Below are 108906 nucleotides of genomic sequence, written 5' to 3'. Positions count from 1 at the left end.
GGCCCGTTTCAGGCCTGTTTTGGTGAAAACAGGCCTGAAACGGGCCGACGGGTTTTTCTTTATAGAGGTTTTGGTGCGTCTGCTATCTACCTTTCTACCACGCAGAGGAAGCCCACAACCACAGGTACTCGGCTATTTTCCAGAGGCCGTAGAGCAGCAACCCAAACAGGATCAGAAACGCGATGAGCACGCCAATGATGAAACCGGTGCCTTTGCCCTGGTACTTGCCTTCCTGGTAGTGGCGGCGCAGCAGGTCCACGTTTTTCTGGTTGGCTTTGTACCCGAAATCGAACAGCCAGCCCACAATGGGAATACTACCGATGACGGCATCCAGGAAGATGTTGAACAGCATTCTCACCACCAGCGCGCGGCTGGCCCCGTGCTTGGCCATGGTCATGACCAGCACGCCAGACATGGCAAACGAGGAAAGGTCACCCACCACCGGCAACAGCCCCATGATGGGGTCCAGCCCGAAGCGGAAGTTGGTGCCCGGCATCTTGAACTGGTTGTCCAGTAACCGCGAGATGGACTCCACCCACTTCAGGCGTTCATCAACGGGGGTAACAGGCGGGGTTGTCTGGTTCATGGCGTTGGATATTTCTCCTTCATACGCAGAAAAAGGCGGCAAGATTAGTTTTAGCCCTGGCGTTGCAGCATTCCCTCCAGCCGGGCCTTCACCTGGGGCCATTCCCGGTCCAGAATACTGAGCATCACCGAGTCACGCACGCGGCCTTCTGAGGTGATCAAGTGATTGCGTAAGATTCCCTCCTCGCGGGCCCCAATGCGGCGCATGGCCTGGCGGGAACGCTCGTTCAGCACATCGGTTTTCAGGGCGACCCTGATGCAGCCCAACTCCTCAAAGGCGTGCCGCAGGAGCAGGTACTTGGCCTCGGTGTTCACGCCGGTGCGCTGCCAGGCCGGGATGACCCAGGTCCAGCCAATCTCCAAGCCTTTATTCGCCAGGTCCATGTTCCCGAAGCGGGTGCTGCCCATGAGTTCCCCGGTCTCGGGATGTACGTACACAAACGGCAGCGCCGTGCCGGCCTCCTGTGCCTGGAGCGCGGCCCGCACGTAAGCGGCCATGTCCTCGGGGGTACGCAGCACGTTCAAACTCAGGCGCCAGAGGTCTTCCGCCAGCCCCACCCGGCTCAGCTCCGGAATGTCACTTTCCTGCATGGGTCGCAAAATCACGTGTTTGCCTTCAAGCGTAACCGGAGCGGGCGTTTTCATGGTGTTAAGGGTTGAGGTGTTCTAGGTTTCAATTTAGCAGAATTGGAGAAACCTTGCCACTTTTATCGTTTGGGAAAAGGCTTGCTTTATTTGTCCTCACTGCATCATTTTCCTTATGTCATTCAGGAGTGAGCCCTTCTTTGTCATCCTGAAAGGATCTTGTGGGCGAACGGTAACTGCATTTACAACAGCGCTTTTCCAGTTCACCACCAAGATCTTTCCAAGATGACAAATGAAAGCTTATCACTCTTTCTATGTCTCGGAAGAGAGGCTGAAAATAACGGCTGGCCGAGACACTCGCAGGAGCTGCGCGCACAACGAGGTCGGAAATGAGTTCTGAGTTCTGAGTTCTGAGTTCTGAGTTTAATAATAAAAACCGACTGGCGCGAGACTGAAGTCTCGTGACTTGGGATGATGCGAGTCTCCAGACTCGCCGGAAACCATGAGCAGCACGGCGGAAGCTCAACCAGAAAAGCCGCTTCAGAACCGTGATCTACAAACAATCATCCGTTTCTGACCTCTTTTAACCAAAACAGCCCCGAAACGGAAATCCGTTTCGGGGCTGTTTTCAGGGAATTGGGCTAAAAACGCTTAGAGCGCTCCTTCAGCGGGGCTACCGCTTTGCAGGAACGGGTAGCGGTAATCTACCGGCGGCACAAACGTTTCTTTGATGGTGCGGGCGCTGGTCCAACGCAGCAGGTTCAGCATGGAACCGGCTTTGTCGTTGGTACCCGAGGCGCGGGAACCGCCAAATGGCTGCTGCCCCACTACGGCCCCGGTGGGCTTGTCGTTGATGTAGAAGTTACCGGCGGCGTGGCTCAGTTTCTTGGTGGCCAGTTCCACGGCGTAACGGTCGTTGGAGAAAATGGCCCCGGTTAAGCCGTACGGCGAGGTTTGGTCTACCATCTCCAGCGTCTCCTCAAACTTATCGGCGTCATACACGTGCAGCGTCAGCACCGGCCCGAAGAGCTCTTCGCACATGGTCACGTACTGCGGGTCCTGCGCCACAATCACGGTTGGCTCCACAAAGTAGCCTTTGGTTTTATCATGATTTCCGCCCGCGATGATCTCTACCTGGTCATCGTTCTTGGCGGCATCAATGTACTTGGCCAGTTTGTCAAAGGATTTCTCATCGATCACGGCGTTCACGAAGTTCCCGAAATCCTGCGGGTCACCCATTTTCAGGGATTTCAGGTCTTCTACCACGTGGCCTTTCACCTCGTCCCAGATGTTGCTAGGGATGTAGGCGCGGGAGGCCGCCGAGCATTTCTGCCCCTGGTACTCAAACGCGCCGCGGGTGATGGCCACAGCCACTTCCTTCGCGTTCGCGGATTTATGCGCCACGATGAAGTCTTTCCCGCCGGTCTCGCCCACAATGCGCGGATACCCGCGGTACTTGGTGATGTTCTCCCCGATGGTTTTCCAAATGTGGTTGAACACGCCGGTGCTGCCGGTGAAGTGAATACCCGCAAACTGACGGTGCTTGAAGATGACATCGCCAGCCTCAGGACCATCCACGTACACCAGGTTGATCACGCCGTCTGGCAGGCCAGCGGCTTTGAACAGATCCATGATCACCTTAGCGGAGTACACCTGCGTATTGGCGGGTTTCCAGACCACCACGTTGCCCATCATGGCCGGAGCGGCGCACAGGTTGGCGGCGATGGAGGTGAAGTTGAACGGGGTCAAAGCGAACACGAAACCTTCCAGCGGACGGTGCTCCAGCCGGTTCCACATGCCCGGCATAGACTCCGGCTGCATTTTGTAGACATCGGTCATGTACTTCACGTTGAACCGGAAGAAGTCGATCATCTCGCAGGCGGCGTCAATCTCGGCCTGGAACGCGTTCTTGGACTGGCCCAGCATGGTGGCGGCGTTCATGCGCGCCCGGAAAGGTCCGGCCAAAAGATCGGCGGCTTTCAGGAAGATGGCGGCGCGGCTTTCCCAAGGCATGTGCGCCCATTGCTCGCGGGCAGCCAGAGCGGCGTCAATGGCCTGCTCTACGTGGCTGGCATCACCGTAATGGAAGTTCCCGATGAGGCGTTGGTGGTCGTGCGGCGGGTTGATGGGCATCAGGTTGCCGGTGCGTACTTCCTCGCCCCCAATGTACATGGGAATATCCAGTTGCTGCTCGCGCAACTCGTTATATGCTTTCTGCAGTTCTTCTCTTTCTTTGCTGCCGGGCGCGTAGCTTTTTACGGGCTCGTTTACCGGAATGGGGACATTGAAAAATCCGTTGGACATATGGTATTGGTTTTAAATTCAAGTAACAAGATAAACAAAGGTAGGGCTTTCGAGTAAAAAAGGCTAACGCAGGGTAGCCCGTGGAAACCGCATGGTTTTCTGGCCAACGCCGGCCGGCCTGCAAGGTTCATTCTACTCCATTATGGCTCCAAAAGACAATTTTTCCGCTCAGGCCAACCTGTACAAGAAGTTCAGGCCTACCTACCCAGAGGACCTCTACCAGCATTTGCGCTCCCTGGTACCCCACCCAGAACTGGCCTGGGATTGCGGCACCGGCAACGGGCAGGTGGCCGTAGAACTGGCTACGTTTTTCACCCACGTCCACGCCACCGACATCAGCGAAAAGCAGCTGGCGCAGGCACCGGCCTCTGATAAGATTACCTACCACCTGCTTCCGGCGGAGCAGACCTCTTTCCCAGATGACTCTTTTGACTTAATCACGGTGGGTCAGGCGGTGCATTGGTTTGATTTCGCGAAATTCTACCAGGAGGTGCACCGGGTGGCCAAGCCGGGTGCTGTTCTGGCGCTTTGGGGCTATGGCCTGCTCTCCATTTCAGAAGACGTGGACACGCTTATCTATCATTTCTACACCGAAGTGGTGGGACCCTACTGGGATTTTGAGCGCCGCTATATTGACGAAAGCTACGCCACCATCCCGTTTCCGTTTCAGGAGTTGCCCGCGTTTACCGGCGCCATTACCGCCACCTGGACGATCACCGATCTGGAAGGCTACCTGAACTCCTGGTCCAGCGTGCAAGCCTACCTCCGGCAAACCGGTGAGAATCCGGTAACCGGATTAATGGAAAAGGTGAAAACCGTTTGGCCCCAGAATCAGCAGAAAGAGGTGCGTTTCCCCATCTTCAGCCGGATAGGCCGGGTGGAGAAGTAAGCCTGCTTAGGACCTCTTTTTAGAAAAACGGGCCTAAAGCAGCTGGGCTTTATTTTTATAGAGAGTAATTACCTTATTTAGTTACGATTATCTATAGATACGGGTGGTAAAGCGTATGTTTGATTACGCCTATAGTACAGATAAGTGTAGGAGTACGTTTATCCAATAGTTGGCTGTAATAGTAGAAAGCTAAAGTTTACATATAAAGAAACTTTTCTGCATCTTTGGGAGTATCTAGAGATAATTATTTGATGCAGCAAAAATTTGAGGTTGACTTGCTGGAGGAGGCTTTCAGGTTTCTGGAATCGCTTGAGTTGAAGCACCGCGAGAAGATATTGCAGAATTTAAGAAGAGCTCAATCCCACAATGACCCAAAGCTTTTCAAGAAGCTAACAAGCGATCTTTGGGAGTTCAGGACGCTTTACGCAGGTCTTCAGTATAGGCTCCTAGCATTCTGGGACAAATCAGATAACAAAGAGACTCTTGTCCTGGCAACACATGGATTTGTCAAGAAAACCAGCAAAGTCGACAAAAAGGAAATTGCCAAGGCCGAACGGATTCGGGAAGTCTACTTTAAAGAGAAATAACCATGAAAAGATATTCACTTAGCGAAGCCGAGGACAAGCTCATCGGCATAAAAGGAACGCCGGAGCGTGACAAGTATGAATTCGAACTCAAACTGGAGCTGATTGGCGACATGATTCAGGCGGCGCGGAAAGAAAGGAACCTTACCCAGGAACAACTGGGGCAGCTTGTAGGCGTAAAAAAAGCACAGATATCCCGACTTGAGAACAACACGACCAATGTTACAATTGACACTATCCTTAAAGTATTTAATGCGCTTGAGGCAAAGGTTAACTTCAAGGTAGAAATGCTCAACAATAAAGTACGCATTGCCTAAAAAACTACAGTGGGTAACATTGTATAAAAATCATGCTTCGGCCGACGGCCTCACTCGTTTTTTATACGAGGCCGTTAGCACACATTAGAATTAATGAAAAAAGGATTTTTTGTCATCGCCTTGGTCAGCATTCTGTCGCTCATCTCTTTATATCTTTTCAGGCCAAGCAGAGATATAGAAGTTAGACATGTAGAACGCTTTCAAACCACAGATGAGATGAGGGCAGACTCATCCCTTGTCTCAGTCTATGATGAAGATGGAAACTTAATCTATACTCGACAAGACACAGCAAGCGAGACTACGAAGCAGGTGAATACTTCATTGAATGGTATGGTATTTTACAAATTAGCACGCGGCAAAGAGTACGTTAAGACCGAGGTTTTCAAGTATGATTACAGGAAGGAGAACTATTATGTCACCTTCAGTAACGATACCGTATCGGCTTCGGCACCTTTCGAGGCATCGATAAGCCGTAGCGGGGATGGTGTAGAAAGTGCCAAAGTAATAATAAGCAATGCCAAGAAGTATAACGTTGAAAAGATAGCGGGTAAGTATGGGGTAAAGTTGGTATACAAAGCCAAGTCGCAGCAACCAGGAGTTAACACCTTTGATGGAACAATAATCCTGCAGAACCAGCAATACCAGATAAGATTCAACTACTTTGTTAAATAGAAGAATAAAATAACACAGTGCTAACCACACCTATACGGCAGCGATGCCGCCGCATAGCCAAGTACATTGTGGTGCAGTGAATACATAATGAGAAAGTTACTTGTTATGATTACATCAGTTCCAACAATAGGTCTTCTGACAAGACTTATAGGAATTAAAGAGCTACCTAGTACTAACTACTCCTTCAACAGTATAGCACATTGATCCAAAAACAGAGAAGCCTTTCTTTTTGGGGCGTTTTTACCAAAACGACCTGAAAAGAAAGGCTTCTTCAATTGCAGCGTTTTCTACACGTCAAAGAGGAAGAACGGCATGGCAAAGCCCGCTTTCTGCAAAATGGGTTTGGCTACGTTGAATACTTTGACGCCTTTAGCGGTCTCGCCTTCCAGGGTACCGATGTGGGCGTGTCCGTGGAAACAGGCCAGCACGTTCTGGCGGTCCAGGGGCTCGGCTAGGCGCGAGCAGCCCAGGAACGGGTGAATGGCTTCGGGTTCTCCCTCTACCGTGGCTTTGATGGGTGAGTAGTGTAGCACGGCAATCTTCTTCACGCCGGGGTACTCGGTATCTAGGCGCGAAAGACCGGCTTCCAGTTTCAGGGCTTCTTCCACGGCTTCCTGCACAAAGGCTTTGTTGCTTACCTCGCCAAACATGGAAAGCATGTATTTGTCAAAACCACCCCCAAAACCCTTCACCCCGGCAAAACCCACGTTTTTGATCACCACGGCATCGCCATCCAGAAAGTGCACGTTGTCGCGAAGCAGGCAGGAGCGGATTTCCTCGTGTTCGTCTTTGTCATGATCATGGTTTCCCAGCACACAGACCACCGGAATGGTGCAGGAGCGCATCTCCTCGGCTAGAACTTCGGCTTCCTTGGCGTAGCCATGGTCGGTGAGGTCACCGCACAGCAGCAGGATATCGGCTTGGTCAGAGGCGGCTTTGAAGAAATCAACCCACTTGCCTTTGTCCGTCTCGCGTACGTGAATGTCACCTACGGCCGCAATCCGCACCGGCTTGGCGGGTTCCTCTACCACGGCGGGCAAGTCCGTGGGTTGGGGCGAGATGGGCTGTAAGGGCTGAACAGGCTGCGGCGTAACGTAGGGTTGCGGTTGTTGTTCCATTCTTGATGAGGTTAGGTCCTAGACACTAGATGTTAGACATGCATTCTTGACCGTTGAATACGTACCAGAAACCGTTAATGGTTAAAAAAACGGTCTACTCCAGCTTCGTAGTTTTACAACTTTCTAAATTTCAGCAGCTAACATCTGGTCTCTTAAATAGTCATGATGGTCATGGCCTTGAAGCCCCACTCGGTCACGGCCGGGGCGTACTGGGTCTGGTCGATGAGCAGACCACGGCACACTTTCTCGGTAGGCGGCGGCATGTCAAACTGCTCTTTGGCCCGCAGCAGCAGCTCATCAAACAACCAGCGCGGAATAATGTCGCGCTCAGACGGGTACACAAACTGGAAGGACAATAATTGCATCAAAACCAGTTGCCAGTGTTGCTCCAGGGTTTGCAAGATGCGTTCCCAGTCCATGTGCTCGCCGTGGCGCAGGATGAGGTGGTTCAGGTCTGAGCCATCGTAACGCTCGCGGTTCTGCACGTAAATCTTGCAGCGGAACAGGTCCTCGGCGGAGATGTATTTCACGGGCACGCCAAACTCGGTCCCGTCGGGGGCTCTCCGGAACCAGCCGTCGTTCACGGGCATGTTGTTGCCGGGGTTGTTGAAGATGAAGTCTACGTATTTTCCTTCTTTGAAGGCCTTGGCCAGCCAGCGGGCATCCACCAGCTCGGTCTTGAAGCCTTCGTCGTTGAAGATCTTGAGCAGGCGCGGGCAGTCGCCAGCCTTGCAGAACACGTCCATGTCTTTCATGGGCCGTTGCATGCCGGTGTACTGCCGAAGCGCAAAACCGCCGCCCATCAAGAAAGGCAGTCCGCTTTCATGCAGCATTTTGAGGGCCTGCGGGTAAAATTCCTGGGCCACCTCTGGGGCCATATCGTCCAGTTCCATAATATTCTTCAGTGCTGATAGGTAGAAAGATGTTTGCCGGTAAAGGCCCTGCTCCCCCTGCCCTGCTCACCGGCAGCCACCGGGCTACCTTATGCTGAGAAACAGGGGGTATAGCATTTACTGAATCCTTGGGAAAATGTTATCCAGAAGTGTACTTATGTAGCCGCATAACGCGCATTTGGCTGTTTTATGGACGTTTTCAGGAAAACAGGCCTAATCCAGAGCCCTCAAATTGGTTTGTGATCTGGTCTGGACTGCGTAAGTTTGGGCTTTTACCAAGGAGAAAGAGATGTCTGGAAAGAATGTAAAATATGTATTGATAGCAGTGTTCGCGGTCCTCATGGTCTGGTTTGTCAAAGATGCCTTCACCCAACCCGGCGTGCAGGACTTAAGCGGCGGCTTCGAAGAAGTGGCCATGTACCGCAACGAGAACAACACCGGCCCCATCCAGCGCATCTACGCCGTCACCGTGGCAGACACGCTCTGGGACCAGATGCAACAGTACGGCGACTTCATGCCCCACACCAAATACGGCACCACCCAGGTGTACTTTTTCCTGCAAGGGCAGCCCGCCCCAACTGCCGTTTCTCCCGGAGAACAGAATTTTGACGCCCAGTTTCAGCCAAATTGCCTGGCCAAATACGAGAAAGACGCCATGGGACAGGTAAGTCTGGTGAAGCGGCCATTCAGGTAAGGTGTTTTACCTAAAATGGTAAATCATCATTTGACAGATCATCATTCAAAGATGGTAGAGCTGAAACTTTGCTTTCATTTTGCAACAAATATTCGATTCCGCTTTGAGAAAGCTTATATGCATAAAAAACATTGTCAAAATTTTCTACAGCATTTTCCTTTTCAAGGTATCCTAGTCTTTCCAACTTAATAACACACAAATCAATTTGATTATCATTGATTTCCCTTATATTGTTCTTGATAGTCCAGATTGGCCAACCCACTGGAGCTTGAGTATAAGTAGAAATCAGTGATGACAAAACTCTAAAATCAATATCTGACAGGTTATTATTAACTATATGAGTTAGTTGATTTTCAGCTTTGTATAAAAGTGTACTATTTAGTAGACCAAGTCTTTCAACTTCTCTTTTGATCTTATTACAAGCCACATTAACAGCAGAGGTTAGATCATTATCGGATCTGTTTGGCTCATAATCAGCAGTTGTCATCCCCAGTAAATCTGTTGGTAGGTGCAGGTCTACTCCTCTTGGCTTCACAATATAACACCTCTCTTTTCCTATTTTCCCAATAAAGAGCCCAAGTTCAAAGATCACATTGTCTCTTACTACTTTCTTTTGTTCAGCTCTGATTGTTAAAAGATCATCGGGAGAGAATATAAAAACAGCAAAATCGACAGAGCTAGCCATTTTAACCAAATCATCGATTGTGTTGTTTGATAAAGAAAATGTTCCGTTTCGCCAAATTGTTACTTCTAGAGTATGATCCATGTTTTCATTGATCGCATCAGCTATATTTAAACTTTCAACTGAGCACCCTATAAACAACCTTGGCTTCTTCATTATGGAGAATGTTTCTTTTCAAAAGCTTAATATAAACATTTATTTCAGAACGCAATTCTCCCTTTCCGGCCTTCTTTCCTGAAAACAGCCCTGAAACGCCATCCTCTTTGCACAAAATCAAGAACCTGTCCCGGCCTCGTTCTTTCCGTTGCGGATTCGATTCAGAATCGATTAACTTTGTAGAGCGATGGAGAATTTTGTTGTATCGGCCCGTAAATACCGTCCTACCACCTTTGACAGTGTGGTGGGGCAGCACCATATTACCACTACCTTAAAGAACGCAATCAGCAGCAACCACCTGGCGCAGGCGTTCCTGTTCTGCGGCCCCCGGGGCGTGGGTAAAACTACCTGCGCGCGTATTCTGGCCAAGACCATCAACTGCCAGAACATTACGCCGGAGGTAGAGGCCTGCAACGTGTGCGATTCCTGCAAAAGCTTCAACAACAACAGCTCGTTCAACGTGCACGAGCTGGATGCCGCGTCCAACAACTCGGTAGAGGACATCCGGAACCTGGTGGAGCAGGTGCGGTATGCACCGCAGACGGGCAAGTACAAAATCTACATCATAGATGAGGTGCACATGCTCTCCAACTCGGCCTTCAACGCGTTTCTGAAGACCCTGGAGGAGCCGCCGGCCTACGCCATTTTCATTCTGGCTACTACTGAGCGCCACAAGATCATCCCTACCATTCTCTCGCGCTGCCAGATCTTTGACTTCAACCGCATCCGGATTGAGGACATGGTGCAGCACCTGGGCCGCATTGCCCAGAAAGAGGAGATCAAAGCCGATGACGATGCCCTGCACCTGATCTCGCAGAAAGCCGATGGCGCCCTGCGCGATGCCTTGTCTATCTTTGACCAGATGGTGACCTTCTCGGGCCACCACCTTACCTACAAGGCCACCGTGCAGAACCTGCACATCCTGGATTACGACTATTACTTCCGCCTCACGGAATATCTGCTTACCCAGAACCTGAGCGGCGCTTTGCTGCTTTATGACGAGATTCTGAAAAACGGCTTCGATTCGCACAACTTCGTGCTGGGCATTGGCGAGCATTTCAGAAGTTTGCTCGTCTGCAAAGACACCGTGACGGTACAACTGCTGCAAGTATCAGAAAACATCAAGGCCCAATACGCCAAGCAGGCGCAGGAAGCCTCGCTGAGTTTCCTGCTCTCCGGCCTCAACCTGGTGGGAAGCTGCGACCAGAACTTCAAAGCCGCTAAAAACCAGCGGTTGCACGTGGAACTGCTGCTCATGAAACTGGCGCACCTGCCCCACGCCCTGCAACTGGCCTCAGATGTCTCTCTCACCGGAGACGTCAAAAAAAAAACTAACGGAACTTCCGGCGTAGCCGCGCCCAACGGTCAGGCTCCGGTCTCTCCCGCCCCGGCGGCGGCCCCAGCAGTTGCCCCTTCGGCTCCGCCGATTTCCGCCTCTTTAAACAAAAACGGGCCCGAAACCCACCACAACACCGCTCCCGCGGATATGGACGCGGGCGAGGACCCCGTGTTTGACACCTATCCAGAAGAAGCGCCTTCGCCGGTTCCTTCCATCGCGCCGCCTATGCCCGTAGCGGCTCCTGCTGCCCCGGCCCGAACCATTGCTTCTCCGCTGGCCAGCCGCAAAATGTCCAAGTTGCCCAGCCTGAAGAACATCGAGGAGAAAGTAGCGGCCTCGGCTGCGCCGATGGTGGAAGTGCTGGAAGAGGAAACCGAGGCCTACGTGCCCGGTTCATTGCCCACCATCAACGAGCACAAGCTGCAACAGCTCTGGAAACTGTACGTGGACCGCGTGAAACAAACCGACCGCACCCTGGAGTACACCATCCTGAACCGCGAGTGGTACTTTGACGCCGAGAAGGCCGAGGTACACCTGCAGGTGGAAAACGAGGTGCAGGTAGCCGAGTTCAACAGTTTCAAGCCGGAGTTCTTGTTGTATCTGCGCCAGGCCTTGGGCCACAACCGCCTGCAGGTGCACATTGACGTGGTGCAGCAGGAAAGCGGCCGCAAGCTGTACACGTCTCAGGACAGGTACAACTACCTGGCCGATATGTATCCCGTCCTGAAAGACCTCAAAAACCGCCTGGGTCTGGACACTGACTTTTAAGCGACCTTTCCGTAAACGGGTGAGACCTGAAATGGCCTCACCCGTTTTTACTTTTAGCCTACCCCATGAACCCGCACCTCTTTGACCGTAAAACCGATTCCTTTTTTGGCAGCCTCCGTTACCTGGGCTACGTGCTGTTGCCGGCGGGCATTCTACTGGGCGGCTCTCCGCTATGGTCCGGCGCTGACCAGGTGCAAATGCTGTCTGTGGGAGCGTTACTGTTTTTGCTGGGAATCCTCTTCCAAAGTACTTACCACGGCTTCCAATTGGACTTTAAGAACCGCCAGGTGCGGGAGTACCTGAGCATGTTCGGGCTGAAAACCGGCAAATGGGCGCCGCTGCCCGCCTTCCAGCGCGTGGTGCTCACCTCCCGCCTCAGATCATCGCAGGATCATGATCACGGACACAGCCATGATCATGAACCCGCAGCCCCGGTCATGTGGTACACCATCGGTCTGTTCTCCCAAACCGAGCAACCCGACTACGAACTCCGCACCGACAACCAACCCGATGCCCTCAAAACCCTGCGCCTGCTCTCAACAGAGTTAGGAATACCCGCCGAGGACCAAACCACTTCCTCCTCTCCTGCATCACGGTTGTAACTCTGTTTTGGGCCCGTTTTCAGTAAAATAGGCTTAAAATGGAATGCTGTAAACATTCGTCTCCGTCCAAGAGGAAATCTCTGTTTGTATAAAGTTTATAGTCACGCCAGTTACAAACTGCCGATCATGGTAGGTCCAAGTCACAGACTTGAACCATGAAAACAAAACCCAACCCTACCCCTCCAAGGAGGGTAGGGCCGTTAAGTTCTAAACGTATAGCTGGTTCAAGTTTCTAACTTGGACCTACAAAGAGCTGAAGTTTGCAACTTCAGTGAGCCGTGAGGCTCAAAGTATGCAGTAATGGCTATGCCTTCTCGAAAGTAGCAAACCATTAAAATAGAACTTAACGGCCCTACTCCAAGGAGGGGAGTTCCTTTCAAATAGTCTTTTTTCCTTTGCAGTCCTGTCTGCTCCAAAGACCTCGCAGCGGCCGGAGATCCTGCGAGTGTCTGCGCCAATGGCATATGCTATGCAGGAACACCTTTTTAGATGCCCGTCCAGGAAGCTACCGTTTGCTGCGGAGGACACGTGGGAGACAAGGCATGCCTTGTCTCTACAATCTGGAATATTTGGAATGTGTGGAAAGAAGGAAAGAGAGACGCAAGGTATTGCGTCTCTACAAGGGAAGACCTCACAGGTTTTCAAAACCTGTGAGGTCTGAGGCATTTCCATCAACGCATTGCCTTTTCCAGCCTTTCGGTGGAGCGCCTTAGCAGGTTCCGGTGCCGCAGGCATTGCGACCGCAGGGAGCAAAGGAAGCTGGAACAGCGCGAGACCGGAAGGCGGGGCCCCGCGGCCGTGAGCGCACGGAGCCCAGCTATGCAACAGCCAAGTTCATGCGCCTACGAAAACTGCGGTCCTCCGTCAGCACAAACGGGATGCATGCACAAGCGTAAGCATTTCCGCCCCATGAAACCGTTTCCGGCGCCTCATCAGCAAGACGCTACTTTAGACCTGTTTTCTCAAAATCAGCCCCAAAGCCCTCCTTATCCTCCTTCACTATCCTTGAAAATCAGCTCGTTAGAATCAATATCATAAAATCCCCCGGTTTTCTTATATTTGATTATCCGCTAGAAGATAAAATCCACCTGACGTGAAAAAAAGATTTATTGCTTTTTCCCTGATGGGAGCCGTGCTGTTTGTTCAGTGCAAAACCAGTACGGCACCCCAAACCGCTACCTCCGCCACTCAGACTTCGGCGGCAGAGGCAGCCAAGAAAGAGTTCACCTACACCTCCGTGCCCAATGATCCGCTGAACGCGCGCATCTATACCCTAGACAATGGCCTGACGGTGTACCTGACCAAATATGACAACGCACCCCGCATCCAGACCTATATTGCCGTGCGCGCGGGCAGCAAGAACGACCCCGCCGATGCCACTGGTCTGGCGCACTACCTGGAGCACATGGCCTTTAAGGGTTCTACCAAGCTGGGCACCATCAACTGGGAAAAAGAAAAAGAGGAGTTGGCCAAGATTGAGGCGCTGTACGAACTCTACCGCACCCAGAAAGACCCGGCTTTGCGCAAGAAAACGTACCACCAGATAGACTCCATCTCGGGCGTGGCCGCCAAGTACGCGGTACCCAATGAGTACGACAAGCTGGTGGCCGCCATGGGCATGAAGAACTCCAACGCCAGCACCTGGGTGGAGCAGACCATTTACTACGGCGACATCCCCAGCAACCAACTAGACAAGTGGTCGATGCTGGAATCGGAGCGGTTGGGCGTGATGATCCCCCGGTTGTTCCACACCGAGCTGGAGGCCGTGTACGAAGAGAAAAACCGCTCCTTGGACTCAGACCAAAACAAAGCGTTTGAAGCGGCGTTCGCGGCCTTGTTCCCCACGCACCAGTACGGCGCTCAAACCACCATCGGGACGGTGGAGCACCTGAAGAACCCGTCCATCACCGAGATCAAGAAGTATTTTGACAAATATTACATCCCCAACAACATGGCCATTGCCATGAGCGGCGACCTGGACTTCGAGCAGACTATCAAAACCCTGAATGAGCACTTCGGGCGGTGGCAGAAGAAAGACGTTCCCGCGTACACCCCGCCGCAGGAGAAGCCTATTATCGCGCCCATCGTGAAGGAAATTCTGGGGCCGGAGGCTGAGAGTGTGCTGATGGCGTACCGTTTCCCCGGCATTCAATCCAAAGACGCGTTGGTGCTGCGCATGATCAACCAGATTCTGAGCAACGGCCAGGCCGGCCTGATTGACCTGAACATCAACCAGAAGCAAGCCGCGCTGGGGGCTGCCTCTTTCGCCGAGATCTACAATGATTACTCGGCGCACTTCCTGACCGGGAACCCGCGGCAGGGGCAGACGCTGGACCAGGTCAAGAACCTGTTGGTGCAGCAGATTGAACTGGTGAAGAAAGGTCAGTTTGAGGACTGGCTGATTCCCGCCATCGTGAACAAGAACAAGATCAGCAAGATGAAAGCCTACGAAAGCAACGCCGCCCGGGCCACGGCTTTCGTGGATGCGTTTATCGCCCGCCAGAACTGGGCCGATTACCTGAAGCAGGAAGAGGCGTTTGAGCAGATCACGAAGCAGGACGTCATGGACGTGGCTAACCGCTACTACGGCAACAACTACGCCGTGATCTACAAACGCACCGGCCAGGACCCCACCGCCCAGAAAGTGGAGAAACCCACCATCACGCCGGTGCCGGCTAACCGCGAGGCGCAGTCTGACTACTACAAGCAGGTGGCCAGCCGCACCGTGTCTGACCTGCAGCCGCAGTTCGTGGATTTCAAGAAAGACATTCAGGAAGGCAGCCTGAAAGGCAACATTCCGGTGTACTACACCAAAAACCAGGAGAATGGCCTTTTCAACCTGTACTACATCCTGGACATGGGCACCAACAATGACCTGAAACTTGGCCTGGCCGTGGATTACCTGCAGTACCTGGGCACTGACAAATACACCGCCGAGGAACTGCAGAAGGAGTTCTTCAAGATCGGCTGCTCGTTTGGGGTTTCCTCGGGCCAGGACCAAGTGTATGTTTCCCTCACCGGGCTGGACACCAATCTGGAGAAAGGTCTGCAACTGTTTGAGAGCCTCCTGCAGAACCCCAAAGCCGACCAGCAAGCCTTAAACGATCTGGTGGCCGGTATCCTGAAAGACCGCAAAGACGCCAAGTTGGACAAGAACACCATCCACAGCGTGGCCATGGTGAACTACGCCAAGTACGGTCCTAAGAACCCGTTCACGCACATTCTGAGTGAGCAGGAACTGAAGAAAGTAAAACCCGCCGAGCTGATTTCGCGCATCAAGAGCATTCCTACGTACCAACACCGCGTGCTGTACTACGGCCCCCGGGAGTTGCAAAACATTACGGCTACGTTGAACACGGGCCACATTGTACCGGCGGCCCTGAAGCCGGTACCCGCCGAAAACGATTTCAAAGAGCTGGACATCAAGAACCGCAACGTGTACTGGACGAACTATGACATGGTGCAGGCCGAGCTGCTGTTTTTGACCAAGTCTCTGAATTATGACCCCAAACTGGTGCCCACCATCAGGCTGTACAACGAGTACTTTGACGGCGGCATGGGGGCCATTGTGTTCCAGGAACTGCGCGAGTCCCGCGCATTGGCCTACTCCGCCAGTTCCCGTTTCGCCAACGCCAGCCGGAAAGACCGCGCCAACTACATCATGTCGTACATAGGCACGCAGAGCGATAAACTGCCTGAGGCGATGGCCGGCATGCAGGAACTCCTGAACGATTTGCCGGTGGCCGAGACCAATTTCACCAATGCTAAGGCCTCGGTGCGCAACAGCATCGCCACGGAGCGCATCAACAAAGTGGGCATTCTCATGAACTATGAGGCGGCCCGTAAACTGGGCGTGGACCATGACATCCGCCGCGATATCTACGAGAGCCTGGATGCCCTAACCCTGGACCAGATCAAGGCGTTCCAGCAGCAGTTTGTGAAAGGCCAGAACCAAACCATCCTGGTCATCGGCTCTAAGGACAGGTTGAACTTCAAGGAACTGGCCAAATATGGCACCGTGAAGCAGTTGACGTTAAAGGAGCTGTTCGGGTATTAAGGTGTAGTTGATAGTTGTTAGTTGTCAGAATTTGGAAGGAGCAGCCGTTGGTTGCTCCTTCTGTGTTTTGCGTCTTTTTTCTGAAAACAGACGCAAAACCGGTATACCTTTTTACCAAATTTCACTTACACCACAGCAGGCCACAGGCCAACTACCATGAGACGCTTTGTTCAATCCTGGCTTATTGATAGCAAAGACTTTATGCTAGTAAAAAGCTTTGGCAACATCTATGGGCTACCGGAAAAAGTGCAGAAGTCAGGTGATTTTTACTGAAAGCAATTGCTCTTAGCGGCTAGGCCTTCCCTAAAGGAAGTGGTTCCCTCAAATTAGTTTTAATGCTATAATGCAAGTAAAGGCACGTACTATCTTGAAAAAATTAGAGGCGTTACTCCAAGACATCATGTAAGAAGGACCTGCTGGCACATCAGCCTTTAACCGGAAGGCAACTTCTTTTTAGGATAAGCAGAAGTAAGATACATGCATGGTTTAAGCGAACTAACCTGTCATCGTAACTTCTTTTGTCGTTATACCTGTTCCTTGAAGGCCTTTAAGGAAAGGCAAAATAGGTATTCCAAAAAAACGGCCTCCTTGTACTTGAAAGCCATACTGGCGAAGAACAAGGAGGCCGTACAAATAGTAACCACCTTCTGTTGGCTCAGAAAGATTACTTCTTTTTGGCTTTTACGGGTTTGCATTCTTTGCAAAACTCTGCCATTTCAGCTATCTCTTTCTTGATCTTTTGGTGATATTCCAAAGCCTTGGCGTTAGATTCTAATACTGCGTCTTGCATTTCAACTCCAGCGTTCATATACTCGGTACTGATCGCATCATTGGCTTTCTGGTAGAAGTCATAGTTTGACAGCGCATTCTTGGATTCATATAACCGCTTTCTGTATTTACGTGCGTGCAACTCAAGTAAGTCGAATTGCATTTGGGCATATTGCAGAAGCCGTTCATTAGATTCCCCTTGTTGCAGCCAGGAACTGGCAGGAACAAAGTACGCTGTAACCCGATTGTTGAAGTTCTTGGTTAGCATGAACTCATAGTTGCTCATGGCATATCCAAAGTCTAGGCTCGCCGCCAATGAGAAAGAATTTGATCCATTTTGTTGGCTTTTAGGAGCCTGGGCTTGAAAATCGTTTAAAGTGAGGGTATAATTTTCTTTCCATTCTGTTCTTCCCTGGCTAAAAGTATTTAAGGCAATTAATGATAAAATAAGCGTAAAAAGATTTCTAAGCATTTTAAATAGAATAAAGATTATTCAGCAAAGCTACTTAAAAGCAAGCTGAATTCCATCTTAACTTCCATGGTAAAGACATGTTGGTTTGAATAGAAGTAGCTGACCTAATCACCTACTGCCTAACGCTTTAGCTCAATCTTTTATAAGTTAATAGCCAGCAGTTTATGCATGCTGTTCAAGCGAATTCCTGGGCAGCAGTCATTGTCTAGGGATAGTACGCTTGCTGGCTGCGCATATCGTGCAGGTACTGCATGCTTTGCCAGGGCGTAAACACCTATTGGCGGTTGTGCATAAGCATTCTGGTCCCTTTAATTAGCGCAGTCAAGACACTTCAACCCGCCGGCTTCTCACATTTTAAATTTATGGCCCGTGGCCGAAGCTAACTCCCCAACTCCAAGGCCCTAGTATGCAACAGCATCACCACGGAGTGCATTTCCAAGATGGGCATCCTGATGATCGGCTCCCAAAGCCGGCTCAACTTCAAGGAACTAGCTAATGATCTTGAAAGAGCTATTTTGAATCAAATGATTTTGGAAGGAGCAGCCGTTGGTTGCTCCTTCATTGTTTTATGCCTGTTTCTGAGAGAACTGGTCTAAAACAGCTTACCGGTAATCGGTAGAAATTATTTCCCTATCAGGTGTGATTTTCCAGACACTTCCTGCACTAATGGGGTGTAGTTCAAAATTAGATGGATATAGCAGACCAGTTTACGCACGTCATCAAAGAACACAAGGGCTTGATCTTTAAAGTAGCTGCGCTTTACACCAATAACCTGGAAGACAGAAATGACCTTTACCAGGAAATTGTCTATCAGCTGTGGAAATCCTTCGGGTCTTTTTACGGGCAGTCAAAGGTGAGTACCTGGATGTACCGGGTAGCCCTGAACACGGCCATTTACCACCTGAAGCAAACCAAAAGAAGGGTGGATACCATTCCCCTGGAGGTTGGGGCTGATAGGTTTGCCGACGAGATGGACAGGCTGGAGGAAGAACGAATCCAGCAGCTGTATGCCCACATTCAGTTGCTGAACTTACTGGAGAGAGGCATTATCCTCCTGTATCTGGAAGGCAAGAGTTATGACGAAATAGCGGCCATTGTAGGAATCACCGTCAGCAACGTTGGCACCAGAATCTCAAGAATCAGAGAAAAACTAAGAACCCAAATTACCAAAAAACAAGCCATATGGAACTAGAAGAAATGCAAAACGCCTGGAACAGCTTAAGCCATCGGGTCGAGAGACAAGATGCCCTCTCAAACAAACTGCTGGCGAACGTGACCCAGCAGAATTACCAATCCAAGTTCAACAAAGTAAGGTATTCTGAGTTTGCCGGCACCATGGTCTGTTATGCAGGAGCGGCCTACCTCAGTGTGCATCTCACTCAGATAGAAGATGTCTTTGCGCAGGTGCTGGCGGCTCTGGCCATTGGGTTGCTCTTGTTGCTGCCGGTTATTTCGCTTGCCTCGGTGAGGGCTCTAAAAAGCGTGAATATCTCCTCTGCCTCGTACTTAGAGACCATCCATACCTTCGGTCGGCAGAAGATCAGGTTTCAGAAGCTGCAGAAGATTAATGTTTGCTTGGGCCTGTTGCTTATGTTGCTTACCCTGCCGGTGCTGGCCGCCATTCAGGGGAAAGACCTTAGCCAGGTTCCTTACTTCTGGATACTTATTTTCCCGCTCTTCGGGCTGGTAATGACCGCGTTCGCTTATTGGGTCTTGAAGTCCTACAACAAGACGTTGCATGACATGGAAAACCAACTCACTGATATCAATGGTTGATGAGTTGTTGGGGTGGTTTCATATCAGACGCATCAACCAGCAAAAAACGAAGGTGACTTTTGTTCATTGGATAGAAGCTGCGCCAAATTCCCGAAGTAATTTCACGATTGAAGATTCTCAAGAAGGAGCGCTTCTTTGTTTTTGGGCTGTTTTCACAAAACAGCCCAAAAACAAGTTATTATTCAGCGGAAGGATCAACAAGCTACTCCTATAAACCCTGTTGCATTTTCCTTCTCTTAGCAGCATCGTTCTGAAAAAAGAACGCCTCTCAGGCAACCGACGCCTTTTATATAGCATCTACAAGATATTAACCTTCTGCCGTGCCTTTATTTCGGAGGCGGTTGACCTACATCTTGTTTAAACAACTACTTCTATGATGCTTAAAAGAACCTTGCTGCTGCTGTTTTTCCTAGGGAATATGGCGCTGGCCCAAGCACAACAAACCCAAATGGTAAATGTGGGGAACCACTCCCTAGAAATGGTGCAGGCAGGCGCGGGAGAATACACCGTCATCTTTGAATCGGGGTTTGGGACAGCTTATAAAGTATGGGGCAACGTGGCCGCTGAAGTGATGCAAACCAATCAGGTGCTGCTGTACTCCAGGGCCGGAACAGGAAACTCGGAACCCAATCCCAATCCGCATACCCTAGAGCAGGCGGTGCAGGACTTGGAAATCCTCGTGGAGAAGGCCAACCTCAAAGCACCCTTCATCCTGGTGGGCCATTCCTACGGAGCCTTTATTATTCGCGCCTACGCGGCAAAGCACCCGGACAAAGTGAAAGGGTTTGTGTTTGTGGACCCGGCGCACGAGAAAATGATGCAGGAACTGAAAAAGGCAGATTATGCCAAAGCGATGAAAGACATGGAACTGCAGAACAGCTTCGTACCCGCCAAGTTCAAGCAGGAGAACGAGGCCATCAACCAGATCTTCGAGAAAGCTGAGCTGCCTGATTTTGGGAAGCTACCCCAGGTACCGGCCGTGGTGCTGACTTCGGTTCAGAAACGGGATAACCCTGAGTTGTTCCTGCACGAGCCGAAGGGCGTAGAAGTATGGCGGAATCTGCACAGCGCGCTCTTCGGTCAGTTTACCAGCGGCGCGCATGTCATTACCTCCAGAAGTGGCCACAACATTCACCGCGAGGAGCCGGAACTGGTGGTGAACGCCATCAACCAGGTGGTACAGGCCGCCGCCAAGGAAAAGCAGCGGCAGGAACACGAAGCGAAAATGGCGGCCCTGGAAACGAGCATGAAACAGGCGGCTGCTTACCTGAAACAACGCAAAGAACCGAAGGCCGAAGCGGTGGCGTTTGAGGCACTGCGGAACTCCGGTTTCAAGGAGTCTATGATCAACACCATTGCCTACCAGCAGCTCAACCATCCAGACCATATCGCCCTGGCCCTGCTCACGTTCAAATACAACACGGTCCAGTATCCGCAATCAGCTAACGCGTTTGACAGTTACGGGGAAGCCTTGCTGAAGCAGGGAAACCTTAAACTAGCCGAACAGCAGTTCCATAAAGCCATGGCACTTGCCACCGCCACCAACGACTCTTCCACGCTGAGAAACAGCAAGAACAACCTGGAGAGAATCAACCAGTTGAAAAATGCTAAATGAAGGAAATCGTAGGGGCATGTGGGCTTCTGAAACTTATAGCGTGAAAGGACTACATTCGCATTCTGCTCTTTGGTTGGGAAGGTAGCGCCCTTTCCTCCTGCCGGATGACGTCTTTGCAATATAACGAGGTACGCATCTCGTGAGAACGCTGCTTTTGGGTTGTTTTCACCGAAATAGGCCGAAAACAGAACATTGTTTCCTGAAGCAAATCAGCAGCAGAACATACAGCTAGTTATATATAGCATTTTCCTGGGTGTGATCGGTGAAATCAGTTTACCTTAGTGAATCAATATTTGAAAAACATCTCATCAATCTTCCCTTTCTTCCCTTCACCTCATATGAGAGCAATTCTCTTCGTTCTATTACTACTCCCGGCGCTTTGCTTTGGGCAAGCTGCTAAGCAGAAAGACAACCCAATCACCATTGGTACCAAGCAGACCTTTCACTCGGCTATTCTAAAGGAAAACCGAACCCTGTGGGTCTATGTGCCTAAATCCTTTACTGCCGGTAGCAAGCTGCGCTACCCGGTCATGTACCTGTTAGACGGCGAGGCGTTTTTCACCTCCATGGTCGGAACGGTGGACTATCTGAGCGCCTTAGGCAAGATGCCCGAGATGATTATTGTTGGCATTGAAAGCACAGATCGGGTACGGGACCTGACACCTACGCACTCTCCTTTCTGGGCCAGTGGTGAGCCGGCCAACGATTTAAAGACCTCCGGCGGAGGGCCCAATTTTATGGCATTTCTGGAAAAGGAAGTGATGCCGTACATTGAGACCCGTTACCAAACAGAAACGTACCGCATGTTGGTGGGGCACTCCTTAGGAGGCTTAACGGCCTTGCATGCCTTGGTCAACCAGCCCGCGCTGTTTACCTCGTATGTAGCCATTGACCCTAGTGTTTGGTGGGACAACCAACTCATCCTGAAGCAGGCCCAGAAAGCCTTGCCCCAGAAAGGATCTGCCGGAAAAAGCCTTTTCTTTGCCACGGCCAACACCATGAACAAGGGAATGGATACGGTGCGGGTGGTGCAGGACAATACCCAAGGCAATCATAATGTGCGGAATAGTCTCCTATTCAGGGAGACCCTTAGAAAAAGCAAGAACCTGGCCTGGGCCTGGAAATTTTACCCGGAAGACAACCATGGCTCGGTTCCATTTCCGGCACAATATGACGCCCTGCGGTATTTCTTCAATAAGTATGCACTAGACAAGGACTTAAATGACTCTACTATCACGGTGGACTACATTAAAAACCACTACCGCGCCGTGTCTGCCATGCTGCAGTATCCGGTGCTGCCGGCACAGGGCACGGTGAACTCCTTGGGCTACATTTCCCTGGGCAAAAAGCAGTATGCAAAGGCCTACCAGTTTTTTAAGATGAACCTTGAAAACTACCCCACCGTTGGCAACCTCCATGATTCCATGGGCGACTACTATGTAAAGATAGGAGATAAGAAAAAGGCCATGGAAGCGTTCCGGAAAGCCTTGTCTCTGGAAGAAGTAGCAGAAACCCGAAAGAAGTTAAAGGAGCTGGAAGCTGGTAGGTAAAACCAAGGCACAAAGGCCAATTTCATTATTGCAAAGCCGGAGCAGCCATAGGCACCTCCGGCTTTGTTTTTGTGCTGTTTCTGAGAAAGCAGGCATAAAACGAAAGCGTTTCCTTAACATGTGAGCTAAAAATATTTTCGGCAAGTCTGCTTGAGTGATAAGCTGAATTAAACTGACATCCAGACATTTCATTCCTTATATTGGACTGATAACCGGAGTAGACTCTGTATATAGGGTAGTTGGCGGTAATTTAAACTATTAATCATGATAAAAACATTCCTCCAAATTTTGCTTGTCTTTGCTTTAACATCTTGTGGAAAAGAGAGGTTTGATGAGGAGACAATTTCAAAATTAGAACAGTATCAATCCGCAAGAAAAATTTTAATCGACAACCTTGAACAAATAAAGATACCATACGGATATGAAGAGCTTGTAGGTAAAAGCCCTTGGATTCCCTCAATAATATTTCGTACAGATGAAGACTTCTTTAAAAATAAAGTTGCCCCTATTTCACCTGAACTTAATAGCCTTCTCAAGCTATGGCAAAACAAATCATTAGCAAAAGGTTATTCTATGCAAATTAATGAAGATAGTACCATTATATTCACTATAAAGAAATACGAGGGAATTTTCACTGGCGTTCATCATTACATAGTTTACGACCCAAAGGGTAAAAGTGAAGGAGTAGAAACTCAAAACAGCAGTATAATAAAAAAGAAGCAATTGGATAGCCAATGGTTTTACATTATAGCGAGCCAGCTGTACATTGATTAGAGAAAACGCGCCACAACGTACTTATGTAAACACCAGCATCGGCCGACGGCCTTCGCCGTCGTTTACACAAGTACGTTGTACACAATTTAAAACACAGATGCCAGACTTCACAAATATTGAATATCTAAAAAAAGGAAATAAGCGTCAGCAACAAGCCTATATAGACCTGACTAAACTTTCAATTTTTGAGAATTTGCAAGCTTACAACCCAATATTGACAGGAACTATACCAATTGGAATTGACCTACCAGAAAGTGATTTAGATATTATTTGTGAATGTTCCAATCACCAGGAGTTTGCAGAAACACTCACTAGTTTGTACTCGGACAAAGACAAATTTGAAATTCGGACAAATACTTGGAATAACTTATTATCAACAATTGCAACCTTTCGAGCAGGAGAATTTGAAGTAGAAGTTTTTGGACAGGATTACCCAACTAAAGATCAAAATGCATATAGGCATATGCTCGTTGAACATAAAATCCTGAATTTAAAGGGTGATAAGTTCAGAACGGAAATCATACGACTTAAACAAGAAGGACTAAAGACAGAGCCAGCTTTTGCAAAATTATTGGGTTTGGTTGGAGATCCTTATGTAGAACTGTTGAGATTTGAAATATAAACCTGTGTACAACAAGGCATAAACGTCAGCCTTCAGCCGTCGTTTACATAAGTACGTTGTGCGCAATTAAAAAACAGGGTGAATGAGTTATGATTTAATGGTTTTTCAAATGAATGCCGCTCCTTTAAGAAAAAAAGAGTTTATGGAGTGGTATGAGAATCAAACTGAATGGACAGAAGACCATAGTTATGATGACCCTAAGAACACTTCCGATGAGTTAAGGAATTGGTATGTAGAAATGCAAGAGAGCTTTCCAGACTTGAATGGACCTAACGCAAGCGACCCTACCGAAAACCCGAACGAAACGGACTATGGTATTGGAAGGAATGTGGTTTACGCGGCATTTAGTTGGTCACAGGCTGGTATTGCTTATCAAAAAACAACTGAATTGGCAGCAAAACACAAGGTAGGATTTTTTGACGCAAGTGGTTCAAGTGATATTTGGATTCCTGATGGGAATGGAGAGTTGAAAATATTAAAAGAAAGCGAGAAAAAACCTTGGTGGAAGTTTTGGTAAAATAACTCCGCCCAACCGCCTCGTCCATAAGCCATGCTACGGCCGAAGGCCTTCGCCGCCGTTTATACTATCCGTTGGGGCAAAGCATAAATAATATTAATGAAAGTAAAGGAAATCTTCATGGACACGAATACAAGTGTCTTTGCAGTAACAAATGCAGATAATGACGACGAGTTGGAGTGGATTATTGAACCCACAGACTTCATGCTTTTACCCGAAGAAGAAAACACCTATTTTGTAAAAGCAAAACAAGTCTATACAGATAGGACAATTGATTGCTTTATTGGCATCATGACGCCTGAGCGCATAGCAGAAACAGTAATAAAGAAAAATAAGGACGGACACGCTGCTGTTGCTGAAAGTATTTATGAACAGGAAAACTCAGTCATCCCAGCAGTCGCTTCCAATTGTTTTGGTGACTATACTTTATACTATTCAAAAGAAAACCCACAAATAGGAATTGATATACTTATAGGCGGACTTTACAACGCTACCAACAAAAATACAGTAGCCGAAGACCTCGGTTATATCTTGAGAGACGAGAACAGAGTTGAAGAGGCAATTGAAGCATTTAAGATAAGTGAAGAAGTTGGTCCATCGTCTGAATACGTGTATTTGGAGTTGTCAAGGCTGTATAAAAGATTAGGCATGACCAAAAAGCAATCAGAGTACGAGCGGAAGTTTAAGAAAAAAGGCGGCATAGAGTAAAAGAAAGCTCTGCCCAACAACGCCTAAACGCCAGCCTCCGGCCGACGGCCTAGCACGTTGTTTATACGAACCCGTTGTAGGGCATTGATCATTAAAAACTGGAAAGCTTTCTAAAGCGTGAAGTGCTATTCCTAACCAAATAGTAAATCAAATTGTGTTTATGCAAAAAGAAATAACCAGGATTCTTTACTATGGAACAGCCATCTCTGCAATAGTGCCAGCTACTTTTATATTCATAGTTTCCTTGTTTATTGTGATGAGCCATGCAGGTTCTTTTCCTTCCAACCGTGAAGAATCTTTTCTTCTGGCCCAAGGCGTGCTTGGAATATTCGGATACTTCGGGCTTGTTATGCTGTTCACGGAGAATAAAGGCGAGAGGCGCCGAGTGATCCTTGTGTTATTAGCGTTGAATGTGACTTCCTTTTTATTCTTCATAGGCCCAAAGGGAAAGAAGGCCGTGAACTTGTTCACCACCATAGAAGGGCTTATCTTCTTCTGGCCTTTTATAGTGTCAGCATTTCATATGTATCTACTAGTGAAACAGCCTTCCTGTATTTCCAATGAGTAGTTGAGTACCTTACTTAATAATGGAAATCCCTGTAACTTCTGTTTTAAGCCTGATTTCTGAAAAACAGGCAGAAAACAGAAAAAGGATGCGAGTGGCAAGCGCAACATAACAATGCCAATGGCCTTGCATGCCTCCTGCACCAGCGTGCTATCTGTCATGAGGAAACATCATCCCTGAAATTCCAGTTACCCGTTTCGGTTACAAAATCCCTCACTTCTGTTACTTCTGCTTTGGCGGTGTCCTGCACTTTTGCATAAACAAAAGTCGTCAAAATGAACATCGTGATAACAGGTTCTTTAGGGAACATAGGAAAACCGCTCACGCAATTATTGGTAGCGAACGGACACCAGGTAACAGTCATCAGTAGCAAACCCGAAAGAATAGAAGCCATACGGCAGGCCGGAGCCATTCCGGCCATCGGCAGCATTCAGGATGCCGATTTTCTGGCCCAGACCTTTACCGGAGCAGACGCCGTTTACCTGATGGAAGCCTGGGAAGGAATTGGAAGCATCTATGATCAAGCGATTGACTTTCTGGCAGAGTTTAAGAAAATAGCCCACCATTACGTGCAAGCGGTACTACAGGCGGGTGTTAGCCGTCTGGTGCACCTGAGCAGTGTGGGAGCGCATTCAGAGCAAGGCACGGGCAGCCTGTTGGTGCATCATACCGTGGAGAACATCCTTAGAACCCTTCCAGAAAACGTAGCCATCAAGTTCATGCGTCCGGTGGGCTTCTTCAGTAACATCTACCGCTGGCTACCCATGATTCAAGCCAAGGGAGCCATCATCCAGAGCTACGGCGGAGACCAGAAAGAACCTTGGGTTTCGCCGTATGATATTGCCGCTACCATTGCCCAGGAAATGGAGAAACCGTTCAACGGAAGAACGGTCCAGTATCTGGCCAGTGACGAGGTATCCCCTAACGAAATCGCGCGGACCTTGGGAAAATCCATCGGGAATCCTGAGTTGAGATGGGAAGTCATTCCGCCGGACACATTATTGAACCAAATGCTGTCGGCGGGGATCAACGAGTGGATCGCCAACGGCCTGGTGGCCATGCAGCAAGCCCAGCAGAACGGTAGTTTGTACCATGATTTCTACCTAAATAAACCTACGCTAGGGAAAGTGAAGCTAGCCGATTTTGCCGATGAATTTGCCGCAGTATACAAGAACCTATAACCATACTATTAAGAACATGAAAAAAGCACTTATAACAGGAGCCAATAAGGGAGTAGGGTTTGAAACCGCCAAACAACTTTTGGAAAACGGGTACTATGTGTTCGTGGGAAGCCGGGATATCAACAACGGAAAGACAGCCGTAGAACAATTGAAACAAGCGGGATTTGAAGCAGCGGAAGCCATCCAGTTGGATGTGACTGACATCGCCTCGGTGAATGCTGCCAGAAACGAAATCGAAAATAAAACCGAGGTGCTGGATGTGTTGATCAACAACGCAGGCATCAATGGAGGATTTCCGCAGGCCGCCTTAGAAGCGAGCGCTGAGGCGTTTCAGCAGGTGATGGACACCAATTTGTACGGCGTGGTACGGGTAACGCAGGCGTTTATCGGGTTGCTCAGGAAAGCCAGCCAGCCCCGCATTGTCAATGTTTCCTCCAGCGGCTGTTCGCTTACCTTGCACGGTGATCCTAACTGGAAATACTATACCCACAAAGCAGCCGTCTACACGGCATCCAAAGCGGCAATGAACATGTACACCATTAACCTGGCGTACGAACTACGCGATACCCCGTTCAAGGTGAATGCCGTATGCCCCGGATTTGTAGCCACTGATTTCAACGGCCACAGAGGCACCGGAACCGTGCAGGAAGGCGGCCAGCGGATTGCAAAATACGCCATGATTGGGGAAGAGGGCCCTACCGGGAAATTCATCAGCGAAGAACATAACCCTGAAACAGGAGAAACGCCTTGGTGAAACAATCGGTACTTTTGCCAGGCGAAACACCCAGAAAACAAGAGTAGCTGGTGGTTTGCCTGGCAGCTAAAGAAACCTGACGAGATGAGAAAAGACGAAAACCGGCTGTATAAGTTCCGCTCCCTATCAGAGTTCCACCAGAAGTTTGGTTTACCGAAGCCTGAACACCCCCTGGTTAGCTTTATCCGGATGGAGGAGATGGAAATGCCGCCCGAAGCCTTACCCGACCACCTGGTGTTGGACTTCTACAAAATTGCCTATAAAGACACGGTTGGCAAAGCCAAATACGGACAGAGCTATTATGACTTCGGGGAAGGCGGTATGGTTTTCACTGCGCCAGGACAGTTATTTGAAAAACCGAAAAACAGCAAAACCAAGGGCTTTCTGTTGCTGGTGCACCCCGATTTTCTTCTATCGTATTCCCTGGCCAAGAAAATCAAGCAATTCGGTTTCTTTTCTTACGACACCCACGAGGCCCTGCATCTCTCTGAGAAGGAGAAAGAAACCATCTTCTCCGTTTTCAAAATATTGGATGAGGAACTGAACAGCAGAATAGACGATTTCAGCCAGGATGTGATTATCTCCCAGCTGGAGTTGTTACTCAATTACAGCAGCAGGTTTTACAAACGCCAATTTCTGACGCACAAAGCGGTGAGTGGTCCTTTGATCCAGCAATTTGATGATCTGTTAACGGCCTATTTCAGCCAGGAAGAAACCTTGCGGAAAGGCATCCCCTCGGTACAATATTTGGCGGAACAGTTGCATGTGTCGGCCAGCTATCTGAGTGACATGCTGCGTTCGTTGACCGGGCTAAACACCCAGCAGCACATCCACAGCAGAATCATTGAACAGGCCAAAGGAATATTATCCACCTCAGATCTTTCGGTAGCGGAAGTAGCGTACCAATTAGGCTTTGAGCATCCGCAATCCTTCAGCAGATTATTCAAGAGCAAGACCCATCTGACGCCTTTGGAGTTCAGGCAGTCATTCAATTGAAACGGAGCGGGGTAAAACCACTTCGGCTGACAAAGCAGGTAGCTTACGTTTCGGCACCTGGCAAATGGAGTCGCGGCTAGGTAAGCAAAGGCTCCAAAAATGGTCGCAACCTATCAGCTAAACCATTAGTAAAAAAACGAAGAAGGAGCAGCCAGGAACTGCTCCTTCTTTGTTTTGGGCCTGTTTCTGAGAAAACAGGCCCAAAACGCTGCCTCACATTTTCTTAGGCAGCAATGGGGTTTATACCTAATTGTCTTTTCAAGGGAACCTCAAGTCTTTAAGATCGTTACACCAACTTCATACTAACTTTTTAACGCAGCAGGTGCTCCAAGGAGAGTGGTTTATTGGACCATACTAACCTGGCAACGCTCGCTAACCTTACGTTTACCTACCTTTGTCTTCCAAAATTACAATAGGGCTTTCTGTCGCTCTTTGCAAGCAGGTAGCGCTAGCCTCCTTTTTTTACCTTCGTCTGATTTATAGTACGCTTACATGAACAATACCAACTCCTCCCCCCTCTTCAAATTAAGTCTGATTTCCCTCTTGCTGGGTGGCTTCAGCATTGGCATGACCGAGTTCCTGATGATGGGGATTCTACCCGATATGTCACGGGCGGTCAACATCTCCATCCCGGAGGCGGGTCACCTTATTTCCATTTACGCCTTAGGGGTGGTCATTGGCGCGCCCTTGATGGTAGGCCTCACGTCCAATATGCCACCTAAAAAAGTATTGATAGCCCTTATGCTCATGGTGAGCGTCTTCAACGGCTTGTTTGCCCTGATGAACAATTACCCCTTGTTGATGGCTACCAGGCTGCTGGCCGGTCTTCCGCACGGTGCATTCTTTGGCATTGGGGCGGTGGTCGCGAGCAAACTGGCTGAACCGGGCCGCGAGGCGCGGGCGGTCTCCGTGATGTTCGCGGGGCTGACGGTGGCCAATATCATTGGGGTGCCTCTGGGAACGTACATCGGCCATCACTACAGCTGGCGGTTTTCCTTTGCCTTGATTGCGGTGGTTGCCTTGGTAGCCGCGTTCTCCGTCAAAGTCTGGATGCCTTCGGTGAAATCAGAATCCGAGACCAGCTTCCTGAAAAGCCTCAACATCTTCAAGCACAAAGAGCTCTGGTTTATCATTGGCATCTCCACCATCGGCACCGGAGGTTTCTTTGCCTGGATCAGTTACATCGCACCCTTGATGACCGAGATCGCGGGCTTCAGCAGCAATTCCATGACCATTATCATGGTAGTGGCTGGCCTGGGCATGGTGGTGGGGAACATTGCGGGCGGTCGCCTGGCCGACCGGTTCTCTCCCCTAACCACTACTACCCTGTTGTTGGTGAGCATGGTAGCGGCGCTGCTGTTAATGGTCGCTTTGGTCCAATTTAAACCTACGGCCATCATGATGACGTTTCTCATTGGCGCGATTGGCTTCGGGATGATTGCTCCCATGCAGATGCTGATTGTCCAGCAGGCCAAAGGCGCTGAGATGCTGGCTTCCTCGCTGCTGCAGGCCACCTCTAACATGGGCAATGCTCTGGGTGCTTTCCTGGGAGGGCTGCCCATTGCCGCCGGTTTCGGGTATACGTCTCCGGAGTACGTGGGCGCGGCGCTGGCCTTTACTGGAGTGCTGTTCTGCGTACTCCTGATCGTGGCGTACCGGCAGAAAGCCAGAAATCTGGCCGTAGCGTAACCTCCCTCAAAGCTCCCGCAGAACGTCGGCATCCTGAAGGTAGACGAAGGCAGCTTCGTGAAAGGCCAGTGGAAAGTGCTGCGGCACCTGAACAGAGACCAGACGCACCAGGGCCACCACCTCCGCTTTCCGGTGGGCGAGTATCAGATTCAAAAGCTACAGCTCTACCGGTATGAATAAGGGCTGTTTTCGGGAAAAGAGGTCTAAAACGGGAAGGGCATTTAGTAGCTTGCCCCCCCAGGTATACTTCTGCAAACCGCTTTGCCGGAAGACTTCGGCAACGTAAATTGGAGGTTGACTATTCATTGTCTACCAAAAGGGTACTCCAGCGTGAGGGGAACTACTGTTAACTAATCTTGCTGCCCAGCCTTGGGAAAACGGATACCTAAAAACCAACTATCTTTCGTTTCAACACAGGTTTCCTTTTAATTTGCCAAACAGACCTAGCCATGCAGGAACATTCTAAACAAGTCATCCAACACTACATTGCAGCCTACAATGCGTTCGATGTGCAGGGCATGATCAGAGACTTACACCAGGACATCGTATTTGAAAACATCTCCAATGGGGTTGTCAACTTAAGAACCGAAGGGATAGAAGCATTCACGAGCCAGGCCGAAGCGGCGAAACAATACTTTTCCCAAAGGCAGCAGACCGTTGATTCCTGGAGCTTTCAGGAAAACAACATAACCGCAGCCATCACCTACGAAGCACGGGTAGCCACCGATCTGCCCAACGGCATGAAAGCCGGAGACACCGTGAAAATGACCGGCCAATCAGAATTCCGGTTGAAAGACGGCTTGATCATAGGAATCACGGATAAAAGCTAAGGTAGGTAGTCGCAAGTAGCTACTGCTTTCGTGTAGAATTGCGTTTATTGCCTGAAATTCCCAAACGGCCCTCTATCTGAAAGAGCAGCATGATCAAAAGAACTCTAACCCTCGTTGTAATCCTCGGGCAATTTCTGATTTCCTGCCATCACGGCACCACCAGAACCAGTACCCCAATGGGTACGGCAGCTTTAAAAGAAACTTCAGACGCGGCCCAAGACTCTATCATCTACCAAACAGAAAGCCTGATTCTTCACCGGCTCAGTGATAACGTGTATGTGCACACGTCCTTTTTACAGACCGAAAGCTTTGGCAAAGTCGGCTGCAACGGGATGCTGGTCATAAACGAAAACCAGGCGGTTATTTTTGACACTCCGGCCGACAAGGCAAGCGCAAGAACATTGCTAGAGGTGATCACTGAGAAAATGAAGTCTGAGGTGAAGGCAGTTGTCGCCACGCACTTCCATGCAGATTGCGTAGGAGGCCTGGACATGTTTCATGAACAGGGAATCCCCTCGTATGCGAACCAAAAAACCATTGAGTTTCTAATCGAAAAGAAAGACGGTTCTTCCATTCCACAAAACACTTTTGAGCAGCTACTGACGCTTACAGTAGGAAAGGAAAAGGTATATGCCGAGTTCTTAGGAGAAGGGCACACCAAAGACAATGTCATCGGGTATTTTCCGTACGAGAAGGCCTTATTTGGGGGTTGTCTGATCAAAGAGACCGGAGCAGGCAAAGGCAATTTAGAAGACGCGAATGTGGCCGCCTGGCCCGGAACAGTAGCCAACCTCAAACAGAAGTACCCAGATGCCAAGATCGTGATACCCGGACACGGCAAATGGGGTGGAGTAGAACTGCTGGAATACACCATACAACTGTTTCAATAAACCTATGACCCTCCAGGTTGCCGCACTTTGGGTCACAGAACTTACTTACGCTCTCTGGTAGCGAAAAAAGTGGCAGCGCTCCGCTTGCCTTTCAAGTACATACTGGCAAACGTTGCAGGAAAGCTCCCCAAAAGTTCATCAGAGGTTCTGCAAGGTCCTCCGTTGCTTTTCACAGGATTTCTCTAAAACAGGCGTAAAACGGCACGTGAGCTAAAGGTAGCCGCAGGGCAACGGCAACTTTCAACGTGCCCTGGCAGGAGAATCCAGGCACGTGGAAAGTTTCTCTCTAGCTGTAGATGGGTCCGCTACTTTCTTGTTAATGATCTTGTCAGTTCATGCACCATAAAGGTACATCTTACTTCCTGGCGTTTGCTGGCGTTTGCTTTGCCCTCTCGTTTGCACAAGTAACCGGAGGCTTCCATTCACCAACTGAAACTTCTTGGCTAGGACAATAGCAGGAAACTGCCCCGTCAGCTGCTCACCGCCACTGTCCGACTACGAACATTAAATAAATTATATATTTAATACTCAACTAGTTACCCACGCTCTCACCTATCTCCGGGAGGCCTAACCGTCATTTTAAGCAAAACCTTCAAAATAGACCAACCTTCAAACTAACCATTGATTTTCAATTAGTTATGCACTAAAATTCCATCTACAAGCTTTCCCTCTGAAAAAAATTAAGATATAATCTATTTAGAATGAACCATATAGCGCAAAAATGCACTATATTACTAATCAATAGAAAATTTTCTTTCCCACATTATATCCTTAAACTATTCTTTAAACCTTTTACCAACCACCATGAACAAACAAATCAGATCCACATTTATCAATTCATTGTTTGCAGTAGGGCTGCTAGGAGCATTTGGTTGTAGCGAAGAAGAAGTCCTTCCGGAAGACCTTAGACAGAACGCGATCAGCAATGCGACGTCAGCCACCTCTTCTGTCACTTTCCATTCAAACAAGTACATCATCGTGTCTTCTGGCGCCCAGTTGCCGGCAGACATCGCAGCGAAAGTAAACTCCTCCAATGGCAAGCTTACTGCTTTGCTCAATGAAGTTGGTCTAGCGACGGCAACCTCAGATGACCCTAACTTTGCGGCCAAGGCGGCTAAGATCAGTGGCGTTCGGTCAGTGGTCAATGACTTTTCCTACCAAGGGTTTGACCCGTTGAAAGACAAAGCAGTTGAAGCGGACAACGTTAACCCGGCAAGCACCGGCGACAGCAACCCTTACTTCCCGCTTCAGTGGGGACACACCGCCATTCAGGCACCGGAAGCATGGAACGAGGGAGCTCTGGGCCAGGGCGTAAGAGTAGCCGTATTGGATGGTGGTTTTGATTTGACGCACCCAGATCTTCAAGGCAACATTGTGGATGCCAGATCCTTCGTACCCACTGAACCTGCCCAATTCAACAGAGCTGGTGCCAGCCATGGCAGCCATACCGCCGGCACAATTGCCGCCGTAGATAACAACCTAGGCGTTATTGGTGTAGCCCCGGCCGCTAAATTGATTCTAGTGAAAGTATTAGCCGATGCCGGTTCAGGGTCTTTCTCCTGGATGATGCAGGGAATCCTGTACGCCACCCAACAAAAAGCTGATGTTATCAACATGAGCTTGGGAGCCGCTATCCCGCGCAACTCAAAGTACTTATATGACAATGGCACCCCAGAGAACCCGGCAGATGACTATGTGGTGAATGAAACCAAAGCCATTCAGGAGTTAATCGTGGCCATTAACCGCGTGACCACCTATGCCGCTCAGCAAGGAGTGACCATCATCACTTCTGCCGGTAACGATGCCAACAACGGAAACGCCGATCAGGATCTGGTACACATTCCGTCTGATGCCCCTAACGTGATCTCCATCTCCGCCACCGGGCCAACGGGCTGGGCCAACGCGCCACTCACCACCAATCTGGATGAGTTTGCCTCTTACTCTAACTTCGGTACGTCTGTCATTGACTTTGCTGCGCCAGGCGGAGACTTTGACTATCCTACAAATGAAATTGTTGTCTTTAGAGGCGTAAGACAATACACTTGGGCCCTTGACATGGTGCTGAGCACTTCGGCTAGAGGAGGTTATACCTGGATGGCCGGCACCAGCATGGCAGCACCACACGCTACGGGCGTGGCCGCTTTGATCATTGGCCGAAACGGCGGACAAATGGACCCCGCTAAAGTAGAAGCGGTTCTTCGCGCTTCTGCTGATGATCTGGGCAAACCAGGCCGTGACACGTATTACGGTCATGGCCGCGTGAACGCCTTACGTGCCATCAGAGCTGTTCAATAAGCAACCATCCTAGCACAAGCATAAAGAAGGGCAACTCGCTAGACAGAGTTGCCCTTCTTCTTTTTTAAGCCCTCCGGGTACCGCCTTTCTCAACGATACAGACGCAAGCATTTTGTTCCCATCTTTGCCGTTGCAGCGGGTAAGCCAGATTTCTGCTGTTTTCAGAAAAACAGGCTTAAAATAAAGGCTGCCCAGGATTTCTCCCGGGCAGCCTTTATTTTAAACTATTTCTTCGCTTTTAGAACTGGTCTATGAAAGTGTTCAATGTAGCGCTTGGGCGCATGGCTTCAGCGGCTTTGTTGAAGTCTGGGTGGAAGTATCCGCCCAGGTCCACAGGTTTGCCCTGGGCCGCGATTTGCTCCTCTACAATCTTGGTTTCGTTCTCGGTCAAGGCTTGGGCCAACGCGGAGAACTTGTTTTTCAGTTCTTCGTTCTTCGTTTGCTCCGCCAGCGCTTGCGCCCAGTACAGGGCCAGGTAGAAGTGGCTGCCGCGGTTGTCAATGCCGCCTACTTTACGTGATGGTGATTTGTCTTTCTCTAGGAACTCGGCGTTGGCCTGGTTCAAGGCCTCGGCCAGTACTTGGGCCTTCTCATTTTTGGTCTTGTAAGCCAAATCTTCCAGGGAAACAGCCAAGGCCAGGAACTCACCCAGGGAATCCCAACGCAGGTAGTTTTCCTCCATGAACTGCTGCACGTGCTTAGGCGCAGATCCGCCGGCACCGGTTTCAAACAGTCCGCCACCGTCTAACAACGGCACAATGGACAGCATCTTGGCGCTGGTACCCAACTCAATGATCGGGAACAAGTCGGTGAGGTAATCACGCAGTACGTTTCCGGTTACGGAAATGGTGTCCTGGCCGGCCACGGCGCGCTCGCAAGAGAATCGCATGGCTTCCACCGGAGACATGATTTTGATCTCCAGACCGTTGGTGTCATGGTCTTGCAGGTAACGCTCTACTTTTTTGATCAGGTTGGCATCATGTGCTCTTTGCGGATCTAACCAGAAAACGGCTGGGGCTCCGGTGATGCGGGCTCTGGTCACGGCCAGTTTCACCCAGTCCTGGATAGGCAGGTCTTTGGTCTGGCACATTCTCCAGATATCGCCTTCTTCTACCTTGTGCTCCATGAGGGCATTGCCAGAAGCATCTACTACGCGTACCGTGCCGGTGGTGGTGATCTGGAAAGTTTTATCGTGTGAACCGTACTCCTCGGCTTTCTGCGCCATCAACCCGATGTTAGGCACCGTGCCCATGGTTTTAGGATCAAAAGCGCCGTTCTGCTTGCAGAAATCGATGACCTCCTGGTAAATGCCCGCGTAGTTGCGGTCTGGGATCATGTATTTAGTGTCATGCAGTTTGCCATCGGCACCCCACATTTTACCGGAAGAGCGGATGGCTGCTGGCATTGACGCGTCAATGATCACGTCATTGGGGAAGTGCAGGTTGGTGATGCCTTTGTCTGAGTCTACCATGGCCAGGGCTGGTCCGTTCTGGTAAGCGGCCTTCAGATCAGCTTCTACAGCTGCGCGCTGGTCTTCTGGCAAGGCCTGGATTTTGCTGTACACATCGCCCAAGCCGTTGTCTGGGTTCACCCCTATTTGCTTGAAGAGCGCCGCGTGTTTCTCAAAAACGTCTTTAAAATACACGGTCACCGCGTGCCCGAACATGATAGGGTCAGAGACCTTCATCATGGTGGCTTTCAGGTGCAGGGAAAGCAGAATGCCGGACGCTTTGGCATCAGCGATCTCTTTCTCAAAGAACGCCCGTAGCGCCTTTTTGCTCATCACGGAGGCATCAATCACTTCACCGGCCTTCAGGGCCAGTTTGTCTTTGAGGGTAGTGGTGGTTCCGTCAGCGGCCACAAACTCGATTTTCACCGCACCGGCTTCCTCTACCACCACAGACTGCTCACTGCCGTAGAAATCGCCTTCGGTCATGTGGGCTACGTGCGAGGCGGAGTCGGCGCTCCAGGCACCCATGGAATGGGGGTTCTTCTTGGCGTATTGTTTTACCGCATCGGCTACGCGGCGGTCAGAGTTTCCTTCTCTCAGCACTGGGTTTACCGCGCTTCCCAACACTTTGCCGTAACGGGCTTTGATTTCTTTTTCAGCGTCAGTTTTCGCGTCAGCCGGATAATCCGGGATGTTGTACCCCTGCGCCTGCAATTCTTTGATGGCCGAGGTTAACTGCGGAATAGAAGCACTGATGTTTGGCAACTTGATGATGTTGGCTTCCGGTGTTTTGGCTAACTCTCCAAGCTCAGCTAAGTCATCGCTCTGCTTCTGCTCAGCGGTTAAGTTCTCTGGGAAGGTAGCCAGAATACGGCCGGCCAGGGAAATGTCTCTGGTTTCCACAGCAATATCAGCTGCCTTGGTAAAGGCCTTCACAATGGGGAGGAACGACTGGGTGGCCAGGGCCGGAGCCTCATCGGTGATGGTATAAATGATTTTCGCGGTTTTTGTCATCTTGTTCTTTATGTTAAAATAAAACTGTCAGAGCCCTTTGATGCTTCTAAACGACAACTGACCAATATCCCGCCAGATGGCAGCAGGTTCTCTTAGCAAATATAAGCGACTTTTTAATATAGGCTAGCCATGACACCACAGGACACGCCGCCTCCTTTTCTCTACGGGCATTGCGGCATCTGGATGTACCCGGGCAAAAACAAAGGAACGATTTCCGGGCCCAGGACGCAGAACCATAACACGCGATTTCCCAAGGCCATGTACCTTTCTTTCAAGGCCAGCGGCTTCACCTTTCACACCCAAAACATATCCCATTAGCTGACAAACACTTACAAAAAAGTTCTTCCCAACTAAGCTGAACGTAGATAAAGAGGAGGAGGTGCCTGCTCTGGCCTTGGTTTCTTTTTAATTATGGCTTGTCTTTCCTGCAAATCCCTCATGAATAGCATAACCCGGGGCTACGCTGCGGAAAGTAAACGAACATAAGGCAAACACCTCCTCTTACTGCCCCTGATAGTAAACAAAAAATATTTAAAAATAATTATTTAAATATTTTATATAATTATTAGTAACAAAGCTATGCTAATTGAATGCCTAAGACACATTAAACTATAATAATTTAAAGCTAATATATAACCAATACCTTTTCCAAACACTCTTCCCGCCGTTCCTTGTATTGCTATATATTTAAATTAATTATAAGTTTAAACCAAATATTGAATTAAATATTAGATATAACCAATACAGATACTATATAAATCTAACACAATCAACTTCCCTCAATTAGAACATAGAATAAATTAAATATTACCTTTTATGAAATCTTCTTTACAGTTCCTCTTGATGAGTATGGTAGCACTGCTACAGACGGCGGCGTATGGACAAAGAACTACGCTGTATCATGAAAACTTCTCCGGTACCGTCACTAACCTAACCTACAGTGGCGGGGAACGTGCCTGGCAAACCGCCAATACCCCCATGAATAGTGATTCTTACCCCAAAGCCTCCAAAACCGAACATCTCAAAACCGGGAAAGACGCGGGCACATACATTCTGGAATTAGGCGAATTCTCTACCGGCGGATATGAAGACGTTAGAGTAAGCTGGGGAGGAAAAAGCGTTGGCGAGGTGAAGATAAAACTGGAGTACAGCTACAACGGCGGCCTCTACGTACCGGTAGAAAATTGGTATGATGTGGGCACCGAATGGTCCCAGGTAAATGCCGAGCAGGAAATTCCATTACCCGCCTGTTTTAACAAAGGCAGGGTAAAACTCCGCTGGACCTACCGGTCAACTGGCTCCTCCACCGTCTACGCCATAGATGACATCACCATCACCGGAATACCTTACGGCGGACCCAAAATTCCGTCTCTCACGTCTACTTTCCAATGGAACTCCAGACCCGTAAGAGAGACCGAGAACCCGTTTACCGTGGTGAAGCACAAAAGCAGCAATTTCTATGAGCAAGACGGCGTCTTGATGCAGTGGGACAAAGAGCAGGTGGGCTCGGCCGCTATGTACACTCAGCAAACCACCTACAATTATCAGGGAGTTTCCTTCGCTATAGAGCAATCACTGGCCGGCAACACCACCAGCAACCACTACACCGTGAGCAAGCTTTATTTCACAAACAAATCTGTCAAAGGCCTTTCCTTCACCCTCTATGACATTGACCGAAGCGGCAACCAGTTCCTGGATATCTTAAAAATAATGGCTTTCAGAAACGGCGAGGCAACCCCCATCTTCCCGCAGAAGAACCTGGTGCAGACAACCTCCAACAACGAATTTGCGGTGGAAGGCTCTAACGTTCTGATCAGAAGTAAATCACAGTCCAACGGGGGCGCCAACATTGACAACTCCTCTTCTGAAGCGGACGTCACCGTCACGTTTCAGGAAGCAGTAGACCGGGTTGAAATCTACTACTACAACGGCGCCAACTACGGTTCAAAAGCGAGCCACCAGGGCTTTGCAGTATCGGATCTTTCATGGCGGCACATAGACCTCCCTACCCCGCCGGTAGATTTCGGTACCCAGAGCGGGCCGGGCGACCAGACCGGTCCTGGACCAAATCCGCTCCCCATCACCTTGCTCTCCTTTGAGGTAAAGAAGATCGCCGAAGGCGCGAAACTTTCCTGGGCCACTGCCGCAGAGAAAGACAACGACCGTTTTGTGGTGGAGCGCAGCCAGGACGGAAAAATCTTCAAAGCCATTGGCGAAGTCAAAGGCGCAGGTACCAGCCTGGCCTTGCAGAAGTACTCTTTCGTGGACCCTTCGCCCCAGGCAGGAGTAAATTATTACCGCCTGACGCAGCTTGACTACAACGGCAAATCCGAGACGCATAAAACCATCTACCTGGCCATCAAACCTGGTCCTGCAACCGCACTTGCCCTCACCACCTACCCTAACCCCGCCACCGAGGAACTGACCATTAAACCGTCAACTAGCTCTAGCGAAGACCAGACTTTCCATATCCTGAACTCGGCGGGAGGCCTGGTGAAAACCGTGGTGCTGCCTAAAAACGAAACCTCGGTGCAACTCTCGGTGCGCGACTTCGCTTCGGGGCTGTATTTGGTAAAGTCAGAGAAATCGGTTAGCAAGTTCTACAAGAGATAACCAGAACGGCTTCTTCAGCAGATCACCTTGCTTAAAACTTCAAAAGGATGCTCCCTCACCGGACATCCTTTTGAAGTTTTAAGCCGATTTCTCTTCAGTGGATTGAAACTGAAACCAGGAGGAAAGTCCTCCGGAAAAGGAGCGGAGCAGCGGAGGAAGATGGCGATGACCTGCAAAAGCGCGGGGCCTCCTCCAGCGGCGGACACCCGTATACAGCGCATGAAGAAGTTAAGAACTGTAGCCAGCCTATCTTTCCTGCTTTTGATGGGGTGCCACTCCAACTCCACCCAGCAAGATTCTCCTGTTGAGGGTGAAAGCCCGAGGACGGTTTCCCCGCGTAAGGAAACGCGTCAGCAAACCCGAGTACTGGCAAAGGATACGCTCAACGTCTTGCAGGAGGAAGTGATCCGGAAAACGGCGCGCGGAGGAGAGGCTGATTTTGCCTCGTTTTTCAGAAAATGGGCCCAAAGCATTCAGAGGGAAAATCCCCGGGAGTTCAACGGGTACATAGATCCTACGCGCGGCTTGTATCTCATAGAAGCACCCGGCGCCGTTCCCCACTTCACCCATGTCACGGACATCAGCACTTTCCGCCGGATGGGTGCCCAACCGGGTATGTTTTTCACCATTCGGGAGACATTTCAGGAGTGCCGGCTGGAGGAAGTGCAGGTGCTGCCCACCCTCACCTGCGGAGGCGAGAACAACAACTTCAGCCGGGAGGGCTGTTTTGTGGCCGAGGCCACGGCCTTCAGGAAAAGCGATGCTTACCAATACGCCGGTTTGCCGCCGGATGAACAAAAGAAGATCGCCCAGACCCAACTCCTGGTCAGCAGGACGGTGTTGCACACCGGCAGCGGTTTTAAATTCCATTTCGGGCAGATCAAGGGGCAGTGGCGGGTGCTGTTCATCGACCTGACGGTGCCGTGCAGCGCCTGAGAAAAGCTTGGCAAGCATCTCCGGCCCCATATATCCGTAAGAGCAAGACGCGCCTCCGTTTTCGGCCTGTTTTCCGGAAAACACCCCGAAAACGGAAAGACGCATTCGACTCATAACTCAAGACTCAGCACTACTCTCTATGGCCTGGCCCTCTCACCTTCCCCCACCAGATCCGCAGTTGGTCAAAACCCTAACCGAGCAGCAAGAAAACCTGCGGCGGCAAGTTCTCCTGCAGAAACCGGACTTTGAGCTGAAACTGCTGGCCGGCTGCGACTCTTCCTTTATCGGGGAGAACATTCTGTCGGTGTTTGTGGTGTTGACGTACCCGGAGCTGGAGTTGGTGGAAAGCGTATGGCATTACGGGCCGGTGGAGCTGCCGTATATTCCGGGGTTTCTGGCGTTCCGGGAGGCGCCTAACCTGGTGCAGGCCTACGCCAAACTGGAACACACGCCTGATTTGATCATGGTAGACGGCCACGGCATTGCGCATCCGCGCCGTTTGGGCATTGCCAGTCAGTTGGGCGTGCTTTTGAACAAACCCACCATGGGCGTGGCCAAGAAAGTACTCACGGGCAAATTTGAAGAACCCGCTCCCGCGAAAGGAAGTCTTACGCCGCTCACCCACCGGGGCGAGCACATTGGGAACGTGATCCGGACCAAGGACAAGGTGAAACCGGTTTTTGTATCGCCAGGCCACCTGATGGACCTGGACACCGCCACCCGCATCGCGCTGGAAACGTCGCTGAAGCACAAACTGCCGGAGCCCACCCGCCTGGCTGATCATTACGCCGAGGTCTACAAGGCCGAAGTACGGTAGCCGTTTACGGGCCATTTTTCAGAAAACCTCAGCGAACCCAGTTTGCTGAGGTTTTTACTTTTCAGGTGCATAAAACTGAATAGTATTGTACATATTGCATATACTATACCACAGGCGGTTACGCACCTGGCAAGATAGACCAAAGACACAAGCAGCGGCACGCCATGAACACCTTGTATTTACTTTTACTTCTGGGCATAGTGGTCATTGACATTCTGCTCTTCACCTCCATCGCCCAGCTCTTGCGCGCGCCCTCAGACACGTCAGTGGCGTTGGGGGCGGGAGCCTTCGTGCTGTTAGCGGCTGTTAATTATTTCCTCATCCGATATCTCTTCTCTAAAATCAAAAACCAATGAACCGCAGAGTTATTACCGGTATTGTGAGCATGCTGTTGATCATCGTGTTCGGAATTACGCTCACCCAGTCCTGCACCCGTGTAGATGCCGGCCATGAAGGCGTGCTGGTGAAACTGTACGGCACCGGCAAAGGCGTGCAGGATGTCTCGCTGGTGACGGGCCGGGTCTGGTTCAATCCCTTCACCGAGGAGGTCTATGAGTTCCCCACCTTCATCCAGACGTATGACTATGACCCGTTCACGGTCAACGCCCGCGACGGATCGGTGTTCACGGTAGACCCCACTATCTCGTTCTATGTGAAATCGGGCGCTTCGCCCATGATTTTCAAAAAGTACCGCAAAAACATCCAGGAGATTACGCAGACCACGCTGCTCAACTACGTGAAAGACGCCTTCCGGATCAGGCTGAACCAGTACAGCACCGAGGAGATCATCTCCAAACGCCAGCAGTTTGAGACCGAGGTCCAGAACACCCTGGACGGCGCGCTGCAGAAAGACGGGTTCAAGCTGGAGCAGATGACCAGCGGCCTCACCTACCCCGAGGAGATTGTGCGGGCCGTGAACCTGAAGAACCGCGCGGTGCAGCAGGCCATGCAGGTGGAGAACGAGTTGAAGGTGGCCGAGGCGCAGGCCCGCAAGAAAATTGTGGAAGCCCAGGCCGAGGCCGAGGCCAACCGCCTGCGCCAGCAAACCCTCACCCCGCTCCTCATCCAGCAGCAGTTCATTGAGAAATGGAACGGCTCTACCCCGCTGTACGGCAACTCGCCGGTGTTCTTCAAAAGCCTGGAATAGGCGCGGTCGCGCCAGTTCTGAGTTCCGAGTCATGAGTCATGAGTCTTGAGTTCGGGTTTTCGGCTTCTTTTCTGAAAACAAGTTGAAAACCCGAGGTTCTTGGAGTTCTGAGCCCAGGCGTTTTGAGGCCTGTTTTGTGAAAACTGCCCTGAAATCACTAATCCCGATTGTTGCTCATAGAACAGCCACTTAACCCAAAGCCCCGGTCTTACGTCCTTTAGCGTAGCCCGGGGCTTTTGCGTTGGGCCTTTCAGACCGAAAACACTATGGAAACAATCAAAACCTTCTCCGCCGACACTGAGGAAGAACTTTGGCACCAGGTGGCCCATGACATGGCTCGCCAGAAAGAACTGATGGAATACTCGGCCCTGCTCACGCTGGCCGGACAGCCCATTTACTTCGACATTGACATAGACTTGGGCGGCGGCTTTGAGAGCGGCTTCTCCAACACCAGCTTCCTGGCACCGGTGCAGCACTCCACCGCTTTCAAGTTTGCCCTGCACGAACAAGGCTTCATTGATGAGGTGGGAAAAATCTTCGGGATGGAAGACATTGAGCTGGGCTATCCAGACCTGGACGATGCCTTCATCATCAAGACAAATCAACCCGAAACGCTCAAAAACCTCCTGGTTGATCCGGCTATCCACGCCATTCTCCTCAAACACAAGAACTGCGAGATCAAGCTGCACGAAGAAGCGGACGAAATCGGCCCGGAAATGGTGCTTACCTTCAGCAAAGACGAAGCCATCCTAGACATCTCAGAACTGCGCGAGATCTATGGCCTGCTGTTTTCCCTGCTGCAGAGATTGGCGCAACTGGCGTAGACACTCGCAGGAGCTGCGCGCACTACGAGGTCTTTGGAGTAAGGCGGTAATAGATTAGAAACAGGATGAGCCATGCAGCAAACGGTTCCTTTAGAAGCTGGAAAGTTCTACCACGTTTACACGCGGGGAAATAACAAGGAGACTGTCTTTGTGGAGGAAAGGAATTATGAATATTTCCTTCAGCTCTACTTAAAATATATCACGCCCTTTGCCGATACTTTTGCCTATTGTTTGCTCCGGAATCACTTCCACTTTTTAATCAGGGTAAAGGAGGTTGCTACCATCCAGACCTCACAGGTTTTGAAAACCTGTGAGGTCTTGCCTGCTCACATGTCAAAGCAGTTTTCCAACTTATTGAATGCGTACACTAAAGCCATTAATAGTGCTTATGGCCGCACCGGCAGTTTGTTTCAGGAAAGGTTTGGCAGAATTGAAGTAACATCACCTGGCTATTTCACCCGGCTCATTTACTACATTCATTTTAATCCGCAGAAGCACGGCTTTGTGGAAGACTTTCGAGATTGGCCCCATTCTTCTTATCATAGTTTTACTTCTTTGAATAAACGAACAAACCTAAAAAGAGAGGAAGTATTAGAATGGTTTGGAGGAGTGAAATGGTATCAGGATTTTCATTAGATGAATAGCCATAACTTCGGCAGCATTCAAGACATACTTGGAGAAGAATAGCTCAAACCACACAAGTCTTGAAGACCAGCAAGGTTTTCACAGGCACATCCAGTCATTCTGTCTTATTATGTTAACTTAAACCGAGCCTATTTCTGCCACTTTTTCCGAAAAAGAGCTTTAAAACGCCCAGGCACCTCCTTTGCTAGTAGCATCGTAGAAAACACAGAAACTACGGAAAGACGATATAGAGCTATGAACTTTAACAATTATACCATCAAAAGCCAGGAGGCCGTGCAGAAGGCAACCGAGATTGCCGGCGGCAACCAGCAGCAGGCCATCGAGACGGGGCACTTGCTGAAGGGAATCCTGCAGACCGACGAGAACGTAACTGGTTTCTACCTGAAGAAGCTAGGCGTGAACGTGAACCAATTCAACACCCGCCTGGACGAGATTGTGAACGCTTACCCCAAAGTGAGCGGCGGCAGTCCGTACCTGGCCAACGAAGCCGCTGCGGCTTTACAGAAAGCCAACTCTTACTTAAAAGAGTTCGGGGATGAGTACGTGGCCATTGAGCACTTATTGCTGGGCTTGCTGGGCGGCCGGGACAAAACTGCTACGCTCCTAAAAGACAGCGGCATCACGGAGAAAGGCCTGAAAGCGGCCATCAAAGAACTCCGCGGTGATTCTAAAGTAACCGACCAGAACGCCGAGGCGAAATACAATTCCCTTAAACGTTATGCCATTGACCTGAACGAACAGGCTCGCTTAGGCAAAATCGATCCGGTAATTGGCCGTGACGAAGAAATCCGCCGCGTGTTGCAGATTCTGAGCCGTCGTACCAAGAACAACCCCATTCTGCTGGGTGAGCCGGGAGTGGGTAAAACCGCCATTGTGGAAGGCCTGGCCCAACGCATTGTGTCTGGTGACGTGCCGGAGAACCTGAAATCAAAAACCATCATGAGCCTGGACATGGGTCTTTTGGTAGCCGGTGCTAAATACAAAGGTGAATTTGAGGAGCGCCTGAAAGCGGTCATTAAAGAAGTGGTGGACTCTGAAGGCGAAATTGTGCTCTTCATTGACGAGATCCATACTTTGATTGGAGCCGGTGCCGGGGGCGAGAGCGCCATGGACGCTGCTAACCTCTTGAAACCAGCTTTGGCCCGCGGGGAATTACATGCCATTGGTGCTACCACTTTGAAAGAGTACCAAAAGTACTTTGAGAAAGACAAGGCCATGGAACGTCGGTTCCAGGCAGTGACCGTAGACGAACCCAGCATTCCGGATGCGATTTCCATCCTGCGCGGTATTAAAGAGAAATACGAGCTGCACCACGGCGTGCGCATCAAGGACGATGCCATCATTGCTTCGGTGGAACTCTCCAGCCGTTACATCTCTGACCGTTTCCTGCCGGACAAGGCCATCGACTTGATTGACGAGGCCGCCTCTAAACTCCGCATCGAGATTGACTCTCTGCCCGTGGAGCTGGATGAAGTGCAGCGCAAAATCATGCAATTAGAGATTGAGCGCGAAGCCATCCGCCGTGAGAACGACAAAGAGAAAGAGAACCTGCTTTCTAAAGAAATCGCTGATTTGAGCGAAACCCGTGACGCCCTGCGCGCCAAGTGGCAGAGCGAGAAACAGGTGATTGAAGGCATCCAGAAACAGAAAGAAGCCATTGAGCAGTATCGTCTGGAGGCGGAGCAAGCCGAGCGTGCCGGTGATTACGGCCGCGTAGCCGAGCTGCGCTACGGAAAAATCCAGGAAGCCGAGGCCAAGCTGAAAGAACTGCAGGAGCAGGTGAAACAGCAGCAAGACGGCGACCACATGTTGCAGGAGGAAGTTACTTCTGAAGACATCGCGGAGGTAGTGGCCAAGTGGACCGGCGTGCCCGTGAACAAAATGCTGCAAAGCGACCGCGAGAAACTGCTGCATCTGGAAGAAGAACTAGGCCGCCGCGTAGCTGGTCAGGAAGAAGCCATCGCCGCCATCTCTGATGCCGTGCGCCGCAGCCGGGCCGGGTTGCAGGACCCTAAACGCCCTATCGGTTCGTTTATCTTCCTAGGCACCACCGGGGTGGGTAAAACCGAACTTGCCAAAGCCTTGGCCGACTTCCTGTTCAACGACGAGAACGCCATGGTGCGCATCGACATGAGTGAGTACCAGGAGCGCCACGCCGTGAGCCGTCTGGTGGGAGCACCTCCAGGATACGTGGGCTACGATGAAGGCGGTCAGTTGACCGAAGCGGTGCGCCGGAAGCCGTACTCCGTGATCTTGCTGGACGAGATTGAGAAAGCGCACCCAGACGTGTTCAACATCTTGCTGCAAGTGCTGGATGATGGCCGTCTGACGGACAACAAAGGCCGCGTGGCGAACTTCAAGAACACCATCATCATCATGACGTCTAACATTGGCGCGCACATCATTCAGGAGAACTTCCAGCATCTGGATGAACTGAACCCAGAGCCAACCATTGACCGGACGCGTGACGAAGTGTTTGAAGTGCTGAAGAAAACCCTTCGGCCTGAGTTCCTGAACCGGATTGATGAGCTGATCATGTTCCGTCCGTTGAGCTCCCGTGAGATCCGAAAGATTGTGGATATCCAGTTCCGTCACATCCAGGAACGCCTGGAAGACACCGGCATCCGTCTGGAAGCCACGAACGAAGTGCTGGACTTCCTGGGCCACGAAGGCTACGATCCGCAGTTCGGGGCTCGTCCGTTGAAGCGTGTGCTGCAACGCCGTATTCTGAACGAGCTGTCCAAAGCCATCCTGGGTGGTGACATCCGGAAAGATGCCGTGGTGGAAGCGGTGCTGGACGGAGATCAGATCAAGTTCGTGAACATTGACATTGATCTGCCAGTGGAAAGATAAACCGTTGTTTTAAGTTGAGTGAGGGTGCCGGAGAAATCTCCGGCGCCCTTTTTTATTTACTATCCACTAGTTGTTTCGGGCATGTTTTCCAGAAAACGGCCCAAAAACGAGAATATCCGCTGGCACGAGCATCCCGCTCGTATCCGCACGCATTCAATAAAGTGCTTCGCTTTTCTGAGATTCGGCATTTTAACTATTCCCATATTTCCAAACCCGCTTTGTCATCTTGTAAAGATCTGGTGGGCGAACTAGAATGGCTTTGAAGAAACGACTTTTCCGTTTGATTACACGATCAAAATAGAGAGAATGTAATTCTTTCTGGAATGCGTGCGGACACGAGCGGGACGCTCGCGCCAGCGAGGGCCTTTTTTTCCCGCTACAGCTGTTTCGGGCATGTTTTTAGAAAATGGCCTGAAAAGAGAATATCCCACCGGGAAGCGTGGTATCTGGAAGGCATTTTCCTGGAGCAGGCATCAGCCGAAGCAAAGGGAACCGTTCTTACTGCGGCAGCAGCAAAGCATGAGCAATTGGGCAATACATCCAGATTGTCCTGTTACTCTCTTCCCAAGGCGTGCTGCCGTTTTGGGCCTGGTTTCTGTAAATCGGCCTAAAAGTGGGAATCGTCTTACCTTCGTCGCTGCTCTTGGGGCCAGAAGCGGCTTCCCCTTGTGAAACTCATTCGTTTTTCTAATTTTGCCTGTCTTACACCCATTTAAACCAGCAAAACCACGTGTCTTCTGTCTTTTTCACCTACCTTCAATTAGGCTTTCACCACATCTTCAACCTGCAGGCGTATGATCATATGGTGTTTGTGCTGGCGATGTGCGCCGTGTACTCGGGTAGTGAGTGGCGCCGTATTCTGGCGTTGGTGACCAGTTTCACCGTGGGACACTCCATCACGCTGGCTCTCTCTACCCTGAACCTGTTAAAGTTCAATACAGCACTCATTGAATTGCTGATCCCTGTCACCATTCTGCTCACGTGTTTGTACAATTTCACCCAACTGGAAACCGTGAAACGCCGGGGCGGGGCCATCTGGTCTTGGAACAACCTGTTCGCGGCCTTCTTCGGGCTGGTGCACGGCATGGGATTCTCCAACTACCTCAAATCTTTGCTGGGTCCGGGGCAAAACATTGTCGTAGAACTGCTGGCCTTTAACGTGGGCATTGAACTGGGGCAATTGTTGATTGTTTTACTCGTACTTTTGCTTAACTTTCTTTTGACCAGAGCCTTGCCGATCAAGAAGCGCGACTGGGCTCTGGGCATCAGCAGCGCTGCCGGTGCTATCGCCCTCATGCTCATCCTGAACCAGGATTTTTCAGCCATTTTCTGAAGAAGAGCCCTAAAACGGCCGCTCGGTCACCCATCATCTACTAGCCGTACCCATGCTGACCGAGTCTTACCGCGTGTTGGGAGTTCCTTTTGGCGCTGGCATGCCGCAGATCAGGCACGCCTACCGGCAGCTGGTGCTCCAATACCACCCAGACCGGAACCATGACCCCGAGGCCCCGGCCATGTTTCTGCGCATCCAGTCGGCGTATGAGTACCTGCAGCGGTTCCAGGAGAATGGCCCCGCTCCTTCCTCGGTTTCACCTCCTTCTCCACCCCCTAAACCGCAGACTGACTGGGAAAAGTACCAGTACGTGTATGATCCGCCCGCTGATCCCAAAGAGTACGTGGCCTGGGCAACCGTGGCCCGGGAGCGCGCCCGGCGGCAGAAAGAAAAAGACCATGCTGCCTACATTGCGCGCACGTTGGCCATGAAGCAAAAATGGTGGTACCCCCTTGCCCGGGGCAGCAGTTACCTGGTGCTGTTACTGGGCTTTCTGGTGGGTGTTTCCTTTATCTCGGTCCCGCTGCTTTTCTTTTATTCCGGGCAGTTCAAGCATCTGTTCCTGGGCGTGATCACGGTACCCATCGGGTTTGCCATCCAGCGGATCATGAAGACCTTCCGGGAGGACATCCGGAAGCATTTCGGGGAGGATCTGCCCGCCCCATCCAAATAAGCCACCGGCCGTTTTTTTCTTTGCGCAGAATTCGCCAATTTGCTTTATCGCACACTCCTACAAACACAACCTTACTTACTAAATGAAACAATTCTTACTCGCCTCCGGGCTGCTTCTGGGTTTGGCAGCACCGGCTCTGGCGCAGGAAAACATTGACAAGTCCAAGTTCAGGCAACTGGCGCAGGAACTCCCCACCCCCAACACGTACCGCAGCGCCTCGGGGGCTCCCGGGCATGAGTACTGGCAACAGCGCGCCGACTACAACATAAAAGCTGAGCTGAACGACGACAACCAGTCGCTTACCGGCTCGGAGACCATTACCTACACCAACCTCTCGCCCGATGTCCTGACCTACCTGTGGGTGCAGCTGGACCAGAACATCTTCGAGAAGAACTCCATGACAAGCCTCACCCAAACCAGCCGGGTGCCAGACAAACCTACCTTCGGGGTAGCCGAGGCCCTGGCGAAGCAGACGTTTGACGGGGGCTACAAAATCAAATCGGTGAAAGATGCCAACGGCCGTGCTTTGCCGCACACCATCAACTTCACCATGATGCGCATTGACCTGCCGCAGCCCCTAAAGCCCAAGCAGAGCGTGAAGTTCAGCATTGAGTGGTCTAACCTCATCAATGACCAGAAAAAGCAGGGCGGCCGCGGCGGTTACGAGTATTTTCCCGAGGACGGAAACTACGAGTACCAGATGGCGCAGTGGTTTCCGCGCATGGCCGTGTATGACGACGTGAACGGTTGGCAGCACAAGCAGTTCCTGGGCACCGGCGAGTTCGCCCTGCCGTTCGGGGACTACAAAGTGAGCCTCACCGTTCCCGCTGACCACGTGGTGGCCTCTACCGGCGAGCTGCAGAACACCGATGTGCTCACCAGCGCTCAGCGCAGCCGTCTGGCGCAAGCCCAGAAAGCCAACAAACCCGTGCTCATCGTGACGCCGGAGGAAGCTCTGCGGGCCGAGAAAAACAAAGCCAAAGGCAAAAAGACCTGGACGTTTGTGGCCAAAGACGTGCGCGATTTCGCATGGGCCTCTAGCCGCAAGTTCATCTGGGATGCCATGAACGTGAACTACGCCGGCAAAAACACGCTGGCCATGAGCTTCTACCCTAAAGAAGGGAACCCGCTGTGGGGCCAGTACTCCACTGAGGTAGTGGCGCACACCATCAAGACGTACTCCAAGTTCACCATTGACTATCCGTATCCGGTAGCTATCTCGGTGCACGGCGCGGTAGGCGGCATGGAGTACCCGATGATCTCCTTCAACGGTGGCCGCCCCGAGAAAGACGGTTCTTACACCGAGCGCACCAAATACGGTATGATCTCCGTGATCATCCACGAAGTGGGCCACAACTTCTTCCCGATGATCATCAACTCCGATGAGCGCCAGTGGACCTGGATGGACGAAGGCCTGAACACCTTTGTGCAGTATCTGACGGAGCAGGAATGGCAGCGCGATTACCCGTCTAGCCGCGGCGAGCCCCGCAACATGACCACTTACATGAAGATGGACAAAAGCCTGCAGCAGCCCATCATGACCAACTCTGAGTCCATCACGCAGTTGGGGAACAACGCCTATGGCAAACCGGCCACGGCCTTGAACATCCTGCGCGAGACCGTGATGGGCCGTAAGTTGTTTGACTACGCGTTCAAAGAGTACTGCCGCCGCTGGGCCTTCAAACACCCCATGCCCGCCGATTTTTTCCGGACGATGGAAGACGCCTCAGGCACGGACCTGGACTGGTTCTGGCGCGGTTGGTTCTACACCACCGATCACGTAGACCAGGAACTAACCGGCGTGAAATGGTACAGCGTAGACACTCGCAACCCCGAGGTAGAGAACGCCAAGCGCAGAACCGAGATCAACGCCGCGCCTAAGAGCCTGTCACAGCAGCGTAACTTGCAGGACATCCCTAAAACCCTGCTGGACACCAAACCGGAGTTGAAGGACTTCTACAACACCTATGACCCGCTGGCGGTGACCGAGGAAAGTAAGGCGCAGTACCAGAAATACCTGCAAGCCCTGTCTCCCGAGGAACGCGCGCTGCTGGAGAAAGGCCTGAACTTTTACGAAGTGGGCATTAAAAACAACGGTGGCCTGGTGATGCCGGTAGTGATGCAGATGACCTATCAGGATGGCACTTCTGAGATTGTGCGCATCCCCGCTGAGATCTGGCGTTATGACGAGAATGAGATCACGAAGGTGTTTGTGACCGAGAAACCGGTAGCCAGCTTCATGCTGGACCCTTTCCAGGAAACCGCCGACATTGACATGAACAACAACGCGTATCCGCAGCGTCAGCAGCCCAGCCGCTTTGAACTGTTCAAAGAGCAACCTCGGGGCATCACGCCTAACCCGTTGCAGCAACAGACGCAGCGCCAAGGTACTGCCCGCCCCAGCGGAAACTAACGTTCAGGTTTCGGGCCTGCTTTTCAGAAAGCAGGCTCAAAACAAGTTTTACCAAAGCCTCTCCTTTCATCAAGGGAGAGGCTTTGGTTTTTAGGGGAGTCAGTTCCTTGCTACCCATTAGCAGCATCGCTCGTCTGTTTTCCGCGCTTCATGCACAAAAGCGGCATTACCGATGCAGAAGAATTGCCGGGCGCTAACTGAAACAAACTCAGGCGAAATCGCATTGGGAAAGAGTGCCTTGTTTTGGTGTCCTTTTCCAGAAAACGGCCTTAAAACGGCAGAAGCAGTACAGTTTGCCACATGTAGAATTCTTGGACAGAGACTGTGAACTCCTGCCTCCATCGCATAAGACCAAAAGAGAAGGGGCTGCTTTACATGTAAAGCAGCCCCTTCTCTTTTGGCGTAAGTTCTTATGAGTTACTCTTTCTTTAAGTCTCCGTTTTTAATGGCTTTGATTACCTTGTACCACTTGATAGGATCTAACAGCGGATTGGCCAGTCCCGGGTTGTACCCGCCCCGCCGCAGCTGCTGCTGGTTTTGCAGGTCCATATAATTGCGGTGGTTGGAGTTGGCATCCATGGGCGTATTGCGGAACATCTGGTCCAGGATCTGCTGGCTCATGGCGCTCTCCCGGTCAATATCCTCGGTAGGTGACTTCATGGCGAGCACGGCCTGAGTGAAATCCCGGAAGGTGGCATACGGGAACACCCTAACTTCGGGCAGGGCCGTGGGGTCTTCCAGCATCTCGATGATAATGGAATAACTGTCTCGGGAGAAACTCTCCGGCACCACCATTGATTGCTTTGCGTACCCAATGGAACTGAACACCACGCTGTCTCCGGCCAATACCGGCAAGGAGAAAAAGCCGTACTCGTTTGTATTAGTCCCGCGCCCGGCCTTGGGGATGTAGACGCTGGCTCCGGGTATGCCCAACAGGCTGTCGCCGGCGGTCACCACCCCGGTGAGTTGGACTACCTTCTTGGCTCCCTGGCCGTGGGCAGACGTGAGGCTAAGTCCGGCCAGAAGAAGCATTAGCACCAGAAATCGCCCGATAAAAGCCCTGAAGTGGGGAGAAAGAGGTGACGTATTGAAATATTGAGTTGCCATGGATCAGTTCGTTTACAAGTATAGGCTTTTTATAGTACTTTGTGCCGAAGAGCTTTAAATAAATTTTACGAAGAGATACTCCATGAGGCTCAAACATTTTAACGTTACTTTTGGGGAACAAGTATTCAAAGCCATGAGTGATGTCTCCAGAATACGCGTTCTCCACCTCTTGCTCCGCAACAAAGAGCTGTGCATCGCTGATCTGGAACTGGTGCTGGACTTTACCCAAACCAAAACCTCGCGCCATCTGATCTACCTAAAAAATACCGGTTTAGTCTCTTTCCGGAAACAGGACCAATGGGCTTTTTATTATATCAAAGACGAGATGCTGGACTTCCTGCAGCAGATGTTTGGCTACCTGGAGAAAGACCCGCTCCTGCTCAAAGACCAGGAAGTGTACCAAACGCTCTTCTCTAACCGTGAACTGGCCATTAACCGGCTGCAGCAACGGCATTTCACCGGCCTGTAGCAGCATGAAGCCCGCAGCACCCTCGGCGCACTACTTTCCTGCCCTCACCGGATTACGCGCCGCAGCCGCCTTTCTGGTCTATGCCCACCATGCCAAGCCCACGGTACCGTTTGCGTCAGACTTCTTCCGCCTTCTCTTTCAGGAGGCCCACATTGGCGTTTCGGTCTTCTTTGTTTTAAGCGGCTTCCTGATCTCTGTACGGTACAGCCACTCCTTCCAGCAAAAGGGAGGCTCCAACTGGGTTTCCTACGCCTGGCAAAGATTTGCCCGCCTTTATCCGGTCTACTTTCTCTGCACGCTGGCCGCGTTGTTTTTCCGCCATGATTTCCGTCCCGATTCCTGGATTCTTAATCTTTTGATGCTACAGGGACTCTTTCCGCAGTTTTCGTTTACCGGTGTGGGCGTGGGCTGGTCAATGACCGTGGAGGTGTTCTTTTATGCCTCAGCTCCGCTGGTCTTGCTCTATGGAAAACGGCTTGGCTTACTGAAAAGCACGGCTGTTACCCTGCTCCTGGGAGTCCTGCTGCTGGCAATCGGGCAACTTCCGCTTCCCTACGAGTTCGTGCCTGACTGGAACTTCCTGATCAGATCCACCTTCTTTGGCCGCTGCTTTGAATTCTATCTGGGAATATGGCTGGCCCGGCACTTCCTCCTGCCGCCTACTTCGGCTCCCATGAAACTTCGCCCCGGTCTCTTAACCTATGGCGGAGCGCTGGGCATAGTGGCTTGCATGCTGGGCATGGCCTATCTGAACCGCCTTGCCCCTAGTTCGCCTGTCCTTTTTCATGGCCTCAACAACGTAGTGCTTCCTTTCTTCATAGGCGGTCTGCTGCTTGGGCTCACCCGTGAAAAGACCTGGTTCTCCCAGGCGCTAGGCTCCAGGGTGGGGCAAGAGCTGGGCAAAGGTTCTTACCTCTTCTATTTGGTGCATTACACCTTTGGGTTCGATATTCTCTATTTCCACGTTTGGCCGAACAAAGGGGGCGTTCTGCTGCTTCTGGCCGTACTGTCAGTGGCTGGGTATCACCTTTTAGAGGCTCCTTTGCAGAAACTAGTCCTGAAATGGCAGCCTTCCCGCCCCATTAGCGAAACTAAAAGTGCCTGAAATGGTTTAAAAGTAACACCTTTGCTATCCGGCCGTTTCCCGGAGGGCAATTTCCTCTATGAAAAAAGTAAAAACATACCGTCACCTGTTCTTTGATTTAGACCACACGCTGTGGGATTTTGAGAAGAACTCAGAAGAGACGCTCCATCATCTATACGATCATTTTAACCTGGCGCAACTGGGCGATTTCTCCCGTGACTCGTTCTACAGAAAATACAGCTTTGTGAACCAACGCCTGTGGGACTTGTACCACAAAGGGAAAATCACGCAGCAACAACTCCGCGAGAATCGGTTTGTCAAGTGCCTGACCGGTTTGGGCGTGGCCGCCGCCGATGTGCCCGCTGGCATCAGCAAAGCATTCACCGACCTCTGCCCTACTAAGACAGCGGTGTTCCCCTTCACCCACGAGGTCTTGGGTTACCTTCAGGAGAAGTACGTGTTGCACATCATCACCAACGGGTTTAAAGACGTGCAATACATCAAGATGAAATCGGCGAACCTGGACACGTACTTCTCAGAGGTCATCACCTCTGAGTGCATCAACTGCACCAAACCAGACAAGCGCATTTTTCAGCATGCCTTGCAGCGGGCCGGCGTCACCGCCCAGGAAAGCCTCATGATTGGCGACAGCCTGGAAGCCGATATTCTGGGAGCCATGAACGCGGGCATCGATCAGGTGTTCTTCAACCCCGAGAAAAAACGCCCCCGGCTGCGCCCTACGTATGAGGTACACTGCCTGAGTGAGCTGAAAACGTTTCTGTAAACCTGTTTTAGGGCTACTTTTCTGAAAACAGGCGCTAAATGGGAACCCCAGAAAGGTAGTTTTTGTCTAGTATTTGGTTACTTTTGCAGGCATCGGCCGTAAAACAACCGATCAAGTTCTTTCACAATTGGGGATGACCGGAATTGACAGCTTGAGCAAGCTGGGTGTAAGCATGTCGGGAGTTGGCAGTTTTCCCGTAAATCAGAATTGACCGACGATTATCTGGCGAGTCTAACTACGCCATGGCTGCCTAGTCTAGGTACTAAGCATTTTGCCATTGTCCTGCAGCTCCTCGGTTCGGTGGGGGTTGGTCACAGGGCATCGTAATGCCGATCTAGTGTAGGCCAAGGTGCGGGGTCTGCATGAAACTAAAGCATCTAAGGTGACTTCATAGGCCAGGCTTGGGCCTGAAGGCGCACGAAAACCCAACCAAGACTAAACATGTAGAAAGCGCTCAAGTTTCCTTGTCTGGACCAGGGTTCGAATCCCTGCATCTCCACAATAAAACGCCCTGTTTCCAAAAGTGACAGGGCGTTTTTGTTTTACCCCGGACATATATCGGACACATTTATCCAATGGCTTGCCTTAGTTCTTAGTTGAGATGATTTATACCCAGCTGGTTACAATCAAGAAAACCGCAGGGATTCAGCAATTAGCATTAAGGAAGTTGAATAAAGCCCACCCTACGCGACCTCAGTTAAATCACGACTGAAGATAGAGGCCAATGTTGCCCTATAACTCAGTAATAGCCCCTATAGTGCCGAGTATGTTTGTTTAGATTTGAAGCTCTTCAGGAGGAGTGTTGTGACTTAAAACTTCAACACATAGAAACAGCTTCAAGGTTCTGCTCATCCATCTTAAAAAGAAAGTACGGCACCAATTAGCCCAATCCACCTTTCTAATATTGCACATCTCCCCTAAGCCCAAACACAACTAAAAACCATCCTATAATACAGATTCAATTATTTTCTAAAATAAATTCACATGTTTTTTGGTAAAAACATAAATAATAATACATTTATAAAAAAAATTTAAATGTTAAAAACACACTTATAAAGAATAGTACGCAATTTTAGCTTAACAACGTCCCATTAAATTTCATTTCTATGAACAAAAAACTACAAACACACTTGAGGATCTTACTGTTGATACCTCTCCTTGTTTTACAAGTTTCTGGCGTATTAGCCCAGCAACTTGGAATAAAGGGTAAAGTGACCGATGAAACGGGAGTAGGATTGCCCGGGGTTGCCGTTGTTTTAAAAGGTACTACTACCGGGACATCAACAGATGCTAATGGAGATTATTCCATCTCTGTCCCGGCAAGCGGGGGAATTCTAGTGTTTTCATACATAAGTTACCAAACCCAGGAAGTACCTGTCACAAATCAAACAACCCTTAATGTTACCTTAAAAACTGACACCAAAGCCTTAGATGAAGTTGTTGTAATCGGGTACGGAACACAACGAAGAGCCGATGTAACCAGTTCTGTAGCTACCGTGAAGTCCGATGATTTCGTAAAAGCTCCTGTGGTAGATGCAGGCCAACTTCTGCAGGGGAAAGTGGCAGGATTGACCGTAGTATCATCAAACGGTGACCCTGCCAGCGGAACAGCCATATTACTTCGGGGGAACACTACCCTATTCGGGGCTAATTCAGACCCATTGGTTTTGATAGATGGTATCCCGGGTAATTTAAAAACAGTGGCCCCGGAGGATATCGCTTCGGTAGACGTGCTCAAAGACGGATCTGCCGCTGCTATTTACGGAACAAGAGGCACCAACGGGGTTATAATCATTACCACAAAAAGGGCAAGTGGCGATTTTGACAGCTCTATAGAGTACAGTGGTTCTGTTAGTACGCAAACAATTGCCAAAAAGCTAGATATGTTGACGGCCGATGATTACCGCGCCCAAATCGCGGCAGGCACAAGACCGTCTAATATGGACCTTGGCGGAAATACCAACTGGTTGGATGAGATAACGCAAACCCCTATCAGCAACGTCCATAATCTCACCTTTCGGGGTGGCAATAGAAAGACAAATTATCTTGCCAATGCCAATTATCGGGCATTGAACGGGGTTTTCAAGAAATCAGACAATAAGACTTTTACTGGCCGTGTAGACATCAATCACAATATGTTGGATGACAAGTTACATCTTAACCTGGGGTTCCTTAATACCCATAACAAGTTTACGACTACTGGCGACGGCTTCAGCTTCAACGGATATACCTACAGACAGTCGTTGATTTTCAACCCTACTACTCCAATCAGAAACGCAGAAGGTCAGTACTATGAGCAACCGGGTAATTTCAACTATGAAAACCCGCTGGGCCGGCTTTTTGAAAGTGATGGTGAAAATACCTCTCAGAACAACCGTTTGAGTGCTGTTTTGACCTACAACCCTATCCAATCGCTTACCTTGAAAGCACTTGGTTCCTATACCCGGTTCAATGAAGAAAGAGGATATGCCGAAACTAAAAACCATATCTCCACGGTACGGGATGGGCGCAACGGCTTTGCCTCAGTAGGTAGTAGCCAAAACATTGATAGGTTACTAGAACTAACCTCAGAATACGCAACAACCCTTGGTTCTCACAGAGTAAGCATATTAGGCGGGTATACTTATCAGGAAATGGATACTCGTAATCAATGGATGCAGAACTGGAACTTCCCTACAGACATGTTCGGATACAGCTCTATCGGGTTAGGTACTGCAAGAGCACTGGGGATTACCCCTATCTACAGCGGTCGTTTCAAGACAAACCTGATAAGCTTCATTGGTCGGGTGAGTTACTCTTTCAAAGACAAATACCTTTTATTAGCGAATCTTCGTCATGAAGCCGCAAGTACACTTGCCGGGACCAATAAACCATGGGGCACTTTCCCTGCTATTTCTGCGGGTTGGAGAATCACCAATGAGCCTTTCATGGAGAGCCAGAATCTTTTTGATGAGTTGAAGTTAAGAGCAGGGTACGGCGTGACAGGTTCTAACCCCAGAGACCTTTTCCTTGGCCAGGCGACATTAAGCTACGGAGATTCCTATTATTCTAATGGTCAATGGATACAAACCCTTGGCCCGGCAAGAAATCCAAACCCCTATTTGCGGTGGGAAGAAAAGCATGAGTCTAACTTTGGTTTAGATTACTCTATGCTTGGCGGCCGTATCAGCGGTACCTTTGATTATTATTATCGTCGCATAAGTGGGTTGTTGTATGATTTCCCGGTTCCATCGCCGCCAAACCTGGTAGGTTTTACCCGAGCCAATGTGGGGAAAATGGATAACAAAGGCTTTGAAGCGCTTGTTAATCTGGTACCTGTCCAGAAAGCCGATTTCAACTGGACCACGACACTTCTGTTCTCTACTAACGAGAACAAATTAGTCAACTTTCAGAATGAGCTATATAAAACAAGCTCGAATTACATTACTGCAGGCGGTACAGGAGAACCTATCCAGACATTTACCCACCTTATAAATGCAGGCGATAACATTGGGGATTTCTATGGATTTAAGGTGATAGACGTATCAGAAAGCGGTGAATGGATCTATGAAGATAAAGATGGGAATGCCGTACCATATGATGATTTCTCCCATTCATTCGAAGACAAGAAGGTGCTTGGCAACGGCATTCCAAAGTACCATGCAGGATGGAACAACAACTTCCGGTATAAGAACTTCGACCTGGGAATCACCATGCGGGGATCTTTTGGGTTCCAGATCCTGAACTTCCAACGGATGTATTATGAAAACCCTTCCATCCAAGCCTACAATCGTTTGAAGTCTGCCTATGAGCCAGTTTTTGGCAAGGCTGTACTAAGCAACGATATGCCGCTTGAGTTTAACAGTTACTACGTTGAAGACGGTGACTTCTGGAAAGTAGACAATATCACCCTGGGGTACACCTTCAAAAACCTTAATGCAAAATACCTGCAGAGCGCTCGCATATATGTATCTTCCCTAAACACCTTTGTTATAACTAATTACAAAGGCATTGACCCTGAAGTAAGCTGGTTAGGACTATCCCCAGGAATCGATAACCGGGATAAATATCCTACCACCAGAACATTTACCGTTGGAGTTAACATCAGTCTTTAAATCTTTTGCATCATGAAAACTAGGAGCATATATACCTCAGCGCTGGCAATACTACTTGCACTATCAAGTACCAATTGCACCCAACTGGAGGATGAGAGTTTCACCGAAATTCTTTCTTCTGAATTCGATCCTAAAGCTTCAGACGTTGCTGCCCTTGTTGGAAGGGCATATACCAATATGCGATTTATCCTTCTTGACTGGGACGGTACCTGGAGAGCGCAAGAAGTGTCAGCTGACCAGATCGTTATCCCTGCGCGTCCTAATGGCTGGGTAGATGGAGGAGTTTTCCGTCGATTACATGAGCACAAATGGACGACAGACGATCCTATAGTTATCCAAACGTGGAACCGGACTTTTGCGGGAATTACCAATACGAACAGACTCCTTTATCAAATAGAGACTGGCCTGGTGCCCTTGGCAACAGAGAAGGAAGCCACCATTGCCGAACTAAAGGTATTGCGGGCCTATTACTATTATCTTCTCTGCGACATGTATGGGAATGTTCCTATCGTTACAAGTTTTGACCTACCTGAAGGATTTCTGCCTGAGCAGAGTACCAGAAAGCAAGTATATGAATTCATTGTCAAAGAACTGAAAGACAACATCCCATTGCTTAGCACCAAGAATGATATATCTACCTATGGGCGATTCAACAAATGGGCAGGCCTGACGCTGTTGGCCAAAATGTACCTGAACGCTCAAGTATATTCCGGTACTCCAGCCTGGCAAGAGTGTGTCAATACGTGTGATGAAATTATCAATGGCGGTGCCGGGTTTATATTAGAGAGCAACCATAAAGATGTTTTCAGAACAAGCAATGAAGGGTCAAAGGAGATAATTTTTGGCATTCCGATTGATGAGAAATATACCACAAACTGGAACGCATTCGACTTCCATTTGCAAACATTGGCCCCAGAGAGCCAGGCTACCTATAATTTAAAATCGACTCCATGGGGAGGAATGGCTGCGATTCCACAGTTTGTAAGCTCTTATGACCCAGATGATATCAGGCTCAAAACAGACTGGATTCAGGGGCAGCAGTATACGGCTGCGGGACAGCCTATCATCGCCGGAGGCACACCGCTCATTTATGTTAATGAGATTGCTGGTGTTGATAGATCTAATATGTTTGATGGCTTTAGGTTAGGGAAATTTGAGATCAAGCCAGAGAGCACCAATATCTTAAATAACGATTTTCCTTTGCTCAGATATTCCGATGTCCTTTTCATGAAAGCAGAATCGTTACTAAGAACTGGACGGGCAGATGAAGCAGCTGCGATTGTAACTCAAATCAGGCAGCGCTATTTCAAAAGCAATCCGGCAAAAGCTGTCGTGACCGGTGCTGAACTAATGCAGGGCAGTACGTATGATTACGGTTTAAGAAACCATACCACCTCTACAGATGAAGAAGGACGCGACATTATGTACGGTAGAATGCTGGATGAGCTTGGCTGGGAATTTTCACAGGAAGGCAGGAGAAGACAAGACATGATCCGTTTCAACGTTTTCACTAAAAAGTCTTGGTTTTCTCATACTCCTAACAGTGAATACAGATCATTATATCCAATTCCCAGGGTAGAACTTCAGAAAAATACTAAATTGGTTCAAAACCCAGGATACCCACAAGGGTAGTGTTTATGATTACGGATTGAAAATATTTTCTATAATCAAAGGACCTTCTCCTTCAATCCATTTTACTAACAGATGCCCGGGGGCTACTACCCCCGGGCTTTTTTCTGGCCGTCATGTTAGCTTCCACATATTTGTACTGGCCAGGACTATAAAATATTTTGATTTAATCTTTCCATTTAAAAATAGCCTGAATTGAGAATAATTCAGTAACTATGCTCCATATAAATGCACGGGGTGCCCACGTGAAAACGTAGGCTGAGATGATACCCGACACCTGATTTGGATAATGCCAACGTAGGGATGCAGGATGAAAGGACTCCTTTGTATACTCCATTCCGTTGGTCTGCCCAATTGAATGGATTTTTTGTTTTACAACAATACGTACCATGGAGCTAGAGAAACACACCGCCGGATTACTCCCCCAAACGCAGCAGAACTGGCAGAACAGACCAGAATGGTTCTTTAACCGAGCCCATACAGACACGTACGAGCAATGGTACGAAGGACGGTACAAACGCGCCGAAGTCTGGCAGAAGAAGGTCATGGAACAACTGGTGTCGAAAGATACCCGGGTAAAAACCCTGCTGGAATTTGGCTGCGGTACCACCCGCTTTACCAGATGGTGGAAAGAGATAGGAATAGAAGCCACCGGTGGTGATATTTCGCCCCTCATGCTCTCACAAGCCATCCATTTATTTGACGGTGACCTGGTCATGGCAGACTCCCACCACATGCCTTTCAAAGACAACACCTTTGACGCCCTGGCGTTTATCACCACGTTTGAATACTACAAAGACCCCGTGCAGGTGATCAGGGAGGCGGCCCGGGTAGCCCGGCACGGAATTGCCATGGGCATGATGAACCGAAACTCGCCCAAAGTGGCCAGAAGGCGGGTGCAGCAGTTGTTCGGGAAGAATCCTTTCTACGTGACGGCTACTTTTTACACCCCGCAGAAACTCATGGAGATCATTCACCAAGCCCTGGCCGGACGGGAATATTCCATTGAATGGACGTGTACCGGCTTGCCAAAATGGTTTCCAGTGCAGCAGTGGAGTTTGCCCTATGGCGATTTCTTCGGGTTGTATGTCACACTACATGATGCCAAGTAATGAACGATACTTCTGGTAAAATCAGCCATGTGGCTTTTGAGCAGTTGGTTCTCTCAAAATGCGGCGCTAAACGAGAAGAGGTGCGGGTGGGACCTTACTTTGGGGTAGACGTGTCCCTCATAGATTTACCCGGCCAAATGGCAATGGCGGTCACAAGTGATCCCTTGTCCCTTATTCCTTCACTGGGGCTGGAGGAATCAGCCTGGCTTTCGGTGCACCTGATGGCCAATGACATGGCTACTACCGGGTTCGCCCCTATGTACGGGCAATTCGTGCTGAATCTTCCCGCGGCTATCTCAAAGAATGACTTCAAAATCTATTGGGAGTACATTGATAAATTCTGCACAGAAATCGGCTTGGCGATCACCGGGGGGCACACAGGCTTTATGGAAGGTCAAAACTCCACTATTGCCGGGGGCGGAACGTTTATCACGGTGGCTCCCAAGGCAGAGGTGCTGGTTTCCCAATATGCCCAAGCGGGCAACTCCATCTTAGTCACCAAAGAAGCCGCAATCTCTTCCTCGGCCATTCTGGCCATGAGCTTTCCTGAAACCGTCCGGAACAAAATTGGCATAGAAAATTACCAGAAGGCCTGTAGCCTGTTCTATCAAACTTCCTCGCTCAAAGATGCGCTCACGGCGGTAGGAGAAAACCGGCCGGGCGCGGTAACAGCCATGCATGATGTCACAGAGGGCGGCTTGCTGGGAGCCATTTATGAACTGGCGTGTGCCTCCGGCAACGGGGCAGTTATTTATAATGAGCAACTTCCTGTGGGCCACGTGCAGCATGAGATTTGCCGTCTGTTTTCCATAGATCCGCGCTATTCTGTTGGGGCGGGTTCCATGATTATCTGTTGCCAGAAGGGAACGGCGCCATCGGTAATTGAGCGCTTGCGTCGTGAAAACATACCGTGTGTAGAGGTGGGGGAGATCAAGGAAAAAGACTATGGCATAAAACTGACTCAAAACGGGGTGGAACAGGACCTGGTCTATCAAGCGGAAGACCCGTACTGGGCCGCTTTCTTCAACGCGTACAAAGCAGGATGGAAATGACCCAAACGCGGAAGATAGCTTCGGGAATCTACCTGGTGGTAGATCCTGCTATGGAGGAAAAGGCATTGCTGCGTAAGCTGGAGGTTGTTCTGGAAGAAGAACTGGCGGCCGTGCAGCTATGGGATAACTTTTATGCCGGGCAGAAGGTCTACGGGCTTATCCAGAAAATAGTACACCTGTGCCATGCCAAAGAGGTGCCGGTACTCATCAACAACCAGTGGGAGTTCCTTCTGGACACAGCCCTGGACGGCGTTCATTTTGATGCTATTCCAGATGATTTTGCGGCTATTAAGAAAGCCGTGCACCGGCCCTTCCTTACCGGCCTCACGTGCGGTAATGATGAAGCATTGATTATCTGGGCGCATGAAAAGCAGCTAGACTATATCTCTTTTTGCTCGGTCTTCCCGTCGGCTACCAGCACGAGCTGTGAACTGGTCACCTTTGAATCCATAACCAGGGCGAAAAAGATAAGTTCTATGCCCGTATTTCTGGCGGGCGGAATCAAGCCTGATAACCTGCCGCTACTGGCCGGATTGGAGTACGACGGGGTAGCGGTTATCTCCGGCATCATGAATGCTGATAACCCAAGTGCCTCGGTGAAAGAATACCTGAGAAGATTACCTAAAAACAACCCATGAAATTAGAAACCATTGAGAAGCTGTGCTGTCCTTTTGACAAATCAGATATAGAACTTACCGTGATTACCCAAAGCCCGTCTGGCAATATTCTGGAAGGGCTATTGGCGTGCAGCACCTGTTTACGGGTCTATCCTATTGTAAAAGGCATTCCCATCATGAGCCCAGACGAGTACCGCGAATACAAGCTGGAACAACCCTTGCTAGACAAATGGAAACCTTACCTCCAGGGTAGGCAGATTGAGAATTTCCGCTTCTTGAACCCTGAGAAAGGCAGTGATCCACCTGTCCTGATTTCTTGATACAAGGCGACTGATAAGCAGAACGATTGGCGAGGGGGAGGAACTCCCGTTGACGTTCAGTCCCGTAAGGTAAGGTACATGGCCGTGGACCTGGAGCCCTGCCATGTACTGATTCCTATTGGCGTGGCAGACCTGCATGAAGCAGATGATGACGTTATTTTACCCAACGTGACCGTAGAGCAGCTGCGCTCTTTGCTCGCCTATGAGAAAAGCCACAGAGACTGTGACCATGAAATCTCCGTTCGGCCCACCTTCTAGGATTGGCACCGCCGCTCCTGATGTTGGTGCCGCCTTAACCCGCAACAGCAGACCAAACGCACAAAGCGAAACCCATAGCCTGCCCACCTGAAATCCTTTCCTTCTCTCTACTCCTTTTACTTGGAAGGTATAAAAAAGAAAGAGGTCGTTTGTTTTCACCACCATTCATCGTATCTTTACGATAAATAAACAGTCCACCCGATGGGAGTAACCAAAACACAGAATTTCACCGAGGAGCAGAACCTGGTGGCGGGATACGCGAAGGCGCTGGCGCACCCGGCCCGAATTGCGATTCTCCAGTACCTGCTCAAGAAACAGACCTGCATCTGCGGCGATCTGGTGGGGGAACTGCCCTTAGCCCAGGCCACGGTTTCGCAGCACCTGAAAGAACTCAAAGCCGTGGGCCTTATTAAAGGCACCGTGGAGGGCACCAGTGTTTGCTACTGCATAGACCAGCAGAAATGGGAAGAAGTACGGGATATTTTCTTCCAGATGTTCTCCAGCCTCATCGCATGCCAGGATACTTGCTGCTAAAAAAATTTACTTTCATTCATCGTAAAATTGCAATCATATGAAAAACTCCAATCTTCTCACCTGGCAGGCGTTTAAAAGCGAACTTTCCAAAAACGAGGCCTTAACGCTCCAGTTTCAGTACGCCCAGGACAAATGGGTAGACGCCTCGTACCACATCACAGAGATCAAACAGGCGCCCATTGTCTCCGTGGACTGCGGCGGCCAGATGAACAGCTGGACCGAAATCATTGTGCAGCTATGGGAACCCAGCCAAACCGATGACACCCAGGCCATGCCGGTGAGCAAGGCACTTTCTATCATCGCCGTGGTAGAGAAAGTTCTGCCGCTGAACCCACTGGGCACGGTGAAGATTGAGTTCGGGAACTCCCAGTTTGACACCCGCCAGATGTATCCGGCTGCGTTCACGGTAACGGACGGCAACCTGGTCGTCAACCTCACGCCAGATGCTACCCAATGCAAAGCCATTGAGCGGGGCGGCAGCTGCGGCACCACAGCCTCGGGTGAGGAATGCTGCGCTCCTGCTCCATCGGCGGAGAAAAAGAAAGTTCAGTTGGTAGAGCTAACCACCTTTCCGGGAGACAGCTGCACGCCGGGCTCCGGCTGCTGCTAAAGCATTTCCAGAATCAGGCTCTTTTTGTAAAATCACCCCTAAAACGTTACCATGAGAATCGCGCTTTTCTCTGACGTGCACGCCAATCTTCCCGCGCTGCAAGCCGTGCTGGCCCACATGGACACCCAAAACCTGGATGCCCTTTACTGCCTGGGCGACCTGGTGGGCTACGCGCCCTGGCCCAATGAGGTAGTGGCCGAAATCCGGAAACGGAGAATTCCCACCATCGCGGGGAATTATGACGAAGGTGTGGGCCTGGCCAGCCCCAACTGCGGCTGCGCCTACAAAACCGATACGGAGAAAGACCTGGGCCAGCAGTCCATTGATTTCACCAACCGCATCGTCACGGAGGAAACCCGCCAGTACCTGCGCATGCTCCCGCGCCACCTCCGGCTCACGTTTCTGGACGATTCCCGGGAAGAAAACCGGATGGAGCTGCTGCTGGTGCACGGCAGCCCGCGCAAGATAAACGAGTACCTGTTTGAAGACCGCCCCGAGAAAAGCTTTCTGCGCCTGATGGAGGAAGCCAACGCTGATCTTCTGTTCTTCGGCCACACGCACAAACCTTACCACCGCGTGCTGCCCTATGAACACCAAAGCCAGACCAGGTACCGGCACGCCATCAACATCGGCTCAGTAGGCAAACCCAAGGACGGAGACCCCAGGGCTGGCTATGTGATTCTGGAACTGACCCCAGACAGCAAGCTCACCCAAAAGGAAAGCATCCACGTGGAGTTTGTGCGGGTACCCTATGACGTGGAGAAAGCCGCCCAGGCCGTGGAGGCGAGTCCGCTCCCCAATGCGTTTGCCCAGATGTTGCGCACCGCCTAAGGCAAACGTCCGGCGCGGCGCTTCAACCGAGCTTATGTTCTGTTTTAGGCCTGTTTTCCTGAAAACAGCCGCCAAACGAAATAAGGCTGTTTTCAGGAAAACACGCCTAAAACGCTTTTTTTGTTCTTTACCTTTTGCTAGAATAGTATGAGTCAATGCACCGTAGATAAACGGAAACGCCTTTCCACCCTGGATCGCTTCCTCACCGTCTGGATTTTTGTGGCCATGGGCGCGGGCGTACTCCTGGGGTACGTGTATCCGGGCACCGAGACGTTTATCAACTCCTTCCAGGTGGGCACCGTGAATGTCCCCATCGCCATCGGGTTGATTTTGATGATGTACCCGCCGCTGGCGAAGGTCAAGTATGAGCAACTGGGCCGCGTGTTTGAAAACGTGAAGGTGATTACGCTGTCGCTGGTGCTGAACTGGATCATCGGGCCCATTCTCATGTTCCTGCTGGCCATTATCTTCCTGCGGGATTACCCCGAGTACATGGTGGGCATCATCCTGATCGGGCTGGCCCGCTGCATCGCCATGGTGCTGGTCTGGAACGAGCTGGCCGAGGGGGACCGCGAGTACGCCGCCGGCCTGGTCGCCTTCAACAGTATCTTTCAGGTGTTGTTTTATAGCCTGTTCGCGTTCATCTTCATTACCGTGCTGCCCACGTGGTTCGGGCTGGAGGGGAAAGTGGTGGACATCAGCATGGGTGCCATCGCCGAGAGTGTGTTTATTTACCTGGGCATTCCGTTTCTGCTAGGTTTTCTGTCCCGGCTAATCTTACGCAAACTGAAAGGCGAGGCCTGGTACACCCAAACATTCATTCCGGCCATCAGCCCCATTACGCTTATCGCGCTGCTGTTTACCATTGTGGTCATGTTCAGTCTGAAGGGTAACCTGATTGTCACCATTCCGCTGGATGTGCTGCGCATTGCGGTGCCGCTGGTGATTTACTTTGCCATTATGTTTGTGGTGAGCATTTACCTGGGCAAAGCCCTAGGCGCCAACTACGCCCAGAACGCCTCCGTGGCCTTCACCGCCACCGGCAACAACTTTGAACTGGCCATTGCGGTAGCCATCGGCGTGTTCGGGCTCAACTCCGGACAGGCCTTCGCCGGCGTGGTGGGTCCGTTGATTGAAGTCCCGGCTTTAATTGGTCTGGTGAACGTGGCCTACTGGTTCCGGAGAAAGTATTACGGTACCGAGCCGCTGCTCACTTCTTCTCCCGTGGAAGAACCGCGGTAAGCAACCAACCTCCTGTTCAGGGGCCGCGTTTTAAGGGTCTTTTCCTCAAAACGGGCTTAAAACGGGAGAACCCGAGGCTCTCACGTACCAATACCGGAACGGATCATTCCCGCAGGCTTCTCCTCCAGCACGCATTTTATCTTTTTGGAGAAAAAACCTCTCTATTTTGCGCCAAGATTGCCTATTTTTAACCTCTGTGAACACAAACCATGGCGTAATCCCCTTCCTTTCTTTACTTTTTAAGGGCTAAACGGGAAATTCAGCGACATGCGTTAGGCAGCAAGCAGGGTTGGGCTGGGCCTTTCCGGCTCAGTTGTCTTCTTTTCCTGGCAAAAGAGCAGCTGCGCCAAGCACCCAGACAACTCAGTGTCTGTATCTGGAGGCATTGAAAAAACGAAATGGCATCATTGTCAACAGGAATGAGAGCGAAGAATAAGATCTGTGGGGTTTTAGGTTGGGCGTTGCTGTTCTGCGCCTTAACCGTGTGGCCCCTGCTTGGGCGAAGTTCCAGCTTTCCTTTTGTGCAGAACTACTCCAAACTGCTCTACCAGGCGGGTAACCAGAACTGGTCTATCTCCCAGGGGAAAGACCGGGTAATGTACTACGGCAACTCAGAAGGGCTGCTGGCCTATGACGGGCAATCCTGGCAGACGTACCCCATGCCCAACAAAGTCATTGTGCGGGCCGTGGCCGCCGACCAAACCGGTCGGGTATATGCCGGCGGTTTCGGGGAGCTGGGGTATTGGCAGCACAACGAGCAGGGGAAGTTTGTGTACCACTCGCTCACCGCGCTCGTGCCCCAGAAAAACGTTCTCAAAGACGAGATATGGAAGATTCATGTAGAAGAAAACAGGGTGCTCTTTCAGTCGTTCTCGGCCATCTATATCTATGAGCAGGGGAAAATAAAGGTCGTGAAAGGGCCCAACACCCTGCTGTTCCTGTTTAAAGCCCATAACCGATATTTTGTAGAAGTTTTATCCAAGGGCCTTTATGAACTCAAAGAAGACAGTCTGCATCCTGTTGCCGCCTCCAGCGCCCTTACCGGCATCCATTCGGTGCTTCCGCTGGCGGAGGGCCAATATGTCATTGGCACGGCAAAGAACGGACTTTTCCTGTACGACGGGAAAACGGTCTCGCCTTGGCAGAACCAGGCCAATGACTACCTGAAAACGAACCAACTCAACAACGGTGTCCTACTCCAGAACAAGTACCTGGTGTACGGCACCATCCTGAACGGGCTGGTGATTCTGGACCGGGCAGGCAACATTGTCCACCTGGTGAACAAATCCATCGGGTTGCAGAACAACACCGTCCTGAATCTGTTCGCCGATCAGGATCAGAACCTGTGGGCGGGGCTAGACAACGGCATCGACCGCATTGAAGTGAACTCCCCTTTTTACTTTTACTTCGATAAGACAGGAAAATTTGGGACGGTTTACTCCAGCATCATCCACAAGGGCAAGATTTATCTGGGCACCAACCAGGGGCTTTTCTACAGCGAATGGCTTTCTGGCAGCACGCGGCCGTACCAATCCTTTGATTTCAAGATCATTGAAGGCTCCCAGGGGCAGGTATGGGACCTGGCCCTGCTGGACGATCAACTGCTCTGCGGCCACAACGACGGCACGTTCAGGGTAGAGGGAAACACCCTGGTGAAGATTTCAGACTTCAAAGGCGGATGGACCATTAAACGGCTGCCCTCCCACCCCAATCTGCTGATTCAGGGCACTTATAACGGATTGGTGCTCTACCGGAAAGACCCGCAGGGCAACTGGGTTTTCTCGCATCAGGTAAAGGGGTTTGACGAGCCCTCCCGGTGCGTGGAGCAGGACAACTCGGGGCATATCTGGGTGAGCCACGCCTACAAAGGCTTGTACCGCCTGGCTTTGAGCAGTGACCTGACCAGCGTGACCAGCTCCAAACATTACGCAAAGGCGCACGGCCTGCCCAAAGATTACCAGATCAACGTGTTCCGGCTAGACAGCCGAATCGTGTTTTCCTCTGATGCCGGTTTCCACGTCTATGACGAGATCAGCGACCGGTTCTCCAAATACACCCAGCTGAACAAAAAGCTGGGTTCCTTCGCTTCTTCTAACCGCATCATCAGGGCCGCCGATGACCGGTACTGGTTTATCAACCATGGCAAGGTGGCGCTGGTCAACCTCTCGCGGCCGGGCACCATGGAGATGAGTTCCAGCCCTTTCAGCATGCTGAACGGGCGCATGGTGCAGTATTACGAGAACATCAGCCGCATCAGCAACTCCATTTACCTCATCAGCATTGACGATGGTTTTGTGGTGTACAACACCGATGTCCAACCCCAGCGGAAAAAGACGCTGCCCCAGGTCCTGATTCGGAAAGTGTACAACAGCCAGGACGAGGCCGATATTTTCCAGGAGCATGGCAACCGCAGTCTGGAGATTCCTTTCCGTAAGAACAGCGTCGGGATTGCGTATTCACTCCCATATTTCGGGCAGACCAAACCGCAGTTCCGCTACTTTCTGGAAGGATATTCGCAGAAATGGTCAGATTGGAGCAGTGCCACCCACAAAGAGTTCGTCAACCTGCGCCAAGGCGATTACAAGCTGCTGGTGAAGGCCCGGATAGACCTTGACACTGAATCGCCGGTGACGGAGCTGGCCTTCACAATTGCGCCTCCCTGGTATGCCACGATGTGGGCCATGGTAGGGTATGTGCTGGCGGGAATCCTGCTGCTGCTGCTTTTCAGGCACCTGTACCGCCAGAAGCTGCAGCGTGACAAAGAGCGCATCCGGCTGAAATTGGAGAAAGAGAAAGAAGAGTATCTCCGGCAGGAGGCCATCATCAATGAACAGAAACTGATCAAGTTCCGGAACGAGCAGCTACAGTCTGAATTAGCGTCTAAAAGCCGGGAGCTGGCTAATTCGGCCCTGAACATTGTCTCCAAAAACGAGCTCCTGATCAACATCAGGGAGGAGATTCTGCAGCTGAAGGACCAAAGCGGAAAGAAACTGGGCGATGACCAGCTGAAGCGAATCCAGAAAGTCATCAAAGACGGCATGACCGAGGATTATGACTGGAACCTGTTTGAATCCAGCTTCAATGAAGCCCACGAGAACTACTTCAAGAAACTGAAATGCCGGCACGGTGATCTCACCCCCAATGACCTGAAATTGTGCGCTTACCTCCGGATGAACATGAACAGCAAGGAAATTGCCTCTTTGCTCAACATTACCCTCCGGGGCGTAGAAATCAGGCGATACCGGCTACGCAAGAAGCTGAACCTTGACCATGAACGAAATCTGGTGGAGTTTCTGATGGAGGTATAGGGGCAAACCAAACCTCGGCCTCAGGAGAAATCACTACGCGATAGGTCTGTTGCAGGACAAAGCCAACTCGTAGCTATTTCCTCCTGATGGATGTCTATTTGATTCATTCCAGGCCCATCGGTTTTGAGGCTGTTTTATAAAAACAGCCTCAAAACCGATGGGCCTTTTTCTTTCAATTCTTTCTGCAAGTTGCGCCTAAGGCTATGCTACTTCCCCCGGATGATCAGCGCCCGTGCTGAGAATTTGGAATATTTCTTCTTTCTGCCTGCCGCAGAAGTCATCTCACGCTGAATTTACTTTAAAGCTTATTTCCAGAAAACGGCTCTAAAACGAGTGGTGAAACTAAACCGGTATTCCGGTAAAGGGTGGCTCCATACGTCGTGCTCCTCCTCTCGTACGGCCTGCCTCTACCTCTCTGGCTCACACCTCTCTTGTTACTGTTACCCTCCTTTGAAGTCCTCGGATCAACCACACAGCTTCCGGTTTTCCGGGCTGAAGCCTGGTGGATTGCTACTTCAAAAACTATTGGGCGGAACTAACCACCTGCAGTTAGGGCAACAGTCCAGCAAAATCGCCTAAAAACACTACATCATTACCTCTCATGCAAGGCACACAGCCCTCACAGCATTGACAAAACCACACCAATACAGGCTTATAAATACGTATATATCAGTAAGAACCATTTCCAAAACGACACTTTTAACAAATTCGCAAACCGTGTAGCATTGTTGAGGTCCTTTATTAGTCTTTGAGGTGATATGTGTTCACTTTTGAGCAAGTTCAGCAGCGTGTATACCCTAGTTCCAACACCTATGAAACACTTATTCCTAGCTTATCTATCTACCCTCTAATCCTTCTCATATGACAGACTTTTTACCTAAAGAACAGTTGGCCTCTCAAAGAGGGCGACACCAGTGGCAAAAGAGGAAAGCGTCTTCTTTTCTGATGCTGTTGGTCGCCTTCCTGATGTTGAACATTGAGCAGGCAGCCGCCCAGCAAAGAACCATAACTGGTAAAGTTAGCGGCGGAGGAGCTCCCTTGATTGGCGTATCAGTTGCTCTGAAAGGCACCACCACGGCCACCGCCACAGACGTGGACGGGAATTATTCCATTCCAGTGCCAGACAACAATGGCACCCTGGTGTTCTCCTACATCGGGTTCCTTACTCAGGAAGTTCCGGTGGGTACGCAATCTTCTATCAATGTCACCTTGCTTCAGGACGCCAAAGCCCTGGAAGAGGTAGTGGTGGTGGGGTACGGCACCCAGCAGAAACGGGACGTGACAGGCTCCATCTCTTCGGTGAAGAGCCAGGAATTTGAGCGGCAGTCGTCCCAAAACCCGGTAAGCTCCATCCAGGGAAGAGTGGCCGGGGTGCAGGTCACCAACTCCGGCGCGCCGGGTGCCTCTCCGCAGGTGAGAATCAGGGGCGTAGGCTCAGCTCAGGGCGGACTGGAACCCTTGTATGTGGTGGATGGAACCTTTGTATCTGACCTCAGTTTCCTGAACCCAGCGGATATTGAGTCTATGGAGATCCTGAAAGATGCCTCCAGCGCCTCTATTTACGGTATCAGGGCGGCCAACGGGGTAGTTCTTGTCACTACCAAACGCGGCAAAACCGGCGCACCCAGAATCAACTACAACGGGTTTGTGGGGGTACAGCGAGTGACCAACAAACTGGAAATGACCGATGCCCAGGAGTACGCCACCTTGTACAATGAAAAGAACGCACCGGGCACCATTGGCTCCAACTTACCCAATACCGATTGGTTTGATGAAATTCTGCAGACGGCTAACATCCAGAACCACCAGGTCTCAGCCTCCGGCGGCACTGACAGAGCAACCTACAGCCTGAGTGCCGGTTACCTGAACCAGGAAGGCGTAGTGAAAGGGCACGAGTATGAAAGGCTTACCGCCCGGTTACAAACCGATCTAAAGCTGACTGACAAGATAAAAGTGGGCTACAGCGGTATCTTCTCGGGGTACAAATCAACTGACATCCCCGGGGATATTTTCTACCAGGCCTTTGTGGCGCCACCGGTTCTGCCCGTCAGAAAAGCAAACGGTAATTACGGTGACCCCGCAGATTACCCCATCGGGAACTTTGCCAACCCGCAGGCCTCCCTGGATTGGTATAACCAGAAATCAAACGGCCAGCGCTTAACCGGTAACGTCTTCGGGGAGTGGAACTTCCTCAACAGCTTTACCTTCAGAACCAGCCTGGGGCTTGATTACGCCATCAATGAGTTCAGAAACTTTCAGTCAGAAGACTCCTTAACCACGGTTCAGAAAGCGCAGATCAGTTCGCTCACCAGAAGCAGAAGCAAAGCGAACAGCTGGCTCTGGGAAAACACCTTGACGTTCCAGAAAACCTTGGGAGACCATGAGTTTACCATTCTGGCCGGAACCTCTGCGCAGGAAGCATTCAACGAGACCCTGGGGGGTTCTGTGAAAGGAGTAAACTATGAAACCGAAGCGAACCTGTACTTGGGCAACGGTGACCAGACCACTTTGTTAGCCTTCAATAGCGCAGGCAGGGAGAAGTTCCAGTCTTATTTTGGCCGGATCAACTATTCTTTGATGGGCAGGTACCTCTTGACCGCCACTCTGCGGTATGATGGCTCCTCTAAGTTCCCGGAAAGTGATCGGTATGACTATTTCCCTTCCATCGGGTTGGGCTGGGTAGTCACCGAGGAATCCTTCATGCAAAACCAAGAGACCCTTAATTTCTTGAAACTAAGAGCCAGTTGGGGGAAACTGGGGAACAACAACGTTCCCTCCAACATTACGAGCCAGGTGGTGAATTTTGATCCCAGATATGTGGCCTTCTTTAACGGGATTGCCTATCCAGGAGGTAACCTGACAGATTTCCCACCACCCACCCTGCTGTGGGAAGTTGTGAAAGAGACCGACTTAGGTGCTGAGTTTGGCTTCCTGAACAACCAGTTAAGCATTGAAGTGGATTGGTACAACAAGAAAACGGAGAACGCCGTGTTCACGGTACCGCTAATTGGTACTTCTGGAGCCAATAGAAGCTCCATCATGGGCAACTTCGCTTCCTTCCAAAACAGAGGCATTGAACTGGCCGTGCGCTGGAACGCTACCGTGGGCGATGACTTCTCTTACAACATTGGGGCTAACTTCTCCAGAAACAAGAATGAAGTGACCAGCCTCTCTACTGGTAATGTTTCACTGGCGGGGGGCAGTATCCCCGTAGGAGGTTATCTCACCACCATCTCCCGCGTGGGAGACCCCATCGGGTCGTTCTACGGCTACATCATGGACGGTATTTTCCAGACCACAGATGAGATAGCAGCCTCGGCCCAGACCAACGCCAAACCCGGTGATTTCATTTACCGCGACATCAACGATGACAACGTGATAGATTCCCGAGACAAAGTCATTCTGGGCAACCCTAACCCGGGCATCACCTACGGCATCAACACCGGATTCGCCTACAAAAACTTTGACTTGCAGCTGGATATTCAGGGCGTGGCCGACAGAGACATCTACAACGGTAACCGGAACACCCGGTACGGAAACGAGAACTACGACCAGGACTTCTATGACAACCGCTGGAGAGGACCGGGAACCTCCAATAGCTACCCATCAGCCAACCTGACCGGTAATAACCTGGACCCAAACAGCTTCTATGTGGAAAGCGGAGACTATGTGCGCATCAGAAACCTGCAACTGGGCTACAACTTCCCTACCACAATGGTAAACAGATGGAAAATGCAGGGGCTCCGGATTTTCCTCAACGCCCAGAACCCCATCACCCTCTTTGACTACAATGGCTTCTCCCCAGAAGTGGGAGGCCCCAGCCCTATTGACTATGGTATTGACAGAAATGTCTACCCCCTTTCTGCCACCTATAACCTGGGTGTAAATGTCACTTTCTAATCAGATGAACGCCATGGAAAATAAAACCTCTAAAATAAAACGCTTATCCTGGCTTCTGGCCGGGACGTTAACCCTGGGAGTATCTTATTCCTGCAGTGATTCCTTTCTGGATGTTCCGCCAGAAGGACAGGCCGTGAATACGCAGTTCTTCCAGACGCAGGCCCAGGCTTTATCGGCCGTAAACTCCATCTACGGGAACCTGAGGGAATGGAACAACATCGCCTTTGCCTACCTGGCCGTCAGCACCATCACCTCTGATGACGCAGATAAAGGAAGCGTGCCCGGCGATGCCGAGTTCATGAACCTGTATGACAACTTCACGGTGACCCCCACAGAAGGCCAGCTGAATGGCTACTGGGTAGGGCAATACCAGGGAATCAACCTCGTCAATCAGGTATTGGACAACGTGCCCGGCATCACCATGGATGAAGGCTTGAAAGCCCGTTTGCTGGCCGAGGCCAAGTTCCTGCGGGCCTACCATTACTTCAACCTGGTCCGGACATTCGGGGGCGTGCCCATCATGAGAAGGGTGCCCGTAACGCCGGAAGAGTTGAACCCCACCCGCAACACCCGGGAAGAAGTCTACGCCTTCATTGAACAAGATTTAACCGAAGCCGCTGCCGTTTTGCCCACCGCTTACGGAGCCGCAGACGTTGGCCGGGCCACCAAAGGGGCGGCGCTGGGCATGCTGGCGAAGGTAAATTTATACCAGGCCCAGTGGGCCGATGTGCTCTCCCTCACCGAGCAGGTAATGGGCCTGGGCTATAGCCTGACGCCTGATTTTTACCAGATTTTCAGATTACAGGGCGAAAACAACCGGGAGTCCATCTTTGAGATTCAGGCCCAGACGCTGCCCGGCAACTGCGGTGCTTCCAACAGCCAGTGGGCCGAGGTCCAGTCGGTAAGAGGCCAGTTCGGCTGGGGCTTCTTTACGCCTTCAGCAGACCTGGAGGCCGCCTTTGAACCCGGTGACAAGCGGAAAGACGCCACCATCCTGTACCGCGGCGAAACCACGCCCGAAGGCGATGTCATCAACGCCACCGCCCCAAGCGAGCGCTACAACCAGAAAGCGTATGTGCCATCCAGCGTGACCCAGGTTTGCGGCTACGGAAAAGACCAGAACATCCGCATTCTGCGCTACGCCGAGGTATTGCTCATGCACGCCGAAGCCGCGAATGAACTGGGCCAGACCGCCAAAGCGGAGAGTTCCCTGAACCTGGTGCGGCAAAGAGCGGGCCTGGCTCCGGTCACCTTCACCACCAAGGAAGACATGCGCCTGAAAATCTGGCACGAGCGCCGGGTAGAGCTGGCCCTGGAAAACGGCGAGCGGTTCTATGACCTGGTGCGCCAGAGACGCGCCGAACAGGTGCTGCGAGCGCACGGCAAGAACTTCACCGCCGGTAAAAACGAGGTACTTCCCATTCCGCAGAACCAGATTACCTTAAGCGGTGGTACGCTCACGCAAAACCCCGGCTATTAATTTGAATTAGGGTTAGGTTAAGGACTGGGGCAGAAGCCCCGGTCTTTCCTTCCTAGTTCCAAGCTGTTTTGGGCCTCGTTTTCCTAAAACGGCACAAAAATGAATCTGCCCTGCCAGTAAACAACCAGAATGAACACCATGCCCCCAAAGACAACCTTCCTGTTTTACATCTGCTGTCTTTTGATCGGCTGGATCACCTTTGCCTGCCAGGAAGACAAGAACGAACCGGATTCACCACCTATAGATGACCCGGTGCTTCCTCCCGTCTCCACGGCCTCCGACAAAGAGCTCTTGGACAAGGTGCAACGCGAAACGTTCCAGTATTTCTGGGAGTACGCGCACCCCACCTCCGGCATGGCGCGGGAAAGAACCAACTCCGGCGAGACTGTCACCAGTGGCGGCACCGGTTTCGGTATTCAGGCAATTGTAGTGGGAGTGCATCGGGGGTTCATCACGCGGCCAGAGGCTACCGAATGCTTGCTCAAACTCTGCAACTTTTTAGCTTCCGCCGATCGGTTCCATGGCGTTTGGCCGCATTGGCTCAACGGCACCACCGGCAAGGTTATTCCCTTCAGCCCCAAAGACGATGGCGGCGATGTGATTGAAACGGCTTTCCTGGTGAACGGCTTGCTCACCGCCCGGGCCTACTTCAACGGCCCCGATGCCAAAGAAACCGAACTCCGGAACAAGATCACCCAGCTCTGGGAAACCGTGGAATGGGATTGGTACGCCTCCCGCAATGACAACAAACTCTACTGGCACTGGAGCCCCAATTACGGCTGGGAAATGAACATGCCCATCCAAGGCTGGAACGAAGGGTTGATTGCGTATGTGCTGGCGCTGGCCTCTCCCACCCACGCCATTTCTCCGGCGGTATATCAAACTTCCTGGACCGGCAACGGCTTCCGGAACACTCAAACCCTGGAAGGTTACCGGCTAGACATCGGGCCATCTTACGGCGGTCCGCTGTTTTTCGCCCATTATTCGTTTTTGAGCCTTGATCCCCGGCAAATGCAAGACCAGCACGTGAATTACTGGCAGCATAATGTGAAGCACACGCTCATCAACCGGTCCTACAGCATCTACTCGGCGAACAAAGCCTACGGCTATTCAGAACACCTGTGGGGCCTCACCGCCTCTGATGACCCCGATGGCTACTCGGCGCACAGCCCCACCAATGACAACGGCACCGTTACGCCCACGGCAGCGCTGAGTTCCTTTCCCTATACCCCCTTTTACGCCATGCAGGTGCTCCGGAATCTGTACGGCGGACTTAAAACGCAGCTAATCGGTGCCTATGGCCCTTATGATGCCTATAACAAGCAACGGAACTGGGTAGGCAGAGACTACCTGGCCATTGACCAGGGGCCCATTGTGGCCATGATTGAGAACTACCGCAGCGGGCTTTTATGGGGTCTTTTCACCAAACTGCCGGAAATCCAGGCGGGGTTGACCAAAGCGGGTATCTCAAAACCAACCTATGAAACCGGCTTTTACCTTGCTATTCCGGAGGTAAGAACCGGCCAATACGATCTGCTCAAACACCCCGATGCCGATGCCTACGGGATAGGCGTGGCGGTGAAAGAAGCCGGAACCATGACCTTGACCCTGGAGAAACCAGACGGCACCGTGATGGAGACGCTTTGGAAAGATGAAACCAAAGCCACAGCGCAGTACCAGGTCAATTTCGGGACAACACTGGCACCGGGGGCCTACAAACTCAGACTCAGAACCAGCACCCTCAACAAAGAACTGCCGGTTTACCTGCATTAATGGAAAAACGGCCCCAAAACAGAACTAACACAACCAGCGAAGGAACTATGAAGCAATTCTCTACCATAGCACTTATTCTACTTCTCTTTTGCGGCAGCGTGAGCGCCCAGAAGAAAGGCACCGTGAAGCGTCCCAAAAATCTCTCCGATGAGCAACTCATGGAGCTGGTGCAGCGCCAGACCTTCCGGTACTTCTGGGACTTCGGGCACCCGGTGAGCGGCATGGCCCGCGAGCGGAGCAACCGGAGCTTTGACTACGGCGATGAGGTAGTGACCACCGGCGGCACTGGCTTCGGGGTGATGGGCATCATTGTGGCCGCCGAGCGCAAGTGGATCACCCGCCAGCAGGCCGCCGAGCGGATGCTCAAAATCGTGAACTTCCTCTGGAAAGCCGATCAATTCCACGGCGTGTTCCCGCACTGGCTGGACGGTGCAACGGGCAAGGTGATTCGGTTCAGCCCAAAAGACGACGGCGGCGACCTGGTGGAAACCTCTTTCCTGTTCCAGGGCCTGCTCTGCGCCCGCCAATACTTCAACGGAGACAATCCTACTGAGAGCCAGGTGCGCAACAAGATTCTCTGGATGTGGGAAGGCATTGAATGGAACTGGCACACGCAAGGGCAAAACGTACTGTACTGGCACTGGAGCCCCAACAACGGCTGGAGCATGAACCACCAACTCCGCGGTTGGAACGAGGGGCTGATCACCTACGTCTTGGCCGCCTCCTCGCCACGGTTCAGCATCAATCCGCAGGTGTACCACCAGGGCTGGACCACGAACAACTACTTCCGCAACGACCGTGAGTTCTACGGCATCAAACTGCCGCTGGGCTTTGACTACGGCGGGCCGCTGTTTTTCGCCCATTACTCGTTTTTGGGGCTGGATCCACGCGGGCTCAAAGACCAGTACGCCGATTACTGGGAGCAGAACAAACGCCACACGCTCATCAACCGGGCTTACTGCATTGACAACCCCAAGAAGTACAAAGGCTACTCTGAGAACTCTTGGGGCCTCACCGCCAGCGACAGCTACCGGGGTTACGCCGCCCACTCGCCCACCGAGGACCTGGGCGTGATCACCCCCACAGCGGCTTTGTCATCGTTTCCCTACACGCCCGAGTATTCCATGCAAGCGATGCGATACTTCTATGACACGTTGGGCGATAAAACCTGGACCGAGTACGGCTTTGTGGATGCCTTCAGTGAGCACCACAACTGGTACGCCAACTCGCACTTGGCCATCGACCAGGGCCCCATCATCGTCATGATTGAGAACCACCGCACCGGCCTGCTCTGGAAACTGTTCATGAGCATCCCCGATGTGCAGAACGGCCTTCGGAAACTGGGTTTTGAAAGTCCACAGGTACCCGTAAACGCGAGCAAATGAAACCAGCCCGTATCTTATTTCTTCTCCTGACTTGTGCCTTAGCCGGCATGTATCTACCGGCCAAAGCACAACCCAAACCGCAGCGCACCTACTGCAACCCCATGAACCTGGATTACGGCTACACGCCCATCCCGCATTTCACGGAGGCGGGCAAGCACCGCGCCACCGCCGATCCGGTCATTGTGATGTACAAAGGCGATTATTACCTGTTTTCCACAAACCAGTGGGGATACTGGTGGAGCAACAATCTCTACAACTGGAACTTCGTCTCCAAATCCTTCCTGAAGCCGCACCACAAAGTCTACGATGATCTGTGCGCCCCGGCGGTGTTCGTGCTGGGCGATACGCTGCTGGTCTTCGGGTCCACGCACGAGAAGAATTTCCCGCTCTGGATGAGCACCAACCCCAAGGCCAACCAGTGGAAAGAGGCCGTGGAGCCGTTCCAGGTGGGTGCCTGGGACCCCGCTTTCTTCCTGGACGATGACAACCGCCTGTACCTCTACTGGGGCAGCAGCAACGTGTACCCCATGTACGGCATCGAGATCAACCGCAAAACCTTTGAACCCATCGGCGAGAAGAAGGAGATGATCGGGCTGAACCACGAGCGGTTTGGGTGGCAGCGTTTTGGGGAGTACCTGGACAACACCTTCCTGGACCCGTTCATGGAAGGCGCCTGGATGGACAAGCACAACGGCAAGTATTACCTGCAGTACGGCGCGCCGGGCACTGAATTCAGCGGCTACGCCGATGGCGTGCAGGTAGGCGATCATCCGCTGGGGCCGTTCAAACCGCAGGCGCATAATCCGTTCGCGTACAAGCCGGGCGGGTTCGCGCGCGGGGCGGGGCACGGCAACTCGTTCAAAGACAAATGGGGCAACTGGTGGCACGTCTCCACAGTGGTGATCTCGGTGAAAAACAACTTTGAGCGCCGTCTGGGCGTGTGGCCGGCGGGTTTTGACAAAGACGGCGTGCTGTACTGCAACACCACCTTCGGCGATTACCCGCATTACCTGCCCAACGGCCCCGCCGATCACCTCAAAAGCCGCTTCACCGGCTGGATGCTCCTCAACTACAACAAACCCGTGACGGTTTCCTCCACGCTGGCGGCCTACGCGCCCAACTATGCCGTGGATGAGAGCATCAAAACTTACTGGAGCGCCGCCACCGGAAACAAAGGCGAGTGGATCCAGACCGATCTGGGCCAACCCAGCACCTTGAACGCCATCCAACTGAACTACGCCGACCAGGACGTGGAATTCCTGGGCAAGCAGACGAACATCTACCACCAATATAAGCTGTACCATTCCCTGGACGGCAAAACCTGGAAAGTGCTGGTAGACAAAAGCAAGAACAAAACCGATGTCCCGCATGACTACATTGAGCTGGACAAACCGGTGCAGGCCCGTTACCTCAAGCTGGAGAACCTGCACATGCCCACCGGCAAATTCGCGATCAGCGGGTTCAGGGTATTTGGCAGCGGCAACGGTAAAAAGCCCCAGGCGGTGAAAGACCTCACCATTCTGCGCACCGAGAAAGACAAACGCAGCGCCTGGATCAAGTGGTCGCAGGTGAGCGATGCCTACGCTTACAACCTGTACGTGGGCGTGGCGCCGGACAAGCTCTACAACTGCATCATGGTGCACGGCAGCGGCGAGTACTACTACAAAGGCATGGACAAAGAACTGCCGTACTACTTCCAGATTGAGGCCATTAACGAGAACGGCGTCTCGGAACGGAGCAAAGTGATGGAATCGAAATAACCGTTTTAAAGCCGATTTCCTGAAAACAGGCCCAAAACGCTTCAGAGGAAATTTCTTCCGCTTCTTCGGCTTTAGAGCTGCTGGAGAAGGAGAAGCGTTTTCGGGCCGATTTTACCAAAACAAACCCAAAATACCCGGCCGTGATTTCTCCGCAAGAGAAGGCATCGGCTGGCCGCCAAACACATGAGAGTACCATTAGAAATTACCAAACACCCGCGTATGATGAGAAAGTTGACTTTTGCCTTGACCCTGCTGATCTGTGGAGGCTGCACGCAGATGAATCCGCAGAAAACCCCTGAAACTGCTGTCGCCACCGGTACCGGACAAACCCAGACGACCGCTACTACCCCCATTAACAATAGGCCGCAGGACCCTAAAATGAAGAAGTTCATTGATGATCTCATGGCCAAGATGACGCTGGAGGAGAAGATCGGGCAGCTGAACCTGGTGTCGGTGGGCTTCACGGTGACAGGGCCGGTGGTGAGCGAAAATGTGGACGAGAACATCACCAAAGGTCTGGTGGGCGGCGTGTTCAACACCTTTACGCCCATTGCCGTGCGCAAACTGCAGGAGAAAGCCATCACCCAATCCAGACTTAAAATACCGTTGCTTTTCGGGTACGATGTGATCCACGGGCACCGCACCATTTTCCCGATGCCCATTGGGTTGGCCGCCAGTTGGGATTTGGCCGCTATTGAACGTAGCGCCCGCATTGCGGGGGATGAAGCCTCGGCCGACGGCCTGAACTGGGTGTTCTCGCCCATGGTGGATATTGCGCGTGATCCGCGCTGGGGCCGCATTGCCGAAGGTTCCGGCGAGGACACCTGGCTGGGTTCGCAGATAGGAATGGCCATGGTGCGCGGTTACCAGGGAAATGACCTCACGGCCGCCAATACGGTAATGGCCTGCGTGAAGCACTTCGCGCTATACGGTGCCGCCGAGGCCGGCCGCGACTACAACACCACTGACATGAGCGAGCGCCGCATGATGGAAGAATACCTGCCGCCTTATAAGGCCGCGCTGGATGCGGGTGCCGCCAGCGTGATGTCTTCGTTCAACGATATTAACGGTGTGGCCGCCACCGGTAACCGCTGGCTTATGACCGAGCTGCTCCGGAACCAATGGGGCTTTGACGGATTGGTGGTAACGGACTATACGGCCATCAACGAACTGATTCCCCATGGTTTGGGCAAAAACGAGTACGAAGTAGCCAAGGTGGCGTTGGATGCCGGCATTGACATGGACATGGTGGGCGAAGTCTTCCTGAAACATCTGGGCCAGTTGGTAAAAGACAAAAAAGTAACCGAAGAGCAAATCAACGTCGCTTGCCGTCGTATTCTGGAGGCCAAGTACAAGCTGGGCTTGTTTGAAGACCCGTACCGTTACGCAAACGAGCAGCGCGCCAAAGAAACGCTCCTGAAAAAAGAGTACCGCGAGGCGGCTCGGGACATCGCCCGCCGCACCATGGTGCTGCTGAAAAACCAGAACCAGACCTTGCCCCTCAAGAAAACCGCTTCCATTGCGTTAGTGGGCCCATTGGTGAAAAGCCAGATCGATCAACTGGGCAACTGGAACGGGGCCGGCGACTGGAAACAGGCTATCTCAGTGGAGCAGGGCATCCGCAACGTCGCGGGCCCCGGCGTGAAGATCACCTACGCCAAAGGGGCCAACATCGCCGATGACACCCTCATGCTCCGCCGCCTGAACGCCCACGGTGGCAATATTGAGATAGACAAACGCTCCGCAGAAGCCATGATCCGGGAAGCCGTGCAGGCTGCCCGCAAAGCCGAGGTAGTGGTAGCCGTGGTAGGAGAATCGCAGGGCATGACCGGTGAAGCCTCCAGCCGCGCTGACATCACCTTGCCCGGCCGTCAGTTGGATCTGCTGAAGGCTTTGAAAGCCACGGGCAAGCCTTTGGTGGTGGTGCTCATGAACGGCCGCCCCTTGGCGCTGAAGTGGGAAAATGACAACGCCGATGCCATTCTGGAAACCTGGTTTGCGGGTACGGAAGGCGGCAATGCCATCGCCGATGTGCTGTTCGGGAACTACAATCCGGCCGGTAAGATCACGGCCACTTTCCCGCAGAGCGTGGGGCAGGTGCCTATTTACTACAACGCTAAAGCCACTGGCCGGCCGTACGGCGGGCAGCAACTGGACAAGTACAAATCGCGCTACCTGGATGTGTCCAACGATCCGCTGTACCCCTTCGGGTTTGGGTTGAGCTACACCAAGTTCTCCATCTCGGCACCAACATTAAGCACCGCCAATCTGCAGCCGGGCGGCAATATGACGGTGAGCGTACAGGTGCAGAATACCGGCAACTATGACGGCGAGGAAGTGGTGCAACTGTACGTGCAGGATCTGGTGGGCACCGTCTCCCGGCCCGTAAAAGAGCTGAAGAACTTCAAGAAAATCTTCCTCAAGAAAGGCGAAACACAGACCGTAACCTTCACCCTCACCGAGAATGACCTTAAGTTCTACGACATCAACATGAAGTACGTGGCCGAACCCGGCGATTTCCTGGTGTACGTGGGCTCCAACTCCCGTGACGTGAAGTCCGCGCCTTTTACACTCACGGCTTCGGGGACTGCGGCCGGTAAACCGTAAAGGAGAACGGAAGCTAATCAGAGAGACCTAATCAGGTTTAGGGGCTGTTTTTGGGAAAGCAGCCCCTAAACCTGATTAGGTCTTAGATCATGCTGGCAAGAGCATCTAATTTGATATTTGAAGCTTTGACAGTTTTGCAAATTGCTTGCTTACTGCGCCTGTTCAATGCAGATTCTCCCCTTGAGGGGAGATAAAGAGAGGTGTTTACAAAGGAGAACATACATTCTAGAGATAACATTTGAGCTTTCTTACATCCAAAAAGAAAGTCAGAAATGCATAACCCAGCGAATGTAAACACCCCTCTACGCTCCCCTCAAGGGGAGAATCTGCGTTTGTATCTGAAATACGGTTAGCCCCTGGAACCAGATGATTCCCTTGTTCACGCTAATCTTTAATGAAAAGAGAATTTAAGTCTATGCAAACGTTGGCAATAGACCAAGGCTGCGCTGAATTGCTTTTGTCTCGCCAAAATGAAGTAATTTTATTGATTCCTTTCAACCATTGCTTTTAGAACATGCATAAACTTTCTTTTTTGCCCTTTTTTCTGCTGTGCCTCCTGGCGGTTTCCCATGCCCAAGAACTGAAATCCCCCAACGGGAAACTTTCCATGCGATTTGCGCTGCAGAATGACGGGACACCCACGTATAGCCTGACCTACAAAGGCAAACAGGTCATCAAGCCCAGCAAACTGGGCTTCGAGCTGAAGACCAAAGCCGCCGATGCCGCCTCAGGCGGTTCTGATGCCAACATGGACCAGAAAGCCGTGAACCAGCAGGCGTCCCTGCATGACAACTTCACCCTGGTAGCCAACCAGACCACCAATTATGATGAGACCTGGGCACCGGTTTGGGGCGAGGTGAAAGCCATCCGAAACCACTACAACGAGCTGGCCGTGACGCTCAACCAGAAAGGCACCGACCGGAAAATGCTGATCCGGTTCCGGTTGTTTGACGACGGGCTGGGCTTCCGCTACGAGTTCCCCACCCAGAAAAACCTCACCTACTTCGTGATCAAAGAGGAGCGGACGCAGTTCGCCATGAACGGCGACCACACTGCCTTCTGGATTCCCGGCGACTATGACACCCAGGAATACGACTACACCACCTCCAAGCTGTCGGAGATCAGAGGCATCATGGCTAAAGCGGTGACCAATAACCTGTCTCAGACTACCTTCTCGCCCACCGGCGTGCAAACGTCGCTCATGATGAAGTCCAACGACGGGCTGTACATCAACCTGCACGAGGCCGCCTTGATTGACTACCCGGTGATGCACCTGAACCTGGACGACAAAAACATGGTGTTTGAGTCTTGGCTCACGCCCGATGCCATCGGGGACAAAGGCTACATGCAGGCCCCGCGCAGCACGCCCTGGCGCACGGTGATCGTGAGCGATGATGCCCGCGACATTTTGGCCTCCAAGATGACCTACAACCTGAACGAGCCCAGCAAAATCAAAGACACTTCCTGGATCAAGCCCGTGAAGTACATTGGGGTTTGGTGGGAGATGATCACCGGCAAAAGCACTTGGTCGTACACCAATGATTACCCATCGGTGCAGTTGGGCATCACCGATTTCTCCAAAGCCAAACCCAATGGTACCCACGGCGCCAACACGGCCAACGTGAAACGCTACATTGACTTCGCCGCGAAGCACGGCTTTGACGGGGTGCTGGTGGAAGGTTGGAACGTGGGCTGGGAAGACTGGTTCGGGAACTCCAAAGACTACGTGTTTGACTTCGTGACCCCGTACCCAGATTTTGATGTGAAAGGCATTCGGGAGTATGCCCAGTCGAAAGGCGTGAAGATGATCATGCACCACGAGACCTCGTCCTCGGTGCGTAACTATGAGCGCCACCTGGACAAAGCCTACCAGTTCATGAAGGACAACGGCTATGATGCCGTGAAAAGCGGTTACGTGGGCGACATCCTGCCGCGCGGCGAGAACCACTACAGCCAGTGGCTGGTGAACCACTATCAGCACGCCCTGGAGAAAGCCGCCGAGTACAAGATCATGGTGAACGCCCACGAGGCCGTGCGCCCGACCGGTATCGCCCGTACCTACCCTAACCTCATCGGGAACGAGTCGGCGCGGGGCACGGAGTACCAATCCTTTGGGGGCTCCAAACCCAACCACGTGACGCTGATTCCTTTCACCCGTTTGCTGGGCGGCCCGATGGACTATACGCCCGGTATTTTCGAGATGGATCTAAGCAAGCTGAACCCCGGCAACACCTCGCACGTGAACAGCACCATCGCCAACCAGCTGGCCCTGTACCTGACCATGTACAGCCCGCTGCAGATGGCCGCCGACCTGCCCGAGAACTACGAGCGTTTCCCCGATGCGTTCCAGTTCATCAAAGACGTGGCCGTAGACTGGGATGACAGCAAGTACCTGGAAGCCGAACCGGGCGAGTACATCACGGTGGCGCGCAAGGCCAAAGGCACCGGCCAGTGGTTTTTAGGCAGCGTGGGCGGAAACAATGCTCGCACCTCCAACATCAAACTTGACTTCCTGGACAAAGGCAAAAAGTACGTGGCCACCATCTACGCCGATGCCAAAGACGCCCACTACAAAACCAATCCGCAGGCTTACACCATCCGGAAGGTGAACGTGACCAGCAAGTCAAAACTTTCGCAGTTGGTAGCGCCGGGCGGTGGCTACGCCATCAGCTTTGAAGAGGCGTCATCAACTAAATCAAATTAACACAGAGCGGCTTCTTTGAAGCTAGTCTCTTTGAATAAAGGAATGGGGTTTGTGGTATGCCGCAAGCCCCGTTCCTTTTTAAGGCTGTCGGTGGGCTCTTTCTCCTGCGGTCTATTTTGGGCCCCTTTTCCTGAAAACAGGCCCAAAACCGGACGGCAGGTGTTACCTTGCAGACAAGTAGCAAGACAAACAAAATCGCTACTCGGTCCTCCTGCAAGGCTCTTACGGGCAAACTGGAAAGGCGGGAAAGAAGCGTTCCTATTCGTCATTCACCAAGTCTTTTCAGAAGATCAATTATGCGAGAAGAGGTTCTGTTTCTTTCTGTCTGGTTACTTCATAATCAACACCTTGTTTTCGGGCCGATTTCTGGAAAACGGCCCCAGAACGTATTCACTTTACTTACTCTTACCCATGCGTAAACTTTTGCTGTTTCTACTGGTCTGGACGATGGCACCCTTGCTGCACGCCCAAACCCTTTTATCGCCGGACAAGAACTTCACTTTCAAATTCGAACTGAAGGAGAAAGGTATTCCGTCTTACCAACTCACCTACAAGAAAAAAGCGGTCATCAAACCCAGCACGCTGGGCATTGAAACCAAAGACGTGCCTTCGTTCCTGGACGGCTTCACGGTGACCAAAACCGAAGTACAATCGGTGAATGACACGTGGGAGCCGGTGCTGGGCGAGCAGAAAACCATCCGGAATCACTACAATGAGCTGCTGGTGACTTTGACCCAGAAAGCGCAGAAAGACCGCGTGATCCGCTTGCGGTTTAGGTTGTTCAACGACGGGCTGGGTTTCCGCTACGAGTTCCCCAAACAGAAAGAGCTAAATTACTTCGTGATCAAGGAAGAACACACGCAGTTCAATCTGGCCGGCGACCACAAGATCTTCTGGATTCCGGGCGATTATGACACGAACGAGTATCCGTACATGACCTCCAAAATATCGGAGATTCCCGGTTTGCAGAAGAAGGCCACGGTGCAGATTACGGCGCAGCACCCCATTTCTGCTCCCTCGGTGCAGACGCCTTCCATGATGAAATCGCCGGACGGTCTGTATATCAACATCCACGAGGCAGCGCTCATTAACTACCCGGCCATGGACCTGGAAGTGGATGCCAAAACCCTCCGGATGAAATCGCATTTGGTGCCCGATGCCGTGGGCAACAAAGGCTATCTGCAAACCGATGCGCAGACGCCCTGGCGCACCATCATCGTGAGCGACAAAGCCACCGACATCCTGGCCTCCAAGCTGATTCTGAACCTGAACGAGCCCACCAAGTACCAAGACGTTTCCTGGATCAAGCCCGTGAAATACATTGGCGTGTGGTGGGAGTACTTTGTGGCTGGCAAAAGCACCTGGGCCTACGGCACCGAGAACAACGTGAAACTGGACCAGGATTTCAGCAAGCTCACGCCCAACAACCGCCACGGCGCTACCACCCAGAACGTGAAAAAACACATTGACTTCGCCGCCGAGCACGGGTTTGACGCCGTTCTGGTGGAGGGTTGGAACATTGGTTGGGAAGACTGGATTGGCAACTGGAAAGAAAACGTCTTCGATTTCACTACGCCTTACCCCGATTTTGACGTGAAGGAACTGCAGAAGTACGCCGCGTCTAAGAAGGTGAAGATCATGATGCACCATGAGACCTCGGCCTCGGCGACTAACTATGAGCGCCGCCTGCACCCTGCCTTCCAGTTTATGGTGGACCATGGCTACAACGCCGTGAAAACCGGTTACGTGGGCCAGATCATTCCGCGCGGCGAGCACCACGACGGCCAGTGGATGGTGAACCACTACATTCACGTGGCCAACACTGCCGCCGATTACAAGATCATGGTCAACAGCCACGAGGCCGTGCGCCCCACCGGCCTGCACCGCACCTATCCCAACTGGATCGCGCAGGAATCGGCGCGCGGAACGGAGTTTGAGGCGATGGGCGGCCTGGCCCCGGAGCACAGCACCATTCTGCCGTTCACCCGCATGATGGGCGGTCCCATGGACTACACGCCCGGCATCTTCCAGACCGATCTTTCTTACTACGGCACCGGCCACGGCAACCGCGTGAACACCACCTTGGTGAAGCAACTGGCCTATTACGTAACCATGTACAGCCCCCTGCAAATGGCCGCCGATTTACCCGAGAACTACCTCCGTTTCCCCGATGCGTTCCAGTTCATCAAAGACGTAGCCGTTGATTGGGACGACACCTACGTGCTGGAAGCCGAGCCCGGCGACTACGTGACCACCGCCCGCAAAGCCAAAGGCAAAAATGAATGGTTTGTGGGCGGCGTGACTGACGAAAATCCGCGCACCGCCACCGTGAACCTCTCCTTCCTGCCCAAAGGCAAGCAGTACATCGCCACCATCTACGCCGATGGCCCTGATGCCAGTTATGACAAAAAGCCGCAGAGCTACACCGTGAGAAAAGTGGTGGTGACACCTAACAGCGTCATTAAACAGCGTCTAGCCTCCAGCGGTGGCGTGGCCATCAGCATCAAAGAAGGCAGCAAGAAAGACGTGAAAGACCTGCCTAAGCTGTAGAATTCCTGAACTGCCGCAGGCTGGTTTATCTATCCTTTTTTAAAAATACCCCGGAAAAGCCCCGCTGAAAATTTCAGCTGGGCTTTTTCATGCTCTAAATCGAAGGGTAAGGGGTGGAGCTGATATTTTAAGGTTGGTTTCTGGCCTGAGTGCCCCGCATTGAACTTAGATCGACGGAAAACTTAAACCAGATCTTCTTCTGGATTTTAGGCCTGTTTTCCGGAAAACAGGCCTAAAACGGCCTCGGTTTTTCAGGTTCTCTCCTGCTCCTAGTCAAGTCTCACTAGCGATAATTCAATTTCTGCTTTATACCCAAACACCTCAGTAACTTATTTATAAATTTTGCAATTAAAAGCGAACAATTTAATATTATTACAATATCTATTCATCCATCCACTTACCTATTCCCCCTATGCGTAAACATCTACTTACTGTCTTACTGCTTTGCCTGCTCCACGTGGGCGTACAAGCCCAAGCTCCCAAACGGGAATTCAGGGGTGCCTGGATTGCCACCTATGCCAACATTGACTGGCCCAACCGCTCCCAAACTCCGGCCCAGCAACAGGCGGCGCTTATCAGCATCCTCAATCACCACCAGGCCACCGGCATCAACGCTATCTTTCTGCAGGTCAGAAGCCAGAGCGATGCCCTGTATCTGAGCAACCTGGAACCTATCTCTGCGGACCTCAACGGCGTACAGGGCAGACCGTCCTCGCCCGCCTGGGACCCGCTGCGGTTTGCCCTGGAGGAAAGCCATAAGCGCGGCATGGAGCTGCACGCCTGGATTAACCCTTACCGGGCCATCGCGAACGTGAACGGCTTGTCGGCCTTCGCCGAGAACCACGTAGCCAAGCAGCACCCGGACTGGCTCATCGCGTCTGGGACCCTGCGCACCTTAGACCCCGGCCTTCCGCAGGTAAGAGACCACATCTTAACGGTTATCGCCGATATAGTGGAACGCTATGACTTGGACGGCATTCACTTTGACGATTACTTCTACCCCAACGCCGCCTTCAATGACGATGCCACCTATAATGCCTATTCCCGCGGCATCGCTGACCGGGCAGACTGGCGCCGTGATAACGTGAACCTGCTCATCCAGCGCGTGCATGATACTATTGAAGTCCTGAAGCCGTGGGTGAAGTTTGGCGTGTCGCCGTCGGGCATTTACCGCAACAGCACCAACCCGGCCATTGGGACAAATACCAGCGGCCTGCAACACTATGTTTCGCTCTATGCTGATTCCCGGAAGTGGCTTCAGGAAGGCTGGGTAGATTACCTGGCCCCGCAGGTGTACTGGTTTATTGGGCAAGGTGGCGCTAACTATAGTGTCATTGTGCCGTGGTGGAACAACAACGCCTACGGGCGGCACATCTACATTGGTTTGGCGGGCTACAAAGTGAACGACCCGGCGCAAGGCGCTAACTGGGCCAATCCCTCGCAGATTCCCAACCAGGTACGCTTGAACCGCAGCCTGCCCAACGTGTACGGCCAGGCCATCTACAACACCAGCAGCCTGCGCAGCACCACTAAATTAGGGTTCAGAGATTCGCTGCGCACCAACTTCTACGCCAAACCGGCCTTGCTGCCCAACATGCCGTGGCGCGACAACACCCCGCCCCCGGCCCCGGCTGGGTTGGTAGCTTCCCGCTTCTCCCCTGATTCAGTGTCACTCGCCTGGAGCCCCGCTCCCGCTTCGTCCGCCGAAGTTGACAAGGTTGTCCGCTACGTGGTGTATCGCTCAGAAAGCCCCGCCTTTGACATCACCAACGCCGAGCAGCTGCTGGCCATTACGCCCACCGCAACCAACTCCTTCAGAGACAAAGTGCCCGATGCGGCCAAGACCTATTATTACGTAGTCACGGCGGTAGACCGGTTCCATAACGAGAGCGCACCTTCTAACGTGACTGACTACACCGCTCCGGTACTGGCCTGCCTTGCGCCCCAGACCTTGGCCTTATCCGCTTCCTGCGCCGCCCAGGTACCTGATTACACCAGCCTGATTTCAGTGACCGATGACGTTTCCGCAGACTCCGCTATCACCTGGCAGCAGAGTCCGGCGGCGGGCACTCTGGTTTCGGGCGTGGGCACGTTCAGCGTGACCATCACCGCTACCGATGCCTCGGGCAAATCGGCTTCCTGCACTTTTTCGGTGGAAAAACAGGATGTGACCGCCCCAACGTTTATGCTGGCGGTGGCGCAGAACGTATCGCTGCAAAGCAACTGCGAACTGGTAGTGCCTGACTTCATCACGGGCCTCACCGGAACCGACAACTGCGGGCAAATCACCTTCACCCAAAGCCCCGAGGCCGGTACTGTACTCGCATCCGGACACGGCCAGAAACACGTGGTCACCATCACGGCCCAGGACGGCAACGGCAATTTTTCTGAGAGAACCGTGACCCTCAATGCCCTGGACACGACGCCGCCTACGCTGTTTACCCAACACATCACCCGCACCTTACGCAACGGTACCGTGACCATAACGGCCGCCGAGGTGAACAACGGCTCCTATGACAATTGCGCTCTAGACGAGGCCAGCTTCACGTTATCACAGAGCACGTTCACCTGCGCCAACCTGGGCGAGAACACCGTTACCTTCACGGCGATGGATGAAAACGGAAACCAAGCGTCTGTTTCGGCCACCATCACCATTGTAGGCGCCATTCCGGCCCCGGCCATCGCGGTTTCGCGCCAGGACCAAACCTACACGGGGTTACCGGCCAACACCATCGCCTTGGGTTACGGAGCCCAGAGTCTGACGCTCACGGCTACCAACGGCACGTCTGCCCCCGGCCTGACTACCTACACCTGGACCTCGGCCGCTGGCCTGAGCACCACCACGGGCGGCACTACGGTCTTCACGCCATCGGCGGCGGGCACGTATACGTTCACCGTGCAGGCCACCAATGAATACGGCTGCTCAGAAACCACGCAGGTGACGGTAGAAGTCATAGACGTGCGCTGCGGGAACAAAGGCGACAAAGTACAGGTGTGCCACGCCACCGGAAACAATGGAGCCAACGTGCTTTGCATTGCCCCTGCCGCGGTTCCCGCCCATTTGAAAAACGGTGGCTCCTTGGGCACCTGCGGGCTGGCGGCTTCGCAAACGCAGGCGGCCGTGGCCGTAGCACCGGTATTAACCGCTTTCCCTAACCCGTTTGAAGACCAACTGACGGTTAGCTTCACGCTGGACACCCCGGAGCAGAACGTTTCCCTGGAACTGTTCGACCTGTACGGCCAGAAAGTGCAGCACGTGTACACCGGCTCCGTCGAGGCAAACCGCACATACAGCTTCCAATTGGACCCTCACCCCCTCAGCGGCAAGTTCTACTTTGTGCGCCTGGTAACGCCTACCAAAGTGCACACCTTCAAACTGAGCAGAAAATAACTGCTGGTTAATTACCTAAAGCAAAGCGCCCGCTGAGTTTCAGCGGGCGCTTTGCTTTGGAGGATATCGACTCAGGAACTTGGCAGTGGCAATAGATCCGTTTTGGGACTCTTTTTCAGAAAACAGGCCCAAACTACACTTCCGTCAAGGGCTTACTTACAACCCCTGATCATCGGCGCTGGGGCCGTAGCTGCCCGGTATGGGCACGTTGAGCAGTCGCAGGTACACGCCTAGTTGCGCCCGGTGGTGGATGATCTGGCTCATGGTGTTACGCAGCATGTCATACTTAGATCCGGAGAGATACACTATCTCGCCGTTCCGGAGGGTCCACTCTTCCGTCAGGGATTCTTCCTGGGCTTTGGCGAACTCAGCTTTCCCTTCTGCCAGGGTTTGCTCAAAATACGCCAGCAGTTCCTGGGTACTGTTGATCACTTTGGGGCTGTACGGAGCGGTGGCGAAATCCAGTTCCGGGGTGTTCATCACCATGCCAATCCAGGAAGGCAGCTCGGCTACGTGGGTAGCCAGCGCCCGAATGGTCATGCTTTTGGGGTGCGGCTGCCAATCGTATTTGTCATCGGGGATGCGCGACAGCATGTTGCGGGTGGTCTGGCCTTCGGCTTCCAGCTCTTTCTGGAGCACATCAATCACGGACAAGGTTTGTACTTCTGACATTGTTTCTTTTGGTTTAGTGATATCACAAAGAAATACCCACCCACTGACAACCCTATGGCAGCGCACTTTTCAGGTCTGAAAGTTTTTTTAGAATTTTTCTACCGAAGCCGTTTTGGGCCTGTTTTTAGAAAAAGAGCCGCTAAACACAACGCTTAATATGGTACGGGCAAGTGCTGCATGTAGTCATTGATGGCCATGTGATCTGTCTTGAGGAACGGCAGGCCGGTGTTTTTGATGGTGAGGATGCGGGAGACCTTGAAATCGCGGTAGTCCTGGCGGTGATGGCACCAGCCGATGAGGTGCCAGCTGAAGGCGTAGAAGATCAACCCGATGGGCTCCAGCTGGCGCTTGCTCACCTCCTCGTTCTTGTTTTTGTACCCGATCTCCAGAATGGAGGTATTGATGATGGCCTCCTGAATGAGCGCCAGGTACTCGTAATCATTGTTGAAGCAAGCCGGCATCTGCAGCTTGATGTGGTTGTTCAGGAAATCGAGCTTTTCTTTCTGGGTGGTGCGCAACACGGCTTTCACCTTGCTCAGCGCCGAGGCGTAGTGCGTGTGGATGGATTTATCGGTGAACCCGAAGACCATGGCCTCCATGAGCAGCAGCGCGTTGGCCTCCTCAGACGTGAACGAGACGGGCGGAAGAAAATAACCCTGCACCACAAAATAGCCTTTGTGCGGCTCGAAACCCACCGGCACACCCTGCTCGCCCAGCGCCTTCACGTCGCGGTACACGGTGCGCACACTAATGGCAAAGGCCTCAGCGATCTTTTCCGCGGTCACATACTTCTTGGACTGCAGCAAGGTCAGGATACCGAAAAGCCGGTCTACTCGGTTCATACGCGTGGGAATTTTAGGGCAGGACTGCCGCCTGATTTTAGGAAGGACAAGGTAGAAAACCCATCGCTCATCTGCACAAAAAAATCCGTTTGGGGGCCGTTTTTCCGAAAACAGCCCCTAAACGGATTTTCTAACTCTAGCTGGAAGGTTTACTTTTTTGGCAGAATCTTCTTCAGCTTCTTGCCCACAAACGGGGCTACGCGCGTGAATCCCAGGTCTGAGAGGTGGCTGCCATCAATGGTGCCTTCGTGGTCATAGGTCGGGAGGTCTTTGGCGGACAGGTAGTGCAGGTTTTTGTATTTCTCCTGCTTGAGCTGCTCGTAGGCTTTCCTGAATTCCTCGTTCTGGCCGTTATCGAACTTCTTTTTTTCCTGGTCCCAGGGCGTGCTCTCCCTGAAAAAGCTTTCCACCATGAGAATGGGCGTGTGGGGTTTGAGCTCGCGCAGGCGCTTGATGAACGGCACCGCCCGCTCTCTGATCTGCTCCGGCGAGGGGTTGGACACGCAGTCCAGCACGTATACATCGGCGTCCATCTGGCCCAGCACCTCGGCCAAGGCCATCTCCATTTTGCCGCTGCCACTGAAGCCCAGGTTGTAGATATCCAGGTTCAGCTGCCGGCTCAGGATGGCCGGATACGCCATACCGGGGCGGCTGGCCGAGGCCCCCTGCGTAATGCTGGACCCGTAAATCACTACCTTTTGGGTGGGCAGGAACCGGGCATCGGCTTTCTGGAGGGTTGATCCAGCCTCTACGCCCACGTATACTTCCTCGGCGGCGGCGTACAGGGGCAGGTGCACGCGGTAGTGCCGCAGCTGACCATCCAGGTTGCTGAGCACCAGCACATCGTTCTGTTCTTTGGCGGGGCGGGCCGTGGCCGCGTATTGCCATTCTTTGCCGTTCCAGGCGTACAGGTCCAGACCGTTCACCGCCGCGGGCGTCATGTTCCAGAGCGTGTTGTACTTGGCCAGCCGCCACCTCAGCTTAATGGATTTGGAATTGGTCTGGAACGAGACACTGATGCCCGCCGAGTTGGTCGCCAGCCTCGCCACCGCGTTGGGCAGTTTGGGCCGCTCCGCCGCGTCTATGCGGTGGAACCCAGAGTCGCGCACGGTAGCCGATTGGCCCAGTACGCTCAAGTCACGGGCGTTCACGTACGTGTACTTGACCCCGGTGCTGTCCTGCGCCACCGCGTCTGGTCTGCCCAGCAACACACAGGCCATGAACATCAAAAACAAATAGCTGAAACGAAGCATCATGATGATAGAATATGGGTTGATAATTTGATTTCCGCGCATTCCGTCCCCCTTCGAAGGGGGTAGGGGGATGATTACTCGTGCTGAATTTGACGTTCAAGATGGTAGGGGCAATCCCTTTTGGTTGCCCTTTGCTTTGTTGCGAAAACTTTCTTTGCTTGCCCCATACACTATGGCGCGGAAGTTACTTCCGTGCCTTTCTTCTATTTATCCCGTTAGTCACGGAAGTAACTTCCGCACCATAGTGAGAATCTCGGAAAAGATGAATCAGCAAATAAATCATCCCCCTACCCCCTTCCAAGGGGGACGGAATGCGTGTACTACATAGTAGAGGACTGACCTGTACTTTCCTTCCCTAGTCCATCTGGTTTTAAGGCCGATTTCAGAAAAGGAGCCGCTAAACAGGATTAACTCAAAGAAAGCAATCGCCTTCGTGGTTGACTATCAGAATTCTGTTTAGGGGCAGTTTTTCAAAAAAGAGCCCCTAAACGTAGAATGAATTACGGGTCTAAATGGTCCAGCGGGTCTACCTGGCGCGAGGCGGACACGGAGTAATATTCCGTCTCCACGTCAGAGAGTTTCTTCAGCTTCTGGAACGGCGCGTAGCCCAGTTCCTCTTTGGCCTTCTTCTCGAAACGCATAATGTAGCTGCTCTGGCTTTCATCGGTGACAATCAAGATGGGTCTGTCAAGGGGTAGTTGCAGCGTGTAGAGTAGGCGGTTGGTGTTGCGCAGGTTGGTGGTGGTGTGGCGGGCGTGCGGCTCAATGATGACCACCTGCTCGGCTACGCCCAGGCTGTCTACCATATACTTTTTCATTTCCACGGCCTCGTTGTACGGCGTTTTGTTGGGGTGCACGTTACCGCCCGAGACCACGATGAACGGTGCCAGGCCTTTCTGGTACCGCTCCAGCGCCATGCGGCAGCGGCTTTTGGCTTTGTCGTGCAGCACAATACCCTCTTCCTCGGGCCCGAAGCCCGGCACCAGAATCAGGCTGTACTTGAAGTTCTTCCAGTCGGTGGATTTCGCCTGCTGGAAAGGTCCGGCGTTCAGGCCCTGGTGCAGCGGCTCATAGCGTACCGCCTCGTCCCTGCCGTTGATAGCCAAAGCCTCCAGCGAAACCTGTAGCGGAATCTGGAAGAACAGTTGGTCTCCGGAGGTATTGACGGCTTTCTCCAGCGCTTGCCGCACCTGCCGATGAAAGGCGGGATCGGTGAGCTCAAAGCTGATGGCGTCAATTTTGGGGTAGCGCGGTTTCTTGCCTTTGAAATAGACATCAGTGGCGTGGTTCATGGCTTGCGCCGAGTTCTGCCAGGCGCTGCGCAGGAAAGCGGTATCGGGTTGGGGAGCGTACAGCTCGTATTTCCCGCTGGCTTTCAGGGGCTGAACCACGTTTTGGAACCGCTTGCTGCTTTGGAACAGGCGCACCAGCTCATTGCCCACCTGCTGCACCTCGGCAGCGCTCCACTGCACCGAGGAAGCCAGACAAGGCACATCGGAACAGGTTTGCACGGCCTGCTTCACCCGCTGGGCGCGCTGAGAGGCCAACTGCCGAAGGGTTTCGCTTTTCTGGAGTTCGGCTTGGTACGGACTTTCCTGCAACGTGACCAGCAGCGGGTAAATCTTCTGCTGCAACAGGGTTTGGGTGGCGGTCTGGCCCGTGGCCGAAGCCGTGGCCGGTGCTTTGGGAGAGCAGGCGCTCAACAGCGAAAGAATTGCCAAGCCGCCCGCCAGTAAGGGTTTAGGGCTAAGAGAGAGAAAAGGTTTTATCATTTCGGAGGAATATAAACAAATGAAAAGAGGCGCGTTTAGGGGCCGTTTTTCTGAAAATAGCCCCTAAACGCATGTACCCCGGTAGGATTAGGGATTGGATTTCGCGATTTTCTTCTGCGCCACGTACGCCGAATGCAACGACAGGTAACACTCCTTCAGCTCTTTCACGTCTTTATAGGCGCTCTCAAACAGGAACGGACCCTGGTAATTCACCTCGTCCAGCGCCGCCAGAATCTCGGGCCAGTCGTTGCCGCCCTGGCCGGAGCAAGGAAGAAAATGGTTCTCCTTCTCCCCGTGCCCATCGGCTACGTGAATGGATTTCAGCCGTTTGCCCAGCGCCCTGATGAGCCGCTCCGGGTGCTTGATGTGGTTCATGTCCACGGCCGCGTAAATGTTTTTGGGCAGGCGGCCCATGATCTCCAGCGTCTCCTCCACCGACCGGCACAAAGGCCGCTCGCGGTTGGCATCGGCGAGCAATTCGGGACCCAGCATGTTTTCAATGACCATGGTGGCGTTTAGTTCCTGCACCGCCGGCAACAGTTCTCCGCTGGACTTGATCATCTGGGCCTTGCGGGTTTCGCGCTCGTTAAGGCCCAGATAATAGCTGGGGTGGAACAGAATGACTTGGGGCTGCAACGCTTTCGCGTAGGTCAGCACCTGCTGGTGCAGCGCCACCACCGCTTGCCGTTCCTGCTCATTGGCCAGCGAAATGTCAATGGTTTTGCTGTACGGCATGTGGATGGACCAGATCTTGATCCCGGCTTTGTCGGCGGCCTGCTTGGCCTCGGCCACGGCTTTTCGGATCTCGGCCTCCGAAAGCTTGAACTGGCGCTTGTCATCAATGAAGGCCTGGAACGAGGTTTCAATGTAGTCTACCCCCACAGATTTGGCGTAGGCCATGTTCTCTGGCGTGATGTTCTTGAGGGCGATGGAATAGCCCACCTTCCGCGGTTGGGCCGCTTTCTGCTGCGGAGGCTTGGTGGCGCAAGCCCATACCAGCAGGCAGGCACCCAAGAGGAAGCCGGTTACTTCAGAGGATACTTTCATGGTCATTCAGGTAAAGGGTTCCGGAAAAACAACTGGAGAAGGAAACGCTACCTATTCACTAGCAAGATGTTACGCAAGGCTTCTCTTCCTCCCAAGAACTTCCTTACTTCCTTCCTTCCTTCCTTCCTTCCTTTCCCGGAAGGAAGGAAGTTCTTGGTTCTTAAAAGGCTTCTTCCCGTTTAGGAGCCGTTTTTGGAAAAACAGCCCCTAAACGGGAAAAAGGTCTTGATCTTAGAGTTTTCTGATGACGCGCACGCGGTGGTTCTGCACATCGGCTACATACACGTTGCCGTCTTTGTCTACCGCCACATCGGTGGGTTGGCTGAAGCGGGCGCTGGCGCCGGGGCCGTCTGCGTAGCCCGAGGTGGTGCCCGCCATGGTGGTCACTTTGCCCGCCGCCGTGATTTTTCTGATGCGGTGGTTGTTCAGGTCGGCCACGTACATAGTACCGTCTTGGCCCACGGTAACGCCGTAGGGCTGGTTGAACTTGGCGGCTGCGGCATCACCGTCTACGGAGCCCAGGCTCCCTTCACCGGCAATGGTGCTGGCCACGCCCTGCGGCGTGATTTTCCGGATGCGGTGGTTCTGGCGGTCAGCCACCAGCACGTTGCCGTCTTTGTCTACCTCCACGCCCGACGGGTTGTTTACTTTAGACACCGAAGCATCGCCATCGGCGAAGCCGGCGGTCCCATTCCCGGCAATGGTAGACACTGTTCCGTCTGGCGTGATCTTTCTAATGCGGTGGTTCAGGTTATCGGCTACGTAGAGGTTGCCCGCCTGGTCCACGGCCACGTCAAGGGGCTGGTTGAATTGGGCGGTGGCGGCTGGGCCATCGGCGAAGCCGGAAGCTCCGGTTCCAGCCACGGTGCTCACCACTCCGGCAGGCGTGATCTTCCTGATTTTGTGATTGTCCCGCTCGGCGATGTAAATGTTGCCCTGCGCGTCTACCGCCGATTTCCAGGGGTAATTCAATTTGGCCGTGGCCACGGGTCCGTCTACGTTACCGGCGGTGCCTCCGAAGCCTACCAACGTACTCACCAAACCAGCCGGGGTCACAATTCTGAGGGCGTTGTTGCCGCGGTCCGTCACGATGAGGTTGCCCTGGGCATCAAACGCCACACCCTCGGGGTTGCGGAACTGGGCCACATCCGGGGTTCCGTCCTTCAACCCAATGATTCCCTCGCCGGCAAAGGTGCTCACCAGGAATTCCTCGGGGGCCTCGGCGTAGGTGAAAGTGGGGCCTTGCAGTTCGCGGTTGTTCACGGTCACGGTCACATTGCCGGAGCTGCCGTTCTCGGGCACCACCACCTGTAGTTGGCCCTCAGAGGCCTCAATGACCACGGCAGTCTGTCCGTTGAACTTGACCACGTTATTCTCCCGCACCGGGCCGAAGTTGCGACCCAGAATGGTGACAATACTGGAAGGCGTGCCGCTGGCGGGATTGATGGACACCAACGCCGGTTCTGTGGAAACACCGGCGGCGTCATCGTCTTCTTGGCAGGCAGCCAAGCACAGGACCGCCATCAGGAAAAACAGGTACTTATTTATCTTTTGGAACATAAGGTTATCAGTTGGAAAAATGAAAGGAGAAAGAAAGCACCACGGCCTGTGCCGTAGCACCCGCCCGTCTGTTTAGGGGCTCTTTTGGGAAAAACGGCCCCTAAACGGACACGCTGCTTCTGCTGTTTCTGCCCAGCGGAGAAACCGTTACGGCACGTTGGCCACCACCGCCCACCCGTTGGCTACGGCGCGCGGCAAGCGGTCTGAAGACCAGTTGCGCATGTGCCACACATCGGCCAGCGGGTGCTTGATCATGAAGGTGGAAGAGCCGCCGCCGTCCAGGTTGAGGGCCTCGCGCGCACCCAGAGCGCTTAAGAACGTGGCCAGTTTCTCCAGCGTGATGCCGTTGGAATAGTCGAACCGGCGGCCGTCTACCACCACAAAGTACACCACCTTGTCCTGGGTGATGCCCACGGCGGTTCTGGGTTCAATGGACACATCGGTCTGGCTCACGCGCTGATTGTCTCTGATGAGGCGGTGGTACCCGCCCAGAGCGTGCTGGATGTTGTCTTTGCGCTGCTCGTAGTCGTTGGCATCGCCAATGAAGGGGTTGCCCTGCTTGTCTACCCCAAAGTACCCGCGGCCACCGGCCTGAATGGCGGTTTTCACGGCTTTGCCGTTGAGGTAGACCAAGCTGCGGGGCTCCCCGGTGCTGGTGTTGAAGAAGTCTGAGTTCACGGCGGCCATCACGCGCTGCCCCGGCTTGTCAATGTACTTAAGCATGTCTGGGATGGTCTGCATGGCAAAACCGGTGCCGCCAAAAGGCGTGGCCGGGTACAGCGACAGGCCGGGCTGCTTCAGGTCAACTTTGAGCACGAAGGCGTGCATGGTGTAGCCTTCCATGCTCAGGTAATGGATGTCGGTTTCTTCCACGCCGGGGTGCACCTGGAACGTGGTGTCTGAGAACACCCGGCTAATGAGCGAGGTATTGTCCACCAGCATCTTCGCCACCGGGGTAGTGGGGCTGAAATCTACTGCGGGCGCCTCGTCGTCGTCCTCGCAACCGCTGAAGGCAAACAAGCTGCTCACCGCGCAAAGGGCAATGATATATCGTTTAATAGGGAGTAACATATCCTAAGAGGTTAAGAGATGGGAAGAATTAATAGTTGGGATTCTGTTCCAGCTGATCGTTCAGGATGATCTCGCTCTCCGGCAACGGCAGTTTCTGGCGGTGCGGCTCAATGCCCAGCGTAGAGACAGCTTTGCCGGTTCTCACCAGATCATACCAGCGGAAGCCTTCGGCGAGCAGTTCCCGGCGTCTTTCCAGCAAAACGGCATCTAAATAGGACTCTTCGCTGCTGGGGCTCAATGCCGCCAGACCACGGGCCTGCCGCAGTTCGTTGAGGCGGTTCAAACCAGCCATTCCCTGCGCCTCGGCGCTGATGAGGTACATCTCCGCCAGACGGGTGACAATGAACGGATCGGTGCCGGACTGGCCGCTGGGGTATTTGTTGATCACGTTCAGGCCCTGCACCACGTCTATGGAAATGGGCTTCCGTTTGTCATTGGCTTCAAACAAGTTCTGCATCACGTCATCGGTGGGTTTGTAGACGTAGGAGCCCTTCACTGTGTGGGAGTAAGTATAGAACAAGGTGCTGAGCGTGATGCTGGACTCCTCGGTGAGGTTCTCAAAGGCGAAAATGACCTCGGTGTTCTGCTGCTTCCGGAAGATCTTCTCAAAAACATCCAGTTTATAGCGGCCAGAGGTGATGAGGCCTTCGGCCAGGGCCGCGGCTTCCTGCGTTTTGCCCCGGGCCAGTTTCACCCGGGCCATGAGCGCCTGCACCGCGTCTTTGTTCACGTAGTAATACCGGTTCACTACGTAGTCTGGGGCATCTGGCAAGGCGGCTTCCAGTTCTCTTTCAATGAAGTTCCAGACTTCCTCCTCGCTGTTGCGCGACACTTTCTCATTGGTGTTCTGCTCCAGCAGGGGCACCCCGCCCCAGCGGGTCACCAGATTGTAGTACAGGTACGCCCTGAAGAAGTGGGCCGTGCCGTTTATCTCTCTTTTCTTCTGGGTATCTGAGAACGGCGCAATGGAGGCCAGCACGTTGTTTACCTGGTACAGCGCCCGGTAATAGCCGTCCCAAGCGTTGCCTATGAGCGAGTATTCTGGCCGAAGAAAGTTGTTGATGAACGCCAGCTGATTTCCGCCGGAGGGGTTCATCAATTCCCCGCCAATGAGGTCATAGAAGATGTAGGACTCGCGGCCCGGCGAATTCTGCACCGAGTTGTACATGCCGTACAGCAAGGCGTCCATGTCTTTCTCAGAGGTGTTGTTTGGCGACACCGAGGAGTGCGGATAGAAATCCAGTTGGTCATTACAGGCCGGCAGGGCCAGCAGACTCGCAAAAAATAAAGTATATCTAAGCCTTAGCATATGTCTGATGGTTAAGCGTGGTTAAAAACGGAGGTTCACTCCTACATTCACGGTTCTCAACTGCGGCAGAATCAGGTTGTCTTCGCCCATGAACTGTGGGTCAAAGTTGCTGGTCACCTCGGGGTCCATACCGGAGTAATTGGTCCACAGGAACAGGTTGTCGGCTTGGGCATACACCCGCACGCGGCTCAGCTTGATTTTGGAGGTAAAGCTGGTTGGCAGCGTGTACCCTAAAATCACGGAACGCAGGCGCAGGAAAGAGCCGTCTTCCAGGAAACGGGTGGAGTTTTGGGTGTTCCAGCCAGTACCGTAGATGGCGCGCGGCGTGGTGTTGCTGGTACCCGGACCAGTCCAGCGCTCCTTAGCCACCTCTTCCCGTATCCCGAAGAAGTTGTTGGCCAGACGCTCCACCGTGATGCGGCCCGAGAAGTACACATCAGCGCCTTGGCTGTAGTTGAGGAACACGCTCAGGTCAAAGTTCTTGTACTGGAAGGTGTTGTTCCAGCCGCCGAAGAAGTTGGGGTTAGACGTGCCCACAATCTGGCGGTCATCAGCGTTGATGAGGCCATCGTTGTTTATGTCATCGTACTTCACGTCACCGGCCCGGATGCCTTGTTTGAAGAAGGCCTCTGGAATTTCCTCGTTGGTCTGGTAGATGCCCAGCATCTTGTACAGGCAGAAGCTCCCTACCTCTTCTCCTACTTTGAGGGTACGGTTCGCGCCAATGAGCAAGGCTTCATCGCCTAGGAGCGAGGTCAGTTTGTTTTTGATGAAGGAGATGTTGAAGTCCGAGCTCCAGGTCAGCTCCCCGAAGGCCTGGTTGGTGCCCACCATGAATTCCCAGCCCCAGTTGCGCATTGAGCCAATGTTGCTGGTGATGCTGGTGAACCCGGAGGTAGCCTGCGTAGGGCGGCTGTACAACAGGTTGTTCGTGTTCTTCACGAAGTAATCGGCGGTGAGGGTGTATTTGCCGCGCTGGAAGCCCATATCTACTCCCACGTCAAATTGGTCGGCGCTTTCCCAGGTAAGGTCGCGGTTGCCGTTGGTGCTCACGCCAATGCCGCTCTGGTACCCGTAGTTACGCCCGCCGCTCATCTGTGCCTGATAGGCATAGGAACTGATGCCGTCCTGGTTACCGGTAGAACCGTAGCTGGCGCGCAGTTTCAGGTCCATCAGCTCCACGGGGAAGAACTCTTCTCTGGAGATGTGCCAACCGGCAGAAACCGACGGGAAATACCCGAACCGGTTCTCTGGGGCGAATTTAGAAGAACCATCTGCCCTGAAGGTGAGACTAAGGAGGTACTTGTCTTTGTAGGAGAAACTGGTTCTGCCAAAGTAAGAAGCCAGTGCACTCTCAGTCAGGCTAGTGCCTGCTTCGGTAATCTCGGCGGCCACCGACAGCACGTCAAAAGAGGTGGAAGGGAACCCACGTCCGTCAATGTTGATCCCGGAGTTGGAGGTCTTCTGGTAAGACTGACCGGCCAGCGCCGAGAAAGAAAGCTCCCCGAACTGCTTGTTGTAGCTCAGGGTGTTTTCCACCAGCAGGTTGGAGATCATGCGCCGGCTGTCAATGAGACGGCCCACGCCAGTCCCGTACGGGTGGTCTTCATTGTAGTACACCTTGTCTACGGTATAGATCTGGTCCAGACCCAAAGACGTTTTAAAATCAAGGCCTTTGGCTAAGTTGAGGTTGGCGAAGAACGTACCCAGGTAGCGGTAGTTCTCTATGTCAGCGTCTTCCTCGTTCAGGATGTGCAGCGGGTTGTGGTACAGCAGATCCTCGGTTCCGCCCACGTAATACTCGCCGTTGGGTTTATACGGGCGGTCAAACGGACGCTGCGGAATACTGCGCGCCATGACGGTAGCCCCGGAGTTGGAGCCCGGCACGCGGGAGTTGTGGGTGTAGCTCAGGTTGGAGTTGGTTCCTACTTCCAGCCAGTTAAACAGTTTGTGACTAAGGTTAACCTTACCCGTGTACTTCTTGAATTCGCTGCTGATGATGGTTCCTTCCTGGTCCAGGTAATTACCGGAGACAAACACCTTGGTTTTTTCGGTGCCCCCGGAGAAAGAGAGGTTGTAGCTGGAGGTTCTGGCAGTGCGGGTCACCAGGTCAAACCAGTCGGTGTCGGGCATACCAGGGTACGGATTCTCCTTGCGCAGCATGTAGTTGGCATCGCCTAGCTTGTAGCCAAACTGCTGGTTGTAGTTGTCAATGCCTTCGTTGATCACCTCCAGGTACAGGTCAGAACCCGCCATTTTCATCTTGTGGCGGTTAGGCACGTCCTGTATGCCGGTGTAGTAGTCAAAGTTGAGGTTGGACTTGCCTTGCTTCCCAGATTTGGTAGTGATGATGATCACGCCGTTGGTGGCTCGGGAACCGTAGATGGCCGAGGAAGCCGCGTCTTTCAGTACTTCAATGGACTCAATGTCATTGGGGTTGAGCTGGGAAAGCGGGTTCATGTTCTCGCCCAGGTTGAACAGGGCGGCGTTGTGCGGCACTACCGGAATTCCGTCAATCACGTACAGGGGCTCGTTGCTGGCGCTCAATGACCCGATTCCCCGGATGCTCACGCGGGTAGAGGAACCCGGACTACCCGAACCGGAAGAAACGTTCACACCGGGCATGCGGCCTTGGATCAACTGGTCAGGTCCCAGAACCGGTCGTGAATTCTGCTCATCAGGCTTGAACGAGCTGATGGCGCTGGTCACGTCTTCGCGCTCCTGCTGGCCGTAGCCTACCACCACTACTTCTTTCAGGGCCTGGTTGTCTTCCTGTAACTGAATGTTCAGATCAGAGGGGCCGTTGAACGCAACTTCCTTGGTCTGGAAACCGATAAAGGTGAACACCAACGTTCCAGTGCCTTCGGGCACCTGCAAGGAGAAACTACCGTCTCCCGCCGAGGCCGTAGCCACGGTAGTGCCTTTGAGGTTGATGGTGACGCCCGGCATGCCTTCGCCTTTGGCATCCACTACTTTTCCTTTAATGGTGGTGGGTGGAACCGCTACCGTCGCTTCGGCTACCGGTTTCCGCTTCACCACCACCGTTTTCTGATTTACGGTATAGGTAAGCGGCTGCCCTTCAAAACACTGCTCCAGCGCCTCTATCAAAGAAGCGTTCTTCAGCCGGAGGTTCACGGGCTTGGCTTCTTTGAGCATCTGCACATTGTAGAGGAAGTTGTAGCCGCTTTGCTTTTTCACCTCGTTCAGGGCTTTCTCCAGCGGCACGTTGGTATAGGAGAGATTTATTTGCTGGCTGTAGCCAGCGGCGCTTACCTGCAAAAGTGCGGCAAGCATAAAAATCATGGTAAGTTTCATACCCAAAAGGAGCTTATGTGGTATACAGACCAGAAACCTACTCTTATGAAGAGTATTAATTTTCATACATTTGTTTGTTTGGGTTTAAGAAATAGGTGCACTCACGTCTATTGCCTTTCCAGACCCATTCCATAGCCAGGGGCGTTGCCGCGCCCCTGGTTTCTTTTTTGGGCCCAAGGCGAGTTTCTGTTGGGCTATGGCATCACGGTTAACCTCCTTCCTTTCCGTTTAAAATGAACCGTTTCCGTTAATTCTAGCATGTTGAGCACGTCTGTGATGTCCTCGAAGCGGGAGACGGTGCCCGTAAAACTCTTGTGGTCGATCTCACCCTCATACACCACTTCCACGTCATACCAGCGGGCTATTTTGCGCATGACGCTGCGCAGATCCTCGTCATGAAAAAGGAACTGACCGTTTTTCCAGGCGATGCTTTCCTGGGCATCTACCTGCTCTACTTTCAAGGAACCGGAGGACGTATGTAGCACGGCTTCCTGGTTAGGCTCAATGGTAACCGCTTCGGCAGAATTGCTCACTTTCACGGAGCCTTCCAGCAAGGTGGTGCGCAGTTGCGCTTCGTCTTCATAGGCCATGAGGTTGAAATGGGTGCCCAATACCTCTACCTCCATTCCTCTTGACTTCACTTTGAAAGGCATGGTCTTGTTTTTGGCTACCTCAAAATAGGCTTCGCCCGTTAGCTCCACCACGCGCTCTTTGCCGGCGAAAGCCGCCGGGAAGCGCAGTGAAGAAGCCGCATTAAGCCACACCTTGGAGCCATCAGCCAGGGTGATCTGGTACTGCCCGCCATGGGGAGTGGATAAGGTATTGAGCTGCGTCTGGTCTGCCGTTGGGGCCTGCCCGGAATAGGAAAGCTGGCCATCCAGTTTGATGATCTTGATATTTGCGTGGTGGGACAAGTCTCCGTTTGCGGCTACATCCAGGTCTATCACGGTGCCATCAGCGAGGGTTAGAAAGGCTTTGTCACGGCCAGGCTTCACCTCTGCGAGCGCAGGGGTGGTTTTCTCCGCCACCGCTACCGAAGGCTGCTGACGCTGCCACCAGTAAAAGACACTGCCCGAGGCCAACAGCAGGGTAATGACCGCCGCCACGGCCCAGATGGAGGAGTACTGCCGGCGTTTAGCTGGCTCCTGAAAAGCAGTAGCAGCTTTGAGACGGTTGAAAATTGCGGCTTTTACTTCTTCCTGCGAGCCCATTGCCGCTTCCTCCCAGGGCAAGTCCTGCAGTTCAAACTGATCCTGGTAGTCTTCCAGCAGTTTCCTCTCCTGCGGGGTACAGGTACCGTCTAGGTATTTCTGGTGCAGGATAATGTATTCTTCTCTTGTCATGGGTGATGGCCTTGTACCAGTAGAGAGCCTCAGATCACCCACCACACACACACGTTGCGTCTATTTTTTTACTTTATTTTGAAAACCTGGCCCAAAACGCCACAAGAGGCTTTCTGAAGGCAGTAAAAATCCTTTCTCTGCCCTGGCAAGCAAATCGTGTTTAGGGGCTCTTTTTCAGAAAACAGGCTTAAAGCGGGTATTCCCTTCACCGGCTGACGGCCGCTCCAGAAGGTACCGGGCAAGGTTGCTTACTCTCTCCAGATAAGGTTCGGTGGAATTCCATTCTCAGGTCTGGACATCCGCTAAAATCACTTTCTGGTAGTCCGCAGCACGACAAGAGAAGTAACGTCCTTTATGCTGGACATAGACGCACAGGCTAGATGGATTTGGAATTGCGACAAATGCATTCACTCCGCCTCATATAAGCCCAAATTTTTCAATTAGTGCAAAAACCTTATTAAATTATTTCATTATATTGCTTTTGCTTACAACTGCAAACAACCAGAAACCAAACGTAACCAAACCATAACCTTGACATAACATTGGCCTTATGGTTTTTCCATTTTTTTGTGGTCAGATATTTCTCCCTTCCTGGAAGGGGCCCTGCTTAAGATTCAGTTTACCAAGCTAAACCATCAAACTCCAACATCTATGTATGAAGATCAGCCAGATGTAGCCGTGTGGGAAGCCATTCAGCAGGATGATGTCAAAGCTTTCAACGCCTTGTTTGAACGTTACTGGTCGCGGGTGTTCACCACCGCTTTCTCGCACCTGAAAGACCGGGAAGTCTGCGAGGAGATTGTGCATTCTATTTTCCTGAACATTTGGACCAAGCGCCACCAACTGCAGATCGGGTCTTTCCAGCAGTACCTTACCGCCGCCGCCCGTTACCACGTGTACAAACACCTGAAATCGGCGAAAGTCATTCCGCTGCGATACACAGACCAGGTGGAGCAGTTTGACCGGCAGGCCCAGGGAAATCAAGAAGAAGAAGAGATGCGCGCGCAGGAACTGGAACTTCAGCTAGACACCCATCTGGAGAAACTGCCCCGGCGCTGCCAGGAAATCTTTTACCTGAGCCGGAAAATGCTCCTCCCCAACGAGGACATCGCGTCTCAGCTAGGCATTTCCAAGCGGAGCGTGGAAAACCAGATCACCGTGGCCCAGCGGCACCTGCGGCTTTTCCTGAAGAACACGGCTCTCCTGATTTTATTCCTGGTGTAGATCCGGAGGCATCCGGCAGAAAGATATAGCAAAGCGACATCATCACGTTTTAGGCTTATTTTTCAGGAATAAGCCCTAAAACGCCCCAATCATGTAATTTACTGACCAGCTACCTTGGCCGCCAAGGGGTGCCGGAATGCGATCAGCCCAAACAGCACCGCCATCAGGCCGTACACCAGCGCCAGCGCCCAGATAATGCTGTTTTGCTGACCAGCCTGTAGTCCTTTCAACAGCGCCATCGCTCCGGCAAAAAAGTGCAGCATATTTCCCATCGCCAGCGGGCGGGCATAGATCCCACCAATCAATACTCCTTTCGCCATCCAGTTCAGAATGGCGAAGCCCAGGTATAGCGCGCCTAGAATCTGTACCAGTACTGGCGCCATTCCCGTAGGGTCGGTTCCCAGATACTGCAGGACTTCCTGTGGCAAAAAGGAAGCGATGAGGCCCAAGGCGGCCATCACCAGGGCACTCGCTGACATGATTATTCTTGTGTTCATAGCGCGGACAAGGTATCATTTTTTAAACCGAAAACACAAAAGCAGCGGGGCCGGAAAGAGGTAATTCTTTCCGGACCCGCTGCTTCTTAATTATCGTTTCAGGCTTCGTTTGGTAAAACCAGCCCTGAAACGCGCTAATCTACCAACCGGTGGTTGGCGCGGGTTCTGTACCCCGCAAAGCCGTAGTACACAATGTAGAGGTAGCAGAGCAGGGGCACAATGAACGAGAGCTGCACGTTGCCGGTCACGTCGGCCACGGCGCCTTGCAGCGGCGGCACAATGGCTCCGCCCACAATGGCCATCACCAGCAGCGACGAACCCTGGCTCGTGTGCACGCCCAGCCCCTTGATGGCCAAATCGAAGATGGTGGGGAACATCACGGAGTTGAACAACCCGATGCCGATCACCGCCCACATGGCCACCGCGCCCTGCCCGAAGGTCCCGATCAACAGCAGCACGATCACGGCGGTGGCGTAGAGCCCTACCGTGCGGTTCGGGATGAAACCACCCAGCAGCAAGACCACAAAGTTTGCGGCAATCAGCCCCAGAATGATCAGGGCCTGGTTCAGGTCATAGATGGCGTACACGGCCCCGAACGTCACCGCCGCAATCACGGCCATGATCACGTACTTGAGCGAGTTGTTGCGGAACTGCGCCAGCGCCACCGCCCCGAAGAAGCGCCCGATCATGGCCCCGCCCCAGTAGAAAGACAGAAAGTGCTTGGCCTCTGACTCGTCCAGCCCCGCAATCTGCGGCAGTTTGAAGTAGTTGATGAGCATGCTGCCCACGGCCACCTCACCGCCCACGTACATGAAAATACAGATAATGCCCAGCACCAGGTGCCGGTGCTTCAAGGCCCCCGAGCCAGCCACCACGGTGGTACTGTCGCCGGTGAGGCGGGGCAGGCGGGCCAGTTTGATGATCACCGCAATCACGATCAGGGTGATGGCCAGCCCCACGTACGGCATCTTCACCGAGTCGGCGGTGGCGGCATCGTTGCTCACCTGGTCAAAGATGAGGTACCCCCCGATGATGGGGGCGATGGTGGTCCCGAAGGAGTTCAGCGCCTGCGTCATGTTCATGCGGCTGGACGAGGACTCCGGCGGCCCCAGGATGGAGACGTACGGGTTGGCCGTGATCTGCAGCACCGTGATGCCCGAGGCCAGCACGAACAAGGCCCCCAGGAACAAGCCGTAGGAGTGGGAATCGGCCGCCGGCAGGAACAGGAGGCAGCCCACCGCCGTCACCGCCAGCCCCACAATGATGCCGTTCTTGTAGCCGATCTTCAGGATAGGATCGCCTTTGGTGACGGAGAACACGAAATAGAGAAGCGACACGATGAAGTATGCCCCGAAGAAGGCCGTCTGGATGAGCATCGCCTGCCAGTTCTGCAGCGTGAAAACCTGCTGGAGCTTGGGGATGAGGATGTCGTTCA

Annotated in this window: 82 protein-coding genes, 1 other RNA gene and 1 riboswitch; of the genes, 62 read left to right on the top strand and 21 right to left on the bottom strand. The window is 52.2% G+C overall.

Translation table 11 applies throughout. From position 1 onward, the window contains the following. Nucleotides 1-94: 94 nt before the first annotated feature. The 3 genes from H7U12_RS06210 to pruA form a co-directional block, all read right to left on the bottom strand. Complete coding sequence (locus H7U12_RS06210; RefSeq protein ID WP_186634597.1) at nt 95-586, bottom strand: DUF4112 domain-containing protein; 492 nt, start codon at nt 584-586, stop codon at nt 95-97. Nucleotides 587-636: 50 nt separating this feature from the next. Continuing rightward, on the bottom strand, nt 637-1230 hold the full coding sequence (locus H7U12_RS06205; RefSeq protein ID WP_186634594.1) for a GNAT family N-acetyltransferase: 594 nt from the start codon (nt 1228-1230) through the stop codon (nt 637-639). 591 nt (nt 1231-1821) lie between these two features. After that, nucleotides 1822-3474 (bottom strand): L-glutamate gamma-semialdehyde dehydrogenase, encoded by a 1653-nt coding sequence (gene pruA / locus H7U12_RS06200; RefSeq protein ID WP_186634591.1) that lies wholly within the window; start codon nt 3472-3474, stop codon nt 1822-1824. A 91-nt stretch (nt 3475-3565) separates the two neighbouring features. On the opposite strand from pruA, the gene H7U12_RS06195 reads away from it, so the two are divergent. The 4 genes from H7U12_RS06195 to H7U12_RS06180 all read left to right on the top strand — a co-directional run bounded on the left by H7U12_RS06195 (nt 3566) and on the right by H7U12_RS06180 (nt 5936). Next, nucleotides 3566-4363 (top strand): class I SAM-dependent methyltransferase, encoded by a 798-nt coding sequence (locus tag H7U12_RS06195; RefSeq protein WP_241749182.1) that lies wholly within the window; start codon nt 3566-3568, stop codon nt 4361-4363. Nucleotides 4364-4587: 224 nt separating this feature from the next. Continuing rightward, the gene (locus H7U12_RS06190) at nt 4588-4950 is read left to right on the top strand and encodes a type II toxin-antitoxin system RelE/ParE family toxin (protein ID WP_394368082.1); all 363 of its coding nucleotides are present in this window, start codon (nt 4588-4590) and stop codon (nt 4948-4950) included. Nucleotides 4951-4952: 2 nt separating this feature from the next. After that, nucleotides 4953-5264 carry a helix-turn-helix domain-containing protein gene (locus H7U12_RS06185; RefSeq protein ID WP_186634584.1) on the top strand — a complete coding sequence of 104 codons (312 nt, stop codon included), beginning with the start codon at nt 4953-4955 and terminating at the stop codon, nt 5262-5264. A gap of 93 nt (nt 5265-5357) precedes the next feature. After that, on the top strand, nt 5358-5936 hold the full coding sequence (locus H7U12_RS06180) for a hypothetical protein (protein WP_186634581.1): 579 nt from the start codon (nt 5358-5360) through the stop codon (nt 5934-5936). 287 nt (nt 5937-6223) lie between these two features. Here the strand turns inward: H7U12_RS06180 and H7U12_RS06175 are convergent, their stop codons facing one another. Together H7U12_RS06175 and H7U12_RS06170 are read right to left on the bottom strand one after the other, a co-directional pair. Further along, nucleotides 6224-7054: a metallophosphoesterase family protein gene (locus H7U12_RS06175; protein ID WP_186634578.1), complete on the bottom strand. Its 831-nt coding sequence runs from the start codon at nt 7052-7054 to the stop codon at nt 6224-6226. A gap of 152 nt (nt 7055-7206) precedes the next feature. Further along, on the bottom strand, nt 7207-7947 hold the full coding sequence (locus H7U12_RS06170; protein ID WP_186634575.1) for a nucleotidyltransferase: 741 nt from the start codon (nt 7945-7947) through the stop codon (nt 7207-7209). Between the two features lie 289 nt (nt 7948-8236). Here H7U12_RS06170 and H7U12_RS06165 point away from each other — a divergent pair, with 289 nt between their 5' ends. Then, nucleotides 8237-8641 (top strand): hypothetical protein, encoded by a 405-nt coding sequence (locus H7U12_RS06165; RefSeq protein ID WP_186634572.1) that lies wholly within the window; start codon nt 8237-8239, stop codon nt 8639-8641. Nucleotides 8642-8651: 10 nt separating this feature from the next. Here the strand turns inward: H7U12_RS06165 and H7U12_RS06160 are convergent, their stop codons facing one another. Continuing rightward, nucleotides 8652-9479: a TIR domain-containing protein gene (locus H7U12_RS06160; RefSeq protein ID WP_186634569.1), complete on the bottom strand. Its 828-nt coding sequence runs from the start codon at nt 9477-9479 to the stop codon at nt 8652-8654. 187 nt (nt 9480-9666) lie between these two features. Here H7U12_RS06160 and H7U12_RS06155 point away from each other — a divergent pair, with 187 nt between their 5' ends. From H7U12_RS06155 to H7U12_RS06145, 3 genes are all read left to right on the top strand, one after another. Beyond that, nucleotides 9667-11586 (top strand): DNA polymerase III subunit gamma/tau, encoded by a 1920-nt coding sequence (locus H7U12_RS06155; protein ID WP_186634566.1) that lies wholly within the window; start codon nt 9667-9669, stop codon nt 11584-11586. A gap of 65 nt (nt 11587-11651) precedes the next feature. After that, the gene (locus H7U12_RS06150; RefSeq protein ID WP_186634563.1) at nt 11652-12188 is read left to right on the top strand and encodes a hypothetical protein; all 537 of its coding nucleotides are present in this window, start codon (nt 11652-11654) and stop codon (nt 12186-12188) included. Nucleotides 12189-13281: 1093 nt separating this feature from the next. Beyond that, nucleotides 13282-16245: a M16 family metallopeptidase gene (locus tag H7U12_RS06145; RefSeq protein ID WP_255896690.1), complete on the top strand. Its 2964-nt coding sequence runs from the start codon at nt 13282-13284 to the stop codon at nt 16243-16245. 664 nt (nt 16246-16909) lie between these two features. Here the strand turns inward: H7U12_RS06145 and H7U12_RS06140 are convergent. After that, nucleotides 16910-17485, bottom strand: coding sequence for a hypothetical protein (locus H7U12_RS06140; protein WP_186634560.1), 576 nt, complete (start codon nt 17483-17485; stop codon nt 16910-16912). A 688-nt stretch (nt 17486-18173) separates the two neighbouring features. Between H7U12_RS06140 and H7U12_RS06135 the strand changes: the two genes are divergently transcribed. The 17 genes from H7U12_RS06135 (at nt 18174) to H7U12_RS06055 (ending at nt 34247) form a co-directional block, all read left to right on the top strand. Beyond that, complete coding sequence (locus tag H7U12_RS06135) at nt 18174-18677, top strand: RNA polymerase sigma factor (protein WP_186634556.1); 504 nt, start codon at nt 18174-18176, stop codon at nt 18675-18677. Further along, nucleotides 18668-19261, top strand: coding sequence for a hypothetical protein (locus H7U12_RS06130; protein ID WP_186634554.1), 594 nt, complete (start codon nt 18668-18670; stop codon nt 19259-19261). Before H7U12_RS06135 ends, H7U12_RS06130 begins: the two co-directional genes overlap by 10 nt. Before the next feature lie 373 nt (nt 19262-19634). Beyond that, entirely contained in the window at nt 19635-20876 is a 1242-nt protein-coding gene (locus H7U12_RS06125) for an alpha/beta fold hydrolase (RefSeq protein ID WP_186634551.1), read from the top strand. A 338-nt stretch (nt 20877-21214) separates the two neighbouring features. After that, nucleotides 21215-22426, top strand: coding sequence for an alpha/beta hydrolase-fold protein (locus H7U12_RS06120; RefSeq protein WP_186634548.1), 1212 nt, complete (start codon nt 21215-21217; stop codon nt 22424-22426). Nucleotides 22427-22690: 264 nt separating this feature from the next. Further along, nucleotides 22691-23200 carry a hypothetical protein gene (locus H7U12_RS06115; protein WP_186634545.1) on the top strand — a complete coding sequence of 170 codons (510 nt, stop codon included), beginning with the start codon at nt 22691-22693 and terminating at the stop codon, nt 23198-23200. A 97-nt stretch (nt 23201-23297) separates the two neighbouring features. After that, entirely contained in the window at nt 23298-23822 is a 525-nt protein-coding gene (locus H7U12_RS06110) for a DUF4269 domain-containing protein (protein WP_186634542.1), read from the top strand. An 82-nt stretch (nt 23823-23904) separates the two neighbouring features. Continuing rightward, on the top strand, nt 23905-24339 hold the full coding sequence (locus H7U12_RS06105; RefSeq protein ID WP_186634539.1) for a hypothetical protein: 435 nt from the start codon (nt 23905-23907) through the stop codon (nt 24337-24339). Between the two features lie 120 nt (nt 24340-24459). Further along, complete coding sequence (locus H7U12_RS06100) at nt 24460-25047, top strand: hypothetical protein (protein WP_186634536.1); 588 nt, start codon at nt 24460-24462, stop codon at nt 25045-25047. Between the two features lie 160 nt (nt 25048-25207). Next, nucleotides 25208-25615 (top strand): hypothetical protein, encoded by a 408-nt coding sequence (locus tag H7U12_RS06095; protein WP_186634533.1) that lies wholly within the window; start codon nt 25208-25210, stop codon nt 25613-25615. Nucleotides 25616-25887: 272 nt separating this feature from the next. Next, nucleotides 25888-26793: an NmrA family NAD(P)-binding protein gene (locus tag H7U12_RS06090; RefSeq protein WP_186634530.1), complete on the top strand. Its 906-nt coding sequence runs from the start codon at nt 25888-25890 to the stop codon at nt 26791-26793. A 16-nt stretch (nt 26794-26809) separates the two neighbouring features. Beyond that, on the top strand, nt 26810-27547 hold the full coding sequence (locus H7U12_RS06085) for an SDR family oxidoreductase (protein ID WP_186634527.1): 738 nt from the start codon (nt 26810-26812) through the stop codon (nt 27545-27547). 84 nt (nt 27548-27631) lie between these two features. Continuing rightward, nucleotides 27632-28543 (top strand): helix-turn-helix domain-containing protein, encoded by a 912-nt coding sequence (locus H7U12_RS06080; RefSeq protein WP_186634523.1) that lies wholly within the window; start codon nt 27632-27634, stop codon nt 28541-28543. A 492-nt stretch (nt 28544-29035) separates the two neighbouring features. After that, on the top strand, nt 29036-30232 hold the full coding sequence (locus H7U12_RS06075; protein ID WP_186634520.1) for an MFS transporter: 1197 nt from the start codon (nt 29036-29038) through the stop codon (nt 30230-30232). Nucleotides 30233-30289: 57 nt separating this feature from the next. After that, nucleotides 30290-30412, top strand: coding sequence for a hypothetical protein (locus H7U12_RS22970; RefSeq protein WP_206683886.1), 123 nt, complete (start codon nt 30290-30292; stop codon nt 30410-30412). A 269-nt stretch (nt 30413-30681) separates the two neighbouring features. Further along, nucleotides 30682-31062: a nuclear transport factor 2 family protein gene (locus H7U12_RS06065; protein WP_186634518.1), complete on the top strand. Its 381-nt coding sequence runs from the start codon at nt 30682-30684 to the stop codon at nt 31060-31062. Nucleotides 31063-31151: 89 nt separating this feature from the next. Then, nucleotides 31152-31952 carry a subclass B1 metallo-beta-lactamase gene (bla, locus tag H7U12_RS06060; RefSeq protein WP_186634516.1) on the top strand — a complete coding sequence of 267 codons (801 nt, stop codon included), beginning with the start codon at nt 31152-31154 and terminating at the stop codon, nt 31950-31952. An 804-nt stretch (nt 31953-32756) separates the two neighbouring features. Then, nucleotides 32757-34247 (top strand): S8 family peptidase, encoded by a 1491-nt coding sequence (locus H7U12_RS06055; RefSeq protein ID WP_186634514.1) that lies wholly within the window; start codon nt 32757-32759, stop codon nt 34245-34247. Nucleotides 34248-34485: 238 nt separating this feature from the next. Here H7U12_RS06055 and H7U12_RS06050 read toward each other — a convergent pair whose 3' ends face one another. Then, nucleotides 34486-36711 carry an NADP-dependent isocitrate dehydrogenase gene (locus H7U12_RS06050; protein WP_186634512.1) on the bottom strand — a complete coding sequence of 742 codons (2226 nt, stop codon included), beginning with the start codon at nt 36709-36711 and terminating at the stop codon, nt 34486-34488. Nucleotides 36712-37527: 816 nt separating this feature from the next. Here H7U12_RS06050 and H7U12_RS06045 point away from each other — a divergent pair. The 11 genes from H7U12_RS06045 (at nt 37528) to H7U12_RS05995 (ending at nt 50965) form a co-directional block, all read left to right on the top strand. Continuing rightward, nucleotides 37528-39324: a T9SS type A sorting domain-containing protein gene (locus tag H7U12_RS06045; RefSeq protein WP_206683885.1), complete on the top strand. Its 1797-nt coding sequence runs from the start codon at nt 37528-37530 to the stop codon at nt 39322-39324. Nucleotides 39325-39543: 219 nt separating this feature from the next. Then, a complete protein-coding gene (locus H7U12_RS06040) occupies nt 39544-40260 on the top strand; it encodes a hypothetical protein (protein WP_186634508.1) in 717 nt (238 codons plus the stop codon). 139 nt (nt 40261-40399) lie between these two features. Continuing rightward, nucleotides 40400-41077, top strand: a complete 678-nt coding sequence (gene nfi, locus H7U12_RS06035; RefSeq protein ID WP_186634503.1) for a deoxyribonuclease V — start codon at nt 40400-40402, stop codon at nt 41075-41077. 164 nt (nt 41078-41241) lie between these two features. Continuing rightward, entirely contained in the window at nt 41242-41433 is a 192-nt protein-coding gene (locus tag H7U12_RS06030; protein ID WP_186634500.1) for a hypothetical protein, read from the top strand. Beyond that, nucleotides 41430-42224, top strand: coding sequence for a prohibitin family protein (locus tag H7U12_RS06025; RefSeq protein WP_186634497.1), 795 nt, complete (start codon nt 41430-41432; stop codon nt 42222-42224). Before H7U12_RS06030 ends, H7U12_RS06025 begins: the two co-directional genes overlap by 4 nt. A 266-nt stretch (nt 42225-42490) precedes the next feature. Continuing rightward, on the top strand, nt 42491-43048 hold the full coding sequence (locus H7U12_RS06020; protein ID WP_186634494.1) for a hypothetical protein: 558 nt from the start codon (nt 42491-42493) through the stop codon (nt 43046-43048). Nucleotides 43049-43120: 72 nt separating this feature from the next. Further along, a complete protein-coding gene (locus H7U12_RS06015; RefSeq protein ID WP_186634491.1) occupies nt 43121-43684 on the top strand; it encodes a hypothetical protein in 564 nt (187 codons plus the stop codon). 243 nt (nt 43685-43927) lie between these two features. Further along, nucleotides 43928-46546, top strand: a complete 2619-nt coding sequence (gene clpB / locus H7U12_RS06010) for an ATP-dependent chaperone ClpB (RefSeq protein ID WP_186634488.1) — start codon at nt 43928-43930, stop codon at nt 46544-46546. 730 nt (nt 46547-47276) lie between these two features. Next, on the top strand, nt 47277-47879 hold the full coding sequence (locus tag H7U12_RS06005; protein WP_186634485.1) for a HupE/UreJ family protein: 603 nt from the start codon (nt 47277-47279) through the stop codon (nt 47877-47879). A 52-nt stretch (nt 47880-47931) separates the two neighbouring features. Continuing rightward, complete coding sequence (locus tag H7U12_RS06000) at nt 47932-48552, top strand: J domain-containing protein (protein ID WP_186634482.1); 621 nt, start codon at nt 47932-47934, stop codon at nt 48550-48552. An 82-nt stretch (nt 48553-48634) separates the two neighbouring features. Next, nucleotides 48635-50965, top strand: coding sequence for a M1 family metallopeptidase (locus tag H7U12_RS05995; RefSeq protein ID WP_186634479.1), 2331 nt, complete (start codon nt 48635-48637; stop codon nt 50963-50965). Nucleotides 50966-51382: 417 nt separating this feature from the next. Here H7U12_RS05995 and H7U12_RS05990 read toward each other — a convergent pair whose 3' ends face one another. After that, nucleotides 51383-52072, bottom strand: coding sequence for a carboxypeptidase-like regulatory domain-containing protein (locus H7U12_RS05990; RefSeq protein WP_186634476.1), 690 nt, complete (start codon nt 52070-52072; stop codon nt 51383-51385). An 82-nt stretch (nt 52073-52154) separates the two neighbouring features. Here H7U12_RS05990 and H7U12_RS05985 point away from each other — a divergent pair, with 82 nt between their 5' ends. The 25 genes from H7U12_RS05985 (at nt 52155) to H7U12_RS05865 (ending at nt 91566) form a co-directional block, all read left to right on the top strand. After that, a complete protein-coding gene (locus tag H7U12_RS05985; protein WP_186634473.1) occupies nt 52155-52541 on the top strand; it encodes an ArsR/SmtB family transcription factor in 387 nt (128 codons plus the stop codon). Continuing rightward, nucleotides 52492-53646, top strand: a complete 1155-nt coding sequence (locus H7U12_RS05980; protein WP_206683884.1) for an acyltransferase family protein — start codon at nt 52492-52494, stop codon at nt 53644-53646. Before H7U12_RS05985 ends, H7U12_RS05980 begins: the two co-directional genes overlap by 50 nt. Before the next feature lie 58 nt (nt 53647-53704). Continuing rightward, nucleotides 53705-54409, top strand: a complete 705-nt coding sequence (locus tag H7U12_RS05975; protein ID WP_186634469.1) for a YjjG family noncanonical pyrimidine nucleotidase — start codon at nt 53705-53707, stop codon at nt 54407-54409. A gap of 129 nt (nt 54410-54538) precedes the next feature. Then, nucleotides 54539-54911: a transfer-messenger RNA gene (gene ssrA / locus H7U12_RS05970) on the top strand. 604 nt (nt 54912-55515) lie between these two features. Beyond that, complete coding sequence (locus H7U12_RS05965; RefSeq protein ID WP_186634466.1) at nt 55516-58503, top strand: SusC/RagA family TonB-linked outer membrane protein; 2988 nt, start codon at nt 55516-55518, stop codon at nt 58501-58503. A gap of 12 nt (nt 58504-58515) precedes the next feature. After that, complete coding sequence (locus tag H7U12_RS05960) at nt 58516-60135, top strand: RagB/SusD family nutrient uptake outer membrane protein (RefSeq protein ID WP_186634463.1); 1620 nt, start codon at nt 58516-58518, stop codon at nt 60133-60135. A 220-nt stretch (nt 60136-60355) separates the two neighbouring features. After that, a riboswitch (TPP riboswitch) is annotated at nt 60356-60453 on the top strand. A 68-nt stretch (nt 60454-60521) separates the two neighbouring features. Continuing rightward, nucleotides 60522-61244: a class I SAM-dependent methyltransferase gene (locus H7U12_RS05955; RefSeq protein WP_186634460.1), complete on the top strand. Its 723-nt coding sequence runs from the start codon at nt 60522-60524 to the stop codon at nt 61242-61244. Continuing rightward, nucleotides 61244-62296 carry an AIR synthase family protein gene (locus H7U12_RS05950; RefSeq protein WP_186634457.1) on the top strand — a complete coding sequence of 351 codons (1053 nt, stop codon included), beginning with the start codon at nt 61244-61246 and terminating at the stop codon, nt 62294-62296. The genes H7U12_RS05955 and H7U12_RS05950 overlap by 1 nt, the downstream gene beginning before the upstream one ends. After that, nucleotides 62293-62934: a thiamine phosphate synthase gene (locus tag H7U12_RS05945; protein WP_186634455.1), complete on the top strand. Its 642-nt coding sequence runs from the start codon at nt 62293-62295 to the stop codon at nt 62932-62934. Before H7U12_RS05950 ends, H7U12_RS05945 begins: the two co-directional genes overlap by 4 nt. After that, a complete protein-coding gene (locus H7U12_RS05940) occupies nt 62931-63233 on the top strand; it encodes a Trm112 family protein (RefSeq protein ID WP_186634452.1) in 303 nt (100 codons plus the stop codon). The genes H7U12_RS05945 and H7U12_RS05940 overlap by 4 nt, the downstream gene beginning before the upstream one ends. 78 nt (nt 63234-63311) lie before the next feature. Further along, nucleotides 63312-63491 (top strand): hypothetical protein, encoded by a 180-nt coding sequence (locus H7U12_RS05935; protein WP_186634449.1) that lies wholly within the window; start codon nt 63312-63314, stop codon nt 63489-63491. A 201-nt stretch (nt 63492-63692) separates the two neighbouring features. Further along, the gene (locus H7U12_RS05930; RefSeq protein WP_186634446.1) at nt 63693-64025 is read left to right on the top strand and encodes an ArsR/SmtB family transcription factor; all 333 of its coding nucleotides are present in this window, start codon (nt 63693-63695) and stop codon (nt 64023-64025) included. 37 nt (nt 64026-64062) lie between these two features. Further along, nucleotides 64063-64635, top strand: a complete 573-nt coding sequence (locus tag H7U12_RS05925; protein ID WP_186634443.1) for a DUF6428 family protein — start codon at nt 64063-64065, stop codon at nt 64633-64635. A gap of 51 nt (nt 64636-64686) precedes the next feature. Continuing rightward, nucleotides 64687-65466, top strand: coding sequence for a metallophosphoesterase family protein (locus H7U12_RS05920; RefSeq protein WP_186634440.1), 780 nt, complete (start codon nt 64687-64689; stop codon nt 65464-65466). Nucleotides 65467-65613: 147 nt separating this feature from the next. Next, the gene (gene arsB, locus H7U12_RS05915; RefSeq protein WP_186634437.1) at nt 65614-66708 is read left to right on the top strand and encodes an ACR3 family arsenite efflux transporter; all 1095 of its coding nucleotides are present in this window, start codon (nt 65614-65616) and stop codon (nt 66706-66708) included. A gap of 419 nt (nt 66709-67127) precedes the next feature. Further along, nucleotides 67128-70016, top strand: a complete 2889-nt coding sequence (locus H7U12_RS05910; RefSeq protein ID WP_186634434.1) for a ligand-binding sensor domain-containing protein — start codon at nt 67128-67130, stop codon at nt 70014-70016. A gap of 861 nt (nt 70017-70877) precedes the next feature. Next, complete coding sequence (locus H7U12_RS05905) at nt 70878-73916, top strand: SusC/RagA family TonB-linked outer membrane protein (RefSeq protein WP_241749179.1); 3039 nt, start codon at nt 70878-70880, stop codon at nt 73914-73916. Continuing rightward, nucleotides 73903-75396, top strand: coding sequence for a RagB/SusD family nutrient uptake outer membrane protein (locus tag H7U12_RS05900; protein WP_186634431.1), 1494 nt, complete (start codon nt 73903-73905; stop codon nt 75394-75396). Before H7U12_RS05905 ends, H7U12_RS05900 begins: the two co-directional genes overlap by 14 nt. Before the next feature lie 138 nt (nt 75397-75534). Beyond that, a complete protein-coding gene (locus tag H7U12_RS05895) occupies nt 75535-77169 on the top strand; it encodes a glucoamylase family protein (RefSeq protein WP_206683883.1) in 1635 nt (544 codons plus the stop codon). A gap of 47 nt (nt 77170-77216) precedes the next feature. Then, nucleotides 77217-78554: a glucoamylase family protein gene (locus tag H7U12_RS05890; RefSeq protein ID WP_186634425.1), complete on the top strand. Its 1338-nt coding sequence runs from the start codon at nt 77217-77219 to the stop codon at nt 78552-78554. Then, complete coding sequence (locus tag H7U12_RS05885) at nt 78551-80314, top strand: family 43 glycosylhydrolase (RefSeq protein WP_186634422.1); 1764 nt, start codon at nt 78551-78553, stop codon at nt 80312-80314. Before H7U12_RS05890 ends, H7U12_RS05885 begins: the two co-directional genes overlap by 4 nt. 183 nt (nt 80315-80497) lie before the next feature. After that, nucleotides 80498-82921, top strand: a complete 2424-nt coding sequence (bglX, locus tag H7U12_RS05880; protein ID WP_241749177.1) for a beta-glucosidase BglX — start codon at nt 80498-80500, stop codon at nt 82919-82921. A 514-nt stretch (nt 82922-83435) separates the two neighbouring features. Beyond that, nucleotides 83436-85625 (top strand): glycoside hydrolase family 97 protein, encoded by a 2190-nt coding sequence (locus H7U12_RS05875; RefSeq protein ID WP_186634420.1) that lies wholly within the window; start codon nt 83436-83438, stop codon nt 85623-85625. Between the two features lie 411 nt (nt 85626-86036). After that, entirely contained in the window at nt 86037-88175 is a 2139-nt protein-coding gene (locus H7U12_RS05870) for a glycoside hydrolase family 97 protein (protein WP_186634418.1), read from the top strand. A gap of 412 nt (nt 88176-88587) precedes the next feature. Beyond that, a complete protein-coding gene (locus H7U12_RS05865; RefSeq protein WP_186634417.1) occupies nt 88588-91566 on the top strand; it encodes a family 10 glycosylhydrolase in 2979 nt (992 codons plus the stop codon). 156 nt (nt 91567-91722) lie between these two features. On the opposite strand, the gene H7U12_RS05860 is transcribed toward H7U12_RS05865, so the two are convergent. The 10 genes from H7U12_RS05860 to H7U12_RS05815 all read right to left on the bottom strand — a co-directional run bounded on the left by H7U12_RS05860 (nt 91723) and on the right by H7U12_RS05815 (nt 105750). Next, a complete protein-coding gene (locus H7U12_RS05860) occupies nt 91723-92238 on the bottom strand; it encodes a DinB family protein (RefSeq protein WP_317170749.1) in 516 nt (171 codons plus the stop codon). A 152-nt stretch (nt 92239-92390) separates the two neighbouring features. Next, nucleotides 92391-93080 carry a helix-turn-helix transcriptional regulator gene (locus H7U12_RS05855; protein WP_186634414.1) on the bottom strand — a complete coding sequence of 230 codons (690 nt, stop codon included), beginning with the start codon at nt 93078-93080 and terminating at the stop codon, nt 92391-92393. A 149-nt stretch (nt 93081-93229) separates the two neighbouring features. Continuing rightward, nucleotides 93230-94336, bottom strand: coding sequence for an SGNH/GDSL hydrolase family protein (locus H7U12_RS05850; protein WP_186634411.1), 1107 nt, complete (start codon nt 94334-94336; stop codon nt 93230-93232). 497 nt (nt 94337-94833) lie between these two features. Further along, the gene (locus H7U12_RS05845) at nt 94834-96105 is read right to left on the bottom strand and encodes a YdcF family protein (protein WP_206683882.1); all 1272 of its coding nucleotides are present in this window, start codon (nt 96103-96105) and stop codon (nt 94834-94836) included. An 87-nt stretch (nt 96106-96192) separates the two neighbouring features. Then, nucleotides 96193-97152 carry a sugar phosphate isomerase/epimerase family protein gene (locus tag H7U12_RS05840; protein WP_186634405.1) on the bottom strand — a complete coding sequence of 320 codons (960 nt, stop codon included), beginning with the start codon at nt 97150-97152 and terminating at the stop codon, nt 96193-96195. Between the two features lie 231 nt (nt 97153-97383). Continuing rightward, complete coding sequence (locus H7U12_RS05835; protein ID WP_186634402.1) at nt 97384-98712, bottom strand: IPT/TIG domain-containing protein; 1329 nt, start codon at nt 98710-98712, stop codon at nt 97384-97386. Between the two features lie 147 nt (nt 98713-98859). After that, on the bottom strand, nt 98860-99783 hold the full coding sequence (locus H7U12_RS05830; protein ID WP_186634381.1) for a phosphodiester glycosidase family protein: 924 nt from the start codon (nt 99781-99783) through the stop codon (nt 98860-98862). A gap of 28 nt (nt 99784-99811) precedes the next feature. After that, nucleotides 99812-101092, bottom strand: a complete 1281-nt coding sequence (locus tag H7U12_RS05825; protein WP_186634378.1) for a RagB/SusD family nutrient uptake outer membrane protein — start codon at nt 101090-101092, stop codon at nt 99812-99814. A gap of 21 nt (nt 101093-101113) precedes the next feature. Next, nucleotides 101114-104386, bottom strand: coding sequence for a TonB-dependent receptor (locus tag H7U12_RS05820; RefSeq protein WP_241749175.1), 3273 nt, complete (start codon nt 104384-104386; stop codon nt 101114-101116). Between the two features lie 215 nt (nt 104387-104601). Continuing rightward, nucleotides 104602-105750, bottom strand: a complete 1149-nt coding sequence (locus H7U12_RS05815; protein ID WP_186634374.1) for a FecR family protein — start codon at nt 105748-105750, stop codon at nt 104602-104604. Between the two features lie 651 nt (nt 105751-106401). On the opposite strand from H7U12_RS05815, the gene H7U12_RS05810 reads away from it, so the two are divergent. Beyond that, nucleotides 106402-106974, top strand: a complete 573-nt coding sequence (locus H7U12_RS05810; protein WP_186634372.1) for a sigma-70 family RNA polymerase sigma factor — start codon at nt 106402-106404, stop codon at nt 106972-106974. 98 nt (nt 106975-107072) lie between these two features. Here H7U12_RS05810 and H7U12_RS05805 read toward each other — a convergent pair whose 3' ends face one another. Continuing rightward, nucleotides 107073-107471, bottom strand: coding sequence for a hypothetical protein (locus tag H7U12_RS05805; protein WP_186634370.1), 399 nt, complete (start codon nt 107469-107471; stop codon nt 107073-107075). A 134-nt stretch (nt 107472-107605) separates the two neighbouring features. Continuing rightward, nucleotides 107606-108906, bottom strand: a 1301-nt coding sequence (locus H7U12_RS05800) for a sugar MFS transporter (RefSeq protein ID WP_186634367.1), incomplete at its 5' end; no start/stop codon positions are given.

The sequence above is a fragment of the Rufibacter sediminis genome (genome assembly GCF_014269285.1).
In the GTDB taxonomy this organism is placed as follows: Bacteria; Bacteroidota; Bacteroidia; order Cytophagales; family Hymenobacteraceae; genus Nibribacter; species Nibribacter sediminis.
Note: the sequence above shows the minus strand (reverse complement) of the source record. Positions and strands in the feature narration are given on the sequence as shown.

Bases quoted from the DNA above. Each gene is read 5' to 3' on its own strand.
- H7U12_RS06075 (WP_186634520.1), top strand. From the start codon at position 29,036: ATGAACAATACCAACTCCTCCCCCCTCTTCAAATTAAGTCTGATTTCC.
- clpB (WP_186634488.1), top strand. From the start codon at position 43,928: ATGAACTTTAACAATTATACCATCAAAAGCCAGGAGGCCGTGCAGAAG.
- H7U12_RS05875 (WP_186634420.1), top strand. From the start codon at position 83,436: ATGCATAAACTTTCTTTTTTGCCCTTTTTTCTGCTGTGCCTCCTGGCG.
- H7U12_RS05925 (WP_186634443.1), top strand. From the start codon at position 64,063: ATGAAAAACTCCAATCTTCTCACCTGGCAGGCGTTTAAAAGCGAACTT.
- H7U12_RS05985 (WP_186634473.1), top strand. From the start codon at position 52,155: ATGAGGCTCAAACATTTTAACGTTACTTTTGGGGAACAAGTATTCAAA.
- H7U12_RS05995 (WP_186634479.1), top strand. From the start codon at position 48,635: ATGAAACAATTCTTACTCGCCTCCGGGCTGCTTCTGGGTTTGGCAGCA.
- arsB (WP_186634437.1), top strand. From the start codon at position 65,614: ATGAGTCAATGCACCGTAGATAAACGGAAACGCCTTTCCACCCTGGAT.
- H7U12_RS06040 (WP_186634508.1), top strand. From the start codon at position 39,544: ATGAAGAAGTTAAGAACTGTAGCCAGCCTATCTTTCCTGCTTTTGATG.
- H7U12_RS06195 (WP_241749182.1), top strand. From the start codon at position 3,566: ATGGTTTTCTGGCCAACGCCGGCCGGCCTGCAAGGTTCATTCTACTCC.
- H7U12_RS05900 (WP_186634431.1), top strand. From the start codon at position 73,903: ATGTCACTTTCTAATCAGATGAACGCCATGGAAAATAAAACCTCTAAA.
- H7U12_RS05960 (WP_186634463.1), top strand. From the start codon at position 58,516: ATGAAAACTAGGAGCATATATACCTCAGCGCTGGCAATACTACTTGCA.
- H7U12_RS06180 (WP_186634581.1), top strand. From the start codon at position 5,358: ATGAAAAAAGGATTTTTTGTCATCGCCTTGGTCAGCATTCTGTCGCTC.
- H7U12_RS06110 (WP_186634542.1), top strand. From the start codon at position 23,298: ATGCCAGACTTCACAAATATTGAATATCTAAAAAAAGGAAATAAGCGT.
- H7U12_RS05905 (WP_241749179.1), top strand. From the start codon at position 70,878: ATGACAGACTTTTTACCTAAAGAACAGTTGGCCTCTCAAAGAGGGCGA.
- H7U12_RS06120 (WP_186634548.1), top strand. From the start codon at position 21,215: ATGAGAGCAATTCTCTTCGTTCTATTACTACTCCCGGCGCTTTGCTTT.
- H7U12_RS05920 (WP_186634440.1), top strand. From the start codon at position 64,687: ATGAGAATCGCGCTTTTCTCTGACGTGCACGCCAATCTTCCCGCGCTG.
- H7U12_RS05855 (WP_186634414.1), bottom strand. From the start codon at position 93,080: ATGAACCGAGTAGACCGGCTTTTCGGTATCCTGACCTTGCTGCAGTCC.
- H7U12_RS05930 (WP_186634446.1), top strand. From the start codon at position 63,693: ATGGGAGTAACCAAAACACAGAATTTCACCGAGGAGCAGAACCTGGTG.
- H7U12_RS05870 (WP_186634418.1), top strand. From the start codon at position 86,037: ATGCGTAAACTTTTGCTGTTTCTACTGGTCTGGACGATGGCACCCTTG.
- H7U12_RS06050 (WP_186634512.1), bottom strand. From the start codon at position 36,711: ATGACAAAAACCGCGAAAATCATTTATACCATCACCGATGAGGCTCCG.
- H7U12_RS06095 (WP_186634533.1), top strand. From the start codon at position 25,208: ATGCAAAAAGAAATAACCAGGATTCTTTACTATGGAACAGCCATCTCT.
- H7U12_RS06205 (WP_186634594.1), bottom strand. From the start codon at position 1,230: ATGAAAACGCCCGCTCCGGTTACGCTTGAAGGCAAACACGTGATTTTG.
- H7U12_RS06065 (WP_186634518.1), top strand. From the start codon at position 30,682: ATGCAGGAACATTCTAAACAAGTCATCCAACACTACATTGCAGCCTAC.
- H7U12_RS06115 (WP_186634545.1), top strand. From the start codon at position 22,691: ATGATAAAAACATTCCTCCAAATTTTGCTTGTCTTTGCTTTAACATCT.
- H7U12_RS06150 (WP_186634563.1), top strand. From the start codon at position 11,652: ATGAACCCGCACCTCTTTGACCGTAAAACCGATTCCTTTTTTGGCAGC.
- H7U12_RS05945 (WP_186634455.1), top strand. From the start codon at position 62,293: ATGACCCAAACGCGGAAGATAGCTTCGGGAATCTACCTGGTGGTAGAT.
- H7U12_RS05805 (WP_186634370.1), bottom strand. From the start codon at position 107,471: ATGAACACAAGAATAATCATGTCAGCGAGTGCCCTGGTGATGGCCGCC.
- H7U12_RS06125 (WP_186634551.1), top strand. From the start codon at position 19,635: ATGATGCTTAAAAGAACCTTGCTGCTGCTGTTTTTCCTAGGGAATATG.
- H7U12_RS05975 (WP_186634469.1), top strand. From the start codon at position 53,705: ATGAAAAAAGTAAAAACATACCGTCACCTGTTCTTTGATTTAGACCAC.
- H7U12_RS05865 (WP_186634417.1), top strand. From the start codon at position 88,588: ATGCGTAAACATCTACTTACTGTCTTACTGCTTTGCCTGCTCCACGTG.
- H7U12_RS06085 (WP_186634527.1), top strand. From the start codon at position 26,810: ATGAAAAAAGCACTTATAACAGGAGCCAATAAGGGAGTAGGGTTTGAA.
- H7U12_RS05965 (WP_186634466.1), top strand. From the start codon at position 55,516: ATGAACAAAAAACTACAAACACACTTGAGGATCTTACTGTTGATACCT.
- H7U12_RS05835 (WP_186634402.1), bottom strand. From the start codon at position 98,712: ATGTTCCAAAAGATAAATAAGTACCTGTTTTTCCTGATGGCGGTCCTG.
- H7U12_RS06030 (WP_186634500.1), top strand. From the start codon at position 41,242: ATGAACACCTTGTATTTACTTTTACTTCTGGGCATAGTGGTCATTGAC.
- H7U12_RS06185 (WP_186634584.1), top strand. From the start codon at position 4,953: ATGAAAAGATATTCACTTAGCGAAGCCGAGGACAAGCTCATCGGCATA.
- H7U12_RS06105 (WP_186634539.1), top strand. From the start codon at position 23,905: ATGAGTTATGATTTAATGGTTTTTCAAATGAATGCCGCTCCTTTAAGA.
- H7U12_RS05935 (WP_186634449.1), top strand. From the start codon at position 63,312: ATGGCCGTGGACCTGGAGCCCTGCCATGTACTGATTCCTATTGGCGTG.
- H7U12_RS05830 (WP_186634381.1), bottom strand. From the start codon at position 99,783: ATGTTACTCCCTATTAAACGATATATCATTGCCCTTTGCGCGGTGAGC.
- H7U12_RS05910 (WP_186634434.1), top strand. From the start codon at position 67,128: ATGAGAGCGAAGAATAAGATCTGTGGGGTTTTAGGTTGGGCGTTGCTG.
- H7U12_RS05885 (WP_186634422.1), top strand. From the start codon at position 78,551: ATGAAACCAGCCCGTATCTTATTTCTTCTCCTGACTTGTGCCTTAGCC.
- H7U12_RS05895 (WP_206683883.1), top strand. From the start codon at position 75,535: ATGCCCCCAAAGACAACCTTCCTGTTTTACATCTGCTGTCTTTTGATC.
- H7U12_RS05890 (WP_186634425.1), top strand. From the start codon at position 77,217: ATGAAGCAATTCTCTACCATAGCACTTATTCTACTTCTCTTTTGCGGC.
- H7U12_RS06155 (WP_186634566.1), top strand. From the start codon at position 9,667: ATGGAGAATTTTGTTGTATCGGCCCGTAAATACCGTCCTACCACCTTT.
- H7U12_RS06045 (WP_206683885.1), top strand. From the start codon at position 37,528: ATGAAATCTTCTTTACAGTTCCTCTTGATGAGTATGGTAGCACTGCTA.
- H7U12_RS05950 (WP_186634457.1), top strand. From the start codon at position 61,244: ATGAACGATACTTCTGGTAAAATCAGCCATGTGGCTTTTGAGCAGTTG.
- H7U12_RS05940 (WP_186634452.1), top strand. From the start codon at position 62,931: ATGAAATTAGAAACCATTGAGAAGCTGTGCTGTCCTTTTGACAAATCA.
- H7U12_RS06055 (WP_186634514.1), top strand. From the start codon at position 32,757: ATGAACAAACAAATCAGATCCACATTTATCAATTCATTGTTTGCAGTA.
- pruA (WP_186634591.1), bottom strand. From the start codon at position 3,474: ATGTCCAACGGATTTTTCAATGTCCCCATTCCGGTAAACGAGCCCGTA.
- H7U12_RS06020 (WP_186634494.1), top strand. From the start codon at position 42,491: ATGGAAACAATCAAAACCTTCTCCGCCGACACTGAGGAAGAACTTTGG.
- bla (WP_186634516.1), top strand. From the start codon at position 31,152: ATGATCAAAAGAACTCTAACCCTCGTTGTAATCCTCGGGCAATTTCTG.
- H7U12_RS05820 (WP_241749175.1), bottom strand. From the start codon at position 104,386: ATGCTTGCCGCACTTTTGCAGGTAAGCGCCGCTGGCTACAGCCAGCAA.
- H7U12_RS05955 (WP_186634460.1), top strand. From the start codon at position 60,522: ATGGAGCTAGAGAAACACACCGCCGGATTACTCCCCCAAACGCAGCAG.
- H7U12_RS06210 (WP_186634597.1), bottom strand. From the start codon at position 586: ATGAACCAGACAACCCCGCCTGTTACCCCCGTTGATGAACGCCTGAAG.
- nfi (WP_186634503.1), top strand. From the start codon at position 40,400: ATGGCCTGGCCCTCTCACCTTCCCCCACCAGATCCGCAGTTGGTCAAA.
- H7U12_RS05845 (WP_206683882.1), bottom strand. From the start codon at position 96,105: ATGATAAAACCTTTTCTCTCTCTTAGCCCTAAACCCTTACTGGCGGGC.
- H7U12_RS05850 (WP_186634411.1), bottom strand. From the start codon at position 94,336: ATGATGCTTCGTTTCAGCTATTTGTTTTTGATGTTCATGGCCTGTGTG.
- bglX (WP_241749177.1), top strand. From the start codon at position 80,498: ATGAGAGTACCATTAGAAATTACCAAACACCCGCGTATGATGAGAAAG.
- H7U12_RS05840 (WP_186634405.1), bottom strand. From the start codon at position 97,152: ATGAAAGTATCCTCTGAAGTAACCGGCTTCCTCTTGGGTGCCTGCCTG.
- H7U12_RS06025 (WP_186634497.1), top strand. From the start codon at position 41,430: ATGAACCGCAGAGTTATTACCGGTATTGTGAGCATGCTGTTGATCATC.
- H7U12_RS06015 (WP_186634491.1), top strand. From the start codon at position 43,121: ATGCAGCAAACGGTTCCTTTAGAAGCTGGAAAGTTCTACCACGTTTAC.
- H7U12_RS06080 (WP_186634523.1), top strand. From the start codon at position 27,632: ATGAGAAAAGACGAAAACCGGCTGTATAAGTTCCGCTCCCTATCAGAG.
- H7U12_RS05815 (WP_186634374.1), bottom strand. From the start codon at position 105,750: ATGACAAGAGAAGAATACATTATCCTGCACCAGAAATACCTAGACGGT.
- H7U12_RS05990 (WP_186634476.1), bottom strand. From the start codon at position 52,072: ATGGCAACTCAATATTTCAATACGTCACCTCTTTCTCCCCACTTCAGG.
- H7U12_RS06160 (WP_186634569.1), bottom strand. From the start codon at position 9,479: ATGAAGAAGCCAAGGTTGTTTATAGGGTGCTCAGTTGAAAGTTTAAAT.
- H7U12_RS06090 (WP_186634530.1), top strand. From the start codon at position 25,888: ATGAACATCGTGATAACAGGTTCTTTAGGGAACATAGGAAAACCGCTC.
- H7U12_RS06170 (WP_186634575.1), bottom strand. From the start codon at position 7,947: ATGGAACTGGACGATATGGCCCCAGAGGTGGCCCAGGAATTTTACCCG.
- H7U12_RS06000 (WP_186634482.1), top strand. From the start codon at position 47,932: ATGCTGACCGAGTCTTACCGCGTGTTGGGAGTTCCTTTTGGCGCTGGC.
- H7U12_RS06165 (WP_186634572.1), top strand. From the start codon at position 8,237: ATGTCTGGAAAGAATGTAAAATATGTATTGATAGCAGTGTTCGCGGTC.
- H7U12_RS05810 (WP_186634372.1), top strand. From the start codon at position 106,402: ATGTATGAAGATCAGCCAGATGTAGCCGTGTGGGAAGCCATTCAGCAG.
- H7U12_RS06140 (WP_186634560.1), bottom strand. From the start codon at position 17,485: ATGCTTAGAAATCTTTTTACGCTTATTTTATCATTAATTGCCTTAAAT.
- H7U12_RS06100 (WP_186634536.1), top strand. From the start codon at position 24,460: ATGGACACGAATACAAGTGTCTTTGCAGTAACAAATGCAGATAATGAC.
- H7U12_RS06175 (WP_186634578.1), bottom strand. From the start codon at position 7,054: ATGGAACAACAACCGCAACCCTACGTTACGCCGCAGCCTGTTCAGCCC.
- H7U12_RS05825 (WP_186634378.1), bottom strand. From the start codon at position 101,092: ATGCTAAGGCTTAGATATACTTTATTTTTTGCGAGTCTGCTGGCCCTG.
- H7U12_RS06135 (WP_186634556.1), top strand. From the start codon at position 18,174: ATGGATATAGCAGACCAGTTTACGCACGTCATCAAAGAACACAAGGGC.
- H7U12_RS06130 (WP_186634554.1), top strand. From the start codon at position 18,668: ATGGAACTAGAAGAAATGCAAAACGCCTGGAACAGCTTAAGCCATCGG.
- H7U12_RS05860 (WP_317170749.1), bottom strand. From the start codon at position 92,238: ATGTCAGAAGTACAAACCTTGTCCGTGATTGATGTGCTCCAGAAAGAG.